This is a genomic window from Marinobacter adhaerens HP15, from assembly GCF_000166295.1.
Lineage (GTDB): Bacteria > Pseudomonadota > Gammaproteobacteria > Pseudomonadales > Oleiphilaceae > Marinobacter > Marinobacter adhaerens.
Genome location: NC_017506.1, coordinates 3,371,756 through 3,487,098 on the forward strand (window position 1 = coordinate 3,371,756; position 115,343 = coordinate 3,487,098).

General features: G+C 58.9%; 106 protein-coding genes (1 of these 106 cut by a window edge). 63 read left to right on the plus strand and 43 right to left on the minus strand.

Annotated features, from left to right (window positions below; translation table 11 throughout):
- From HP15_RS15965 to HP15_RS16020, 12 genes are all read left to right on the plus strand, one after another.
- Positions 1 to 999, plus strand: partial view of a diguanylate cyclase gene (locus HP15_RS15965; protein ID WP_014578426.1) — the 3' portion only. Its footprint begins 615 nt before the window's first position; the window shows 999 of its 1,614 coding nt (coding positions 616–1,614); the start codon falls outside the window, past its left edge; its stop codon occupies positions 997 to 999.
- A 316-nt stretch (positions 1,000 to 1,315) separates the two neighbouring features.
- The gene (aroQ, locus tag HP15_RS15970) at positions 1,316 to 1,756 is read left to right on the plus strand and encodes a type II 3-dehydroquinate dehydratase (protein ID WP_041645657.1); all 441 of its coding nucleotides are present in this window, start codon (positions 1,316 to 1,318) and stop codon (positions 1,754 to 1,756) included.
- Positions 1,757 to 1,783: 27 nt separating this feature from the next.
- Positions 1,784 to 2,251: an acetyl-CoA carboxylase biotin carboxyl carrier protein gene (gene accB, locus HP15_RS15975; RefSeq protein ID WP_008170940.1), complete on the plus strand. Its 468-nt coding sequence runs from the start codon at positions 1,784 to 1,786 to the stop codon at positions 2,249 to 2,251.
- 18 nt (positions 2,252 to 2,269) lie between these two features.
- Positions 2,270 to 3,616: an acetyl-CoA carboxylase biotin carboxylase subunit gene (accC, locus tag HP15_RS15980; protein WP_014578428.1), complete on the plus strand. Its 1,347-nt coding sequence runs from the start codon at positions 2,270 to 2,272 to the stop codon at positions 3,614 to 3,616.
- A 2-nt stretch (positions 3,617 to 3,618) separates the two neighbouring features.
- Positions 3,619 to 4,515 (plus strand): 50S ribosomal protein L11 methyltransferase, encoded by an 897-nt coding sequence (gene prmA, locus HP15_RS15985; protein WP_014578429.1) that lies wholly within the window; start codon positions 3,619 to 3,621, stop codon positions 4,513 to 4,515.
- A gap of 61 nt (positions 4,516 to 4,576) precedes the next feature.
- Positions 4,577 to 5,833, plus strand: a complete 1,257-nt coding sequence (locus HP15_RS15990; protein ID WP_014578430.1) for a DUF3426 domain-containing protein — start codon at positions 4,577 to 4,579, stop codon at positions 5,831 to 5,833.
- 224 nt (positions 5,834 to 6,057) lie between these two features.
- Entirely contained in the window at positions 6,058 to 7,056 is a 999-nt protein-coding gene (gene dusB / locus HP15_RS15995) for a tRNA dihydrouridine synthase DusB (RefSeq protein ID WP_014578431.1), read from the plus strand.
- A complete protein-coding gene (fis, locus tag HP15_RS16000) occupies positions 7,053 to 7,370 on the plus strand; it encodes a DNA-binding transcriptional regulator Fis (RefSeq protein WP_014578432.1) in 318 nt (105 codons plus the stop codon). Before dusB ends, fis begins: the two co-directional genes overlap by 4 nt.
- A gap of 84 nt (positions 7,371 to 7,454) precedes the next feature.
- Complete coding sequence (purH, locus tag HP15_RS16005) at positions 7,455 to 9,035, plus strand: bifunctional phosphoribosylaminoimidazolecarboxamide formyltransferase/IMP cyclohydrolase (RefSeq protein ID WP_014578433.1); 1,581 nt, start codon at positions 7,455 to 7,457, stop codon at positions 9,033 to 9,035.
- 12 nt (positions 9,036 to 9,047) lie between these two features.
- Complete coding sequence (purD, locus tag HP15_RS16010) at positions 9,048 to 10,334, plus strand: phosphoribosylamine--glycine ligase (RefSeq protein ID WP_014578434.1); 1,287 nt, start codon at positions 9,048 to 9,050, stop codon at positions 10,332 to 10,334.
- 115 nt (positions 10,335 to 10,449) lie between these two features.
- Positions 10,450 to 11,388 (plus strand): alpha/beta fold hydrolase, encoded by a 939-nt coding sequence (locus tag HP15_RS16015; protein ID WP_014578435.1) that lies wholly within the window; start codon positions 10,450 to 10,452, stop codon positions 11,386 to 11,388.
- Between the two features lie 108 nt (positions 11,389 to 11,496).
- On the plus strand, positions 11,497 to 13,071 hold the full coding sequence (locus HP15_RS16020; protein WP_014578437.1) for a cation:proton antiporter family protein: 1,575 nt from the start codon (positions 11,497 to 11,499) through the stop codon (positions 13,069 to 13,071).
- Positions 13,072 to 13,096: 25 nt separating this feature from the next.
- Here HP15_RS16020 and senA read toward each other — a convergent pair whose 3' ends face one another.
- The 3 genes from senA to HP15_RS16035 form a co-directional block, all read right to left on the minus strand.
- The gene (gene senA / locus HP15_RS16025; protein WP_169702177.1) at positions 13,097 to 14,464 is read right to left on the minus strand and encodes a selenoneine synthase SenA; all 1,368 of its coding nucleotides are present in this window, start codon (positions 14,462 to 14,464) and stop codon (positions 13,097 to 13,099) included.
- Positions 14,465 to 14,533: 69 nt separating this feature from the next.
- The gene (locus HP15_RS16030; RefSeq protein ID WP_081449876.1) at positions 14,534 to 16,348 is read right to left on the minus strand and encodes an SLC13 family permease; all 1,815 of its coding nucleotides are present in this window, start codon (positions 16,346 to 16,348) and stop codon (positions 14,534 to 14,536) included.
- 163 nt (positions 16,349 to 16,511) lie between these two features.
- On the minus strand, positions 16,512 to 18,104 hold the full coding sequence (locus HP15_RS16035; RefSeq protein WP_014578440.1) for an isocitrate lyase: 1,593 nt from the start codon (positions 18,102 to 18,104) through the stop codon (positions 16,512 to 16,514).
- A gap of 278 nt (positions 18,105 to 18,382) precedes the next feature.
- Here HP15_RS16035 and HP15_RS16040 point away from each other — a divergent pair, with 278 nt between their 5' ends.
- Genes HP15_RS16040 through HP15_RS16050 form a run of 3 tightly spaced genes read left to right on the plus strand, consistent with a single transcriptional unit; the run spans position 18,383 to position 20,626 of the window.
- Positions 18,383 to 19,876: a DUF1538 domain-containing protein gene (locus HP15_RS16040; RefSeq protein ID WP_041645658.1), complete on the plus strand. Its 1,494-nt coding sequence runs from the start codon at positions 18,383 to 18,385 to the stop codon at positions 19,874 to 19,876.
- Positions 19,873 to 20,223 carry a hypothetical protein gene (locus tag HP15_RS16045; protein ID WP_014578443.1) on the plus strand — a complete coding sequence of 117 codons (351 nt, stop codon included), beginning with the start codon at positions 19,873 to 19,875 and terminating at the stop codon, positions 20,221 to 20,223. The genes HP15_RS16040 and HP15_RS16045 overlap by 4 nt, the downstream gene beginning before the upstream one ends.
- A 13-nt stretch (positions 20,224 to 20,236) precedes the next feature.
- The gene (locus tag HP15_RS16050) at positions 20,237 to 20,626 is read left to right on the plus strand and encodes a CBS domain-containing protein (RefSeq protein WP_014578444.1); all 390 of its coding nucleotides are present in this window, start codon (positions 20,237 to 20,239) and stop codon (positions 20,624 to 20,626) included.
- A 7-nt stretch (positions 20,627 to 20,633) separates the two neighbouring features.
- Here HP15_RS16050 and HP15_RS16055 read toward each other — a convergent pair whose 3' ends face one another.
- Together HP15_RS16055 and dauA are read right to left on the minus strand one after the other, a co-directional pair.
- Complete coding sequence (locus HP15_RS16055) at positions 20,634 to 22,580, minus strand: CASTOR/POLLUX-related putative ion channel (protein WP_014578445.1); 1,947 nt, start codon at positions 22,578 to 22,580, stop codon at positions 20,634 to 20,636.
- 71 nt (positions 22,581 to 22,651) lie between these two features.
- Positions 22,652 to 24,403: a C4-dicarboxylic acid transporter DauA gene (gene dauA, locus HP15_RS16060; protein WP_041645661.1), complete on the minus strand. Its 1,752-nt coding sequence runs from the start codon at positions 24,401 to 24,403 to the stop codon at positions 22,652 to 22,654.
- 112 nt (positions 24,404 to 24,515) lie between these two features.
- Between dauA and HP15_RS16065 the strand changes: the two genes are divergently transcribed.
- Together HP15_RS16065 and HP15_RS16070 are read left to right on the plus strand one after the other, a co-directional pair.
- Positions 24,516 to 24,695 (plus strand): hypothetical protein, encoded by a 180-nt coding sequence (locus HP15_RS16065; protein ID WP_008173301.1) that lies wholly within the window; start codon positions 24,516 to 24,518, stop codon positions 24,693 to 24,695.
- A gap of 88 nt (positions 24,696 to 24,783) precedes the next feature.
- The gene (locus tag HP15_RS16070) at positions 24,784 to 25,728 is read left to right on the plus strand and encodes a ChaN family lipoprotein (protein ID WP_041646386.1); all 945 of its coding nucleotides are present in this window, start codon (positions 24,784 to 24,786) and stop codon (positions 25,726 to 25,728) included.
- Between the two features lie 9 nt (positions 25,729 to 25,737).
- On the opposite strand, the gene HP15_RS16075 is transcribed toward HP15_RS16070, so the two are convergent.
- Entirely contained in the window at positions 25,738 to 26,271 is a 534-nt protein-coding gene (locus tag HP15_RS16075) for a macro domain-containing protein (RefSeq protein ID WP_014578448.1), read from the minus strand.
- Between the two features lie 116 nt (positions 26,272 to 26,387).
- On the opposite strand from HP15_RS16075, the gene HP15_RS16080 reads away from it, so the two are divergent.
- Positions 26,388 to 27,098 carry an SIMPL domain-containing protein gene (locus HP15_RS16080; RefSeq protein ID WP_014578449.1) on the plus strand — a complete coding sequence of 237 codons (711 nt, stop codon included), beginning with the start codon at positions 26,388 to 26,390 and terminating at the stop codon, positions 27,096 to 27,098.
- 9 nt (positions 27,099 to 27,107) lie between these two features.
- On the opposite strand, the gene HP15_RS16085 is transcribed toward HP15_RS16080, so the two are convergent.
- Positions 27,108 to 28,175: a beta-N-acetylglucosaminidase domain-containing protein gene (locus HP15_RS16085; protein WP_041645662.1), complete on the minus strand. Its 1,068-nt coding sequence runs from the start codon at positions 28,173 to 28,175 to the stop codon at positions 27,108 to 27,110.
- Between the two features lie 118 nt (positions 28,176 to 28,293).
- On the opposite strand from HP15_RS16085, the gene HP15_RS16090 reads away from it, so the two are divergent.
- From HP15_RS16090 to HP15_RS16115, 6 genes are all read left to right on the plus strand, one after another.
- Positions 28,294 to 28,752, plus strand: coding sequence for a hypothetical protein (locus tag HP15_RS16090; RefSeq protein WP_014578451.1), 459 nt, complete (start codon positions 28,294 to 28,296; stop codon positions 28,750 to 28,752).
- 145 nt (positions 28,753 to 28,897) lie between these two features.
- The gene (locus HP15_RS16095) at positions 28,898 to 29,974 is read left to right on the plus strand and encodes a TRAP transporter substrate-binding protein (RefSeq protein ID WP_014578452.1); all 1,077 of its coding nucleotides are present in this window, start codon (positions 28,898 to 28,900) and stop codon (positions 29,972 to 29,974) included.
- A 102-nt stretch (positions 29,975 to 30,076) separates the two neighbouring features.
- Positions 30,077 to 30,622 (plus strand): TRAP transporter small permease subunit, encoded by a 546-nt coding sequence (locus HP15_RS16100; protein WP_008173316.1) that lies wholly within the window; start codon positions 30,077 to 30,079, stop codon positions 30,620 to 30,622.
- Positions 30,619 to 31,914: a TRAP transporter large permease gene (locus HP15_RS16105; protein WP_014578453.1), complete on the plus strand. Its 1,296-nt coding sequence runs from the start codon at positions 30,619 to 30,621 to the stop codon at positions 31,912 to 31,914. Before HP15_RS16100 ends, HP15_RS16105 begins: the two co-directional genes overlap by 4 nt.
- Positions 31,915 to 32,138: 224 nt before the next feature.
- The gene (locus HP15_RS16110; protein ID WP_014578454.1) at positions 32,139 to 33,452 is read left to right on the plus strand and encodes an SAM-dependent methyltransferase; all 1,314 of its coding nucleotides are present in this window, start codon (positions 32,139 to 32,141) and stop codon (positions 33,450 to 33,452) included.
- Positions 33,452 to 34,576 carry an NAD(P)/FAD-dependent oxidoreductase gene (locus HP15_RS16115; protein ID WP_014578455.1) on the plus strand — a complete coding sequence of 375 codons (1,125 nt, stop codon included), beginning with the start codon at positions 33,452 to 33,454 and terminating at the stop codon, positions 34,574 to 34,576. Before HP15_RS16110 ends, HP15_RS16115 begins: the two co-directional genes overlap by 1 nt.
- A gap of 63 nt (positions 34,577 to 34,639) precedes the next feature.
- Here HP15_RS16115 and HP15_RS16120 read toward each other — a convergent pair whose 3' ends face one another.
- Together HP15_RS16120 and HP15_RS16125 are read right to left on the minus strand one after the other, a co-directional pair.
- Positions 34,640 to 36,364, minus strand: a complete 1,725-nt coding sequence (locus HP15_RS16120) for a choice-of-anchor I family protein (RefSeq protein ID WP_014578456.1) — start codon at positions 36,362 to 36,364, stop codon at positions 34,640 to 34,642.
- Positions 36,365 to 36,521: 157 nt separating this feature from the next.
- Entirely contained in the window at positions 36,522 to 36,995 is a 474-nt protein-coding gene (locus HP15_RS16125) for a Dps family protein (protein WP_014578457.1), read from the minus strand.
- Between the two features lie 229 nt (positions 36,996 to 37,224).
- On the opposite strand from HP15_RS16125, the gene HP15_RS22005 reads away from it, so the two are divergent.
- Positions 37,225 to 37,500, plus strand: a complete 276-nt coding sequence (locus tag HP15_RS22005) for a DUF2061 domain-containing protein (protein WP_197476581.1) — start codon at positions 37,225 to 37,227, stop codon at positions 37,498 to 37,500.
- A gap of 18 nt (positions 37,501 to 37,518) precedes the next feature.
- On the opposite strand, the gene HP15_RS16135 is transcribed toward HP15_RS22005, so the two are convergent.
- The gene (locus tag HP15_RS16135; RefSeq protein ID WP_014578459.1) at positions 37,519 to 38,961 is read right to left on the minus strand and encodes a dihydrolipoyl dehydrogenase; all 1,443 of its coding nucleotides are present in this window, start codon (positions 38,959 to 38,961) and stop codon (positions 37,519 to 37,521) included.
- A 173-nt stretch (positions 38,962 to 39,134) separates the two neighbouring features.
- Between HP15_RS16135 and HP15_RS16140 the strand changes: the two genes are divergently transcribed.
- On the plus strand, positions 39,135 to 39,806 hold the full coding sequence (locus HP15_RS16140; protein ID WP_041645664.1) for a LysE family translocator: 672 nt from the start codon (positions 39,135 to 39,137) through the stop codon (positions 39,804 to 39,806).
- Here the strand turns inward: HP15_RS16140 and HP15_RS16145 are convergent.
- The gene (locus tag HP15_RS16145) at positions 39,751 to 40,803 is read right to left on the minus strand and encodes a 3-deoxy-7-phosphoheptulonate synthase (protein ID WP_014578460.1); all 1,053 of its coding nucleotides are present in this window, start codon (positions 40,801 to 40,803) and stop codon (positions 39,751 to 39,753) included. The genes HP15_RS16140 and HP15_RS16145 overlap by 56 nt on opposite strands.
- A 360-nt stretch (positions 40,804 to 41,163) precedes the next feature.
- On the opposite strand from HP15_RS16145, the gene HP15_RS16150 reads away from it, so the two are divergent.
- The gene (locus HP15_RS16150; protein WP_008173336.1) at positions 41,164 to 41,952 is read left to right on the plus strand and encodes a secretin N-terminal domain-containing protein; all 789 of its coding nucleotides are present in this window, start codon (positions 41,164 to 41,166) and stop codon (positions 41,950 to 41,952) included.
- Between the two features lie 2 nt (positions 41,953 to 41,954).
- On the opposite strand, the gene HP15_RS16155 is transcribed toward HP15_RS16150, so the two are convergent.
- On the minus strand, positions 41,955 to 42,461 hold the full coding sequence (locus HP15_RS16155; protein WP_014578463.1) for a J domain-containing protein: 507 nt from the start codon (positions 42,459 to 42,461) through the stop codon (positions 41,955 to 41,957).
- A 226-nt stretch (positions 42,462 to 42,687) separates the two neighbouring features.
- Here HP15_RS16155 and HP15_RS16160 point away from each other — a divergent pair, with 226 nt between their 5' ends.
- Together HP15_RS16160 and HP15_RS16165 are read left to right on the plus strand one after the other, a co-directional pair.
- Complete coding sequence (locus HP15_RS16160; RefSeq protein ID WP_008173339.1) at positions 42,688 to 43,788, plus strand: efflux RND transporter periplasmic adaptor subunit; 1,101 nt, start codon at positions 42,688 to 42,690, stop codon at positions 43,786 to 43,788.
- Positions 43,788 to 46,877 carry an efflux RND transporter permease subunit gene (locus tag HP15_RS16165; protein ID WP_014578464.1) on the plus strand — a complete coding sequence of 1,030 codons (3,090 nt, stop codon included), beginning with the start codon at positions 43,788 to 43,790 and terminating at the stop codon, positions 46,875 to 46,877. Before HP15_RS16160 ends, HP15_RS16165 begins: the two co-directional genes overlap by 1 nt.
- 64 nt (positions 46,878 to 46,941) lie before the next feature.
- On the opposite strand, the gene HP15_RS16170 is transcribed toward HP15_RS16165, so the two are convergent.
- Together HP15_RS16170 and HP15_RS16175 are read right to left on the minus strand one after the other, a co-directional pair.
- Complete coding sequence (locus tag HP15_RS16170) at positions 46,942 to 47,535, minus strand: AraC family transcriptional regulator (protein ID WP_227497821.1); 594 nt, start codon at positions 47,533 to 47,535, stop codon at positions 46,942 to 46,944.
- A 462-nt stretch (positions 47,536 to 47,997) separates the two neighbouring features.
- The gene (locus tag HP15_RS16175) at positions 47,998 to 49,686 is read right to left on the minus strand and encodes a putative bifunctional diguanylate cyclase/phosphodiesterase (RefSeq protein WP_041645667.1); all 1,689 of its coding nucleotides are present in this window, start codon (positions 49,684 to 49,686) and stop codon (positions 47,998 to 48,000) included.
- A 238-nt stretch (positions 49,687 to 49,924) separates the two neighbouring features.
- Here HP15_RS16175 and HP15_RS16180 point away from each other — a divergent pair, with 238 nt between their 5' ends.
- From HP15_RS16180 to HP15_RS16200, 5 genes are all read left to right on the plus strand, one after another.
- On the plus strand, positions 49,925 to 51,556 hold the full coding sequence (locus tag HP15_RS16180; protein ID WP_014578467.1) for a methyl-accepting chemotaxis protein: 1,632 nt from the start codon (positions 49,925 to 49,927) through the stop codon (positions 51,554 to 51,556).
- A gap of 50 nt (positions 51,557 to 51,606) precedes the next feature.
- Entirely contained in the window at positions 51,607 to 51,921 is a 315-nt protein-coding gene (locus tag HP15_RS16185; RefSeq protein WP_008173344.1) for a DUF3301 domain-containing protein, read from the plus strand.
- Positions 51,922 to 52,052: 131 nt separating this feature from the next.
- Positions 52,053 to 52,979, plus strand: a complete 927-nt coding sequence (locus HP15_RS16190; RefSeq protein WP_008173346.1) for an esterase/lipase family protein — start codon at positions 52,053 to 52,055, stop codon at positions 52,977 to 52,979.
- Between the two features lie 7 nt (positions 52,980 to 52,986).
- Positions 52,987 to 54,090: a lipase secretion chaperone gene (locus HP15_RS16195; RefSeq protein ID WP_041646388.1), complete on the plus strand. Its 1,104-nt coding sequence runs from the start codon at positions 52,987 to 52,989 to the stop codon at positions 54,088 to 54,090.
- A 79-nt stretch (positions 54,091 to 54,169) separates the two neighbouring features.
- A complete protein-coding gene (locus HP15_RS16200; protein WP_041645670.1) occupies positions 54,170 to 55,564 on the plus strand; it encodes a sensor histidine kinase in 1,395 nt (464 codons plus the stop codon).
- Here the strand turns inward: HP15_RS16200 and HP15_RS22010 are convergent.
- Complete coding sequence (locus HP15_RS22010) at positions 55,497 to 56,156, minus strand: response regulator transcription factor (RefSeq protein ID WP_008173353.1); 660 nt, start codon at positions 56,154 to 56,156, stop codon at positions 55,497 to 55,499. The two genes, HP15_RS16200 and HP15_RS22010, sit on opposite strands and share 68 nt — an antisense overlap.
- Positions 56,157 to 56,385: 229 nt before the next feature.
- On the opposite strand from HP15_RS22010, the gene HP15_RS16210 reads away from it, so the two are divergent.
- From HP15_RS16210 to HP15_RS16220, 3 genes are all read left to right on the plus strand, one after another.
- A complete protein-coding gene (locus tag HP15_RS16210; protein ID WP_227499649.1) occupies positions 56,386 to 57,684 on the plus strand; it encodes a substrate-binding domain-containing protein in 1,299 nt (432 codons plus the stop codon).
- A 113-nt stretch (positions 57,685 to 57,797) separates the two neighbouring features.
- Positions 57,798 to 59,093, plus strand: a complete 1,296-nt coding sequence (locus HP15_RS16215) for a pyridoxal phosphate-dependent aminotransferase (RefSeq protein WP_014578472.1) — start codon at positions 57,798 to 57,800, stop codon at positions 59,091 to 59,093.
- A gap of 56 nt (positions 59,094 to 59,149) precedes the next feature.
- A complete protein-coding gene (locus HP15_RS16220; RefSeq protein ID WP_014578473.1) occupies positions 59,150 to 59,974 on the plus strand; it encodes an inositol monophosphatase family protein in 825 nt (274 codons plus the stop codon).
- Between the two features lie 407 nt (positions 59,975 to 60,381).
- Here HP15_RS16220 and slmA read toward each other — a convergent pair whose 3' ends face one another.
- The 9 genes from slmA to HP15_RS16265 form a co-directional block, all read right to left on the minus strand.
- A complete protein-coding gene (gene slmA / locus HP15_RS16225; protein WP_014578474.1) occupies positions 60,382 to 60,969 on the minus strand; it encodes a nucleoid occlusion factor SlmA in 588 nt (195 codons plus the stop codon).
- Between the two features lie 90 nt (positions 60,970 to 61,059).
- Positions 61,060 to 61,869: a thiazole synthase gene (locus HP15_RS16230; RefSeq protein ID WP_014578475.1), complete on the minus strand. Its 810-nt coding sequence runs from the start codon at positions 61,867 to 61,869 to the stop codon at positions 61,060 to 61,062.
- 66 nt (positions 61,870 to 61,935) lie between these two features.
- Positions 61,936 to 62,136 (minus strand): sulfur carrier protein ThiS, encoded by a 201-nt coding sequence (gene thiS, locus HP15_RS16235; protein WP_008173362.1) that lies wholly within the window; start codon positions 62,134 to 62,136, stop codon positions 61,936 to 61,938.
- Positions 62,137 to 62,161: 25 nt separating this feature from the next.
- On the minus strand, positions 62,162 to 62,521 hold the full coding sequence (locus HP15_RS16240; RefSeq protein WP_014578476.1) for a DUF423 domain-containing protein: 360 nt from the start codon (positions 62,519 to 62,521) through the stop codon (positions 62,162 to 62,164).
- A gap of 43 nt (positions 62,522 to 62,564) precedes the next feature.
- Positions 62,565 to 63,365 carry a symmetrical bis(5'-nucleosyl)-tetraphosphatase gene (locus HP15_RS16245; RefSeq protein ID WP_014578477.1) on the minus strand — a complete coding sequence of 267 codons (801 nt, stop codon included), beginning with the start codon at positions 63,363 to 63,365 and terminating at the stop codon, positions 62,565 to 62,567.
- Positions 63,358 to 64,188: a 16S rRNA (adenine(1518)-N(6)/adenine(1519)-N(6))-dimethyltransferase RsmA gene (gene rsmA, locus HP15_RS16250; protein ID WP_008173367.1), complete on the minus strand. Its 831-nt coding sequence runs from the start codon at positions 64,186 to 64,188 to the stop codon at positions 63,358 to 63,360. The genes HP15_RS16245 and rsmA overlap by 8 nt, the downstream gene beginning before the upstream one ends.
- The gene (pdxA, locus tag HP15_RS16255) at positions 64,185 to 65,195 is read right to left on the minus strand and encodes a 4-hydroxythreonine-4-phosphate dehydrogenase PdxA (protein WP_014578478.1); all 1,011 of its coding nucleotides are present in this window, start codon (positions 65,193 to 65,195) and stop codon (positions 64,185 to 64,187) included. Before pdxA ends, rsmA begins: the two co-directional genes overlap by 4 nt.
- Positions 65,195 to 66,535: a peptidylprolyl isomerase gene (locus HP15_RS16260; protein WP_014578479.1), complete on the minus strand. Its 1,341-nt coding sequence runs from the start codon at positions 66,533 to 66,535 to the stop codon at positions 65,195 to 65,197. The genes pdxA and HP15_RS16260 overlap by 1 nt, the downstream gene beginning before the upstream one ends.
- 64 nt (positions 66,536 to 66,599) lie before the next feature.
- Positions 66,600 to 68,921 carry an LPS-assembly protein LptD gene (locus HP15_RS16265; RefSeq protein WP_014578480.1) on the minus strand — a complete coding sequence of 774 codons (2,322 nt, stop codon included), beginning with the start codon at positions 68,919 to 68,921 and terminating at the stop codon, positions 66,600 to 66,602.
- 243 nt (positions 68,922 to 69,164) lie between these two features.
- Here HP15_RS16265 and HP15_RS16270 point away from each other — a divergent pair, with 243 nt between their 5' ends.
- Genes HP15_RS16270 through HP15_RS16280 form a run of 3 tightly spaced genes read left to right on the plus strand, consistent with a single transcriptional unit; the run spans position 69,165 to position 71,666 of the window.
- Positions 69,165 to 70,223 (plus strand): aminoglycoside phosphotransferase family protein, encoded by a 1,059-nt coding sequence (locus HP15_RS16270; protein WP_014578481.1) that lies wholly within the window; start codon positions 69,165 to 69,167, stop codon positions 70,221 to 70,223.
- Entirely contained in the window at positions 70,220 to 70,918 is a 699-nt protein-coding gene (gene murU / locus HP15_RS16275) for an N-acetylmuramate alpha-1-phosphate uridylyltransferase MurU (RefSeq protein ID WP_014578482.1), read from the plus strand. The genes HP15_RS16270 and murU overlap by 4 nt, the downstream gene beginning before the upstream one ends.
- A complete protein-coding gene (locus HP15_RS16280; protein WP_041645672.1) occupies positions 70,905 to 71,666 on the plus strand; it encodes a DnaJ domain-containing protein in 762 nt (253 codons plus the stop codon). Before murU ends, HP15_RS16280 begins: the two co-directional genes overlap by 14 nt.
- On the opposite strand, the gene HP15_RS16285 is transcribed toward HP15_RS16280, so the two are convergent.
- Positions 71,663 to 72,619: a DUF3530 family protein gene (locus HP15_RS16285; RefSeq protein ID WP_014578484.1), complete on the minus strand. Its 957-nt coding sequence runs from the start codon at positions 72,617 to 72,619 to the stop codon at positions 71,663 to 71,665. The two genes, HP15_RS16280 and HP15_RS16285, sit on opposite strands and share 4 nt — an antisense overlap.
- Positions 72,620 to 72,736: 117 nt before the next feature.
- On the opposite strand from HP15_RS16285, the gene rpe reads away from it, so the two are divergent.
- From rpe to trpC, 6 genes are all read left to right on the plus strand, one after another.
- Entirely contained in the window at positions 72,737 to 73,423 is a 687-nt protein-coding gene (rpe, locus tag HP15_RS16290; protein WP_008173385.1) for a ribulose-phosphate 3-epimerase, read from the plus strand.
- Positions 73,420 to 74,109, plus strand: a complete 690-nt coding sequence (locus HP15_RS16295; protein WP_014578485.1) for a phosphoglycolate phosphatase — start codon at positions 73,420 to 73,422, stop codon at positions 74,107 to 74,109. The genes rpe and HP15_RS16295 overlap by 4 nt, the downstream gene beginning before the upstream one ends.
- A gap of 232 nt (positions 74,110 to 74,341) precedes the next feature.
- Positions 74,342 to 75,829: an anthranilate synthase component I gene (gene trpE, locus HP15_RS16300; RefSeq protein ID WP_041646392.1), complete on the plus strand. Its 1,488-nt coding sequence runs from the start codon at positions 74,342 to 74,344 to the stop codon at positions 75,827 to 75,829.
- Between the two features lie 16 nt (positions 75,830 to 75,845).
- A complete protein-coding gene (locus HP15_RS16305; RefSeq protein WP_008173393.1) occupies positions 75,846 to 76,427 on the plus strand; it encodes an aminodeoxychorismate/anthranilate synthase component II in 582 nt (193 codons plus the stop codon).
- Positions 76,428 to 76,438: 11 nt separating this feature from the next.
- Positions 76,439 to 77,467: an anthranilate phosphoribosyltransferase gene (trpD, locus tag HP15_RS16310; RefSeq protein ID WP_014578487.1), complete on the plus strand. Its 1,029-nt coding sequence runs from the start codon at positions 76,439 to 76,441 to the stop codon at positions 77,465 to 77,467.
- A gap of 164 nt (positions 77,468 to 77,631) precedes the next feature.
- Positions 77,632 to 78,453, plus strand: a complete 822-nt coding sequence (gene trpC, locus HP15_RS16315) for an indole-3-glycerol phosphate synthase TrpC (protein WP_014578488.1) — start codon at positions 77,632 to 77,634, stop codon at positions 78,451 to 78,453.
- Between the two features lie 153 nt (positions 78,454 to 78,606).
- Here trpC and HP15_RS16320 read toward each other — a convergent pair whose 3' ends face one another.
- The 4 genes from HP15_RS16320 to HP15_RS16335 form a co-directional block, all read right to left on the minus strand.
- Positions 78,607 to 79,218, minus strand: a complete 612-nt coding sequence (locus HP15_RS16320) for a DUF4202 domain-containing protein (protein ID WP_014578489.1) — start codon at positions 79,216 to 79,218, stop codon at positions 78,607 to 78,609.
- 36 nt (positions 79,219 to 79,254) lie between these two features.
- Positions 79,255 to 79,872 carry a glutathione S-transferase family protein gene (locus tag HP15_RS16325; RefSeq protein ID WP_014578490.1) on the minus strand — a complete coding sequence of 206 codons (618 nt, stop codon included), beginning with the start codon at positions 79,870 to 79,872 and terminating at the stop codon, positions 79,255 to 79,257.
- Between the two features lie 91 nt (positions 79,873 to 79,963).
- On the minus strand, positions 79,964 to 80,698 hold the full coding sequence (locus HP15_RS16330) for an alpha/beta fold hydrolase (protein WP_014578491.1): 735 nt from the start codon (positions 80,696 to 80,698) through the stop codon (positions 79,964 to 79,966).
- A 41-nt stretch (positions 80,699 to 80,739) separates the two neighbouring features.
- On the minus strand, positions 80,740 to 81,840 hold the full coding sequence (locus HP15_RS16335; protein WP_014578492.1) for a M14 family zinc carboxypeptidase: 1,101 nt from the start codon (positions 81,838 to 81,840) through the stop codon (positions 80,740 to 80,742).
- Between the two features lie 299 nt (positions 81,841 to 82,139).
- Between HP15_RS16335 and HP15_RS16340 the strand changes: the two genes are divergently transcribed.
- From HP15_RS16340 to HP15_RS16355, 4 genes are all read left to right on the plus strand, one after another.
- Positions 82,140 to 83,105, plus strand: a complete 966-nt coding sequence (locus HP15_RS16340; RefSeq protein ID WP_008173409.1) for an ABC transporter substrate-binding protein — start codon at positions 82,140 to 82,142, stop codon at positions 83,103 to 83,105.
- A gap of 96 nt (positions 83,106 to 83,201) precedes the next feature.
- A complete protein-coding gene (locus HP15_RS16345; protein ID WP_008173411.1) occupies positions 83,202 to 84,236 on the plus strand; it encodes an ABC transporter permease in 1,035 nt (344 codons plus the stop codon).
- A gap of 11 nt (positions 84,237 to 84,247) precedes the next feature.
- Entirely contained in the window at positions 84,248 to 85,306 is a 1,059-nt protein-coding gene (locus HP15_RS16350; protein WP_014578493.1) for a quaternary amine ABC transporter ATP-binding protein, read from the plus strand.
- An 82-nt stretch (positions 85,307 to 85,388) separates the two neighbouring features.
- Entirely contained in the window at positions 85,389 to 86,231 is an 843-nt protein-coding gene (locus tag HP15_RS16355; RefSeq protein WP_014578494.1) for a substrate-binding periplasmic protein, read from the plus strand.
- On the opposite strand, the gene HP15_RS16360 is transcribed toward HP15_RS16355, so the two are convergent.
- A complete protein-coding gene (locus tag HP15_RS16360; protein WP_227499650.1) occupies positions 86,207 to 87,181 on the minus strand; it encodes an META domain-containing protein in 975 nt (324 codons plus the stop codon). The genes HP15_RS16355 and HP15_RS16360 overlap by 25 nt on opposite strands.
- Before the next feature lie 140 nt (positions 87,182 to 87,321).
- Between HP15_RS16360 and HP15_RS16365 the strand changes: the two genes are divergently transcribed.
- The 6 genes from HP15_RS16365 to modC all read left to right on the plus strand — a co-directional run bounded on the left by HP15_RS16365 (position 87,322) and on the right by modC (position 92,637).
- Entirely contained in the window at positions 87,322 to 88,068 is a 747-nt protein-coding gene (locus HP15_RS16365) for a glutathione S-transferase family protein (protein WP_014578496.1), read from the plus strand.
- A gap of 108 nt (positions 88,069 to 88,176) precedes the next feature.
- Complete coding sequence (locus HP15_RS16370) at positions 88,177 to 89,163, plus strand: sterol desaturase family protein (RefSeq protein WP_014578497.1); 987 nt, start codon at positions 88,177 to 88,179, stop codon at positions 89,161 to 89,163.
- Positions 89,123 to 90,091: an alpha/beta hydrolase gene (locus tag HP15_RS16375; protein ID WP_041645675.1), complete on the plus strand. Its 969-nt coding sequence runs from the start codon at positions 89,123 to 89,125 to the stop codon at positions 90,089 to 90,091. The genes HP15_RS16370 and HP15_RS16375 overlap by 41 nt, the downstream gene beginning before the upstream one ends.
- The gene (gene modA, locus HP15_RS16380) at positions 90,075 to 90,878 is read left to right on the plus strand and encodes a molybdate ABC transporter substrate-binding protein (RefSeq protein ID WP_014578499.1); all 804 of its coding nucleotides are present in this window, start codon (positions 90,075 to 90,077) and stop codon (positions 90,876 to 90,878) included. Before HP15_RS16375 ends, modA begins: the two co-directional genes overlap by 17 nt.
- Complete coding sequence (gene modB, locus HP15_RS16385) at positions 90,878 to 91,558, plus strand: molybdate ABC transporter permease subunit (protein ID WP_008173425.1); 681 nt, start codon at positions 90,878 to 90,880, stop codon at positions 91,556 to 91,558. Before modA ends, modB begins: the two co-directional genes overlap by 1 nt.
- Complete coding sequence (gene modC / locus HP15_RS16390) at positions 91,555 to 92,637, plus strand: molybdenum ABC transporter ATP-binding protein (RefSeq protein ID WP_008173427.1); 1,083 nt, start codon at positions 91,555 to 91,557, stop codon at positions 92,635 to 92,637. Before modB ends, modC begins: the two co-directional genes overlap by 4 nt.
- 82 nt (positions 92,638 to 92,719) lie before the next feature.
- Here the strand turns inward: modC and crp are convergent, their stop codons facing one another.
- On the minus strand, positions 92,720 to 93,361 hold the full coding sequence (gene crp / locus HP15_RS16395) for a cAMP-activated global transcriptional regulator CRP (protein ID WP_007153756.1): 642 nt from the start codon (positions 93,359 to 93,361) through the stop codon (positions 92,720 to 92,722).
- A 265-nt stretch (positions 93,362 to 93,626) separates the two neighbouring features.
- On the opposite strand from crp, the gene HP15_RS16400 reads away from it, so the two are divergent.
- From HP15_RS16400 to HP15_RS16410, 3 genes are all read left to right on the plus strand, one after another.
- A complete protein-coding gene (locus tag HP15_RS16400; RefSeq protein WP_014578500.1) occupies positions 93,627 to 94,049 on the plus strand; it encodes an OsmC family protein in 423 nt (140 codons plus the stop codon).
- Between the two features lie 247 nt (positions 94,050 to 94,296).
- Positions 94,297 to 95,091 (plus strand): adenosylmethionine decarboxylase, encoded by a 795-nt coding sequence (speD, locus tag HP15_RS16405; protein WP_008173437.1) that lies wholly within the window; start codon positions 94,297 to 94,299, stop codon positions 95,089 to 95,091.
- A gap of 135 nt (positions 95,092 to 95,226) precedes the next feature.
- Positions 95,227 to 96,075 (plus strand): pirin family protein, encoded by an 849-nt coding sequence (locus HP15_RS16410; RefSeq protein ID WP_014578501.1) that lies wholly within the window; start codon positions 95,227 to 95,229, stop codon positions 96,073 to 96,075.
- Between the two features lie 5 nt (positions 96,076 to 96,080).
- Here the strand turns inward: HP15_RS16410 and HP15_RS16415 are convergent, their stop codons facing one another.
- Positions 96,081 to 96,947 (minus strand): phosphoribulokinase, encoded by an 867-nt coding sequence (locus HP15_RS16415; protein ID WP_008173441.1) that lies wholly within the window; start codon positions 96,945 to 96,947, stop codon positions 96,081 to 96,083.
- Between the two features lie 18 nt (positions 96,948 to 96,965).
- Positions 96,966 to 100,727, minus strand: a complete 3,762-nt coding sequence (locus HP15_RS16420; RefSeq protein WP_014578502.1) for a DUF1631 family protein — start codon at positions 100,725 to 100,727, stop codon at positions 96,966 to 96,968.
- A 171-nt stretch (positions 100,728 to 100,898) separates the two neighbouring features.
- Between HP15_RS16420 and HP15_RS16425 the strand changes: the two genes are divergently transcribed.
- Positions 100,899 to 101,969 (plus strand): aminopeptidase, encoded by a 1,071-nt coding sequence (locus HP15_RS16425; protein ID WP_014578503.1) that lies wholly within the window; start codon positions 100,899 to 100,901, stop codon positions 101,967 to 101,969.
- Here HP15_RS16425 and argA read toward each other — a convergent pair.
- From argA to coaBC, 7 genes are all read right to left on the minus strand, one after another.
- Positions 101,943 to 103,250, minus strand: a complete 1,308-nt coding sequence (gene argA, locus HP15_RS16430) for an amino-acid N-acetyltransferase (protein WP_014578504.1) — start codon at positions 103,248 to 103,250, stop codon at positions 101,943 to 101,945. The genes HP15_RS16425 and argA overlap by 27 nt on opposite strands.
- 205 nt (positions 103,251 to 103,455) lie before the next feature.
- A complete protein-coding gene (argE, locus tag HP15_RS16435) occupies positions 103,456 to 104,625 on the minus strand; it encodes an acetylornithine deacetylase (protein ID WP_014578505.1) in 1,170 nt (389 codons plus the stop codon).
- A gap of 26 nt (positions 104,626 to 104,651) precedes the next feature.
- Positions 104,652 to 105,902 carry a hypothetical protein gene (locus tag HP15_RS16440; RefSeq protein ID WP_014578506.1) on the minus strand — a complete coding sequence of 417 codons (1,251 nt, stop codon included), beginning with the start codon at positions 105,900 to 105,902 and terminating at the stop codon, positions 104,652 to 104,654.
- Between the two features lie 24 nt (positions 105,903 to 105,926).
- The gene (gene argB / locus HP15_RS16445; RefSeq protein ID WP_008173452.1) at positions 105,927 to 106,823 is read right to left on the minus strand and encodes an acetylglutamate kinase; all 897 of its coding nucleotides are present in this window, start codon (positions 106,821 to 106,823) and stop codon (positions 105,927 to 105,929) included.
- Between the two features lie 57 nt (positions 106,824 to 106,880).
- Positions 106,881 to 109,523, minus strand: a complete 2,643-nt coding sequence (locus HP15_RS23020) for a phosphomannomutase/phosphoglucomutase (protein WP_014578507.1) — start codon at positions 109,521 to 109,523, stop codon at positions 106,881 to 106,883.
- A 95-nt stretch (positions 109,524 to 109,618) separates the two neighbouring features.
- Positions 109,619 to 110,080: a dUTP diphosphatase gene (gene dut / locus HP15_RS16455; protein ID WP_014578508.1), complete on the minus strand. Its 462-nt coding sequence runs from the start codon at positions 110,078 to 110,080 to the stop codon at positions 109,619 to 109,621.
- 41 nt (positions 110,081 to 110,121) lie between these two features.
- Positions 110,122 to 111,321, minus strand: a complete 1,200-nt coding sequence (gene coaBC / locus HP15_RS16460; RefSeq protein WP_014578509.1) for a bifunctional phosphopantothenoylcysteine decarboxylase/phosphopantothenate--cysteine ligase CoaBC — start codon at positions 111,319 to 111,321, stop codon at positions 110,122 to 110,124.
- Between the two features lie 186 nt (positions 111,322 to 111,507).
- Between coaBC and radC the strand changes: the two genes are divergently transcribed.
- From radC to rpmG, 3 genes are all read left to right on the plus strand, one after another.
- Positions 111,508 to 112,182, plus strand: coding sequence for a RadC family protein (gene radC, locus HP15_RS16465; protein ID WP_008173460.1), 675 nt, complete (start codon positions 111,508 to 111,510; stop codon positions 112,180 to 112,182).
- A gap of 228 nt (positions 112,183 to 112,410) precedes the next feature.
- Positions 112,411 to 112,647 carry a 50S ribosomal protein L28 gene (gene rpmB / locus HP15_RS16470; RefSeq protein WP_008173462.1) on the plus strand — a complete coding sequence of 79 codons (237 nt, stop codon included), beginning with the start codon at positions 112,411 to 112,413 and terminating at the stop codon, positions 112,645 to 112,647.
- An 11-nt stretch (positions 112,648 to 112,658) separates the two neighbouring features.
- Positions 112,659 to 112,814: a 50S ribosomal protein L33 gene (gene rpmG, locus HP15_RS16475; protein WP_008173465.1), complete on the plus strand. Its 156-nt coding sequence runs from the start codon at positions 112,659 to 112,661 to the stop codon at positions 112,812 to 112,814.
- A 64-nt stretch (positions 112,815 to 112,878) separates the two neighbouring features.
- Here the strand turns inward: rpmG and HP15_RS16480 are convergent, their stop codons facing one another.
- From HP15_RS16480 to HP15_RS16490, 3 genes are all read right to left on the minus strand, one after another.
- Positions 112,879 to 113,739 (minus strand): endonuclease/exonuclease/phosphatase family protein, encoded by an 861-nt coding sequence (locus HP15_RS16480; RefSeq protein ID WP_014578510.1) that lies wholly within the window; start codon positions 113,737 to 113,739, stop codon positions 112,879 to 112,881.
- 65 nt (positions 113,740 to 113,804) lie between these two features.
- Positions 113,805 to 114,440 (minus strand): thiol:disulfide interchange protein DsbA/DsbL, encoded by a 636-nt coding sequence (locus HP15_RS16485; RefSeq protein ID WP_014578511.1) that lies wholly within the window; start codon positions 114,438 to 114,440, stop codon positions 113,805 to 113,807.
- Between the two features lie 143 nt (positions 114,441 to 114,583).
- A complete protein-coding gene (locus HP15_RS16490) occupies positions 114,584 to 115,192 on the minus strand; it encodes a c-type cytochrome (RefSeq protein WP_014578512.1) in 609 nt (202 codons plus the stop codon).
- Positions 115,193 to 115,343: the final 151 nt, after the last annotated feature.

Genomic DNA, 115,343 nt, shown 5'->3' on the forward strand with positions numbered 1-115,343 from the left:
GACGGGTCTATCGAGACCCGTCTGCAGGCCTCCCGCTGCGGCGGGGAAGAGTTCTTCTACCCTGCTGTCGATCCGGGGCAGCTGATCGAAAAGATCGAGACCTACACCCACGGCAACACCGTGGAGCCCTACAAGGTCCTGGTTCTGGATGATTCCCGGGCCCAGGCAAAATATATGGAAACGGTGTTGAAGAAAGCGGGTATGACCGCCCACATCATCACCGACCCGATGCAGATCATCCACGCCCTGGAGGAGTTCTCGCCGGAGATCATCATCCTGGACATGTATATGCCGGGCTGTACGGGCATGGAAATCGCCCGGGTGATCCGCCAGCAGGACCGTTTTCACAGCGTGCCCATCATTTACCTCTCGGCCGAGGAAGACGTGACGAAACAGCTCCATGCCATGAGCCTGGGCGGCGACGACTTCCTGACCAAACCGATCGACCCGAAACACCTGATTGCCACGATCCACAATCGCGGGCGACGTGCCCGCTCGTTGCTGGCCCTGATGATTCGCGACAGCCTGACGGGCCTGTTCAACCACACCCACACCCTCCACCTGCTGGACCAGGAGATCGTGCGGGCGCGCCAGAAAGAACAGCCGCTATGCTTTGCGATGATCGACATCGACTATTTCAAGAAGGTGAACGACACCTTTGGCCACCCGATCGGCGACCGGGTGCTGCGCAGCCTGTCGATGTTCCTCAAACAACGCCTGCGCAAGACCGACCACATCGGCCGCTACGGTGGTGAGGAATTTGCCATCATCCTGCCCAACACCCGCCCGAGCGATGCCCGGAACGTTCTCAATGAAATCCGGGAGCGGTTCTCCGAGTTGCAGCAACCGGCCGGCGACCGGGAATTCAATGTCACCTTCAGTTGTGGCATCGCAGCCTGGGACGACAACACCTCACAGGCACTGTGCGAGCGGGCCGACCGTGCGCTGTACAGCTCCAAGGAGCTTGGCCGCAACTGCGTAACCCTGGCCGATTCCTGAATCCGGGCCGTGCCGCGGCCCGAATTCCTCCCCCCAGACTTTTCAGACAATTTTCGGTCGGGCATGGCTCAGTCACTGCCCGGCTGCTACCTTTTATGAAACCAACGTCGTATGGAAGTTCGTTCCGCCGTTCACGACAATGATTGTCATCAGCGGAAAGATCCCGTTTCGATTCATTTGCCGTCTTTTTACGACCAATGGACAACAGGAACGATTGTCAAAAAGTGTTGATCTGAACAAAACAAGCACGCACCATTGGGGGAACATGCCGTTAAAATCGGCGATCCTGTAAAAAGACATCAAGGCAGACAGAACCATGTCGACAATTCTCGTGCTCCACGGACCCAACCTCAACATGCTCGGTACCCGCGAGCCGGAGGTCTATGGTTACGAGACACTGGCGGACATCGACGACCGGTTGCGCTCACTGGCGGCAGAGCAGGGGCATCATCTGCTGCACCTGCAATCAAATGCCGAATACGAACTGATTGAGCGGGTTCACGAGGCCCGGGCGGAAGGCGTGGACTTCATCATCATAAACCCCGCCGCCTTCACCCATACCAGCGTTGCCCTGCGCGACGCCATGCTGGCCTCGGGAATTCCATTTATAGAAGTGCATCTTTCGAACGTGCATGCCCGGGAACCGTTCCGGCATCACTCCTATTTCTCGGATATCGCCGAAGGCGTTATCTGTGGGCTGGGTAGCCAGGGGTACGACCTCGCACTCCAGGCAGCCCTGAAACGCATTCACCGATAGACCTGACAAAACGGGACTGGACTGACTATGGATATTCGTAAAATCAAGAAACTGATCGAGCTGCTCGAGGAATCTGACGTCGAGGAGCTGGAGATTCACGAGGCCGACGATTCGGTACGCATCTCCCGCCGGCGTGAACCGGCTGCCGGCACCCAGTACGTGAGCCACTACCCTGCGCCAGCGCCTGCCCAGCAGCCAGCTCCGGCGCCGGCAGCGTCCGCTCCGGCTTCGGAAGAGTCCTCTGCGCCAGCGGCCCCGGCCGGACACAGCGTGAAGTCTCCCATGGTAGGCACTTTCTATCGCTCACCCTCGCCCACCGCCAAGGCGTTTGTGGAAGTTGGCCAGACCGTCAATGTGGGTGATGTCATCTGCATCGTGGAAGCCATGAAGATGATGAACCAGATTGAGGCCGACAAGAGCGGCACCATCCAGGACATCCTGGTCGAGAATGGCCAGCCGGTTGAGTTTGACCAGCCCCTGGTCGTCATTTCCTGAACGCGGTGATAGCTACTCATGGCCATGTTAGAAAAAGTTCTGATCGCAAACCGGGGTGAAATTGCCCTCCGGATTCTGCGCGCCTGCAAGGAGCTGGGCATCAAGACCGTGGCAGTGCATTCCCAGGTCGATCGCGACCTGATGCACGTACGTCTTGCCGACGAGTCTGTCTGTATTGGCCCTAACAGCGCGACCGACAGCTACCTGAACATCCCTACCATCATCAGCGCCGCCGAGGTAACCGATTCCGTGGGTATTCACCCCGGCTACGGCTTCCTTGCCGAGAACGCCGATTTTGCCGAACAGGTGGAAAAGAGCGGATTTCGCTTTATCGGTCCCAAGGCCGAAACCATCCGGCTGATGGGCAACAAGGTGTCCGCCATCAACGCGATGATCAAGGCCGGCGTTCCGACCGTGCCGGGCTCCGATGGCCCGCTGGACGACGATGAGGAGCGGACCCTGAGGATTGCCAAGGAAATCGGCTACCCCGTCATGATCAAGGCGGCTTCCGGCGGCGGCGGCCGCGGGATGCAGGTGGTCCATTCTGAAGCGGCCCTGCTCAAGGGTGTCCAGATCACCCAGAGCGAGGCCAAGAATGCCTTCGGCGACCCGACGGTTTACCTCGAGAAGTTCCTGGAAGCCCCGCGCCACGTGGAAGTGCAGGTACTTGCCGACATGCACGGCAACTGCATTCACCTGGGCGATCGCGACTGCTCCATGCAGCGCCGGAACCAGAAGGTGATAGAGGAAGCACCGGCTCCGAACATCAATCCGGAATCCCGGGAACGCACCCTGAAAGCCTGTACCGATGCCTGTAAGGAAATCGGTTATGTGGGCGCCGGTACGTTCGAGTTCCTGTATCAGGACGGCGAGTTCTATTTCATCGAAATGAACACCCGTGTCCAGGTAGAGCATCCGGTCTCCGAGATGGTCACCGGTGTTGATATCGTCCGCGAACAGCTCCGGATTGCCAGCGGCCTGCCGCTGCAATACACCCAGGACGACATCCGGATTTCCGGCCACGCCATGGAGTGCCGGATCAACGCCGAGGATCCGAAAACCTTTATCCCCAGCCCCGGCAAGGTTAAACACTTCCATGCCCCGGGCGGTAATGGTGTGCGGGTGGATTCTCACCTGTACAGCGGTTACACGGTTCCCCCCTACTACGATTCCCTGGTGGCCAAACTGATCACCTGGGGCGACGACAGGGACATTGCCCGGCGCCGGATGAAGAACGCGCTGGACGAACTGGTGGTCGAGGGCATCAAGACCAATCAACCGCTGCATCGGAAACTGGTACGCGATGGTGGCTTTAAACAGGTAGACTTCACCATCCACTACCTTGAGAAACTGATGCGGGATTAATCATGCCCTGGATACAACTCCAGATCCCGGCTGATCCGGACAACGCGGATCAGCTGGAGGATCTGCTCATGGAGATGGGCTCTGACGCCGTCTCCATGGAAGATGCCGCCGACCAGCCCCTCTATGAGCCGGATCCCGGCACCACACCTTTATGGAGCCAGACAACGGTGACCGGGCTGTTCGATTCCGGCCGGGATATTGAGCAGCTCTGCGCCGATATCCGGGATGCCTGGCACCAGCAAACCCAGCAGGCCCTTCCGGAGATCGACGTCACTCTGGTTGAGGACAAGGATTGGGAACGGGCCTGGATGGACGATTTCCAGCCCCTGAAATTCGGCGAGCGGCTCTGGATCGTCCCGAGCTGGCATGACGCACCTGACCCGGATGCGGCGAATCTGATGCTGGACCCCGGTCTGGCCTTCGGTACCGGCACCCATCCAACGACCGCCCTCTGCCTCGAATGGCTTGATGGCCAGGATCCCCGTGGCAAGCAGGTGATCGATTACGGCTGTGGCTCCGGCATTCTCGGCCTTGCGGCCCTGCTCCTTGGCGCAGACCATGTGATTGGTGTTGATACCGATCCGCAGGCCCTCGAAGCCAGCCGGGAAAACGCCCGCCGCAACGGTGTCGAAGACAGCAAGCTGGACCTGTTCCTGCCAGACAACGAACCCGATACCAAAGCCGACATCATGCTTGCCAACATCCTGGCCCAGCCCCTGATCGGCCTTGCGCCCCACCTTGCATCGCGGACCAGGCCCGGCGGCGATCTGGTGCTGTCCGGCATCCTGTCTAACCAGGCCCGGGAAGTAATGGCCGCCTATGAGCCATGGTTCGTCATGGACGAGCCCGAGCAACGGGAAGAGTGGATACGCCTCACAGGACGGCGCCACGACAGATGACGAAACCGGTCTTAACGACTAAACTCCGAAACTCGTAGCCTAGTCGCTTTCAGGAAGAAGCATGACCCAGAGCAGCCTGCAGACACAGTGCCCCAATTGCCAGACCCGGTTCCGGGTAACCGAAGAACAGCTTGGCATTGCCAAGGGCAAAGTGCGCTGCGGGAACTGCATGAAGGTGTTCAATGCCATTGAGCACCAGGTTATCCCGGGCGGTGGCGAGAAACCACGACCCCCCGCCACCCCGGCACAACCCGCAGGTGCATCATCGCCTGCCGGCTCTACCTCCGGCTCCGGCGTTAGCGAGGAGGATTTTGTCTTCGCCGATAACCCGGAAGAAGATGCGGCGGAAGGGCCTTACGCCGGCACCAAGCTGACCTTCTCCGATGACGAGTTAAGCGATAGTTTCCGCAGCTTTGATGAGCGCGACGAAACAGATTACAAAGACGCTGACACCGACAGCCCCGATGAGCAAGTCGATGAGAGCTGGGCCGAAGCCATTCTTCAGGATGACGAGCCAGCATCCCGAAAACCTTCTGCCCCCCAGCGCCCCGAGCCTGCCCCCGAACCGGAACCTGAAGACACCTCTCCCGAACCGGAGCCGAGGCCAGAGCCTCGCCCTGAGCTGAGCCTCGAGGAAGAACCGGTATTTGAGCAGACCGGAACACCCTCTTCCGCGGCGACCGGGCCGGCCAAAGATTCCGATCCGTTCGATGACTTTGTGGACGAATCCGGTTTCGATTTTGATGAGCCGGAGCGACCGGCCGACGCGTTCCATGCCGACCCGCCCTTCCGGGATCTACGCCGGGAGCCGGTTGCTGTCGATTCCGGTGGAAGTGGCGTCCGCACGATCGTGTGGAGCGTGATTGTACTGGGCCTGATCGGTGTTCTGATCGCCCAGGTAACCTGGTTCCAGTTCGATCGACTGTCGGCCATCCCCGAGCTGCGCCCCTTCTATGAGAAAGGCTGTGAACTGGCCGGCTGCGAACTCAAACCGCTGATCAATGTGGAAGCCATCCAGAGCCGGAAACTGGTGGTGCGGACCGATCCGGATAATCGCTCGCAACTGGTGGTCGATGCCGTGATCATTAACCGGGCCGACTTCGAGCAACCCTTTCCCGCCATTGCCATCACCTTTTCCAACCTGAATGGCGATGTGGTGGCACAGAGTCTGTTCACGCCCGAGGAGTACCTGGCCGGCGAAGGTCGGGAGCTGGACGCCATGCCCACGGATACTCCCGTTCGCATTGCCATCAACATTCGGGATCCGGGCCGTGACGCGGTGAATTACAACATCCTCTTCCGCCCCCACGCACCCTGATGCCGTAAGCAAGTATTCACTCGACAGCCATTCCAGACGGCCATCGTACAGAACAAAAGTCAACCAGAAAGGGCGAAAAATAATCAGTTTTTTCACCGCCCAGCCCCTTCAATCATGGTCCACCCGGCGGTATCATTACCGCCCTTCGGATGCTGGATCGGTTACTTATTGAACAACCGCTCAGCCCGACCTTTGCTTAACCCGCTGTGACACGGACTCAGATCATGCTGCCAACGGCAAAAATCGGGCCGTACACTTTGCCCAACCCCTTGATTGTTGCGCCCATGGCTGGCGTGACAGACCGCCCTTTCCGTCTTTTGTGCCGGAGGTTGGGCGCGGGTCTGGCGGTGTCGGAGATGGTCATAGCGGACAGCAAACTCTGGCATACGCGCAAATCACAGACCCGCCTGAACCATGAAGGCGAGCCTGAGCCCCGCTCGGTGCAGATTGCCGGCGGCGATCCGCAAATGCTGGCCGATGCCGCCCGTCAGAATGCGGAATTCGGCGCCCAGATCATCGACATTAATATGGGCTGCCCGGCCAAGAAGGTCTGTAACAAGGCCGCCGGTTCCGCCCTGATGAAAGATGAAGCCCTGGTTCGCGACATTCTGGAGTCGGTGGTTCAGGCGGTTGATGTCCCAGTCACCCTCAAGATGCGAACCGGATGGGACCGGGACAACCGCAATGCACTGGTTATTGCCCGAATGGCGGAGGATGCCGGCATTCAGGCAGTGGCCATTCACGGTCGGACCCGTGCGGACAAATACGAGGGCAATGCCGAGTACGACACCATCGCCGATGTGAAATCCCGCATCAGCATTCCGGTGTTTGCCAACGGGGATGTTACATCGCCTGAAAAAGCCCGGGACGTCCTTCGCCATACCGGCGCCGACGGCCTGCTGATTGGCCGCGCTGCCCAGGGCAGCCCCTGGATTTTCCGGGAAATCCGGCATTTCCTGGAAACCGGTAGCCACATGGCCGCACCGGAGCTTGATGAGGTCGAGGAAATTCTGACCGAGCATCTCCAGGCGTTGCATGCTTTCTATGGTGAGACCATGGGCGTGCGTATTGCCAGAAAACACGTGGGCTGGTACCTGCAGTCCCACGATCCGGGTAAACAGTTCCGCAAACGCTTCAACGCGATCGACGATGCGCTGGAGCAGAGAGACACGATTCAACGGTATTTTGCAGGCTTACGAAATGGAGAGGTATTCGCAGCATGAGCGCTGAGACTTTGGCAAACGACAACCTGAGCACCCCGGCCAACGATGATATCCATCAGTTGCAGACGGTGAACAACAGCGGCAACACCGTCACCCTGCGCGACAGCGTTGAGGTTGCCCTGAAAAACTACTTCGCCCAACTGGACGGCGCTCCGGTGACCGAGGTCTACCAGCTGGTGCTTTCCGAAGTGGAAGCTCCGTTGCTTGAACAGGTGATGAAATACACCCGCAACAACCAGACCAAGGCCTCCACCATGCTGGGCCTGAACCGCGGGACCCTGCGCAAGAAGCTGAAGCAGTACGGTCTGCTATAATCCAGACACCCTGATTTGAAGAGGGCCTCCCGGACACCATTCGCGAGGCCCTTATTCGTTCATCTCCAGCGAAGAAAGTGACCCATGGCAAACCAGGCTAACACCTCCGTCCGTCGCGCCCTGATCAGCGTGAGTGATAAAACCGGCATCGTCGATTTCGGCCGTGCCCTGACCGAACGCGGCGTCGAGCTGCTCTCCACCGGTGGCACCTACCGTCTCCTGAAAGAAAACAGCATCCCGGTAACCGAAGTCTCCGACTACACCGGCTTTCCCGAGATGATGGATGGCCGGGTAAAAACCCTGCACCCGAAGATCCATGGCGGGATTCTCGGGCGCCGGGGCACTGACGATGCGGTGATGTCCGAGCATGGCATTAGCCCTATCGATATGGTTGTGGTCAATCTCTACCCCTTCGAGGAGACCGTGGCAAAGCCGGACTGTGATCTGGCGACCGCCATCGAGAACATTGATATCGGTGGTCCGACCATGGTTCGCGCTGCTGCCAAGAACCACAACGACGTCGCCATTGTGGTCAACGCCAGTGATTACAGCCGGGTCCTGAAAGAACTGGAGGCCAATGATGGCCAACTGAGCTACAGCACCCGGTTCGATCTGGCCGTAAAAGCGTTTGAGCACACCGCTGGCTACGATGGCGCCATCGCCAACTATCTGGGCGGCCGCACGCCGGATAACGACAACGCTGATTTCCCGCGCACCTTCAACGCCCAGTACGTGAAGGTCCAGGACATGCGTTATGGCGAAAACCCGCATCAGCGCGCCGCATTCTACGCCGAGCGCAACCCCAAGGAAGCCTGCGTGGCCACGGCCAAACAGCTTCAGGGCAAGGAGCTCAGCTACAACAACGTGGCCGATACCGATGCCGCCCTGGAATGCGTGAAGCCTTTCGCGGATCCGGCCTGCGTGATCGTCAAACATGCCAATCCCTGTGGTGTGGCGATCGGCGCCGATATCCGTCAGGCCTACGACCTGGCGTTCGCCACGGACCCCACATCGGCTTTTGGTGGCATCATCGCTTTCAACCGTGAGCTGGATGCGGAAACTGCCAAAGCCATCATTGATCGCCAGTTTGTGGAAGTGATCATCGCGCCTACCGTTGCTCCGGAAGCAGTGGAACTGGTAGCCGCCAAGAAGAACGTGCGTCTGCTTGCGTGCGGCGAGTTTGACGGCGACCGTGCCCGCTCCATGGATTACAAGCGTGTGACCGGTGGTCTGCTCGTTCAGGACCGGGACCTGGGCATGGTGGCCATGGAGGACGTCAAGGTGGTCACCGAGCGCCAGCCCTCCGAGCAGGAACTCAACGACCTGTTGTTTGCCTGGGAAGTGGCCAAATACGTCAAATCCAACGCCATTGTCTACGCCAAGGCGGGCCGCACCATCGGCGTCGGCGCTGGCCAGATGAGCCGTGTTTACAGCGCGAAGATTGCCGGTATCAAGGCCGCCGACGAGGGCCTGGAAGTGAAAGGATCGGTCATGGCGTCCGATGCCTTCTTCCCGTTCCGCGACGGCATTGACGCTGCGGCGGCGGCTGGTATCACCGCTGTCATCCAGCCTGGTGGCTCCATGCGCGATCAGGAAGTGATTGATGCGGCCAACGAACACGGCATCGCGATGGTCTTCACCGGCATGCGCCACTTCCGGCACTGAGGGGTTATCACCATGAATATTCTCGTTATTGGCTCCGGCGGCCGCGAACACGCCCTGGCCTGGAAAGCCGCGCAATCCCCCAAGGCAGACCGTGTTTTTGTGGCGCCTGGCAATGCCGGCACGGCACGGGAAACCGGCCTGGAAAATGTCGACATCGACGTGATGGACCTGGACGGCCTCGCCAACTTCGCCGCCACCAACCACGTTGGGCTTACCATCGTCGGCCCGGAAGCTCCGCTGGTTGCAGGCATAGTCGACAAATTTGAGCAGCGTGGCCTGAGGGTTTTCGGCCCGAGTGCCGGCGCTGCCCAGCTTGAGGGCTCCAAGGCTTTCACCAAGGATTTTCTGGCGCGCCACAAAATCCCGACAGCCGGCTACGGCAACTTCACTGATGTGGACGAAGCCCTGGCCTATGTTCGCCAGCAGGGCGCTCCAATCGTCGTCAAAGCCGATGGCCTGGCTGCCGGCAAAGGCGTGATCGTTGCGATGACCCTGGAAGAAGCCGAAGATGCAATCCGCGACATGCTGGCCGGGAACGCGTTTGGTGATGCCGGCAGCCGTGTCGTCATCGAAGAGTTTCTGGAAGGCGAAGAAGCCAGCTTTATCGTGATGGTGGACGGCGAGAACGTTCTGGCCATGGCCACCTCCCAGGATCACAAACGCGTGGGCGACGGCGACACCGGTCTCAATACCGGTGGCATGGGCGCCTACTCGCCGGCCCCGGTGGTGACCGCAGATGTTCATCAGCGCATCATGGATGAAGTAATCTATCCGACCGTGCGCGGCATGGCGGCCGAGGGCCATCCCTACAAGGGTTTCCTCTACGCCGGCCTGATGATTGACAACAGCGGCACGCCCAAAGTGATCGAGTTCAACTGCCGTTTTGGCGACCCGGAAACGCAACCGATCATGCTGCGGATGAAGTCGGACCTTGTAGAACTCTGCGACGCGGCCATCGACGGCAAGCTCGACCAGTGCGATTCCGAATGGGATGACCGAGCTTCCGTCGGTATCGTGCTGGCTGCCGGTGGTTACCCGGGCAGCTATAACAAGGGCGACGCCATTTCCGGCCTGCCGGACACCGAGACCGAAGGCGAGAAAGTGTTTCACGCCGGCACCCGTCTCAACGGTGACCAGGTGGTTACCAACGGCGGTCGGGTGCTCTGCGCCACGGCGCTTGGCAATACCGTTACCGAAGCCCAGAAACGGGCCTACGAGCTGGCCTCCAGGATCCAGTGGGATGGCGCGTTCTACCGCAAGGACATCGCTTTCCGTGCCATTGCCCGGGAGCAGTCCTGACGCCTGGCCTGAACCAGTCCTCGAAAACGCAGCCCGGTCATTGACCGGGCTTTTTTATGGAGTAATGTAAACGCCTCGCAACGGATGCCGATGAGCCGCCCGACAGGAGCCCCAGATGCAACGCTCTCTATCACTGAACCTTGTTTTCATTCTGACTGCCTCACTGCTTCTGAGCGCCTGCTCACGCCAGGGCATTTACGAGACAGCCATCGGGCTTGAGCGGTCCTCCGCCGGCCTGGAAGCGGATACCGTGATGGTTGATGACCTCGAGATCGCCTATCTGAGAAATCATCAGGCGGTTGATGGCGACACCATCGTGATGATCCATGGCTTCGGGGCCAACAAGGACAACTGGACCCGCCTGGCCGGCCACCTGACCGACGACTTCAACGTCTACGCGATCGATTTGCCGGGGCATGGCGAGAGTAGCAAACCGCTGGACATCGGCTACCGCCTGGAAGACCAGGCCGGCTACGTTGCCCGGATTATGGAGACGCTGTCGGTCGGAAACGCCCACATCATGGGCAACTCCATGGGTGGAGCAATTACCGCTCTGTACGCGGCCAGTTACCCGGAAAGAGTCAAGTCAGCGGTATTGTTCGATCCGGCCGGCATTCTGGAATACGAGAGCGAACTGGTAGATCTGGTGATGGATGGCGACAATCCCCTGATCCCGAAGCAGCCTGGTGATTTTGAACGACTCATGGATTTTGCGCTGGAGAAAAAGCCTTTCGTGCCCTGGCCGATCATGGGTGTGATGGAGGAGCGCGCCATCGCCAACCGGGACGTCAACGAAGTCATTTTTGCAGCCATTCGTGATGCCGGCTTCGAGTCGGGCTTTCGCAATGCCATTACCCGTATCCAGGCCCCGGTTCTGATCATCTGGGGTAAGGAAGACCGGGTGATCAACTACAAGAACGGCGAGGTGTTCGCCGCAGCAATCCCGGATGCCAGGCTGGAACTGATGGAGGGCATCGGCCACGCTCCAATGGTGGAGGCCCCTGAAGAATCCGCAGAGCTGTTCCGGGCGTTCCTCGACCAACGGGTCAGGTGAGCCTCAACCAAGAGATACGGCAGCATTCCACCTTCAGCGACTACAAGGGCACAGCAAAACAGGGTAGCCTAGCAACCATTGTGCTTTCGACGTCTGAACTGATATCCCATGCCTGAAGCGATCTGGATTACCTTTGCCTTCGGCCTTGGCCTGCTGGTCAAGCTCGTTGGCCTCCCCCCTCTTGTTGGCTATCTGGCTGCCGGCTTCGTGCTAAGTGGCATTGCCGAGGCGACCGGCGTCGTGATTGAGGCGACCGACGTTCTCCAGCACATCGCGCACCTTGGCGTACTCCTCCTGCTGTTCACCGTGGGGCTCAAGCTGAAGCTCCGATCCATCGTCAGTCCGGAAGTGATTGGCGGCAGCCTTCTGCACTTTGGCATCACCTGCGCGGTATTTACCCCCGGTGTCTACCTGCTGATGGACCTCGATTGGTCGACCGCGCTGATGCTGGCCATCGCCTTGTCATTCTCGAGCACGGTGCTGGCCGCCAAGGTTCTTGAATCCAAACGGGAACTGCGGGCGTTCCATGGCCGGGTCGCCATCGGCATCCTGATCATGCAGGATCTGATCGCCCTGGTTGTCATGAGCCTGGCCGCTGGTAAAACGCCCTCCGAATGGGCCCTGATTGTATTCGGACTTCCCCTGCTTCGCCCGCTGCTGTTCCGGTTGCTCGATGCCAGCGGCCACGACGAACTGCTGGTGCTCCTGGGACTGCTTCTGGCACTCGTTGTCGGCGGGCTTGGCTTTGAGGCCGTCGGCCTCAGCTCGGAGCTCGGAGCCCTGGTTTTCGGTGCCATGCTGGCCAATCACCCCCGGTCGCAGGAACTCTCCAAGTCGCTCTGGAGCGTCAAGGAAGTGTTCCTGGTGGGTTTCTTCCTACAGATTGGCATTGGCGGTCTGCCCGACGGGGATGCGCTCATTTTCGCAATCATTGCGGGGCTGGTGCTGCCACTGAAAGGCATCCTGTTCTTCTTCCTGCTGCTGGCCTTCCGTTTACGGGCCCGCAGCGGCTTCCTGAGCGCCCTGGCACTGACCAACTACAGCGAATTCGGCCTGATTGTGGCAAGCGTTGCCTTGCCGGAGTGGTTGGTACCTCTGGCAATTTCGGTGTCTCTGTCGTTCCTGGTTTCTGCCCCGATCAACCGGTTTGCGCACGGCCTTTATGAACGTTACTCCCAAGATCTCAGCCGCTTTGAAGGCAGCAAACATCATCCCGATGAACAACCGATTTCCCTCGGGGATACCCGCGTCCTGATCATGGGCATGGGGCGGACAGGGACCGCAGCCTACGACTGGCTCTGCGAGGATCAGCCCAAACTGATGGGGCTGGATTCCGACCCTGCGAAAGCCAGTCAACACCAGAAAGAAGGTCGCAACGTGGTTTTTGCTGATGCCGAGGATGCGTCCTTCTGGAACGGGTTGCACATGCCTGCAGTGCAGTCGGTGATCCTGGCAATGGGTGACATAGAAGGCAAACTGATCGCCGCCCGAATGCTGCGCAAACTGGGTTTCAAGGGTTTTATCGTGGCCCACACCATGTATGAAGATGAGGCGAAACAGATCCGGGAAGCCGGGGCCGATGAAGCCTACCTGACCATGAGTGAAACCGGCGTGGCCCTTGCCAGTCATCTGATCGATAAAAAGCCCGCCAAACCATCCCTGGTTGTCGGCAAATCTGATTAACTGTATCGGCGATTACAGTCGACGTTCAGGGCTTTTCGAGCGCGCAGGTTCGAAAACCAGTGTATACGTCGTTCCGAAGCGGGAGATAGGCCTGCCGATAGGTACCCCGGATAAGGCAGGATGACGTTGCACAACTGCCCCCCTTGGTGACTTTGTGATCACCGAACTGCAGGGTGGACATGAAAGGGTACATATCCACTTTGAAACCGTCGTAGGGCAGGAACTGATCGCCGGTCCACTCCCAGACCGTGCCAGTCATCTGCCGGCAGCCGAACGGACTGTCACCCGCAGGAAAGTCGAACACCGGGTTCTGCGCCATGGCGCGCCCGTTGAGATCCGCCAGCTGTTCGGTCGGCGCCGAGTTGCCCCAGGGAAAACGCCGGAATGGCTCGCCCGGGCGATTGCCCAGAGCCGCCACTTCCCACTCGTATTCCGTTGGCAGCCGACGCCCTGCCCAACGGCACCAGGCCTCCGCCTCCCAGAATGTCACGTGAGTGACCGGTGCATCCGGATTGAGCGACTGCCAGCGATCGAACACCCGCTCCTGCCACTGCTCATCATGCCAGCGCCAGTAAAGCGGGTGACGGGGCGTCCGTAAAAGAGGCTCGTCACTGCCGTGAACCAGGGCAACATCGGTTTCGGTCTGGAGCCATTTCCGCCCGCCAAAAGACCAGAGCTCTGGCCGCCGGTAGCCACCGTCTTCCACAAACTCCATAAATTCCCGGTTGCTGACCAGGCATTTTGAAATTGCGAACGATTCCAGCTTCACGGTAAACCATGGCTTTTCATTGTCGAAGGCAAAATCGTCACTGGCGTACTGCCCGGACTCACCCGGCATCCCGATCAGCCACTCTCCTGCCGGAACATAGGCGTCTCCCTGATGCGAGTCACCTGGCGCCGGTCGGTACAAATCAGTACCCGGCGGAGCCGGGTAGCCAACGGTCTGACGGCACCAGATCATCGATTCGATGTGCATGTTCTGGTGGTAGATTGCGTAGCGGTAGAGGTAACGGGCCTGGTCGGTTAACGGTTGCTTCTCGATCCGCTCGGCCACGCGGTCATAGATGAGATTGAAGTAGTCGAGGGTTTTCTGCCGCCCGGGAAACAACTCCCGGTTCCATCGATCCCGGTGTTCGATGTGGAACGAATCCCACAGGTCGTCCATGGCAGGATCATGGCTCGGTGTGCCATCCAGCAGGTTGAAGACGAAGACTTCGTAAAAGAAGGCCGCATGCCCCATTTCCCAGAGCGGTGGATTGACGCCCGGATGGTAGGGAACGTCCAGCGCGGTCTCGGGAAGAGAACACACGAGAGTCTCGGTTCGCTTCCTTGTCCATTCAAGCTGCTCCAGCAATTCCGACTTTGCCAGATCGATTTGCTCAATCACTGTCATCGTGCCAGTCACCCATCAAAACAGATGAGCAACAGCATAACAGAGAGTACAGAGACCGGTTAAACGGCGTCACGCCCAGACCGCCAGAATGACCGGCACAGCTACCACGGTCACGAGGAGAGACAGCGGCAGCCCCAGCCGCCAGTAGTCCCCAAAGCGATAACCTCCGGGCTCCATAACCAGAGCATTGGATTGATGCCCTACCGGGGTCAGAAAGGCGCAGGAGGCGCCAACCGCCACCGCCATCAACATGGCATCGGCGGCAATGCCAAGCTGCCCGGAAAGACTCAAGGCAATCGGCGCAACCAGGATGGCCGCTGCCGCGTTGTTCACAACGTTCGACAGCAGCATTGTGCCCGTGAGGACAATGGTAACAACCACCCAGGCATCCCCTCCAGAGCCCAGCATCAGCATCCAGGACGCGATCAATTCTGCCCCACCGGTAGTCTCGAGGGCCTGCCCGACAGGAATCATGGCGGCCAGCAGAACGATAACGGGCCAGTCAATCGCCCGGTAGGCTTCCTGGTTGCTGAGAACCTTGCTGAGAACCATGACCACGGCGCAGGCGACCAGCGCGACGGGGGGCGATAACCAGCCAACCACAATCAATGCTATGGCGGCGATAAAAAGGCCGCCAGCCAGAAGGGAGTTGCGCTCCCTGCCAAACCGGAGACCCCGCTCGGCCAGGGGCAGGCAGCCGAGCCCCTGAAGCGTGACACGCAAGGTTTCCTCCTCGCCCTGGACCAGAAGGATGTCGCCAGCCTGAAAACGAATATCACCGAGGCGTCGCTGCAACCGTTGCCCCTGACGCGCAATCGCAACGATGTTGAGACCGTTCTGCTCGCGAAGATTGAGCCTGTTGGCGGTTTTTCCGATCAGCCCCGATTCCGGCGTGATGACCGCTTCGATCAAACGCACGTCGCCTTCGGACAGGGACTTTTCGCCCGGCTTTCCCGATTCTGTTTCGTCCTGATCGGACGCCTCGGAAGAGGCTTCCTCCACACTCGCCAACTCGAGCCCGGTGCTGTCCAGAAAGTCCTGCAAGGCATCGGTATCCGCTTCCACCAGGAGCAGATCGTCGCCGCGCAGGACGGAGAACGTAGAGGGAGCCAGCGACCGCTTGTCATCCCGGATAAGCGCCAGAACCACGACGTCCTTCTCGGCATCCGCGCGCGTCAGAAGCCCATGAAGGGTCGCCCCAATGTGGGAGGAATCCTCCGGCACCCGAAGCTCGGTAACATAGTCGCCCACACTGAACAGCTTGCCACCGTCGTCGGGTTTACCCCGTCGCGGCGTCAGCCGCCACCCGACCAGCGTGATAAAGCAAATGCCTGCCAACGTAATAGCAAGGCCCACCGGTGCGAAGTCAAACATGCCGAAAGAACCAGCTTCCCGATAACTGGCAATGATGATGTTCGGAGGCGTGCCAATCAGTGTCATGGTTCCCCCGAGCAGGGAACCAAATGCCAGGGGCATCAGCAGCAGCGAGGGCGACCGCCCGGCTTCCCTGGACATCCAGACCGCCACCGGCATCAACAATGCGAGTGCACCAACGTTGTTGATAAACCCCGAGCAAAGGGCCACCACTGAAGTCAGCATCAGCACCTGCAGCGTGGGCCGGTGCCCGACCTTTCCAAGCAGCCTGGCCAGGCGGTCAACCACACCGCCGTTGACCAGCCCCTGGCTGATCACCAGAACCGCCGCCACCGTGACAACCGCCGGATGACTAAAGCCGTCGAACAGTTGATCCACAGGCACGATCCCGGCAATCGAGACAGCAAGAAGCGCGATCAGGGCGACCAGATCGAACCGGATTCGGTTCCAGACGAACAGCACCAGGGCGATACCCAGTATCGAAAAAACAATGGCCTGATCCGTGTTCAACACCTTCCCTCCGGTTGGCACCGAGCTTGTTTCTCTTCAGGTTACAGTATCGAACACATCACGAGCGATACACCAAATATCCTCGCCTCAACGAAAAAACCCCGCCGAGGCGGGGTTTTTGTGGCTTCCGGATTACTCCAGAAGAGACAACTGAACTGTTCTATTAACCGAACTGGTTCATGGTGTTGTCTTTACCACCGGCCTTCAGGGCCGCTTCACCAGCGAAGAACTCCTTGTGGTCGTCACCGATGTTGGAACCAGCCATGTCCTGGTGCTTAACGGTAGCGATACCCTGACGGATTTCCTTGCGCTGTACACCAGCCACGTAGGCCAGCATGCCTTCGTCACCGAAGTAACCCTTGGCCAGGTTGTCGGTAGACAGGGCCGCGGTGTGGTAAGTCGGCAGCGTGATCAGGTGGTGGAAGATACCCGCTTCGCGTGAACCGTCACGCTGGAAGTTACGGCACCACTCGTCGGCCAGCTGACCCAGCTCGGTGTTGTCGTACTCTTCGCTCATCAGCTTGGCGCGGTCGTAGGCAGAAACGTCCTTGCCTTCTTCCTTCCATGCGTCGAATACCTGCTGACGGAAGTTCAGAGTCCAGTTGAAGGACGGGCTGTTGTTGTAAACCAGCTTGGCGTCGGGAACCACTTCCTTGATGCGGTTAACCATGGCTGCAATCTGGCCAACGTGCGGCTTCTCGGTTTCGATCCACAGCAGGTCAGCACCGTTCTGCAGGCTGGTGATGCAATCCAGAACCACACGGTCTTCGCCAGTGCCCGGCTTGAACTGGAACAGGCCAGACGCCAGACGCTTCGGACGAACCAGCTGACCGTTCTGCTTGATCACAACGTCGCCGTTGTTGATGTCTTCTGCCTTCTCGATCACTTCACCGTCGATGAAGCTGTTGTACTGGTCGCCCAGATCGCCCGGCTCGTTGGTCACGGCGATTTTCTGAGTCAGGCCAGCGCCCAGGGAGTCAGTACGGGCAACGATAACACCGTCGTCCACACCCAGCTCCAGGAACGCCAGACGAACGGCGTTGATCTTGGACAGGAAGTCGGCGTGGGGAACAGTTACCTTGCCGTCCTGGTGACCACACTGCTTCTCGTCAGATACCTGGTTCTCGATCTGGATGCAGCAGGCACCGGCTTCAATCATCTGCTTGGCCAGCAGGTAAGTCGCTTCGGCGTTACCGAAACCAGCGTCGATGTCAGCGATGATCGGAACAACGTGAGTTTCGTGGTTGTCGATCTGCTTGATCAGCTCTTCAGCCTTGGCGTTGTCGCCGGCATTCTCGGCTTCTTCCAGGGCACGGAACAGGTGGTTCAGTTCCCAGGCATCCGCCTGACGCAGGAAGGTGTAGAGCTCTTCGATCAGGCCAGATACGGCAGTCTTCTCGTGCATGGACTGGTCAGGCAGCGGACCGAACTCGGAACGCAGTGCAGCAACCATCCAGCCGGACAGGTACAGGTAACGACGCTTGGTGGTGCCGAAGTGCTTCTTGATGGACAGCATCTTCTGCTGACCGATGAAGCCGTGCCAGCAGCCCAGGGACTGGGTGTACTGGGAAGTGTCCTTGTCGTAGTTCGCCATGTCTTCGCGCATGATCTTGGCGGTGTACTTGGCGATGTCCAGACCAGTCTTGAACTTGTTCTGGGCGCGCATGCGAGCGGCGTGCTTCGGGTTGATGGCGTTCCAGGTCGGGTGCTGCTTCAACAGGGAAGCGATCTGGTCAACGTCTTGTGCGTAGGGCATGGTCTCAATCCTTTCTACGTTGGTTTTCTAAGTCGATGCGGAGAAGCGTACAGCCACTTCCGAAGCCAACAACCTGCTCACTTTTTGAGCGAAGCGCTGACGTTGATGGTTACTTTAGTGGTTTCAAATTTATAATTGAAATTTATATGATCTATTTTCGGCATTTTCCTGGTGAATGGTAAGAGCCCCTTATTCTTGAGTTGGATCAACATCGGAAAAGTGGCTATTGTTACTGTTACCAGTGAGCAAGCATCACCCGACCCCATCAGGCGCAAACAGTGTTCTACCTGCGAGCTTTCAGCCACTCCCTTGTGCATGCCCTGAAGAACCTGTTTCCTATCATCGCCGTCGTTGTCTTCTTCCAGCTTGTTATTCTCCGGCAAATGCCGGACAACACGTTTGCGATGGCAGCGGGTCTGCTGATCGTGGCTGTCGGCGTTGCCTTGTTCCTCCAGGGCCTTGAGCTGAGCATCTTCCCGGTTGGCAAAAGTCTGTCCAATCAGTTTGCCCGCAGGGGCTCTGTGCCGGTTCTGCTCTCGTTCGGCTTCGCAATGGGCTTTTCTGCGGTGGTGGCAGAGCCGGCACTGATTGCCGTGGCCCAGCAGGCGGAGGAAATCAGCGAGGGCAAGATAAAGGCCCTGACACTCAGGATACTGGTGGCCGTTTCCGTTGGCCTCGTCGTTGCCCTGGGCGTGTTCAGAACCATATTTGGTTACCCGCTGCACTGGTTCATGATCATCGGTTACATCGTGGTGGTGATCATTACCTGGTTCGCGCCACCCGAGATTGTTGGTCTTGCCTACGATTCCGGTGGCGTGACCACCAACATTGTCACCGTTCCCCTGATTGCCGCCCTGGGCATTGGTCTCGCGGCTTCCATTCGGGGTCGAAACCCCCTGTTGGACGGCTTCGGACTGGTTGCCCTCGCGGTGATGGTTCCCATGATTACCGTTCAGCTTTACGGGATTTTCGTCTATTCCGGTGTGACAACCGATCCGACCACGGTGCCAACCCTGGTACACAATGGAACCGCCGATCAGACTCCCGTTCTGCTGACGATGCTGCTCGATCTTGCCGGCATGATCCGGGATGTACTTCCGATCATTATCACCATCCTTTTTTTCCAGTACCTGGTGTTGCGCCGGGGGCTGACCAACCCGCGCAAGATCCTGTTCGGGTTTGCGCTGGTGGTGCTCGGTCTCTATGCCTTCGTGGTCGGTCTGAAACTCGGCCTGTTCCCGATCGGCACCAGTATGGCCCGGCAACTGATGAGCATGGAGGGCTTCGTCTTTGTCTATCTCTTCGCCTTCATGATCGGGTTCGCCACCACCATGGCCGAACCCGCGTTGATCGCAATCGGACACCAGGCGGAACAGGCCGCGGCCGGTACCATAAACGGCAATGCCATCAGGATTATTGTGGCGGTCGGGGTCGCTGTCGGGATCACCCTCGGCGTCCACCGGATCATCAGTGGCGACTCCATTCACCATTACATCATTGGCGGCTATATTCTGGTCATCATCCTGACCGCGCTGGCCCCGAGATACATCATCCCACTGGCGTACGATCTTGGCGGGGTTACCACCTCCGAGGTTACCGTACCTCTGGTAACCGCACTGGGTATTGGTCTGGCCAGCAGCATTGAAGGCCGTAACGTGCTGATCGACGGGTTCGGCCTGATTGCCTTCGCCTCCACCTTTCCGATCGTGACGGTGATGGGCTACGCCATCATTGTTGAAATGCTTGCCAAGCAGAGGAAAACAGACTCATGAAATTTTCGGTTCTGGTAGCAATTGTTCCAGAGGATCAGGAACAGGACTGCGTTAATGCCGCGAGGGACCTTGGCGCCGGTGGTATCACGGTGATTCCCGGCCGCGGCATCAGCAACACCGCGAAAAAAACCTTCTTCGGCCTGACCTACGACGGCAGCCAAAGCGTTCTGCTGATGGTGCTGGAGAAGGGCCTCTCGCTCGATATTCTGAAGGTTATCCAGAAGATACTCATGCCCGACCACAACGATTCCAGAGGACTGGTGTTCACACTTCCCCTGGAACACTTGGGCGGGATCGACATGTCCCAGGTCGCAAAATTCGAACAACATCTGAAAGATTCACTGTAACCGGAGAACAGCCATGAAACTGGTCAAAGATGTGATGGTGCGGGATGTAATGACCATCTCTCCGTTTGCCAGCATCCGTGAGGCGCTGTCACAGATGAAACAGCACTCTGTGAAATCGCTGGTGGTGGAGAAAACGAGCGAGCACGATGCCTGGGGTCTGATCACCTATACCAACGTTTTGAAAACGGTTATTGCCGAAGACGGCGACATCGACCTTCTGAACGTTTACGACGCCTGCGCCAAGCCTGTCATCAGCGTTGGCGAGAATCTGAACGTCCGACACGCTGCCAGCCTGATGAGCAAATACCGGGTAAAGCGCCTTCTGGTGCTGGCCGACAATGATCTCAAAGGCTTTGTGGTCATGGACGACATCATGGCGGCCCTGCTCGACAGCATCGACTGACCGGCATTCAGGTCATGCAAAGCACAACCAACCGGTCACCCGGTTGTAACTCAAGGTAGTCCTTGCGGGGAGGGTTCAGCTGCAGGTGGCGCCCGCTTTCATTGGCACGGTGCCGAAATATCCCGAGTGCCAGTTCACCTTCGGCCGCCACCGTTTTTTCCAGCACCTGAAACGTCGCACTGGCGGGCAAAGGGTAATCCGCCGGATCCCGGAACTGGATCTCGGCACCGCCAACGGTGAACAGTTCATCCAGCACGATGCGAAGCTCGCGCCGCAACGCCACCTGCGCCAGAACGTGACTGAGAATCATGGGGCTGATCATCATCTCGCTCTGATGCCCATCCAGCAGGTGCCGGTTGTCGGGGTCGCTCAACTCCATGATCAGTTGAGGCCTCCGGGCAAAATCGGCCAGGATGTCTTCAAGCTGCAGGTAGCCCACCATCGCGCGGGCATCGGCCTCTTCACCAGAAGCCAGCCGGTCACTGCTCAGCAGGATCACGGTATCGTAGCCTGCCGGCCCTATCCGGCGGAGCTCCCCCTCCACCATGTAGTCCGCCTCGATATGCCGACAGGTCAGGCGGCCCGAATTGTCGACATAGCGTGCAATGGCCTGTTCCCGTTCGGCTTTGGGAACCACGGAGACCAGATCCACCTCAAAATGACGGTGGCCATAGCTGAGGAACTCCGCGATCAGGCTGGGCACGCGTCGGTTCCAGCCTAACACCAGAACCCGATGATTCATCTGGTCCACGGGCCGCTCAACCCGTACCGCCTGCCCTCTAACCAAGCTCGGCAAGGGCGCCTTTTTGGGATTCGGCTCGGTCTCGGAGTAATCCCGGGCCATGATGACCACCCGATCAGCCGATGCAATGGGTGAGTCTGAGGGCGCCAGCAACTGGACGTCCCATCCTGAACTGCCCGGCTTCAGCAGCCCCAGCACGATAACTTCGGGCCGGGCGGCCGCCAGCTCGCCCAGCGTCATGCCAGCCAGCGACTCGCCTCCGCGGATATAGATCTCGTTACCCTCACCGGCTGTCAGCAGCTCGTTGAACACTTCCGACAGGCCGGGATGAAGGATGTTCTGCACCATCAGGCGACTGATGGTGGCATCGCCGGCCACGACCTCCACGGCCCCGGGGTAGGCCCGCTCTATCACCGGGAGTTTGCGGACGTCCTGGATCTCGGCCACCACAAACGGCAACGAGGACTGAAAATGCCTTGCCTGCGCGGCTATGGACAGCAGCGCCTTGACCGTCTCCACATCCGACGTAACCAGGCTGCCAGCTTCGTGGGCGGCACTGGGCACGATAACCGCCGCTGCATCCAGGCAAGCCACTCGGTGCAGGGCATCCGGCTGGATTGCGGATCCCGATCGCAGGATGATCTGGCGGGCCCGGCGCCCGATACCAGGCTCGGTGCGCAACTCATGAACCTGGGCTGCAGACGCCTCTTCAGACAACACCACGAGGTTGAGCTTCTGGGCATCGTGCTTTTCCAGAAAACGGCGCACCCGGCCACTGGAGCCCAACAGCTCGGAGAGCAACGGGAGGGTCTGGCTGGTCCAGCCCAGCACCACCACATGATTCTTAAGCGTAACCGGCGTAAGGCCTCTCTCAAGATCCGCCATTTTAGCGATCAACCACCGTGTCAGGATCGCCACCAGAGTGCCCATGAACACCACATAGCCGCTGATAGTCAGCAGGGTCGAGACAAAGCGCTGCCAGGTGCCAACGTCGTCACCCAGGTAACCTGGATCGGTCAACCGAAGAAACGCCCACCAGATTGCCGAGCCCGGATCTTCGAAGTCGCCGCCCTGGGGAACCACAAGCAGGCCACCGATTAACGAGATCAGGCCAATGAAGACTCCGACCACGAGAAGCTGAAATCCCGCGCCTTTGACGAGCTGGCGTTCCAGTATGAATTTGACTCGGTCGATCAGCCGGAAAGGCAGCATGGCAGTCCTCTTGAAGAGAGTATTTTCGTCGCGTCAGGGTAGACCATCCGGAAACGGATGAAATCACGTTTTTATCCGGAAGCCCGATCAGTTTCAGACGCAGGGCAACTGATCAGACGCAAAGCTTCGTCCAGGGAGGAAGTATAGCGGCTAACGCCAGCTATCGGCGCAACCCCGGCACGAGCGAGGGTGCGCAAAGGCTGAAACTGAAGATCGGCAATCACAATCTGGGTACCGTCCCTTTCACAGGTAGCAATAAGCTTGTTCAGGGCGGACAGCCCGCCGGCATCGAGAATCGTCACGCCGTCCATGTACAGAATGAATCCGCGGGCGTTCCGGGCGAGCACTGCCAGCTCCCCGAAAATCCGGTCCGCGGCGGCAAAAAACAGGGGTCCGTTAATCTTGAACACCTGCCAGCCATCGGGCAGCCGGGATTCTGCAATCCGTTTGCTCTGGGTGATATCTGTAACCCGGGTCATCTGGGCCATTTCCCGCATGAACAGGACCGCCGCCAACAGGACGCCGGTGGTGATGGCAATCACCATGTCGAGCAATACCGTCAGTGAAAAGCAGGTGAGAAAAACCAGGATGTCGCTGCGCGGCGCAGTTTTCAGAAGATGCAGGGACTTGGGGGCCTCACTCATATTCCAGGCCACCATCACCAGCAGGGCGGCCATGGCCGGCATGGGAAGATACGCCAGCAGGCCCGCCAGCGAAACCAGCGCCAGCAGAACGACCAGCGAATGCACCATTGCGGAGACCGGCGACTCGGCGCCGGCCCGGTAGTTGGCCGCCGAGCGGGCGATGGCGGCCGTGGCGGTAATGCCGCCGAAAAACGGCGTGATGATGTTGCCAAGGCCCTGCCCCATGAGCTCGCTGTTGGCGCTGTGGCGTTTGCCAGTCATGCCATCAAGCACCACGGCGCACAGGAGGGACTCGATGGCCCCGAGCATGGCGATGGCAAAGGCTGCAGGCAGCAGATCCCGGACCAGCGACCATGACAGCCCGACGGGCTCGCCCGATGCCCCTGCCTGCTGCCACGGCCAGGCGAATTCCGGCAAGAACGGCGGAATACCCGCTCCCTCGGTGCCGTCCGGCAGGAGATAACTGAACCTTGAACCAATGGTATCGATAGCAGCACCCTGGGCATTCAACCAGAGCGCAAGCAGGCTTCCGATCACCACCGCTGGCAGATGCGGGGGCACCGGGGTTTTCAGGCGTGGCCAGAGCAACATGCAGGCAAGGGTGACACCGGCCACCAGGGCACTCATACCATCAAATTCCGGCAGCGCACCGGCCAGCAGGGCCAGCTTGTCCCAATAATGCTCGGGCATATCGCTAACCTGAAGGCCCAGAAAATCCCGGATCTGCAGGGTGGCAATCACCACGGCGATCCCCCCGGTAAATCCCAGGGTAACCGATTCTGGAATGTACTCGATAAAACGACCCAGTCGCATCAGAGCCATCAGAATCAGCAAAACGCCCGACATCAAGGTGGCCAAAAGCAGACCGCCCAGCCCATAGCTCTGGGCGATAGGGTACAGAATGACAACGAAAGCAGCGGTGGGGCCGGAGATGCTGAACCGGCTGCCACCGGTCAATGCGATCACAAACCCGGCAATAATGGCGGTGTAGAGGCCGTACTGGGGTGCAACACCACTGGCGATCGCCAATGCCATGGCCAGGGGTATGGCAATAATGCCCACCGTCAAACCCGCCATCACATCGCGCAGGAAACGGCGGCCCCGGTAGGGCTCATCAATACACGCTTCCCGGAATGCGTGGGCCATCCGGAGAGAAAAAAGGTGGGCACGATGCGGCATGAGTGACTCGTTAATTGCAACTTTTAACGACTAATTATATGCTCATTGTATCTGCATTCAATGTTAATACGGTTAACATAATCGAAAGCCACCCGAGGTAAAGAAGAACTCAATGGAAAACCGCACTGCCCGCCTGACGCTGCTGATCGATCCCGAGAAAAAGGCCGCCTTTGAAGAACTGTGCAAGCAGGAAGATGTGACGCCATCCCAGAAAGTGCGCCAGTTCATTCGGGAATACGTGGAAGAAAGACTGGGATCGGACTGGCGCGAAGACCGTAAAAAGAAATCCTGACGGGGTTCATTACGTAAGGACTATGATGAAACCTATCGCGCCAATCCTGCTGTTTGCCACTCTGTCTGCTATGAACGGATGCACTGCCATGCCTTCATTGAAAGCCCCCGACACACTGAATTCGGCACCGCGAACCCAGTACGATGCCAAGCTGGTAAACCCGGCAAACAAGACCGCGCTGACTCCGGAAGAACTGGCGCAGCAACTGGCCGACGTCGATGTTGTGGTTGTCGGGGAATACCACGGGCACCATGGCTCACACCTTCTGCAATCCCGGCTTCAGAGCGCCCTGTTTCGGCTGCGGCCGGAGCAGATTCTCAGCATGGAGCAGTTCAATCTGGATCATCAGGACGAGCTGAACCGTTATCTGCGGGGAGAGACGGGCGAAACCGAAATGATCGAAGACGCCGAAGCCTGGGATAATTACCGTGCCTCCTATCGGCCATTGGTGGAATTTGCACGCCGGCACGACCTTCCGGTGATCGCGTCCAATGCGCCGGCCGACGTGGTCCGCTGCGTTGGCCGCAAGGGCCCGGGCTATCTCGACCGTATTTCAGACACCTTGAGACAGAATTTACCCGCCACCCCCTTCATGGACACCTCGGAATACCGGGAAAAGTTCATGGCGGCCATCGGTGCCAGCCACCAGGCAGACGACACCATGAGCGAGCGGATGGACAACACCTACAAGGCCCAGTTGCTCAGGGACAACACCATGGCGACACGTATTCTTCAGGCGCGGACAGAGCACCCGGAGCACCAGGTACTGCACGTGACTGGCACCTTTCACAGTGAAAACGGCCTGGGCACCGTGGCACTTCTGAAACAGCGTGCGCCGGAAATCTCGGTTGCCGTCGTAAGCCCGGTGTTCTGGCCTTCGGAGGTCAACGAAGCGCCCCTGGATAATAATCGCGCCAAGGGTGATTTCATCTACTTTATCCAGCCTCTGCCCGACGAATTCCGGGATGCCCAGCGGGAACGCGAGGCGATGACAGCCCGCTTCCGCCGCTCGACCGACAAAAGCTGTGACTGAAACAGCCGGCTACCGGCCTGACAGGCCCGATTCCAACTCAAGAGCCTGTTCAAACACCTTCCGGTCCTCGTCGCTGAACAGCACAAACCGGACAAGGCGAACAGAGTTGAGCTCCGCCAGCGTGTCAGACACCGCCTTCATGGCCACTGCCGCCGCATCCTGCAGTGGATAGCCGAAAACCCCTGTGGAGATGGCGGGAAAAGCGATGGACCTCAGCTTATGCCGATCTGCCAGCAACAGGGCATTTCTGAAACACTCAGCCAGCAAACGGTCGGATGGCTCGTCGACCCCGTAAACGGGGCCCAGACAATGGATTACGTGCTGGTTTGGCAGCTCGTGAGCCGAGCTTATGACTGCCTGCCCCGGCCTGATCGGCGCCAGAGCCCGGCACTCCTCTGCCAGCCCCGGTCCGGCGGCGCCGTGTATGGCGCCTGCCACGCCACTCCCTGGCAAAAGTTCGGCGTTGGCGGCATTGACGATCACATCCATATCCTGCTGTTCAGCAATGTTTCCTCTGATGCACTCAACTTTCACAACCGTCATGTTTCCTTCCTTTTCGCATGGGGCGTGAAACGCTAATCTTGACCATGACCTCAGGATAGCAGCCAGACACCGGATGCTTTCAGGAACATTCCGGTGACGTAATACAGGGACACCCCATGAAACTTTTTGCCTCAGTGATTCTCGGCGTCAGTGCCATCATTTCTGCCGCCCTGATTGGCAATGGCCTGACCGATCTGCGCACCGGCGACCGCTACGTGACCGTTAAAGGCGTGGCTGAACGAGAAGTGAATGCCGATCTGGCCTTGTGGCCGATCCGCTTTGTCGCCACCGGTGCGTCCCTGAGTGAAGCCCAGGAAAGGGCCAGAAGCAGCCGGGACGCGATCATGGCGTTCCTCAAACTGCAGGCCATTGACCAGAATGCGGTCGAACTCCAGCGCCTGGATGTCACCGATACCCGGGCCAACCCTTACCAGGCCAACAACGGAGAGCAGAAGTTCATCATCAGCCAGACGCTGATGGTACGCAGTACTGACATCGACCGAATCCGGCAGGCAGCCCAGGGTGTCAGTGAACTGGTGGACTCCGGAGTGGTGCTGTCTTCGGACTACGGCCCGTCCGGCCCGACGTACGTGTTTAACGGGCTCAACGACATCAAGCCGGAGATGATTGCCGAGGCCACGGCATCGGCCCGGGAAGCTGCCGACCAGTTCGCCCAGGATGCAAAAGCGGAACTCGGGGGGCTGCGACGCGCCAATCAGGGCGTTTTCCAGATTCTGGCCCGGGATCAGGCGCCGGGCATTATGGAGCAGCAACAACCGGTAAAAACCGTCCGGGTAGTCTCAACCGTCGAATATTACCTTCGCTAGGCCAACCGCCTACTGCGTGGCCACCATCTCATCGGTCACCTGATATTCACCCGCCAGCCAGCGCAGAATCTCGTTGGCTGCAGGGTGGTCAAAGGCATCGTAGGTGTGCTGAAGGCTCTGGCGCTTTTCATCACTGATCCGGCCCAGGCCGGCGTCCTGCAGCACCAGTAAATCCGAATGCAGCTGCGCCGCCAACTCCCTGCCCAGCACCTCGCGGGCGACATGGCGGAATGCCTGGCCGTATTGATAGGAGGGTCCCAGGCGGTAGGACTCCGCCAGCGTGATAGCCGGGATGGCCGTCAGCGTTGGCTGCAGGGCCGGATTGATACCATGGCCGGCAAGGTGCGCCGCGTTGGCCGCCGGTCGCCCGGTGAAGGCTCGCAGGTGCAGATGTTGCGACATCCGGTCGCCGTCGTTGACCGGGTAGTTGTCCCAGAGCACCGGCTTGCGGCCAAGCAGGTCTCCGACACGTTTCAGATGGCCGGGTGACACTTCCCGGGAACACACTTCCTCTCCGGTCCAGAACACGTTCACCGAGTGGTCCAGCTTGCGCCCGAGCGTCTCCAGATAATCCGCCGGACGCTCCCCGAACACGCGGTCGAGAACCGGATCATCGGAATAATAGCTGGGACAGACACTCAGCTGTTTGATTGAAGTACGGTCACGGACCCAGTGCACAATGTCCGTCTGGGTACCGGCAAGGTCCGGAGTGTCTGACCGCATGTCATCGAACAGAATCGCCAGCTCATCTATCCCGATGCGCTCCAGCAGGGCGAGTTTTTCTGCCAGCGCCGCCCTGGCCTCGTCGTCAAACCGGTTGAACACCTCGAACGGACTCAGGCCGACACCAAAACGAACGCCTTCGCTACGGCAAAAGCGCGAGAAATCGGCCAGCTCCGCGGCCATCGCCGGCGGGTGCGGCTGCTGCCACTTCCGACGCAGAAAAACATCCGCCTTGGGGGCATAGAGATAAAATCCGTAACCATGGGGCGCCAGGGTGCGAACCAGTTGCCGCCGCTCCTGCCAGGTCCACATGGGGCCGTAAAATCCTTCAATGATGCCGAGTGTCGTTGCCATGGCCGATTTCCGCTCCGCTGGTTCCCGGGCCCGGTTCAGGTACCCTGTAACCTCCAAGTTTGACTAGACTTACCGGTAAAGCCAACTACAACCGAACTGCCCGACAAGGAGCAACTCAATGGAAATAAAAACGTTCGAGGATCTCATCGAATGGACGAGGCAACTGCACGCGCATCTTGCAAGGTGCCTGAAGGAGTCCGCCAAGCTCAACAACGACGAGCGAGCCAGCGCCCTCCTCGACTACGTTTCCAGCCACGAAACCATTCTCGAGAAAGCCGTACGGGAATTCGAGAAACAGGCTGATCCAAAGGCTCTCAATACCCGCATGTACGACTACCTGAACCACAAACCGATCAGGGCCAGTGCTGACTCCTACACGCACTACGCGTCAATGAGCTTTCAGGATATTGCCAGGGAAATCTTCCAGTTCCACGACCAGGTGATGGATCTCTACGATTCCCTGATTGGCAAGGCAGAGATTCCCGAGGCCAAGGCCTTGCTTGAGGATCTGCTTTCCCTCGAAGAGCACGAGGCCATGCGACTGTCGAGCCAGATCAGCCGCATGGAAGACATCTGATCCGCCGTACGACCAAGGTCGTACACCAAGCGGTTTTTGATTTCGTTTGTTAACGATAATTGCTAACGTGAACTAGCATTGAGAGTGGTTTTCCCCAAAAGGGGAGACGCTCGACCCACAAAAAAGATAAGAGGATAGAAGAGCAATGAAGATCCGTTCTGTTCTTTCCGCGGCTGTGCTGGCTGTGGCAACAACCTTTGCCTCCTCGCAGGCGCTCGCCCAAGACACCTTCACACTCCGCCTTGCAGAAACCTGGGGGCCAAACTTCCCGATTTTCGGTGACACCACCAAGCGCTTTGCCGAAACCGTCGAGAAAATGTCTGACGGACGCCTGAAAGTCCGCATCGATTCCGCCAACAAGCACAAAGCCCCGCTGGGCGTGTTTGATATGGTCAAGGCCGGTCAGTACGACATGGGCCACTCCGCATCCTACTACTGGAAAGGCAAGGTTCCCGAGACCCTGTTCTTCACCAGCATGCCATTCGGCATGATTGCCATGGAACAATACGCCTGGTTCTACCACGGCGGTGGCATGGAGCTGATGCAGGAGGTTTACGAGCCGCACAACATGCTGTCGTTCCCGGGTGGTAACACCGGTGTTCAGATGGGTGGCTGGTTCCGCAAGGAAATCAACTCCATTGACGACCTGAAGGGTCTGAAAATGCGCATCCCCGGCTTCGCCGGTGAAGTGTTCGCAGAAGTTGGCGTTAACCCGACTAACATCGCCCCGGGCGAGCTTTACACTGCCCTGGAACGCAACACCATTGATGCGGTTGAGTGGGTGGGTCCTGCCCTGGACTTGCGTCTCGGCTTCCAGCAGATCGCCGACTACTACTACACCGGCTGGCATGAGCCTGCGACCGAGCTCCAGTTCCTGGTGAACAAGCGGGTTTGGGACAAGCTGCCGGCGGACCTGCAGGAAATCATGCGCGTTGCCATGCGCACTGCTTCCTACGACATGCTGGTTCAATCACAGCACGCTAACGCTGAAGCCTGGGCCAACATCAAGGAAGAGTATCCGAACGTACAGATCAAACAGTTCCCGGATGACGTGTTCGACGCTATGTACGCTGCCAACGAAAAGCTGCTGGATGAAGCCGCCGAAGGTAGTGAAATGGCTGCGAAGATCATCGAATCCCAGCAGAACTACCTTGAGAAGAGCCGCGCCTACACAGACATTTCTGAGCGCGCCTACCTCAACACCATGGCCGAAGTCGAGTAAGATATAGGCTTTAACGGAGCCGGGATCGCTCTCTGAGTGATCCCGGTTTTGTCGTTTATAGCAACGGATAAAAGCGCCAGTCCGTCTGGCGGGGGATCATCAATGCGGTGGATTATCAAACTGGACGACGGGCTTGCCCGGCTGTCCATCTTCTGTGGCTGGGTTGCCTGTGTCGCGATGATACTGATGGCAGCCAACGTCTTTTACGACGTAGTGGCCCGATACGCTTTTAACAACGTTTCAATCGGCATGCAGGAAATGGAGTGGCACCTCTATTCTGTGGTGTTCCTGCTGGGTATTCCCTACGCATTGCGCACGGATGGTCATGTTCGGGTCGACGTTTTCTATACCAAATGGAGCAACAAGGCCAAGGCCTGGGTCAACCTTGTTGGCGCCTTCATTTTCGTCATTCCCTTCGCTTACCTGATCGGCATTTACGGCTACGATTTCGCCCTCGACTCTTACAGCATGGGTGAAGGTAGCGGTGATCCGGGCGGGCTGCCGCACCGCTGGATTATCAAATCCGTTATCCCTGTCAGTGCCGTCTTCATCGGTATTGCCGGCCTCAATATGGCGACTTACGCCGTACGAGTGATGGCGGGGGACAAGGAGTATGAAGGTGAACACAGCGGAGGAGGCCTCGCATGATCGGTATGATTATGTTCGGTGTGGCCCTTGTGATGCTGATGCTGGGCTTCCCGGTTGCATTCACCTTCGGTGGCGTTGCGCTGTTTTTCGGAATTTTCGCCGAGGGCATGGATCTCTTTGCCTTCATGCCCTATCGCATCATGAGCGTGATGCAGAACACCGTTCTGATGGCAGTACCGCTGTTTATCTTCATGGGCGTGGTGCTCCAACGCACCAGGCTTGCGGAACAACTGCTCACCTCCATGGGCCGTCTGTTCGGTGGCCTGCCCGGTGGCCTGGCTATCTCGACGATTCTGGTCGGTGCACTGCTGGCCGCCTCTACCGGTGTTGTAGGCGCCAGCGTGGTTGCCATGGGTCTGATCTCGCTGCCGGTCATGCTGGCGCATAAATACGACAAGAGACTGGCCACCGGTACCATCTGTGCGTCCGGCACCCTCGGTCAGATCGTGCCGCCATCCATCATCCTTATTATTCTGGGCGATGTCCTTGGCCTTCCGGTTGGGGATCTGTTCAAGGCCGCGGTCTGGCCCGGTGTTGTGTTGGTGGGGCTCTACATCATCTACATCCTGGTGCTGACCAGACTGAAACCTGAAACCGCGCCGGCCATGCCGGATGAGCCAGGCGTTTCCCGTAAAAAGGAAGTTTTCAATGCGCTGTTGGCGATCATCCCGCCGCTGGCACTGATTGTGGTGGTTCTGGGCTCGATCTTCACCGGCATTGCCACGCCAACCGAGTCATCCGCTCTGGGCGGCGTTGGCGCTGTGGTTCTGGCCATCATCTACCGCCAGTTTTCCTTCAAGATGGTATGGGATGCATCCAAGGATACGGTCAAGGTGACCGCCATGGTCTTCGCGATCCTGATCGGTGCAACAGCCTTCTCCATGGTGTTCAGCTACACCGGCGGCGACTATCTGCTGGAAGAGTGGCTGCTCCAGCTGCCCGGCGAGAAGTGGGGCTTCATCATTCTGGCCATGGTGGTCATTCTGGTACTGGGTTTCTTCATCGACTTCGTTGAAATCTCTTTCATCATCGTGCCGATCCTTGCCCCGGTGGCGGAAGCTATGGGCATCAACATGCTCTGGTTCGCCATCCTGATCGCCATGAACCTGCAAACGAGCTTCCTTACGCCACCGTTCGGGTTCTCGTTGTTCTACCTCAAAGGCGTCGCACCGCCGGGAGTGCGAACGACCGATATTTATAAAGGCGTACTGCCCTTCATCCTGATACAGATGTTCGTGCTGGCGCTGATTGTGATTTTCCCTGAATGGTTTGGTATGAGCTCCTCATACTGACCCGAATAATGCCGGGCCCCTGGGCCCGGCATTTTTTTATCCGCCTGTTTTCGCTCTTCGCTATCCTTCCAATAGTTTTCCTCTATTTTCAGCCAACCTGACAAAATCTCACTGTTTTCTATACTGAACGGACAACCGGCGATTCTCAGACTGGTATTCGGGAACCCTGGCGCGCGCATCGACAAAAACATTGATGTTGAGGTTATCAAGGGAGAGCGGAGTCCATGAACCAGAGCACTGCCCAGAAAACCCGTGACAACGGGCAAGAATCCAAAAGCCATGTTCTGACCCTGCCACTGGAAAATACCCACGTGGACCGGTCACCGCACACTTACGAGCGCTGGCTGATCGCGAAGCTCATGCGGATGGCGGGATCACCGCCGCTGCGCTTCCGGCTCTGGAACGGCGATGTGATCGAACCGGAGGGCCAACACGCGCAGTTCACCCTGCATCTGACCGACCCCAAAGCCCTGTATGCGCTGGTAACCAATCCCAACCTGGCGTTCGGAGACCTCTACAGCGCCGGTCGCCTGGAGGTGGAGGGCGACCTGCCGGACCTGATGGAAACCCTTTACCGGTCCGTTCACCAGGCGCGTCAGAAATGGCCGAAATGGCTGGAGGCCCTGTGGCGCAACCACAACCCCCGATCCACCGGCATCCCGGAAGCCAAGGAAAACATCCACCATCACTATGATCTGGGCAACGAGTTCTATCAGCTCTGGCTGGACAGCGCCGAAATGCAGTACACCTGCGCCTACTACGAGACGCCGGATCTGAGCCTTGAACAGGCCCAGCTAGCCAAACTCGAGCACGTTTGCCGCAAACTCCGGCTAAAGCCGGGCATGACGGTGGTCGAGGCCGGCTGCGGCTGGGGTGGCCTGGCCCGCTACATGGCCCGCAATTACGGCGTGAAGGTCCATTCCTACAACATCTCCAGGGAACAACTCGCATTTGCCCGAGAAGAAGCTCGCAAGCAGGAACTCGATCATCTGGTGGAGTATATCGAGGACGATTACCGGAACATCAGCGGGCAATACGACGCCTTCGTATCCATCGGCATGCTCGAACATGTGGGCAAGGAGAATTACGAGGCCCTGTCCGAGTTGATCAAACGCAGCCTCAAGCCTGACGGCATTGCCCTGCTGCATAGCATTGGCCGCAACCGCCCGATGTTGATGAACGCATGGATCGAGAAACGCATCTTCCCGGGTGCCTATCCGCCGAGCATCGGCGAATTCATGCAAATCTGTGAGCACGGCGATTTTTCAGTCCTGGACGTCGAGAACCTGCGCCTGCATTACGCCCAGACCCTGAGTCACTGGATGGAGCGCTTCAACCAGAACGAGGACAAGGTCACTGCCATGTACGACGGCCACTTCACCCGGGCCTGGCGCATGTATCTGGCCGGTTCCATCGCCGCCTTCCGGGCAGGTTCTCTGCAGCTGTTCCAGGTGGTCTTCAGCCATGGCGACAATAACCAACTTCCCCGGAACAGAAGGGATCTTTACGACTTTCCTGCGGCAGCCGAGGAGGCCTGATGGACTACTACGACCTGATCATCGTTGGGGCCGGCCCTGCCGGATCCACCCTGGCCAGCGCCCTCGAAAACAGCGGCAAAAAAGTGCTGATCATTGATAAACAGAACTTCCCCAGGGACAAAACCTGCGCAGGCTGGGTTACGCCTGCCGTGATGGAGACCCTGAACATTGACCCGGAGGAATACTCCCGCGGACGAACCCTGCAACCCATCCGGCGGTTTCGCATCGGGATGATGGGCCAGCCGGCCGTGGAGAACGATCACGGCGACGTAGTCAGCTATGGTATTCGCCGGTGTGAATTTGACGACTACCTGCTCAGCCGCGTCAACGCTCCGAAACAGCTGGCCACGCCGGTCAAATCCATCGTTCGTAAAGACGGCAACTGGGTCGTCAATGACACCTGGGAAGCGCCTCTTATTGTCGGTGCCGGCGGTCACTTCTGCCCGGTTGCGCGATTGTTGGGGGATGGCCCCGGTGGCCATGAAACCGTTGTGGCGGCCAAAGAGGTTGAATTTGAAATGACACCGGACCAGGCTTCAGCCTGCCTGGCCCGGGGCGATACGCCCGAACTCTGGTTCTGTCGGGACCTGAAGGGCTATGCCTGGGTGTTCCGTAAGGGCAATTTCCTGAATATTGGCCTGGGCCGGGAAGACAACCACAAGCTGACAGGGCATCTGGAAGCGTTTGTTGAGGAAATGAAATCCACCGGCCGGATTCCACAAGACCTGCCCGGACGTTTCAAGGGCCACGCCTATCTGCTCTACGCCCATGCCGACAGACCCCTGGTGGACGACGGTGTGATGCTGATTGGCGACGCCGCTGGCCTCGCCTACACCCAGAGTGGCGAGGGTATCCGGCCGGCGATCGAATCCGCCCTTCTGGCAGCCGATGTGATCGGCGAGGCCACCGACTACTCAGCCTCCTCCCTGCAGATTTACGGTGATGCCATTGCCGAACGCTTCGGCACTCGCGCCTCCGAGCCAGACCAGGGCTGGCAGGTTCCTGACTGGGTCAAGATGCCTCTGGCCAGCAGCCTGATGCGCTCCCACTGGTTTACCCGCAAGGTGGTTACAGAGAAGTGGTTCCTGCACCAGGAGGTGCCACCGTTGAAAGTTGCTGTCTGAGGCGAAAAGCAAAACCCGGGAGCACCTATCATGATGCTTCCGGGTTTCTTTCAGGGTCAGAACTCAGTTTGCAGTCAGTTCAATCACGTCGATGCTGTACAGCGTCGTGGTGCCGCTCACTTCGTTGCCAACCGCCAGCATTGGCTTACCGCTGGGGCTGTCATCCGCAGAAATGAACGCCAGGCCTTCCGGTCCAAGATCACCGGCCATACCCGCCTCCAGATCCGCCTGGGACACCGAAAAATCTCGATTATTCAGATATTGGACAAACTCCGGATTCTGGGGATTAGTAACGTTGTAGACCATGATGCCGCCAACTCGCTCCAATCCAATAAACGCGAAAGTCTGGCCATTGATTATGCCTACGGCCACCGCCTCCGGCTCAGGGCCCTTGTCGTCCGATCGATTGTCGAAGGAATTTTCGTCATTGTTGCCGTTGAAGTTGTCGGGGATCAGGCTAGCGGTGACTCGTTCGAATTCGCTGCCGCTGTCGAAAACACGCTGGCCGTCAGCGCTCCAGATACTGAATGAGCGTGCCCCATAGCTGTACAGGGTGTCGTATTCGCAGCTGTTTTCCACGTAGAACTTGACGTCGTCCACGTCCACATTGGTGTCACCGTTCAGGTCGCCGAGTTCAGCGGGCAGCTGTGATGGGTCGCAGCCGTTGCTGATGCCCATGGTGGAGGTGGTGTTGAGACGACCCAGGTTTTCGTCTTCCAACAGATTGGTTATGGCCGCCAGCTCACCGGCTGGGTTCAAGGTCAGGTCGCCCATGCGGAATTCTTCGGTCCAGCCATCGTAATCCCGCGAATCGCCCTCGTTGGCGGTGATGTAGTAGGTTTTACCGTTGTAGCCGTAGCTTGCGATGGCGTCGGGCATGTACATGCCTTTCACTGGCCAGTTGCGAATGTTGATACCGCTGTCACGGTTGCTGGCGTCCAGTTCGTTGCCGATGATGCCGTGGTCCTTGAAGCCAAGCGGCACGATGGCCGTGATTTCACCGGCAGCGATGTCCAGTTCGGCCACGGCGTTATTTTCCTGCAGGGCTACCCAGGCTTTGGTGTTGTCGATGGATACGGCTATGTATTCCGGCTCCATGTCCTGAGCCAGTGTGGCGCCTGGGCCGAAGACCCGCAGGCCCGCGGTTACCAGGTCCGCCTGGTCAGCATTGAAACCGGTGAAATCGGCGGTGGTCACGGTGGCAGACGCTACGCCGTTGGACAGATCAATAATGCTGACTGAGCCTTCAGGATCTACGCTATAGTCGTCACTCGGCTCGCCTTCGTTGGCAACCAGCACTTTCATGCCATCCCGCGTGAAGGTCACCATGTCGGGCAGCGCGCCAACCACAACTTCACCAACTTTGTTGAGGTCCGTGCTGTTGTAGAACACAACCTTGCCATTTGCCTGCTTGTTCTCGGCCTCAATGGCTACGGCGACAAGATCACCATAAACCGCGACGCTATTTGCAGCAGCACCCTCAGCTGTGGCGTCAATCGTGCTCAGTTTCACAGGCATCGCTGGATCATTGATGTCGAGCACATCGATCGTACTGGCGAGGGCATTCACTACGAATAGTCGCTGATTCGAGGGGTCGTGGGCGACAATCTCGGCAGCACTCTCGTCAAAAACCTCTCCTTCCGCCTGATAGGAGCCCACCACATTCAGCTCAATGAGCGTCTGACTGGTGCCAGGTGCACCGTCTGTGCCGTCGTCGCCGTCACAGCCGGCAAGGCCGAGAACTGTTGCCAGTATGGCGGTACCAAGGAGGGATTTACGCAGTTCCATATTCGCCTCGTCTTTTAAAGTGTGTTGGTTCACGACACACGTTATTGAGGCAAGGTGACATAACTGCGTCAGACAGAAGACAATCTGATGACAAACGCATTGCAGCGACAAAAAAATGGCGACCCCGCAGGGTCGCCATTCATTCAGCGCACTCGGCTCAGTGACCGAGGTAGCTGCGATACATCCACACCGTCTTCTCTTGCTGGGAGATATAGTCGCTCATCAGGGCAACGGTACCCTCGTCGTCCGCTTCACCGGCCAGACTGAGCAGTGTCCGCTGTTTGCCGATCAGCTTGGCAAAACTTTCAACGATGTTGTCCATCGCTTCCTTGCCGTCGGAAACATCTTTTCGCTCAGGCACTTCCGAACGCTCTATGTAGGTACTGTAGGCATGGGCCGGACGATGGCCGAGCGTGAGAACCCGCTCTGCGATCTCGTCGATCTTGAGTAGCAGATCGTCGTAGAGCTCCTCGAACTTTACATGCAGCTCAAAGAAGTTGTCGCCTTTGATGTTCCAGTGGTAGCCGCGAACATTCATATAAAAGATCTGATAGTTGGACAGCAGATCATTCAGGGAATCAGCAAGCTTTGCCGTTTTCTCGGTATCAAGACCAATGAAATTCTTACCCATAACGCTTCTCCTTCGCGGTTATATAACAGGTTTATATATGAATATACGCCTGATCGGCGGTCGTCAGGAAGTTTAGTTTGCTAATCTCGATGATAGGAGCGATGCATGACCCTATAGAAGAAGAAATTAAGATAGCTCTAACCTATCAATCATCTCAATACATTTCATTTAACAATCATTCTCACCCGGCGTCTAATGATCACATTAAAGAACGACACCGGAGACAATCATGAGCGCGTTAAAACTATTCGTACACAACCATGGCACGAATGGCGACCAGTCGCTGATAAAGACGGTAACGTTCGCCCTCACCCATTTTACCGTCGCTTTTACCGTAGCTTACCTGCTCACTGGTGACCTGCTCATCGGAAGCCTCATAGCCATGGTGGAACCGGCAATCAACACGGTTGCCTATTTCTTCCACGAAAAGATCTGGGCGCGGCGCCAGCGAAATACAAGGGTCCCAGAGGGAACGCTGAGCAAGGCGAGGCCTCATATCTGTTGATTCCTGCTAAGGGCCGACTCAGACACCCGGCCCGCAATCGGTGCAACCCTCCTCTGGCGCCGGTCCGATGCTGAGGTTGCGGTTCAGGTCCTTGAGCGCGGTCCTCAGGCCTTCTTCGATAACCGGATGATAAAACGGCATTTCCAGCATCTCGGTGACGGTCAGCCTTCGCTGGGCAGACCATGCGAGCAGGTGGGCAATATGCTCCGCGGCCGGGCCAAACATCTCTGCGCCCATGAACAGGCCGCTTCCATGTTCTCCATAAAGTCTGAGTAGGCCGCGGTTCTTGCCGATAACCCGACTGCGACCCTGATCCTCGAAGGACACCTCTCCAACGGCGAAACAGCCGCGGCAGCGCTCATCAACCTGGTGAATCGTCAGCCCCACCGTCGCAATCTGCGGATCGGTGAAGACCACGGCCAACGGCGTGCGGCGAAGCCCGGTTCGCACATCCGGGTATGACCCAGCGTTGTCGCCCGCGATCCGGCCCTCGTCGGCTGCCTCATGCAACAGCGGCAGACTGTTATTGGCATCGCCTGCGATAAATATGTGGCTCTGGCCACAGCGCAGGGTATGGGGATCAAACAGGGGCGTTCCCTTTTTATCCAGCTCAATACCGGCGTTCTGGATATCCAGCCCGTCGACGTTGGGACGACGCCCGGTAGCCGCCAGCAGGTAATCGAAGGTTTCCGTCTTTGCACCTGCGTTGCCATTCTCAAAGGTAATGGCAACGCCGTCTTCAACACGTTCAACCTTCTTTACATCCGAATCCGGATCCAGAGGAAATTCTTCGTTAAACGTTTTCAGCGCGTAATTCCGGATGGTTTCATCCTGGATAGGACCAACCGAACCGCCAACCCCGAACATACGGACACGCACGCCCAGCCTGCTCAGGGCCTGGCCCAACTCCAGACCAATCACCCCCGGGCCAAAGACTGCCACCGAATCGGGAAGATCCTGCCATTCGAAGATATCGTCGTTTACAACCAGCCGATCCTTGGCATCTTTCAGAAACCCGGGAACATTGGGTCGGGAGCCTGTGGCGATGATGATACGCCCCGCCTCAACCTCGGCATTGCCGTCGACGACCAGACGATTCGGGCTGGCAAACCGGGCGTGGCCTTCAATGCGGTGCGCATCCGGAAACTTCTCGACCGAATCAATCACCGAAGCAACAAAGCGGTCCCGTTCGCTTCGCACCCTTTCCATCACCCGCTTTCCGTCGATCCTGATATCCCCGGCAGACACGCCGAAAAGCTCACCAAGCTGCATCTGATAAGCGTTGTCGGCGGCCGCGATCAACAACTTGCTCGGCATACACCCGACTCTGGCGCAGGTGGTTCCATAATGGCCGCCTTCGATCAGCACAACCTTGGCGGTTACTTTGCGCACGCGCTGGTAAGCAACCATACCGGCGGTTCCAGCTCCGATAATGGCAACGTCTACGGTTCGCTTTTCCATACAAGGGTCTCCTGACAGGCATTCCCGGAATCGGGAACAGGGAAGATTGGGACGGCAGTGCCCCCAGTATAGAAGCCGTGACAAGTTTCACCCACACGATGAAAAACGCACCGATTCCGCCTATGCTGTCAGACTTTTCAGGCAACGGACGTCTCAACGGAGGAATTGGGAAGATGCAGAGTTACTGGCCGGAATTTCTGACGGTAGCCTTTGTCCACCTGCTGGCCGTGGCCAGTCCCGGGCCGGACTTTGCCGTGATGCTCAGACAGGCTCTGTGCCAGACCCGGCGAAACGCGCTGCTAAGCGCCATTGGTATCGGCGGGGGCATTCTGGTGCATGTCTGTTATTCCCTACTTGGCATTGGCCTGCTGATCCAGCAATCGATCATGCTCTTCAATGTTCTCAAGGTGCTGGGGGCACTTTACCTTGCCTGGATTGCTGTCCAGTGCCTGCGGGCAAGGGCCAACGGCATTCATGTGGAACAGGATCCGACGGGTGGACAGTCCGGTATTGCAGCCCTGCGATTGGGCTTTCTGACCAACGCGTTGAACCCCAAGGCAACGCTGTTCTTTGTGTCCCTTTTCTCTGTTGTGATCAGCCCAGGCACACCCATTGTGCTCCAGGCCGGCTATGGCATTTACATGGCCCTGGCCACGGCACTCTGGTTCGCCATGGTTGCCATTTTCTTTACCCTGCCCCGCGTCCGCCGCGGGTTTAACCGGTTCGGGCACTGGCTCGACCGGCTGATGGGCGGCGTTCTCCTGTTGCTGGCCGGACAGCTACTGCTGTCTACAGTGAGCGGATCAGAGCCTCCGTCTGCGCCCATCCAAGACACGGATCGGTGATCGAACAGCCGTAGCGCAGATCTTCGCCGTCGTCCTGACGCCCCGGCTCCAGGAAGCTTTCCAGCATCAGACCCCGGATATGGTGGTTACCGGCGCGGCGCTGCGCCATCACGTCCTGGGCAATATCCAGCTGTCGTTCTGACTGCTTGCAGGCGTTGTCGTGACTGCAGTCCACCATGACGGCTGTGGACAATCCCGCCTCTGCCAGGGCGCCCACGGCCTGCTCAATGCTGGCCGCATCGTAATTGGTGATACCGCGGCCACCGCGCAACACCAGATGGGTGTCGGGGTTGCCCCGGGTGGTAATCATCACCGGCGCGCCTGTTGCCGAAACCCCAAGATGATGATGGGGATGGGACGCCGACTTCATGGCATTGGTAGCGACAGCGATACCACCATCGGTGCCATTCTTGAAGCCGGTCGGCATGGGTAGCCCACTGACTATCTCCCGATGCACCTGCGACTCGGTAGTTCGGGCACCAATAGCCGTCCAGCTCACCAGATCCCCAAGGTAATCCATGGCGAACGGGCTCAGGGCTTCGGTGGCCAGTGGCAGCCCCATGGCAGCCAGATTCAGGAGCAGGCGGCGGGAGCGACGCAGCCCCTCATGCAGATCGCCTGCACCCGTGCGCTCGGGGTCGTACAACAGCCCTTTCCAACCCACCGTGGTCCGAGGCTTTTCCAGGTAGGCCCTCATAACGATAAGGAAGCGATCACTGACTTCATCCGCCAGGGCTTTCAGCTTTTCCCCGTATTCGAGTGCGGCCACCTCATCGTGGATGGAGCAGGGCCCCATGACGATCAGCGTTCTCGTGTCGCTGCCCTGCAGAATCCGCCGGATTGCCTGCCGGTGTTCATCGACCTGCCGGACAATGTCGTCGCTGGCCGGCATCTGAAGTTTGAGCTCCGCCGGCGTTGGCAGAACCACTTCTTCCCGGTGGGTGGCCGGTGATCCGACTACCTGGTGTGTCAGTTCAGTGTTCAAGGACATATTCATGTCAGTGCTTCCGTTTCCCTGCGTCAGAATCAAAAAAGCCCCGGCTGGTGGGCTACCAGTCGGGGCTTTTCGAGTCCGGTGGCAGCCTGGGTTTTCTGCCGGGCTGCCTTCCTCGTTATTCGTTCGATGAAGATCCTATGGGCGGCCCCGGCTCTGGCTAAAATAAAAGCCATAACCAAACCACCAGAAAAACACAGCAGCGACTGCAGCCGCCGGCTTGGCGCCGAAAGCTTGCAAAACATTCAATTGACAGGTCGCGTGTGTCGTCTTCATGCTTTTCAATATATACCCACGGTTTTCACCTTGGCAACCCGCATGCCGGAGTTTTTTCACCACCGACATCAGGGTTGGGAGCAATCAATGGTCTATTTTGTCCGACGATATCCTCTGCAGCTGGCCCTGGCGTTCTTGCTCGGGCTGATCTCCAGCCAGGTTCTGGCCCAGGCCGAGTCCCGCACCTACCAGCTCAACAACAGGCCGGGCGACGATGTGGCGGTGCAGATCCGCGAGCTCTATCAGGGCTCGCCGGTAACCGTGACTGCAAGGGGGCAACAACTGGTGGTGCGCGGCGAACCGCCCTTGCTGGAGGAAATCGGACGGCTTGTCGAAACGCTGGATGTAGCGCCAGTCCAGGTTCGGATCACCGTTCGCTCCAGAACCGACAGCGGCGGCAAGCGCTCAGGTGCAGGCATCTCCGCGTCCAACGGTCAGGCAGGAATATCCGCAGAGCGTCGCGTTACCAGTACCGGCAGCGCTCAGGAACGATCAGTGATCATGCAGGATGGCCAGTCGGCGCACATCACCTCGGGCCAGGTCCGGACAATCCCCGTCGCTGTTCGTGGTGGCCGAAATCCTGCTGCCTTTCTACAGCAGGTCGAAACGCGCAGTGGCTTTCTGGTCAGCCCCCAGGTTATTTCTGATCAGGCGGTCGAACTGAGCATTGTTTCCTTCGAGGAAGAGCCGGCAAACCTGAACGGCTACGAAACGGAGGCGGTGGTCACCATCCGGCGTGTGGAGCCGGGACAGTGGGTAACATTGGGAAGCACCGCAACCCGATCAACCCAGGAGCGCAGTGGCATTACCTATCAGGTGAACAGCAGTCGGTCCGAGAACCGGAGTTTTGAAGTGCGGGTCGACGTTCTGCCCTGATATCAGGCGTGGCGCTTGCCCAGCAGGACCTGCTTGGCTTCGTTCAGCTTGGCCGCCAGGTAGTCGTTCCCGCCGCGATCCGGGTGCAGTTTCTGCATGAGCCGGCGGTGGGCCATCACGATGTCCTCCTCGGCACAACCGGCTTTCACGCCGAGGATATCGCAGGCTTCGCGCTCTGACATCTGGCCGACCAGATCAGCGCCCGGACCAACGTGATCGTTCCCCTGCGCATGCCCGTCTTCCCGCTGTTTCGACCCCATGAACCGGTTGATTTCAGGGGCAAACTTCAACAAGGCGGGGAGTTTGCGCAACAGCGGAATAACGGCCGCCACCGCCGCTGTCAGCACATGGATCCGGCCCGTTAGCACCATAAACACCAGCAGTGCGCCGCCCACGACCAGGATAACTTTCCAGGTGGCCGCCTTCTTCTTTTCGGCGGACAACGCACCCCATTGTTTCAGAATCACAAACACGGCGGCTGCCAACGCGATTCCCAGAATCCACTGCATTGTTGATCCTCACCCTGAATACCGTCGTAATTCTGTCACTGTCGCCTGTTACATTACCAGTGCCCTGCGCGGAAAAGCTCCCGCCAAGAAAACGACCATGATATCTGTCAAATCTGACCAACCCGAAGTCTAGATAGAAATACTTACAACCCGGTGACATTAGCGACCCTGTTTTGTAGGATGCTATGCTTCCCAAAATCTGACACAGATCCTCAGGACCCGAATCATGCGCACTGCTTCCCGCTTTCTGATCGTCATTATATTTCTCGGCGTAGTGCTCGGAGGCATCTTCGGCTACAAATTCTACCAGTTTGGCCAGATGCAAGAGCAGATGTCCCAGCCCCAACCGCCGGCGCAGATTTCCGCCGTTGAGGCTCAGAACGAAGCCTGGACACCCGCCATAAAGGCCGTGGGCAGTGTTGAAGCCATTAACGGCATCCGGGTGGCCAATGAGGTACCCGGTGTGATTGAGGCCATCAATTTCGAATCCGGCGACGTGGTCAAACAGGGCGATGTATTGATCCGCATCGACGCCGCCATTGATGAGGCTGCCCTTCGCACTCGCCGTGCCGAGGCGCAACTGGCCGAGCAGGAATTCAAACGGGTATCCGACCTGTTACCCAAGCGCGCAGTGTCGCAGTCCCAATACGATGAAGCCAAGGCCAATTTCGACGCCGCCCGTGCGCGGGTCAATGAAGCCGAGGCCCAGTTGAGCAAGAAAATCATCCGCGCGCCCTTCGATGGCACGCTCGGCATCCGGATGGTCGACCAGGGCGAATACATTGCCACCGGCACCCCAATTGTCGAGATCAACATGCTGGATCCGATTTATGTCGACTATACCCTCTCCGAGAAAAACCTGCCGAACGTAGCAACAGGCTACCCGGTGGTCGCCACCGTCGCAGCTGTTCCGGAGCAGGATTTCGAGGGTTCCGTCAGCGCAATCAACACCTCGGTTAACCCGGAGACCCGGACTGTCCGAGTCCGCGCCACGCTGTCTAACCCGGACAACCTCCTGCGCCCGGGCATGTTTGCCACCGTGTTGACGCAGCAACCGGAAGACAACGAGGTAGTCACGGTGCCGCGCACCGCCATCTCCTACAACACTTACGGCGACTTTGTGTTTGTCGTTGAAGAGAATGACGACGGGAATCTGGTGGTTAATCGTCGCACGGTAACCACCGGCGAAACCCGCAACACCCGCGTAGCCGTTCTGTCCGGGCTGGAAGCCGGTGAAACCGTTGTAGAGAAGGGGTTGCTGCGCCTGCGCGCAGGTCAGAAAGTTGCCATTCAGGACGAAGAGCAGAAGCAGGGGGCGTCTGAGTAATGCGCTTCACCGACATTTTTATCCACCGTCCCGTGCTGGCGACGGTGGTCAGCCTGCTGATACTGCTCCTGGGCGCCCGCGCGGCCATGGAAATGGAAATTCGGCAGTACCCTGAGCTTGAAAGCACCACGGTGACCGTGACAACGGCCTACCCCGGTGCCAGCTCCGACCTGATCAAAGGCTTCATTACCACGCCGCTGCAGCAGGCCATTGCCGAGGCGAGTGGCATTGACTATCTCACATCCACAAGCTCGCAGGGCACTTCCACCATTGAAGCCAAAATGGTGCTGAACTATGACGCCAACGCAGCCCTTGCTGAAATCCAGGCGAAGGTGGCGAGCCAGCGCAACGTGCTGCCGGCGGAGGCCCAGGACCCGGTCATCACCTCCACCACCGGTGACTCAACCGCCCTGATGTATATCGCCTTCTACAGTAACGAGCTGGCGGTGCCCGAGATCACCGACTACCTGACCCGCGTTGTCCAGCCCCGACTGCAGGCGCTTTCCGGTGTCGGCAAGGCCGAACTGCTGGGACGTAAATTTGCCCTTCGGGTTTGGCTGGATCCGGAGCGCCTGGCGGCCGTCGACATGACACCGCAGGAGGTAGTCGCAAAGCTCCGCGCCAACAACTATCAGGCTGCCGTAGGTAACACCAAGGGCACCTACACCGAAATCAGCATGACCAGCGACACCGACGTCGCTGATCCGGATGCGTTCCGCAACCTGGTCGTCAAACAGTCCGAAGGCACCCAGATCCGACTGCAGGACATCGCCCGAGTCGAACTGGGCTCGGAGACCTACGATCAACTGGCTCTTTACAAGGGACAGCCTGCCACTTACGTGGCGATTGAACTGGCCCCCGGAGCCAACCCGCTGACCGTCGCCGGCCTGGTGAAGGGCGAGCTGCCGGACATCGAAAGCCAACTACCTTCGGGCCTGGATGTTCGCCTGGCTTACGACGCCTCAGACTTTATCGAAGATTCCATCAACGAGGTTATCCAGACACTGCTGGAAGCCATGATCATCGTTCTGGTGGTGGTGTTCCTCTGCCTCGGCTCGGTTCGGGCTTCGATTGTTCCGTCGGTTGCGGTGCCGCTGTCACTGATTGGCGGCGCCTTCATCATGTTGATGTTCGGTTTCTCGCTGAACCTGCTTACCCTGCTGTCGATGGTTCTCGCCATCGGTCTCGTTGTGGATGACGCCATTATCATGGTAGAGAACGTTCACCGGCACATTGAGCAGGGAGAATCCCGTTTTGACGCCGCAATCAATGGTGCGCGGGAAATGGCGGTTCCCATCATTGCCATGACCACCACCCTGGTGGCGGTGTACGCCCCGATCGGCTTCATGGGCGGGCTTGTTGGCTCCCTGTTTACGGAGTTCGCCTTCACGCTGGCCGGTACCGTGGTTATTTCCGGCATTGTTGCCCTGACGCTTTCTCCGATGCTGTCGGGCAAGGTTCTCAAACCCCACGGCAACCCGGGTAAATTCGAAAACCTGGTAGAGAAAACGTTCAACGGCCTCGCCGCCACCTACAAGTCGGCCCTGAGCTCACTGATGCAAACCAAGTCGGTCGTGGTTTTCTTCGCCGTCGTGGTGCTGGGCTCAATCTATTTCATGGTCTCCATGAGCCAGAACGAGCTGGCTCCCACCGAGGACCAGGGCATTCTGTTCTATCAGGGCCTTGGCCCACAGACGTCGACACTGGATTACCTGCTGGAGCACGGCGATGAAATCCAGGAGCGTATGTCGACGGTTCCGGGCTACAACGAAGACTTCATGATCATCGGGATCACCGGCCCAAATGCCGTATTCGGTGGTTTCAAGATGGCGCCCTGGAGCGAGCGGGAAATCAGCCAGTTTGAGGCCCAGCCCAAACTTGATGCCGAGCTCAAAAACGTCACCGGGCTGCAAACCGCAGTCTTCCCGCGCCCCTCACTGCCGGGCTCCGGCGGCGGTTTGCCGTTCCAGTTCGTAATCACCACCGGCAACAACTATGAACAGCTCGACCAGGTGGCTGACGAACTGCTCGGCAAAGCCATGGGCAGCGGTAACTTCATGTTCCTGCAGAAGTCCATCAACTTTGATCGTCCGATCACGCGTATCAACGTTGATCGGGACCGGGTGGCGGACCTGGGTCTGTCCATGCAGGACGTCGGCCAGAGCCTGTCGAGCATGCTCGGAGGCGGCTACATCAACCGGTTCAGCATGGAGGGCCGTTCCTACCAGGTCATTCCGCAGGTAGATCAGCAGTTCCGGCTGGACGCCCAGGCACTCAATGAGTACTACATTCGGGCAGACAACGGCGAACTGGTGCCGCTGGGCAGCGTCGTCAGCTTCACCCAGGACGTTGAGCCGTCCAACCGGACCCAGTTCAACCAGCAGAACTCGCTGACCCTTCAGGGTGTGGTTATGCCCGGGGTAGCCGCCGGTACTGCCATGGACTTCATGGAGCAGACCGCCGCCGAAGTGTTCCCGCAGGGTTACACCTACGACTACACCGGCCAGACACGACAGTTGGCCACCCAGGGCAGCGCATTGATGGTGACCTTCTTCCTGTCGCTGCTGGTCATCTACCTGGTTCTGGCAGCCCAGTTCGAAAGCTGGCGGGACCCGTTCATCATCCTGGTTTCGGTGCCCATGTCGGTAGCCGGGGCAATGGCGTTCATCGTGCTCGGGTTTGCCACCATGAACATCTATACCCAGGTGGGTCTGATCACGCTGATCGGGGTGGTGTCCAAGAACGGTATCCTGATTGTCGAGTTCGCCAACCAGTTGCAGAAGGAGCGTGGGCTTAACAAAGTGGATGCGGTCATCGAGGCTGCCGCCATTCGTCTGCGGCCAATCATCATGACATCACTGGCGCTGATCTTTGCCATGGTGCCTCTGCTGATTGCCATCGGCCCGGGTGCAGAGAGCCGCTTTGCCATCGGCCTGACCATCAGCGCAGGTCTTGGTATCGGCACCCTGTTCACTATCTTTGTCTTACCGGCGTTCTATATCCTGTTGGGCCGTGATCATCACGGCTCAGCCTCCGAGGAATACGGTAACGGCTCCGGACCTGAGGAAAAGTCAGCTCCGGCCCACTGATAGGAAGCAAGGTATCAGGCCCGGCCACGGCAACGTGCGCCGGGCCTTTTTTTGCGTGAGACAATCACGTCTCTACAAGTTCCTCCGCGGACGCAACGCTGCGTCGCAGCAGGTTACGGCGCCATTGGACGGTTTCGCTGGGCAGCTCCCCAAAATGCTCACGGTACATGGCGGCAAATCGGCCAAGGTGGGAAAACCCCTCATCCGCGGCGTACCAGGAGATGTGTGGCACCTCACACTGACAGTCAACCAACCGCTCCCGAACCCGGGTCAAACGAGCCCTCTGATAGAACCGATAAGGCGTAATACCCGTTTCCCGCTTCATCAGGTAGTAGAGATTCCGCTCGCTGACCCCGGCGTAACTTGCCAGTTCCTTGAGGTCGAACTCCCAGGCAGGATCCTGCATGATTTTTTCGACCACTCGCTGCAAACGGCGGTCAAGGTTGCGTTCCGAACACACAGCTGCCTTCCGGGGTGTCCAGGGCGTCGCCAACGTATCGAAAAAGCGGTTCGTCAACTGCCTGGCCTGTTCATCTCCCCGAACAAATGGCAAACGTTCCAGGTAACAGTCAATTATTGCTTCAAGAACGGTAAGACATTGATCAGATGATTGCGCGATCCAGTCACCCAGAGCACCAACATCTGGCCTCAGGATCATAACCTTTGTTCCAGGTGCCAGACGAAGTTCGAACCTGTCTTGTGGAACAAGTACAAGCAGTCGGTCCAGAGGCCGCCAGAGGCCTCCCCGAATGGCGATTTCCGGCACCCCTTCCCGGGGTAACAACAGGACAGATTCGGTTGAACGAAAACCCGACACGTCTATCCCTTTGCTGGCTTTGAGCGAAATAACCCGACCGCGCGCACTATCAAGAGCAGAGAGAGAACCAATACTGCCGCCGCCCGAATGCGGGCGGCATTTTATATCGTCGCAGCCAGACAGCACGCGGAGAGCGGTGATCCACTCCTCAAATGAGGCGTTATTCAGCCTCAAATACGCGTCCAGATCCGGTTTTGGAGATGTCTTTCTCATTTGAGCCCTGAAACAAAATATTGGGCTACTTCTATAGGAGGCAACACTTTCCCACTAGCCATATCTTGCAAAACCCTGTGAATTTTAGGGTTATTTGCTCTTCTCTTGACTGTGGTCAATCAGATTGGCGCTCCATACTCTCCAGGGAGCCGGCCGCGCCATCAAATATCCCTGTCCTCTCTGGCATTTCAATTCTCTCAGTTTTGCGTGCTGCTCGGCGTTCTCGATTCCCTCAGCAACCACCTCCAGTTCAAGGGCATCGGCAATTGCCAAAATCGCGGAGACGATGCGTGAATCTCGCGATTCCCCACCCAATCTTTGAGTAAACTGACGATCAATTTTCAGCACCTGAACTGGCAACGTGTGAAGGTAGGCAAGCGAAGAGTATCCTGTGCCAAAATCATCAATTGCGACGACAACCCCCTGCTCACAGAATTCCGCCAGTCTGTCGAGACATTGACGTGAAAGATTCATCAAATGGGTTTCGGTAATCTCGATTTCAGGGCGCCACCCCACTGCTCGAATTCTCTCGAACAGTGGGTTCAAGAGGGCTTCAAGACGGGAATCCGTGATCTGCCGGGCCGAAATATTGAGAGCAAGCCGCAGACCACGGAGAAATGAGGCGGGGAATTCGGAGAGATCCGACTCAATGCAACGGACCAAATGCTCTGTGAGCTCGTGGATATGGCCTCGTTGTTCGGCGATCGGCACAAAATCAGCGGGTGACACGGCACCGAATTCGGGGTGGGTCCAGCGTAGAAGTGCCTCCAGCCCGGCCATCTTGCCGGTATCGAGGTGGTACTGTGGCTGGTAAACAACCGTGAACTCCTCCGGTGCCGTTTTCAGTGAAACAATTAACGCCTCGGATAGCAGCTCGGCCTGCCGACCCTGTTCGGTGTCGATCGCATCGTAAATCCGGAAACAGGCCCGCCCCGCAAGCTTTGCTGCGTACATGGCCCGATCCGCGTTCTGCAGAAGCTCGGATGCCTGACTGCCATGGTCCGGATAGACGGCGGCGCCAACAGATGACGACAAAAAATACTCGCGATGATCGACAATCACTGGCGCCCTGAAGCTCTGAACCATCCGCTGACACACGCTCTCAAGGTCATCATCATTCCGCAGCTCGATAATAGCGGCGAATTCGTCACCCGACAGGCGGGCCACGACATCCCCGCGGCGCAGCACACTCTGGATACATAGAGCTGCCTGCTGCAAAACCCGGTCACCACAATCATGTCCATGCAAATCGTTTACGGACTTGAAGAAATCCAGGTCGATATAGAGCACCGCAAACGCCTGACCGTCCTTTACCCTCTGTGAGACACGCGCCTTGAGGAACTCCTGAAACAGCGCGCGATTGGGCAGCTCGGTCAACGGGTCGTAATAGGCCAGCGAGGCGAGGCGCTCATCGTCAGCCGTCATATCACCGACATCCATGAAAACGCCGGCGTAAAACCGATGGTTTTCATGCTCAACCGGATAGATCATCAACCACTGTGGATAGGTCTCGCCGTTCTTGCGCCGATTCCAGACCAGTCCCTCCCAGCGCCCCTTATGACCAATGGCCCTCCACATGGATTGATAGAACTCGCGGGAGTGAAATCCCGAGCTGAGCACAGAAGGGGGTTGGCCAAGCACCTCGTCCGACCGGTAGCCGGTGACTGAACGGAATTTCTCGTTCACGTAAAGAATCCTTGGCTCCCTGGTTGCCAGCATGATGGCTTTTGGGTGGTTGTCGACGAGAGCCCTGAAATCTTGTTGTTGTAATGCCTGCATGCACTGCTCACTCCTTTTTAGCAGCCCCTGAATCATGTCCGATCAGTTCCACCCACCAGCATAAGCAGTATCTGTCGCCAACCTAGCCACATATTGCAAAAGACGAGAAACCACCAGGGGAAACAGCAAATAGATGAACATATTTTCATTTATTGCAATAACCGGATATTCAGGACAAAAGAACGGGTTGATAGTAGGCCAACAACGAGAAAAACACTGACCCGTGCAAGGAAACGCCATGCGAGTCAACGAACCGGTCACTCAGAAAGAACAGGTTTACCCGGACCACTACCACCTGATCACCACCACCGACCTTCGCGGCAAGATCACCGCCGCAAACGAAGAGTTTGCCGAAGTCGCTGGCTATACAATTGACGAACTGGTCGGCCAGCCCCACAACCTGATACGGCATCCGGACATGCCGCCGGGGGCATTCGAAAATCTCTGGCAAACCATTAAATCCGGCGAATCCTGGCGGGGTATGGTGAAGAACCGCTGCAAGAACGGCGATCATTACTGGGTGGACGCTTTTGTTACGCCAATTCGCAAAGACGGCGAGATTGTTGAGTTCCAGTCTGTTCGCACACGCCCCCGACCAGATCAGGTTGCCCGGGCGGAGAAACTTTATTCGGCCTGGAAACAAGGCAAAGTCCCCCGCAGATACCTTGCAGTCAGTCCGCCCCTGGCATTGAAACTGGGCTGCCTGTATGGACTGCTGGCGGTTGCCCTGCTCTGGTTCGGACTTTCAGAGCTCGCCCTGTCCCATCTAGTGACATTGCAAGGGCTGCTGCTGGCAGTATTCGCGGTACTGGTCTGGCTTACCCTTCCTGTGATGCGCAGCGCCAGATCGGCTTGTACCGAGACCCACCCGGCCATGCCCTGGATCTATACCGGACGCAGGGATGAAGGTGCCTGGATCGAATTTGATCGCCAGAAACGGGATGCCGTTCTTCGGGCCGTTTCCGCCCGCATGCACGCCAATGTGGGCAAGCTCCACGGCCGGAAACAGCGGACCGTCGAGTGGGTCGCCAACTCTGTAGCCAGCATCCGCAGCCAGCAGGGCGATATCCAGGACATAACCCGTGCTTTTGAGGAGCTGGCGGAAAGCGTGCGGCGGGTCAGCGAACTGACCGCACGGACCCACGACGCAACGGACGACGCGCGCCAGTCAGCCAACCAGTGTCGCGGACAGATGACATCCATGAATCAGTCGCTGTCCGAGCTCGGCGGCCAGCTTTCTGTGGCCAATGACCGCATGCAGGCGCTGTCCGAAAAAAGCGATGCCATTGGCATGGTTCTGGATGTGATCTCCGACATCGCCGAGCAGACCAATCTGCTGGCTCTCAATGCCGCCATCGAAGCGGCGCGAGCCGGCGAATCAGGTCGCGGCTTCGCCGTGGTTGCCGATGAGGTTCGGGGACTGGCCCAGCGAACTCACGAATCCACCCGCAAGATCGATGAGATGATTGCTGCCCTGCAAAGCGAAACCCGTGAGGTGGTCGAGGTGATCAACAACGGCACCCACTGCTGTCAGCAAACGGCAGGCATCGCCAATGAGGCCAGCGAGACGCTGGAAGCGACCCTCAGAGATGTGGATCTCATTACGTCCTGCACCCATGAGGTAGCCGGCGCTACCGAACAACAGGCGGCCTTGAGCGTTCAGGTGGAACGTCAGGCAGCACGACTCCTGGAACTCGGTAACCGCTCCGTCGAGAGCAGCGAAAACGCCCGGGAAGAGTCGGAACACCTCGGCAATAACGTGGATCAGGCCCAGTTGCTGACCAGCCATTTCCTGCAGATGCTGTGTGACCGACTGTTGCCGGCGTCGGAATCCGGTAAGCGTCAGCGATTCCCCGAGCCGACGCAATAGGGTAGGCTGGCGATCATCCCTCTGAGCAACCGTGGAAGATCGCTGAGACCGTGACTCTTGGAACCCTGTTCTGGCTATTCGTGGCCGGATTCGCTGTCTGGTACTGGTGGCGCGCCAAAGCCATCAAGGATTTCGTGCTCCAGGCAGCGCGTCGCTATTGCAAAAGCATGGACGTGATGCTGCTGGATGATGCGGTATTCCTCCGTGGCCTATGGTTCAAACGCGACGATCAGGGGCGGATCCGAGTCTGGCGCCGCTTCCTGTTCGATTTCACATCCACCGGTGAGGAGCGCTACACCGGCCGTATCATCATGCTGGGCCAGCGCATCCAGCATATGGAGCTGGAACCCCACCGGTTTTCCTGAATACGCAGCCTTCCTGTCCTCACCCATTTTGGGGCGATTCCTGATCGCTCCTGACATACCAATAATCGACAACGCATCGACGACCGTCGGCTGCCTGATGCAGCCGTCAACAAAAACAACAGGAGTCACACATGCGTATTCGATTTACCACAGCAGTTGTGCTGGGGCTGGCCTTGCTGTCCGCCTCATTTTCAAGCCACGCCGGCTACACCCAGACCCGCCACCCGATTGTCCTGGTTCACGGCGTCACCGGGTTCAACACCATCGGCGGCCTGGTGAACTACTTCCATACCATTCCCTGGAATCTTGAGCGCAGTGGCGCACAGGTCTATTCCGCCAGCGTGTCCTTCGTCAACAGCAGTGAGCAGCGGGGCCAGCAACTGGCGAACTACGTCAACAGCCTCGGCCATTCCAAAGTCAACCTGATGGCCCACAGCCAGGGCGCGCCTACCTCCCGGGTGACGGCAGCCCTGATTCCTCACCGTATTGCCTCAATCACCTCCATCGACGGCGTTAACAAGGGCTCCAAAGTGGCCGATGTGGTCCGGGGAATCCTTCCGCCGGGTAGCTATGTCGAAGGCGGCGCCAACGCCATCGCCAACGCCCTGGGCGATCTGATCAATGCCTTGTCCGGAGCAGACAACCCTCAGAACGGGCTGGCGGCGCTGGAGACCCTCACCACACCTGGCACAACCAGCCTGAACGATGCCCTTGGCTGGAAAGGCGTGAACCGGAATAGCTGCGCCGGAACCAGCGAGGATGTCTGGATAGACGGCAATCGCATCAAGTTCTTTTCCTGGACCGGCCGGGGCGTGTGGACCAATGCGTTCGACATTACCGACCCGTTCCTGGGTATCACTTCACTGGCCTTTGGCAGCGAGCCCAACGACGGGCTGGTAGGCGTCTGCTCAACCATGATGGGCCGGGTGATCGGCACCCACTACGACATGAACCACGTGGACGCCATAAACCACCTTCTCGGAGCCCGTTCTCTGTGGACCAACCCTGTCACCCTTTACCGCACCCAGGCCAACCGGCTTAAAAACCGCGGTCTGTGAGGTGACCATGAAGCGGACATCCATCGAAGCGCGTCGGTGGCTGTTCCCGGGTGCACTGGCGGCCGTCCTGGTCGCCGGTGCTCTCTGGTATGGCCTTGCCGGAACAGCCCAGACAAACGCCGAAATTTCGGCTTCAATGCCACCATCATCCGCGGCCCCGGCGAAGTCGCCAACGCCAGCATCCGAGCACAGCGCCAAAGCGGTCCCGGAAGAGCCTTCTTCTGGACAGGAGCAATCCCGAACTCCTGATTCCCTCGGGCCGACCCCGTTTGCGGCGTCGCTATCAGGGACACAAATTGACGGCGCCCTGACAGCCGATGACAACGGCGAGCTGGTTATCAATCTCCGGGTGCGTGACTTTTTCGATTACTTCCTCAGCACGGTCGGCGAGGTGACTCCGGAAACAGCCATTCAACAGATCGAAACCATGGCCAGGAACCACTTGCCTGAACCCGCTTCCACCCAGGCGCTGGCGCTCCTCGATGAGTATCTCGCCTATAAACAGGCGTCACTGCAAGTCCTGCAAACCCGACTCGACCCAGCCCGAACAGAGGATCCGGGCTATCAGCTGACGGCGCTGGGCGATGCCCTGGCACAGCTGAAAGAACTGCGCGCCAGCACCTTCAGCCCTGATGCCCACCGGGCTTTCTTCGGGCTTGAGGAGGCTTACAGCGAATACACACTGGCGACACTGGCCATTCAGCAGCGCACAGACCTGAGCGAACAGGGCAAACAGGCACTCGTACAGTGGCACCGCAATCAGTTGCCCGAGGAATTGAGGACAACCGAAAAACACCTTCACGCGAGCAGCCGACAACAACAGGCCCGGACAGCAGCCATTGAATCTGCCTCGTCTCCGGAAGCCGCCGGCAGGCAACTGGAAGAGCTTGGCGTGGGTCCGGACGGTGTCGAGAGCGTCGTAAAGTATCTCAAGCAGCGTAAGCGCTTCGACCAGCGCTTCGATGCGTTCCGGGACGCGATGGAACGGGAGGAATCCTCGGGTCTGACCGAGGCCGACATCCAGGAACAGCAGGAAGCTCTGCTGGAACAGCATTTCCCGGATGAGCAGGACAGAACCTGGGCACGGCTGAAGATGCTCGGTAACGGCTGACCGGAATGTGCTCGGGTTCGCGAAGCCAGTCGGCCGGGGCGGATACAATCCAGAAACCTGCCCGACACTGGAAACGGCCATGACAACCGAGCAGATCAGACAACAACAGGCCGCCGGATTTCGGAACCTGCGCTTTGCGCCCGATCTGGAGGAGGCTTACCGGCGAACCCGGTCCGGACTGATCCGACAGCGAGCCCGGCCCGTTTCAGTGGCCGGCCTGTTCCTTTTTTTGATCTACGCGGTTATGGATGCACTGACCCTGCCGCCAGAACTGGCTCAGGTCACGGTCTCCATCCGGCTCGCCGTCACCTGCCCGGTGATTGCATCAGTTGTCTGGCTCGCCTACCGCGCGTCTCCCTCGGACAGGCTCTTCGAGCGCATCTATACCCTGGCCTACCTCGTAGGTGGCCTGAGCGTGGTCGCAATCATTGCCGCCGCGCGACAGGTTGCCTTTCCGCTGCCCTACGAGGGCATGATCCTGATGCTCATGTTCGGATACTTTGCCATGGGGCTGCCGTTCTTCAGCGCGTCCATGGTCTCGCTTGTTCTGATCGTCGGCTACCTTCTGACCGAACTCTGGAGCGGTATGTCCGGCTCCGACATAGCGACCAACCTGTTTTTCCTGACCACGGCCAACCTTATCGGCATGGTTGGCGCGTGGACCAGTGAATACCGCCACCGAGCGCACTTTCTGGACCGCAAGCTGCTGGATCACATGCATCAGGCGGCCCGCGACGAGAGCCGGCGAAAAACGGAACTGATCACCGCAGCCAGCCACGACCTGCGCCAGCCTCTGAACGTGATCGACATAACGCTGGAAAGCCTGTCGCCAAGCAAAGACGGCCCCGCAGCGCACCCGGCCACCCAACAGTTGAGGGACATGATTCGTCATCTCCGGCGCCTGCTGGGCACCGTATTCGACAGCGCACGGCTCAACGAGGGCATGGTGCAAGCCGTTGTCCGACCAACCACACTGGCACCGGTATTCCGGGATCTCAACGATTTGCTGGCGGACTCGCTTGGCAATAACAAGATAGAGGTTCGGATTGACCACCCGGGTAGTGATCTTCAGGTTATGGCGGATCCATCACTGTTGTCGCGGATCCTCCAGAACCTAATATTCAATGCGGTGCAACACAGCAGCGGCACGGCCGTTACCCTGTCAGCAAAAGCCATGGGCTCACATGTGTTGCTGGAGGTCGCGGATGACGGCATCGGCCTGCCACCCGGGCTGGTGGATAACCTGTTCTCACCCTACGTGAGGGGCGCAGGCCCCAGTGAGTATCCGGGGCTGGGACTTGGCCTGACCATTGTTCAGGAATTTGTTGCGCTGATGCGGGGAGAGTGCGGCGCCGAGTCGAGGTCTGGCGGGGGGTCTGTGTTCTGGGTCCGGCTTCCCGCGGCCGTCACAACCACCCACGAGCCCGCGCCAGATTCACGCATTCTGTCCGATTGTGAACACCAAGCTGGGTAAAAATCGCCTTGAGATGGGTTTTCACCGTGTGCTCCGTCAAATTCAGGCTCTGGCAAATCCGTTTATTGGGAAAGCCCTGGGCCAACAACAGGAGCACGTCCATTTGCCTCGGGGTCAACGACAGCCCCGGTGCCACAGGATCGTTACCGCCAGGGAAATACCTCTCACCGCGGCTTACAGAGCGGACCATGCTCACCAGCGCCGACCGCCCGGCAGATTTCGCCAGAAAGCCACTGGCACCGGCTGCCTGCGCAGCTCTTACCGTAGCTTCGTCTTCACTGCTGGAAATGATCACCACCGGAGGTGGCTCCCTGTGGCTTGCCAGCCTGGGTAACAACGCCAACCCTGTTTCGCCCTGCAAAGCGATATCGAGCAGGATCAGCTGAAAATCGTCCTGACGGACCAACAAATCCGAGGCGCCCTCAACGGTGCTGGCGATCACAACGGATTCGGCCAAGCCTTCCTGACGGATCAGGCCCGCCAACCCCTGGGAAAAAAGGGCATGGTCATCAACCAGCAACACCTTCTTCATGGGAACTGGTCGTGCGCCCGCAGCAGGGGCCTGCCCGGCTTTCGATGTTATGGCATCCATGGATGTGCCTCTGCCCGCTGTGTTTATTTTTGTTACGGCGGATGCGTCACTATAGGCCAGCCGAACGCTGCGCTCCGCGCACTGCTTAACATTTTTTTACAGGGACCTGCGGCCTTGTGTCCCAATGTCTAGGCAATGAAACACAAATGTCATATTTCTGAAGCATCCTTCCAGCTTCTCAACCAACTGTCTGGTAAGGGTTTTTCGAAAGATGCCGCGATTCACACGGATGACTGCAACACTCCCGGGACTGCTACTGCCCGCTCTTATGGCCTTTCAGGCCCAGGCCTATGACCTGGAAATTCACGGTTCCAATACCGTCGGCGCTACCCTGGCGCCAATGCTGGTTACCGGCTATCTGGAAGAGCATGGCGGCGGACAGGTTGCAGCCAGGGGTACCGGCGTGGAAAACGAAAAGATCCTGCGAGCGCCTGTGAACAATCGGGCGGCCGAGGTGCTGGTTGCAGCGCACGGATCAAGCACCGGCTTCAAGGCGATGGCCGCAGGCAAGGCCGACATCTGGGCCTCTTCCCGCCCGGTAAAACCGCAGGAAGCAGAGCAATTTCGCGCCCGGGCGGATCTCACTGCGCCCGAGAGCGAGCACGTTATTGCCATTGATGGCCTGGCCATTCTGGTACACCCGTCCAACCCCGTAAGCAAAATGAGCATCGAAACCCTGGGCCGCGTATTCTCCGGGCAGATCCGGAACTGGTCCGAGCTGGGCGGCCCGGACCGCCCGATTCATCTCTACGCCCGGGATGACCGTTCCGGAACCTGGGACACCTTCAAATCCCTGGTTCTTGGAAAACAGTTCGAACTGGATAGCAACGCCAGGCGCTACGAATCCAACGACCAGCTGTCGGATGACGTAAGCAGGGATCCTTCGGGTATTGGTTTCTCCGGCCTCGCCTCAGTGCGTAAGAGCAAACTCCTGGCGATCTCGGAAGGCAATGCCCCGGCGCTTCACCCCAACCAGCTCACCGTTGCCAGCGAGGATTATCCGCTATCACGACGCCTGTTCATGTACACGCCCGGGAGTGACGTCCCGCCACTTTCCGCAGGTCTGATTGGCTTTGCCCTCGGCCAGCAAGGCCAGGCACTGGTTGCCGAGTCCGGATTCATCTCCCAGAATCCCATCGCGGTCAAGCCGGAATTCGACGAATCGACGCCCGAGAGTTTTCGCCGCCTGACCAGCAACTACCATCGCCTGACGGTCAATTTCCGTTTCTCCGAAGGCCGGACCAAGCTCGACAACAAGGCCCGCCGCGACCTGCAGCGAGTTCAGCAGTATCTGAACCAGAACGGCCGGTCCGCTGACGACCTGTTACTCATCGGATTCGCCGACACCCAGAGCCATGAATTACGTGCCCAGATGATTTCCGAGCTCCGGGCCCTGTCGGTCCGCAAGGCCCTGCAGGAAGTGAACGTGCCGGATGTTGCCTACACGGGTTATGGCCAGTACATGCCGGTGGGCGGCAGCGGCAGCCCGCGCAATGGTCGGGTGGAAGTCTGGATCAAATCCCGCTAGCCGAGACCAAAGTCTGAGGAAAAACTGCGGCAATCACCTATCCGCCACGACATCACAGATATGTTGGGGTTTCCTATACTGACGGGGTCATTTCCAACCAACAGACAGGGACAATGGACATCCAAAACGACCACCGTTACGCGATCAACCTGAACGTCCGGGGTATTCAGCCCTCGGCCACCCTTCGAATCAATGAGCTGAGCAATCACCTCAAATCCGAGGGCAAGGACATTATCAAACTCGGGCTGGGGCAGTCCCCCTTCCCGGTTCCTGATCGCGTGGTGGAGGCGCTCAAGGAGCACGCCCACGAAAAGGACTATTTGCCGGTAAAAGGGCTCAAGGGCTTACGCGAGGCAATCGCCGGCTACATTCGCCGGAGTGAGCGCATGCACTGCACCTGGGAAGACGTGCTGATTGGCCCGGGCTCCAAGGAACTGCTGTTCATGCTGCAGCTGGCCTACTATGGTGATCTGCTGATCCCGCGTCCGAGCTGGGTTTCCTATGCCCCGCAAGCCCGGATCATCGGCCGCTCGGTTCACTGGTTGCCGACCCATGCCGAGAACAACTGGCAGCTTACCGCCGAAGAGCTGGATATCATCTGTCGGGATGATCCCTCGCGGCCCCGGATTTTGATCCTGAACTACCCGTCCAACCCCACCGGCTGCACCTACACCGACGACCAGCTACTGGCCATTGCCAATGTGGCCCGAAAATACCGGCTGATCCTGCTCTCCGATGAGATCTACGGTGAGGTGCATTTCGAGGGCAGGCACAAATCCATTGCCCGGTATTACCCGGAAGGCACCATCATCAGTACCGGCCTTAGTAAATGGGCAGGTGCCGGCGGCTGGCGCCTTGGTACATTCATTTTCCCCCGGGAACTGAGGCCGCTGCAGGACGCCATGGCCATCATCGCCAGTGAAACCTACACAGCGACGAGCGCACCGATCCAGCACGCGGCCATTGCAGCGTTCAATGGCGGTGACGACATCGACGAATACCTCAAACAGTCCCGTCGGGTGCTGAAGGTTGTTGGCGAGTACATGCACCGTCGACTGAGCGACATGGGCGCGGTAGTCCAGAAACCGGAAGGCGCGTTCTACCTGTTCCCGGACTTCTCCGGCTTCCGCGAACAACTGGCCAGTAAAGACATCAAGACCAGCCAGGCCTTCTGCCAGGCCCTGCTGGAAAACACTGGCGTTGCCATCCTGCCGGCCAGCGATTTTGGCTTCGTGCCGGATCATCTGGCGGCGCGCCTGGCCTTCGTCGACTTCGACGGCGCCGAATCGTTAGAGCTCGCCGGCGGCGACTATGCCGAACAGGAATTGGGCGACGACTTCGTGAAACAGGCTTGCCCGCGGCTGGTCACCGCCATGGACAAGATGGAGCAGTGGCTGAACAGCCTCTGATCCCGCCGTGTTAGACTGGCGCCCTCATTCTCTAACGGGATATCAACGGGGGCGCCATGTCTGATTCAGTTTCTCTGCTCGAGATTACCGACTTTGCCGAAAACCTGGCCCGCGAGGCGGGCGAACTGATTCGCCGCGAGCGGGACAGCAACGCCCTGCGCACCGATTACAAGCATCAAACCGAGCTGGTAACCCACGCCGACGTGATGGCGGACGAATTCATCACAGGCGCCATCCGAAAACGCTTCCCCGGCCACCGGATTCTCTCGGAAGAGACCATGCCCGACCTTAGCCAGGCCGAGGAGCTGGATACACCCCTCTGGATCGTCGACCCCATCGATGGCACCGTGAACTATGCCTATGGCCATCCCCAGGTAGCCGTCTCCATCGCCTATGCCGAAAAAGGTCGGGTTCAGGCCGGTGTGGTGCATGCGCCCTTCCCCGGCGAAACCTTCCGGGCGACCCGCTCAGAAGGCGCCACCCTGAACAACCATCCGATCCGCCACAGCGGCGCCACCGTGCCCCGTGATGCCCTGTTTGCAACCGGCTTCCCCTACACCAAAGACGCCCTGGAACCACTGGTCAAACGCCTGGATGCGATGATTCACCAATGCCGCGACCTGCGCCGCATCGGTTCCGCGGCACTGGATATCTGCTGGGTGGCCTGTGGCCGATTAGATATCTACTATGAAAACGTCAGCCCATGGGACTTCGCCGCCGCCCGCCTGATCGCCCTGGAAGCAGGCGCCACCGCTGGCCATTTCAGTGAAGTGCCCGACGGCTATCCTGCCGACCTCTGGGGCCGCGACATCCTGATTTCGGCGCCGGCTCTCTGGGAGCCTGTTCGGTCTATCCTGCGGTCGGCCTCGGGGTATGACTGATTAGACCTGTGCTCGCCGGTAGATTTTTGGCCGTAGCCTTCCAGCTTTGGGGCTGGCACGGAATGGGAACCTTCTTCCCGGAACCGCTACGAGCACATCCATGTGCGCTTGGCGCCGGCCATCCTTGGCCGTCGACATTCCGGGAAGAAGGTTCCCATCCCCTGCCGGCATTGCAGTGAGATATCGCAGAAATTTGGAAGAAAGATCGGATAGGGGGTAATCGAAAGATATATCTCTAGAGCTGGAGAGTCGCTGTTGGGTGGGGCTTTTACGGAATGTCGGCGGCCATGGATGGCCGACGCCAAGCGCACATGGATGTGCTCGTAGCGGTTCCGTAAAAGCCCCACCCAACGGCGCCAGACTCCCAAGCCTTCAGGCTACAGAATTTAAAGCAGCCGACTCCAGACTCAACCCCAAACACCCTCGGCAACCAACCCCCAACTCTCGTCGAAGTCAGTAGAAGGCAACCGCGAGAACGACGAACGGATAAACCGCTGAATCCGGCCCTCAACAAACACCAGGACAAAGTCCGCGCCGCGAGCAGACGTCGTCCGGGGCCGCAGACCCTGGCGGATTTCGCCTTCTTTGAGGGTTTGCCGTACCTGGGTTTCCAGGCGCTCGAAGAACTGGGAGGCACGCTTGCGCAGGGTGTCGTTCTCGCCCATCAGGGCATCGCCGGTCAGCACACAGCACAGGCCAGGGTTGCGCTCAGCGAACACCAGCACCAAATGCACCAGCTGTTGAAGGCGAATCCGCACGTCCTCCTGCTCCTGCAGGATCACCTGGCAGCGAGAGAACACGGCCTCTTCAGCAAACTCTATAAGCGCCTCGAACATTTTCCGCTTGCTGGGAAAATGCCGATACAAAGCGGCCTCGGTAACGCCCACGGATTTGGCGAGACCGGCGGTGGTGATACGGGCGCCCGGATCGGTCTCCAGGAGTTCCACAAGAGCATGGAGAATCGCCTCGCGGCGACTGGGTTTCTGGTCAGTCATGGCAGGACAGCAGCGCTCTGATTTATCGTTGTCGGGGCCGGTCGTTCAGCGCCGGCCCTCGGTTATCGTTAGTCAGGATTGTGCCCGAGATCAGAAGAAGGTGCCATCAATGGGCGAGGATGCGCTGGCATAGAGCTTCTTGGGCATCCGGCCCGCCAGATAGGCTTCACGACCAGACTCAATGGCCAGGCGCATGGCGTTGGCCATTCGGATCGGGTCTTTGGCCTGGGCAATGGCGGTATTCATCAGTACGCCGTCGCAGCCCAGCTCCATGGCGATGGTGGCATCCGACGCGGTGCCAACACCGGCATCCACGAGCACCGGAACATTCGCATTCTCTACGATCAGACGGATGTTATACCGGTTCTGGATACCCAGGCCGGAACCGATCGGGGCACCAAGGGGCATGATGGCCACACAGCCCATCTCTTCCAGACGCTTGGCCAGCAGCGGGTCGTCCGAGCAGTAGACCATGACCTTGAAGCCGTCCTTGATGAGCTCTTCGGCGGCAACCAGGGTCTCAGTCATGTTCGGGTAAAGGGTTTTCTCCTCGCCAAGGACTTCCAGCTTCACCAGGTCGTGGCCATCCAGAAGCTCGCGGGCCAGCTTGCAGGTGCGGACCGCGTCTTTCGCGGTATAGCAGCCCGCCGTGTTGGGCAAAATGGTATAGCTGCTTGGGGAAATCACATCCAGCAAATTCGGCTCATCCGGGTTCTGGCCGAGGTTCGTGCGGCGCACCGCAACGGTAACAATCTCGGCACCGCTGGATTCGATAGCATGGCCGGTTTCCATCATGTCACGATATTTGCCGGTCCCGACGAGCAAACGGGACTGGTAGACCCGCCCGGCAATTTCGAGCGGTTTGTCTTCTGGAAGCTGGAGTTCGGATGTCTCTGTCATAGTGTTCCTGAATCGTTTGTTACGGGAGGATGGGAACCGCCGTCATGGGTGGGCTGGGCAGACTGTTCAGCCGCCGCCAATGGCGTGAACGACTTCTACACGGTCGCCATCGCTCAGAGTAAATTCCGGGTGCCGGCTTCGTGGCACTATGTCCTCGTTAACCTCAACCGCAAGCCGCTTGCCGGCCAGCGCCATCTTTTCAATCAGCGTGGCAATGGTGGCGCCACTCGGCAGCTCCATTTGATCGCCATTTACCTGAACCTGCATCGTGACTCTTGAACCTCTGTATTCTTCACTTGTTCCGGCGGAGACCGGAGGTTATTAACAGCGCCCAGCCCACCATGAAACACAACCCACCAAGGGGCGTGATCGGACCGATCCAGCGGATGTCTGTCAGCACCAGAAGGTAAAGACTGCCACTGAATAACAGAATGCCGGCCAGAAAAAACCCGGCCGACCAGGCCAGAAGCTTTCTGGACAGGCCCTGTGCAGCCAGCAATGCCAGCAGAACCAGCGCAATGGAATGATACATTTGATATGTGACGGCGGTCTCGAAAACTTCAAGGCCCCGCTCACTGACCAGATTGCGTAGCCCGTGTGCACCGAAAGCGCCGGCCATCACTGCCACCAGGGCCAGAAAAGCACCCGCCACCAGCGGTAACCGAAGAATGCCGCTTCTGGCCGGTTGTACGGATTCAGCAGTCACAGTGGATCTTTTCTCCCGAATCCAGGTTCATCATGGTCAGTGCGCCACCCCAGACACACCCGGTGTCCAGGCCGACAAAACGGTCACTGCCGGTTTTTCCTTCCAGGGCTGCCCAGTGGCCAAACACCACCCGTACATCGTCATTGCGGGGAAAATGAAACCACGGCTGGTAACCTTCCGGCGCGCTGTCGACGCTTTCCTTGGCCGCCAGTTCCAGAGAGCCATCCTCGGCAATAAAGCGCATGCGGGTGAAATAGTTGGTAATGACCCGCCAGCGGTCCATTCCCTGCAGGGACTCGTCCCAGCGCTCGGGCTGATTGCCGTACATATGGGTAAAGTATTCCTCGGCGGTTTCGCCCCGGATCACGGCTTCAACTTCCCTGGCACACTCCATTGCCTGGCTGACCGTCCAGATATGGGGCAAACCGGCGTGGGTCATCACCAGATTCCGGGCCGGGTCGTGAACACAGAGATTCTGCTGCCGGAGCCAGTTAACCAGCCGCTCGTGATCCGGAGCGTCAAGGATATCGGACAGGGTGTCTTTGCGACGCGTCTGATGACCGCCCAGGGACACCGCCAGCAGATGCAGGTCGTGATTGCCAAGCACGACGACCGCCGAATCCCCGAGGCTCTCGATATATCTCAGGGTTTCCAGCGAAGACGGGCCGCGGTTGATCAGATCGCCGGCCACCCACAGACGGTCACGGGAGGGAGAGAAATCCACTTTCTCCAGGACATCCCTGAGACGCTCGTAACAGCCCTGAATATCGCCGATCGCGTAGTCAGTCATCACTTACCTCGTTTGCCGGATTGGCTGCACCCTTCTCGGTAAAAAGCAGGTCGGCAATCGCCACGAAATCGGCCAGCGCGAGGTTCTCCGGTCGCAGACCGTCATTGATGCCAAGGCTCCGGAGCTGTTCGGCCGACACCATGCCGCCCAGTGCCTTGCGGAGAGTTTTCCGCCGGGCGTTAAAGGCTGTGCGGACCACAGCCTGGAGTGTCGTCAAATCCTTCGCCGGGTGTGGCAGGGTCTTGTGAGGCACCAATCGGACAATCGCCGAATCCACCTTGGGCGCCGGTCGGAAAGCGCCGGGCCCCACTTCAAACAGCGGCTGAACCCGGCAGAAATACTGGGTCATGATGCCTAGACGCCCGTAATTGTTGTCACCCGGCACCGCTGCCATTCGCTGAACCACCTCTTTCTGCAGCATGAAGTGCATATCCTGCACAACACCGGCCTGGGACAGCAGGTGGAAAATCAGCGGTGTGGAAATGTTGTACGGCAAATTACCGATGATCCGCAGGGGGCGATCCACCATGAGCTGGCTGAAATCAAACTTGAGTGCGTCCGCCTCGTGAATCCGGAATTCGGGATAGTTGAAGAACTTGGTGCGCAGCACGGGAATCAGATCCCGATCCAGTTCTACCACCTGGAGCTTCGGGTTCACCGCCAGTATTTCCTCGGTCAGTGCGCCCAGGCCAGGGCCAATTTCCACGATGGCGTCATCGGGTTTCGGGTTAATGGCGCGGATGATCTGCTCTATGACCCCCGGATCATGGAGGAAATTCTGGCCAAACCGTTTTCTGGCCTGGTGGCCGGCTTTGTTGCTCACGAACGGGTCTCTTCAATTGCAGATTTTCGACAACGAGCCATTTGCTCGCCTACCTTCAGGGCCGTATGCAGACTGCCGGCATCGGCTCGACCGGTTCCCGCCAGATCCAGGGCCGTGCCATGATCCACGGACGTGCGCACAATCGGCAACCCCAGGGTAATGTTCACCGCGCGCCCAAAGCCCTGAAACTTCAGCACCGGCAGCCCCTGATCATGATACATGGCCAGAACCGCATCGGCCTGGTCGAGCCAGTGCGGAGTAAACAGGGTATCCGCAGGTAAAGGTCCGGTCAGAGAAATGCCTTCGGCACGCAGAGCCTCCAGGGTTGGCTCGATGGTGTCGATTTCCTCCCGACCAAGGTGACCACCTTCGCCGGCATGAGGATTCAGGCCGGCCACCAGTATCCTGGGCCGGGCAACACCGAAGAACTTTTTTAGATCAGCATCGAGAATTCGCGTTACCTGAGTCAGGCGCTCCGGGGTAATGGCGGCGGATACGTCCTTGAGCGGTAAGTGGGTGGTAACAAGCGCAACCCGCAACTCTTCGGTCGCCAGCATCATGACCACACGATCCACACCGCAGAGCTCCTGCAGGAACTCGGTATGGCCGCTGAACGCGATGCCGGCATCGTTGATAACGCCCTTATGGACAGGCGCCGTCACCATGCCGTCAAAATCGCCGCTGAGGCAGCCGTTCGCGGCGACTTCCAGCGTTCTGAGCACATAAGCACCGCTGCCGGTATCCAGTGTGCCCGGTTCATGATTGGCACAACCGTCCACATGCAGAACCGACAGCAGGCCTGCCTCCATTTCCGGCGACTCTCCGGGCTGCCAGGCACGCAGTTCAACCGCCAGGTTCATTTGCTTCGCCCGGGCCTCCAGCAATGGCCGGCTGGCAACCACCACCACACCTGCGCTCCGGGCTTCAAGAGCCAGTTGCAGGCACAACTCCGGACCAATGCCGGCAGGTTCGCCGGCCGTCAGTGCCAGCACCACGGGATTACTCATCAGGAGACTGGCTCTTCTTCGGCCGGTTCGTCCTTGGCGTACTCGCCCTTGAACTCGACAAAGGCCTCATCGCGGATCTCCTGAAGCCAGTTCTGAAGTTCGGTCTCAAACTTGCGGCGATAGATCGCCTGGCGGGCCTCGGCGTCGCGCACATCACCGCTGATGTCTTTCTGGCGGCGCTCCTGAACCTGCAGAATGTGCCAGCCAAACTGGGAACGGAACGGCCCGCGCAACTCGCCAATATCAGCATCGAGCATGGCCTGCTCAAACGCCGGCACCATCTGGCCCGGGCTTACCCAGCCCAGATTACCGCCATCGGAGCCAGACACCGGATCATCGGAGTACTCTCTGGCCAGCGCACTGAAGCTGGCTCCATTCTGAAGCTGCTGGTACAGATCCCGGATCACGGTTTCAGCCTGGCTGTCCGTCGTAGCTTCGGAAGGCCGAACCAGAATGTGACGGACACGGTGCTGCTGGATCATCTGCTGCTGCTCGCCGCCTCGCTTGTCCATCACCATTACCAGGTGGAAGCCACTGTTGTTTTCCAGGACGTCTGAGGGCTCACCCACCGGCAGCTCCGGCACGACCGGAGCAACCAGAGACGGCAGCTGACCCTCGGCACGCCAGCCCATATCGCCACCTTCCAGGGCATTACTGGCATCAGACTCGGCAACAGCCACTTCGCGGAAATCACGGCCATTGGCGATCTCACTGCGCAGCCGCTCGGCTTTCTCCCTGGCGGCATCCACCTCCGCCTCATCAGAGGGGTCGTCTACGCTCACAAAGATGTACGCCAGCCGGTACTGAGCGTTATTCCCTCCACGGGCCTCCAGACTTTCCAGATAGTTTTCAACTTCCCGATCGGTCACCCGGACCCGGTTGCCGACCTGGCGCTGCTGAACCCGGCTGGTCAGCATTTCCTTGCGGATCTGTTCGCGGGCCTGGTTGTAAGTCACGCCTTCGGCTTCGAGCTGGTTTTCAAACTGCGGCAGGCTCATGCCATTGCGTTCGGCAATGTTGGCCATGGTTTCGTTCAACTCGTTATCGCTGATGCGCATACCGGCCCGATCTGCCATCTGCATCTGGATCGATTCGGTGATCAGCTGGTCAAGCACACGCTCTTCGAGGACCTGCCTTGGCGGCAGCGCCGTGCCCTGTGCACCAAGGCGACTGGTGATGGTGTTGATTCGGGCCTCCAACTCGGTCTGAAGGATGACATCCTCATCGACGATGGCCACTACCTGGTCCAGCAACTTACGCTCGGCCTGAACAGACAACGGGGCCAGGACGGCTAGAAGAACCAGTAACGCTTGTACACCATGGCGAAGGGTCGCCTTCATAATCACCTCTACAAATAGAATTTGAGCTTTTCTGGCGTTTTGGGGGCCTTAGTCCGGGATCCAGTCAGGGAGTTCCAAAACGACGACGCTCCCTTTCATCAAAACCATAAATGGCCTCGGAAATACTCGATGAGGCACCATCGCTGCCGCCCAGGCCCTTTAGCTGGATCTGGAACAGTATGCGGCTATCGAGCTCCCGGTCATCAGTCAGATAGTTCTGGTGAACCACCTGAACACTCCAGCAGCAGTTATTGTATTCCAGCCCGGCCAGGGATCCGACGGTTCGATCAAGGTCGGAGTCGTAGACCCAGCGGCCGATCAGACTAACACGGTCCGAGACCGGGAAAACCGCCGCGATATCCGACTGTTCCAGTTCGCCCCGGCTGTAAGTGTGCCCCACACTGGCCAGGTACCGGTAGTCAGTAGAGTGAAAGGTTAACTGGCTGCGGCCTTCCTCGGTATCCCCGGTATCAGGATCCCACAATCCGGAGGAGCGGATTTCCAGGGTATCGAGTGGGTTCAGCACGACTTCGCCCGCCAGCGGTGAACGGCTCCGGGTACCGGCACCCTCGCCGAACAACGTCACTTCGCGATCCTCGAAATACTGTACCTGTCCAATACTGAATCGGGCACGCTCCGCACCGGTGAGGAGGTCATTGAAACGGCTGGTCAGGGCAACGGTCAACTGGTTGGCATCGCCTACCCGGTCACCGCCGGTGAACCGGTCCGGTCGAAACAGCTGTTCAAAACGGAAGGTCTGGAGGTCGGTGTCAAAATCCGGGATGTCGTTCTGATCCGGATCGGCATCGGCCCAGGCGTAATAGAGCCGGGGCTCCAGAGTCTGGTTGTAGGGCACATCAAACAGGCGGCTCTGTCGGTCGAAATACAACCCGTTATCCCACTCGACAACCGGCACGGTGCGATCGAAACTGCCATCCCCCAGCACGTAGTCGTCCAGGTTGTAGCGGGTGTAATCCACGCTTACCGACGGCCGACTGAACCCCCACAACGCCCGCATGGGCAACGCCAGTTCCGGCCGCGCCCGGAAACGCTGCCCGTTGGCCCGATCCAGACCGGTCAGTGCTTCGTTGTCCCGGTAAAACACCGTGTACTGGCTTTCCAGGTTCGCCTCCACGATCCCTGCGCCGGTCTGGCCTGCGTAGATCACTTCCGGCAACTGGGCATAGGGCTTGTCCACATCGGCAATGCGATCACTGATGGTCTGGTAATCGTTGAGGTAGGCATCGAAATACTGCTTGTCGCTTCGGTAGGTAACCCCGCCCTTTCTTTGCAAGTGAGTGGCCTGGTTAATCTCCAGGCTGCGGTTCAGATCACTGAGATAGTCCTCATCGCTCACCACAGAAAAATCTCCGTAGCCCCGCCAGCCACGGCCAAAGGCAGCCCGGGTTGTGGCATCCAGGGCCCAGCGCTCACCGGATTCACCGGGGTTTTCCTCCTGAAACGCCGAATCGTTGCCGATGTACCCGAGCTGCAGAGTAGTTTCCCCGAGAGAGCTGAGATACCGGCCCTCGACTTCGTTGAACAGGCCCCGGCCATGAATGTACTGGGGCGTCAGCGTCGCGTCGTAATGGGGTGCCAGATTGAAGTAGTAGGGCACGGCAAGAAAGCCACCGCTGCCGGCACTGGAAGAGCCGAACTGCGGGTAAAGGAAACCGGACTTGCGGCGGTCATCAATAGGAAAGCTTGCCCACGGCCAATAGAACACCGGCACATCCAGGACTTCCAATCGAACGTGTTTGGCGGTACCGAATCCTTGCGCCCGATCCAGCCTGATATCCGAGGCAACGATGGCCCAGTCATTCTGGCTGGGGCCACAGGTGGTCAGCAAACCATCTGCAATGACGACCTGTTCCTCGCTGATGCGCGACAGGCTGCCTGCACGACCGCGCATTTCCGGACCATGCAGCAGGAATGTCGCAGTGTTGATGTCCAGGCGTCCGCTATCGACGTCGTAGTTCGCGTTCTCACCGGTGAGAAGGAAACCCTCGCCGCGACTGACCAGCGGCCCCTGCACCGATACTGCACCCTCCTGCTGGCTGTAGCGGGCCTCTGAACCGGTTACCTGAAAGCCGCCCTGGCGAATGCGGACATCACCCTCAAGAAACAGTGTCCGGTCTATCTCATAGCGGGCGTTCAAGCCGCTGGCTTCCAGCGGTTGCTCGGAATCGCTGCCAACGGCAAACGCATTGCCAACACCATTGGCGCGACCGGAAGGCAGATACCCCCCTTCGCAGAAAAGGGGCAACGAGGCCCGGGCCTCGGCTGGCAACTCTGCTCTGGGCCGCCAATCTATTTCCGCCGCAGACGGCGGTGTCTGGGCTTGCCCATCCGTAACGCCCAACCCAAAAACCGCGGCCAGCAACACACGGCCATACCGGCTCTGCCACCGGGTTTCCGGCGATTGCAGTGGGCGTTCGGGACATGGCACGGTGGCTGGATCCTGTTCCGGGTGAATTGGAGGACGGGCAATAATAAACGCCGCCTAGTTTACACGTGCCCTGAAGGGTTGTTAACGGAAACTCCGCTGCAAAACCGATTTACCCTCTTTATACTCGTCTGCTAACTTTCGCTGTCAGCGACAACTTTTTTCAGGATCGCAACCCGAACTATGGATACCCGCCTGCAGTTGCTGACCAACTGGGTCAGACAATTTCCCGGCTTCGAACAGTGCGAAGCCGAACCGGTTTCCGGCGATGCCAGTTTTCGCCGTTATTTCCGGGTCTGGCAGCACGCAAATCCGACGACCGCTCCCGGGGACGGTGCACCGTTTATCGTGATGGATGCGCCCCCGGAACATGAGGACTGCGAGCCCTTCGTGGCCATCGCCCGGCACTGGCACCGCCAAGGTATTGCGGTGCCGGACATTGTGCAGGCTGATCTGAAGCAGGGCTTCCTGCTACTGGAGGATTTTGGCGACCAGCTGATGCTTGGCCGACTGAACACCGAGTCCGCAGACCAGCTCTACAGGAACGCCCTGCAAGAGCTGACCCTGATCGCGAGCCAGACCTCCCCCAGTGATTACCCGCTACCGCCTTACGATGCCACCCTGCTTGAGCGGGAAATGGCGCTGTTCCCGGACTGGCTTCTGGAGAGGCATCTGGGCATGAACCTGGAAAACAGCGAGCGGGCCCTGCTGGACACGACCTGTTCCATGCTGCGGGAAAGCGCCCTGGCGCAACCGGAAGTGACGGTCCATCGGGACTACCATTCCCGAAACCTGCTGGTTCGCCAAGACCAACCTCGCCCGGGTGTCATCGATTTCCAGGACGCGGTTACCGGGCCGGTCACTTACGATGTGGTCTCGCTGCTGAAAGACTGCTACATCCAATGGCCAGAGAAGCGCATCTGCGAATGGCTGGAAGACTACCGCCAGAGCAGCCTCGAGGCTGGCCTGCACCGTGCGGACCCGGAGACCTTCCGCCAGTGGTTTGAACTGATGGGCATGCAGCGGCACCTCAAAGCTGCCGGCATTTTTGCCCGGCTATCGATCCGCGATGGCAAGCACGGCTATCTCAAGGACATTCCCCGAACCGTTCAGTACCTGATCGTCGCCAGCGGTCGACAGCCAGCCCTGCGACACTTCCACGAATGGCTGAGCGATACGGTTATGCCCCGGATCGAGACGAGCATCGGCCCGGCCCCGGGTCAGGAGCACTTGCCCCAGTGAAGGCCATGATTCTCGCAGCCGGCAAAGGTGAACGCATGCGGCCACTGACGCTGGCCACACCAAAGCCCCTGTTAAGGGCCGCTGGCAAGCCTCTGATCACCTATCATCTGGAGCACCTGCGGCGGGCGGGAATCCGTGAGGTGGTGATCAATCATGCCTGGCTGGGCGACCAGATTGAGGAAACCCTGGGAAACGGCGAAGGGTTCGGGCTATCCATTCAATATTCCCGGGAAGGCGAGCCGCTGGAAACCGCCGGTGGCATCGTGCGCGCTCTGCCTCTGCTTGCCGGTGACAAATCTGACTGGTTTCTGGCGATCAACGGCGATATCTGGAGCGATTTCGACCTTTCTGGACTGACACCGCCGCCTGACGCAGACGCCCTGCTGGTGGTCACCAGCAATCCGCCACACCATCCCGAAGGTGACTTTCACCTCACTGACCAGGGAGTACTCCATAGTGATGGCCCGGACAAGCTGACCTTCACCGGCATTAGCCTGTTACACCGGCGCCTGTTCGAGGGGCTGAGCGATCAGGCGGGGAAACTGGGGCCGGTGCTTCGCGATGCCATGAGCAGAGGCCGGGTAAAGGGTCTTTTCCATCCCGGACAGTGGGTGGACGTCGGCACCCCGGAACGCCTGCAGGCGCTCGACCGGCAACTGGGCTCCAAGGAACCTGAAAGTCATGGCAGGCGATAACAGACAACCGGCACTGCCGCCCAGAATGGAAGCCGAATTTTCCAGCTTGATGCGGGAACTCTCGGCCTGTGGTCACCAGGCCCCCGCTCTGATTGAGCGCGCCCGCCTTCCCCGCTGGTGCCGACATTCCCTGTTTTTCTTCCTCGGCTATATCGCCAAGGCAGACGGACGCGTCACCGAAGCCGACATCGGTTATGCCGAGTCGCTGATCAAGGCCATGAGGCTGTCCAGACGCCAGCGCAGGCGAGCCATTGGCTGGTTCCAGCAGGGCAAGTCGGCCGGGCAGCTGCCGTTCATCCGCGGGCTGGCCATGCGACTTTCCCGCCGTCTCTGGCCCGCTCCCGCGTTGAAAACCGCCATCTGTCTCTGCCACGCCACCCAGCTTAACGGCCGCCCCGGCAAACCCAGACGTTATCGCTGCGAGGACGCCATTGACCAGATTGGTCTGCCGGTAAGCATCAGCGAGGATATTTTCGACAGTTATGCCAGCAAGGTCTGGACCCGGCACAGCGAGAACCTTTCCAGACCCACCAGCTATCAGCAGGCCTGTGAACTTCTAGGCGTTACCCGCCGGGATTCCCTGGAAGTGATCAAACGGGCCTACCGCAAGAAGATATCCGAGTGCCACCCGGACAAGCTTGCCCAACAGCAGGTCAGTGACCGCGACCGAAGCCTGGCCAAGGAACGCCTGCTCCACTACCAACAGGCCTGGGAACTGATAAAGCGCCACAACACGCTCCGTCCCTAACGCTCGCGGGATTCCAGCCAGGCGGCAACACGACTGGCCACCCCATCGCCCAGAGTCTCAGGCGCAGGGCTGATCCAGGCAATCGGTTGTCGCTCAAAGCCGCTCATTCCGGCGCGCCGCAACTGCATGCCAATACTCCAGCCCGATTGATCATCAGCCGTCCCTTGTGGATACAGCTCCAACAAATCAGTGCCGAGCGACTCCAGACGGTCCGGCAGACCTGACCGGTCAACGGGATAAAACTGTGGCACCACCCAGATCAGGGCAGAGGCATCGGCGCCATCCAGTACCCGGTTGGTCACATGGATACTGGCTCGCCCGACACCAAGAACTGCCGGAGCTTCATAGCCCCGCTCAACCAGCAGGGCCAGCCCTGCCTGCAGCATCTGGTTGATGCGGCTTCTGTAGCGCGCCTCTAGATCATCGGCGCTCTCGGATGAGGCCATGACATCGATCATGACTGAATCTGATGCCCCCTCCTCGCCCGCGCCTGCTTCAGCCGCCGGCGGCTCCATCACGGGGCGCATCAGGAACTCACTCAGAACCGGAGAGGGCGACTCCAGACCAAGCGTCAGCACGGCCCAGCCCCGGGAAGCCAGCCCCGCTGCCAGTGAGCCGGTTACCCCGGAAGCGGCAGTTTCACCTTCGTCCGACAGAACCAGCACCGCACCGCGAGCCGGCAACCTGGCTTCCGGGTAGAACAGGCCCAGCGCCCTATCACCCTCCTCAAGCTCCAGCCATACCGCTGATTCGGGAAAACGCTGGATCAGGGAGCGTTCGCCGGTGCCTGTCCAGATCAGGGCCCGACTCGCAGACTCTGACGCCTCGACGCCTTCGGCCTCACCGGCCGTCCCGCTCTCCTCCTGCCCGAGGGTGATGGACGGTGCGACACACATCAGCGCCAGGATAAAAAGCCAGAACACGCCGGGCCGGTAAATCTCGAATCTCTGCACAGATACTGATCCTTTGACTGCGAAAAAACGCCACTGAGCTGTTAGACTAGCAGCCATCCTGAACGTGCGGCAGGGACCGCTGACCAAGCCATTATCCATTGTTGTGAGAGAGCCGTCATGAACCCTTACCTGATTGCCCCATCCATCCTGTCCGCCGATTTTGCCCGTCTTGGCGAGGAAGTCGATAACGTGCTGGCCGCCGGCGCCGACGTGGTGCACTTCGATGTGATGGACAATCACTACGTACCCAACCTCACCATTGGCCCCATGGTCTGCGAGGCGCTGCGCAAGCACGGCGTGACCGCCCCCATCGATGTGCACCTGATGGTGTCGCCGGTGGACGACCTCATCCGTATGTTTATCGACGCCGGGGCCAGTTACATTACCTTCCACCCGGAAGCGACCAACCACATTGATCGCTCACTGCAGCTGATCCGCGACGGTGGCTGCCAGGCGGGCCTGGTGTTCAACCCGGCCACGCCGCTGCATTACATGGATCATGTGATGGACAAACTGGACATGGTGCTGATGATGTCGGTAAACCCCGGCTTCGGTGGCCAGAAGTTCATTCCCGGCACGCTCGACAAACTCCGGGAGGCCCGCAAGCGCATCGATGCCAGTAACTACAATATCCGCCTGGAAATCGACGGTGGCGTGAAGACCGAGAACATCCGGGAAATCGCCGAGGCCGGTGCCGACACCTTCGTGGCGGGATCTGCCATCTTTAACACCGACGACTATAAGACCACCATTGATGCCATGCGCGAAGAACTGGAGCAGGCCCGCAGGGTGATCAGCCAATGAGCCTGGCAGGGCTGTTCAATCCACGCTGGCCGGGGGTTGCCCTGTTTGATCTCGACGGCACCCTGGTGGACAGTGCACCGGATCTGGCGGCCGCCGTGGACCAGATGCTGGCGCATCTTGGGCGCTCACCGGCAGGCATTGACCGGGTACGGAACTGGGTAGGCAATGGCGCCAGCGTTCTGGTGCGCCGGGCCCTGGCCGGCCAGGTGGACTGGGAACCGGCGCGACCAAAAGACGAGGCCCTGTTCAAGGATGCCCTGGCGATTTTCTATCACGCCTACGGCACGCTCAACGGACAGCATTCGGTAGTCTACGCCGGCGTCGAGGCCTGTCTCACGCACCTGAAGAACCAGGGCTGCCGGCTGGGCATCGTCACCAACAAGCCGGAACAGTTTGTGGCACCGCTGCTTGAGCAAATGGGACTGGATCACTGGTTCGACCTGACCGTGGGTGGTGACACCCTGCCGGTCAAGAAACCGGACCCCGCTCCCCTGCTTCATGCCATGGAAACCCTGGGGGGCACCCGCGGAACCACAGTCATGGTAGGCGACTCCGCAGCGGATATTAACGCGGCGCTGGCCGCGGGCATTCCCTGTGTGGCGGTGCGGTACGGGTATAACTACGGGCCTGCGGTGGATACTCTGGGCGCCGACGCGGTTGTTGATTCGCTGGCCGAGCTTTTGTAATCTCACAAGGAACTTACATTGAGCACTTCTTTACGGGAGATTCCTGCCGTGCAGGGACTGAATCTGACTGCAGCGCGAGGCATCCTGACAACCCGCGCAACACGATGGTGGCGATGGCGCACCGGCTGAGCAAGCCCGGAGGCTGACTGGCGTCTGCTGGTCGAGCCCGCAGCACCTGATGGAAGCACAGGCTTTCATCCACAATGCAGATCAGATTTCAGGAAACCGTACCATGACACCCGAGCAATTCATCGAGCTCGCCGACGCCGGCTTTAACCGCATCCCTGTGTATCGTGAGGTACTGGCCGACCTCGACACGCCCCTGAGCACCTACCTCAAACTCGCCAGCGGACCCTATTCCTACCTGTTCGAATCCGTTCAGGGCGGAGAGAAATGGGGCCGGTATTCGATCATCGGCCTGCCCAGTCACGAAGTACTGAAGGTCTTCGACCACCGGGTGGAGATCAGCCGCGGCGGCGAGGTTGTTGAAACCGAGGAAGTGGACGATCCGCTCGCCTTTGTCGAGGCCTACCAGAAGCGCTTCCATGCACCGGATCTGGATGAGCTGCCCCGCTTTAATGGCGGCCTGGTGGGCTACTTCGGCTACGACACCGTGCGCTACATCGAAAAACGGCTGCGCAAGAGCTGTCCGCCGGACAAAATCGGCACGCCGGACATCCTGCTGATGGTGTCCAACGAGATCGTGGTATTCGACAACCTGCGGGGCAAGCTGCATCTGATTGTCCATGCCGATCCGGCCATTGAGGGCGCCTTCGAAACGGCACAGAACCGCATTGATGAGCTGGAGAACCATCTGCACCGGCAGACCGCTGACGCGCCCCGCACCCCAGAACACCTGCGCGGAAAAGCCGTGGACGAGAGCGACTTCATTTCCGGGTTTACCCAGGACAAATTCGAAGCCGCGGTAGACAAGATCAAGGGCTACGTGCTCGACGGCGATGTCATGCAGACAGTGATATCACAGCGCATGTCGATTCCCTTCGAGGCACCGCCGCTGAACCTGTATCGCTCGCTTCGAGTGCTGAATCCTTCCCCCTACATGTATTTCCTGGATCTGGGTGATTTCCACATCGTCGGCTCCTCCCCAGAAATCCTGGCCCGGGTGGAAGACGAGGAAGTGACGGTTCGGCCGATCGCCGGCACCCGCAAGCGCGGCGCCACCGATGCCGAGGACAAGGCGCTGGAAGCAGAGCTGCTGGCTGATCCGAAAGAAATTGCCGAGCATCTGATGCTGATCGACCTGGGCCGTAACGATGCCGGCCGGGTGTCGGAAACCGGCACGGTCCGGCTGACCGACAAGATGATCGTGGAGCGCTACTCCCACGTGATGCATATCGTCTCCAACGTCACCGGCCGGCTGAAAGACAACACCAGCTGCCTGGACGTGCTGCGCGCCACCCTGCCTGCTGGCACCCTCAGCGGTGCGCCCAAGATCCGGGCCATGGAGATTATCGACGAACTGGAGCCGGTTAAGCGTGGGGTCTACGGCGGCGCCGTGGGCTATCTGTCGTTCAACGGCAACATGGATACCGCCATTGCCATCCGCACCGCGGTGATCAAGGACAACACCTTGCATATCCAGGCCGGCGCCGGCGTGGTGGCCGATTCGGTGCCCCGCCTCGAGTGGAAGGAAACCATGAACAAGGGCCGCGCCATTTTCCGGGCGGTGGCCATGACCTACAACGATTTCGACCACTGAGGCGGAGGAACAGATTATGTTGCTGATGATCGATAACTACGATTCCTTCACCTACAACGTGGTGCAGTATCTGGCCGAACTGGGTGCCGACGTGCAGGTGCACCGCAACGATGAAATTACCATCGAACAGATTGAAGCCCTGAACCCGGAGCGGCTGGTGATTTCCCCCGGCCCCTGCACCCCGAACGAGGCTGGCATCTCCATGGCGGCCATCCGGCATTTCGCCGGCAAGGTTCCGATCCTGGGCATTTGCCTGGGTCACCAGGCCATCGGCCAGGTCTACGGCGGCGACGTCATCCGCGCCGGCCGGGTCATGCATGGCAAGGTGTCTCCGGTATTCCACAAGGACACTGGCGTGTTCCGGGGCCTGAGCAACCCGCTGCAGGCGACCCGCTACCACAGCCTGGTGATCGACAAGGCCACCCTGCCCGACTGCCTGGAAGTGACCGCCTGGACCCGCAACGACGACGGTTCCATCGAGGAAATCATGGGGGTTCGCCACAAGACCCTGCCCATCGAAGGCGTGCAGTTCCATCCGGAGTCTATTATGACGGAACAGGGCCACGAGCTGCTGCGCAACTTTCTGAGAACACAATAAGAGGCCGACACATGGACATGAAAGAAGCTCTCAACCGCATTGCCTCCAACCTGGACCTGTCCCGGGAGGAAATGAAGGACGTGATGCGTATCGTCATGAACGGCGAGGCCACAGACGCCCAGATTGGCGCGTTTCTCATGGGGTTGCGCCTCAAGAGCGAAACCATCGATGAAATCACCGGCGCCACCGAGGTTATGCGTGAGCTGGCCACGAAGGTTTCGGTCAAGGCCGAACCTCTGGTGGACATCGTCGGCACTGGCGGCGATGGCGCCAACCTGTTCAACGTGTCTTCCGCCGCCTCCTTCGTGGTGGCAGCAGCCGGCGGCTTTGTGGCCAAGCACGGCAACCGGGCAGTTTCCTCAAAGAGCGGCAGTGCCGACCTGTTGGAAAAGCTGGGCATCAATCTGAGCATGAAACCGGAAGAGGTGGCCCGCTGCGTCGAGGAAATTGGTGTCGGCTTCATGTTCGCTCCGGCCCACCACGGTGCCATGAAACATGCCATCGGCCCCCGCAAGGAGCTGGGCTGCCGGACCATTTTCAACATCCTGGGCCCGATGACCAACCCGGCGGGCGTTAAACGCCAATTGGTGGGCGTGTTCAACCGGGAGCTGTGCCGCCCGATGACGGAGGTGCTGCATCGCCTTGGGGCCGAGCACATCATGGTCGTTTGCTCCAAAGACGGCCTGGATGAGATCAGTCTGGCAAGCGCCACCCACGTGGCGGAACTGAAAGACGGCAAGGTCACCGAATACGACATCACCCCGGAGGATCTCGGGATCAAGAGCCAGGCTCTGGTGGGCCTGACCGTGGACACCGCCGACGATTCCTTAAAGCTGATCAAGGCAGCCTTCGGTCGTGGCCACGATGAAATGGCCGAGAAAGCCCGGGACCTGATTGCCCTCAATGCCGGCGCAGCGATCTATGTCGCTGGTTTGGCCAAGACGCCGAAAGAAGGTGTGGATATGGCCCTCGACGCCATGGGCTCTGGCCTCGCTGCCGGCAAGATGTCGGAGCTGGCTGATTTTTCCCAGTGCTTTTGATCCCGGCCTGCTGATTTTGCAGCCGGACGAGCCGGAGGGGAGGGAGCTTCCAAAACACGCCCGTGAATACGTCCATGTAGGGCTTGGCTGCAGCCATCCGTGGCTGCAGACAGTTTTGGAAGCTCCCTCTCCTCCGGCTCTCGCTAACTTTTTACGAGCCTGATATGACTGACAGACATCTGGATAAAACACCGACGATCCTTCGGAGAATTGTTGATCGTAAGTGGGAAGAAATTGACGAGCGCAAGCGCCAAGTCTCGATTGCAGATCTGAAGGCCAAAGCTCGTGATCAACCGGCAGCCCGAGGTTTTGCTAATGCTCTGCGCAGCCGAATTGAACAGCAGACTCCCGCTGTTATCGCAGAAATCAAAAAAGCCTCACCAAGCAAGGGCATTCTGCGGGATCCGTTCGAACCAGCGGTCATTGCCGAGAGCTACGAGAAAGGCGGCGCCGCTTGTCTTTCGGTACTGACCGACCGCGACTTCTTCCAGGGCGACGAGGACTATCTGGTCGCCGCCCGCAATGCCTGCAGTCTGCCCGTGATCCGCAAGGACTTCATGGTCGCGCCCTATCAGGTCTACGAGAGCCGGGCCATTGGCGCCGACTGCATCCTTCTGATCGCCGCCTGCCTGACCAAAGACCAGATGCAAGAGCTGGAAGGTATTGCCCATGAAATCGGTCTGGATGTGTTGGTCGAAGTGCACGATGGTGAGGAACTGGATGATGCGTTGACGCTGACGACGCCTCTGGTCGGCATCAACAACCGGAACCTGCATACCTTCGATGTTTCGCTGGACACCACGTTTGATCTGCATGAACGCATCTCACAGGACAGGCTGACGATTACCGAGAGCGGCATCATGACCCGCAGCGACGTAGAAGCGATGACTGCTCGCGGGATTTACGGTTTCCTTGTGGGGGAATCGTTTATGCGGGCGGAAGAGCCTGGTCAGAAACTTCAAGAACTGTTCTTTCCAAAAGGCTAACTCACAAGTTTAAACAGTTCGGCGGGTACGACCTGCCAAAATCGTGCGGAGCCATGGATGGCGGAGCCGAGCGTACAGGGAGGTATTCACAGCGTATTTTGGCAGGTCGTACCCGCTGGACTGTGCACAAAAGTTCGCAACAGGCATTTGATGCTAGGCGTCGGCCAAAGCCTCCTGCAAAAGTTCCAGAAGGTGCGCCGGCATCCCCTCTGCCAGCTTGAGTGCCGCCTCGTGCCCACGGGGCGACATCTTGCCCCAGGTCCGGCGCACTATGCGCAGCCATTTATCCCGGTCGTACTCGGCTTTCTCTTCATAGAAATCCGCAAAGTACTTCTCCAGGAAGACCATGCAGGCCACGTCCTCCAGCAGTTGAGTGTCGGCATCCTGCCTCAGTTCCCGCTTGGTCAGGATGGTCTCCACCCGCTCGCACTCCTCCTTCGGGTAGCCACAATCCGCCATGATTTCCCCAGCACGCTGGCCATGCATACGGCCACAGGCCTGGCGCCACTGGTAATAGGCTTTACGACCTTCCGGATAGTCCTTCCGCGGCATGGTCCAACGCTCGATGTGCTGGGCGCGGCAGGCGATCTGCATGCGTTCGGAAGGATCGGATTCAAGCTCGAACAGCCAGCGGGTCATGTGCAGGCTGTAGGCGTATTCCTTCGGGAGGCGTTCGTTGTCGAAAGACTCCTGATTGGGATCGGCCTTATTGGCTGCGTCAATAGACGCCAGCGCGCACTGGAGTCTTGAATCCGTTGTGGTCATTAAGATCTCTCTTCTGGTTTCTGACTGGCCTGTGGCTCAGACCTGGGCAGAGGGTCGTTCCTTGATGCGGTCGTACCAGGCCTGCAGATTGGCCTGCTCAGGTTTGATCCGGATGCCCACCACCCGCGCGAATGCCACTGTTGTGAAGGCGTTGATATCGGCGGCCGTAAAGCGGTCGCAGCAGATGTATTCCTTGCCTTCGAGCTGCTTGTCGAGGAAGTGCATGAACTTCTCAACGCTCTTGCCGCATTCCTCACCCCACTCCTTGATCGGGTTCATCCGGTCCTTGAAGTAGCCGGTGGTGTGTTGGAAACACATGCCAGTGGGCATGAAGAAGAACAGCTCGATCCACCGGAGCCACTGCTCAAGCTGGGCTTTTTCAAGCGGGGTGTCGCCCATCAGGGTTGGCGTGTCCGGGTAGCTCTCTTCGAAATAGCGGCAGATTGCCATGGTCTCGGCAATACAGGTGCCGTCATCCAGTTCCATCACAGGCACTTTCTTCATCGGATTTCGGGCCACAAATTCAGGTGTCAGGTTTTCACCCTTCTGCAGGTCAATCTCGATGAATTCGGCCTTTTCCAACAGGCCTTTCTCGGCCATGAACATGCGCACGCGGCGGGGGTTGGGGGCGGTTTTGGTTTCGAAGATTTTCATTTTTATCGGCTCCGTTCCTGATCAATGGCGGCTTTGACGGTTCAAAACGAGAAGACTGACCGGAAAGAAGAGTTGCGTCAAGCAACCGGCGTTACCGGGGCAGCCAGTTGCGGATCTGCTGGATAATCCACTCCGGGTCGTCCAGTGGAAGGTCATGGCCAGCATCCGGGTGCAGTTTCATGGTCCATTGCCAGCGTTCCTCCAGCGTGGAACTGCAGCGCCAGTGAACGATGCGATCGCCGCGGCTGGCGAGAATCAGGGCATCTGGCACAGGACGCTTTTCACCGGGTTTGTAGCGGGCGGCAGCCGCCAACTGGTTGATCGCATTGCGGGTACTGACGGGGCGTTGTCGTTGTATGCTGTACCACTGTTTTGCCAGTGACAGAGGCACCTCACGGTTAGACGTGAGCCGGAGAATATCCCGCTCACGGTCAAACAACTCCTGACGGGCCAGCAGCCGCAGAATTCGCGGCCAGACCCCAGGCCGCATGCGTTGCCAGGGCGGGCTGAAGCCGGAACTGGTATTGATCAGGACCAGGTTCTGGATCTGACCATCCGCAGCCTGCTGGGCCCAGTCCAGGGCCACCATACCGCCCATGGAAAGTGCCAGGATGCTGAAAGGACCGGGGATATGGCTGACGTGCCTGGAGACGGCTTCCCGAATCGCCGCTACCGTTGCCGGACTGTCTTCTCGATAACGCACGCCCGTCCCGGGCAGGTCGACCAGATGGAACTGGTGCTCGGGAAATGCCTCCCCAAGGCGAGCCGGGAAGCTGCCCCAGTGGGCGTGCTCCCGAGTCAGACCCCGCAACAGAATCCAGTGCATACGATAGTTCCGATTGATGGATGCCAGGGCCGGCTGGATCGCTAGAGAGTATCGCGATACCAGTGCATGATCGCGGCTTCTTTCAGCATGGACTCCTCATCCCGAGCCGGCAACCAGTTTTCGTGGCTGGCGGCGGCGTTAATCAGGAAGTCCATCCAGGTCAGGTGACTGCGCAGGACCCGCTTGTGCCGGTGCGGAACCAGGGGATTGAAAAAGCCGTCGAGTCTCAGCAACTGACGGGGCCGCTTGCGAATCCAGCGCCAGGAGCCCATTTCCAGGGTCAGGGGTAGGAAAACACCGGCATTTTCGCGATTGACCTGTTTGTAGAAGTAATCCCACAAGTCGCCATGGGTGAGATAGTGGCGGGACTGGGGCTCGAAGCGGTAGTCGTGATTTGGGTATGACTGCTCCCAGATAAGCTTCAGCGCCATAATCGATGCGACTCGACGCATGGGTCGACGCCGGTAGGCGTAGGGAAACCAGATCTGGTCCTGCATCCCGAATCCGGAATGGCAGTCCAGTGCCACACTGAACGGCCGCCCCGGCAGCAGCTGTTTTATGACCGCCTCAAGAGCCAGGTTTTCGGGCTCCATGCCCTGTTCAGGGTCGCCGGTGTACCACGGCAATCGGGGTGAAATTCTCTGGCCGCCGAGCAGGAATGCGCTACGTTCCTGGGCCTGGATCGGCGCATTGCGCATCAGGTCCACGCCGTTGGGATTACTGCGCTGATTCAGGTACATACCGCCCGGGTTAAGGATTGGCAAAAGGGTAATTCGAACCTTCTGCAACAACCCCAGCAAATGTTCGTCCCAGGTCACTCTGGCGAGTAGCGACTTCAGCCAGGCCATCACTACCTGGCTTCCAATGCGTTCAAGCCCGTGCACGCCGCCAACAAGCAATACCGCTGGCACATCGGGCCGGGAAGAGCCGATATCGACACGGTAGATGGGCAAGGAGAGGTCCTTGAGGGCGACCCGCTCCACCACTTCGGTTGTGATGAAATCCGGCGCTTCCGCCAGGATGCGCTCCAGGCCAACGAGCTCCGGCAGGAAGGTTCTCAGCAACCTTCGCTGACGCCCATCCCGGGAGGCCTGCTCGTGGCTGATTGATGTGTGAGGTGTCAGGTCGCGCAGCTCTGTCATGCTGTTCTCCGGGTTCAGGTACCCGGAGTGTATCCATCGATTACTACACCTTCTTGACAGTTCTCCCGGGGCATAATGTGTCTCTTTTAAAGACGCATTTGGAATACGCCCTTGTAACTGAGCTGAGGTTCGTTATCCTTACAGTTAAGTATTAACCGAGACCTCCTGATTTGTTCGACCTTAACAGCGACCATGAAAGAGCTGTTTTCCCGATCCTTATGGATCGCGGTCCCCTCGTATCGGCACTAACACCGACAACACCCTCCAAAAATCACAAACCCTGAAAAGGAGAAGTGACTATGCGAAAGCTTAAGTCTGCTGCACTGCTTTGCGCGCTATCCGTACCCGTCGCGGCCCAGGCCAATTGCGGCGAGGTATCCATTACCGAAATGAACTGGGCGTCCAACACGGTCGTCACCAACGTGGCCACCTTCATCATGGAGCAGGGTTACGGCTGCGACGTCACCATCGTTCCTTCCGATACCGTTCCGGCGGTAACCTCCGTTGCCGAAAACGGTGAGCCTGACATCGTCACCGAGCTGTGGCTGAACTCCGCGGGCGAGGCCTACCTGCGCCTGGAAGAACAGGGCAAAGTGGAGCGCCTTGGCAAGGTTCTGGATCCGGGCGGTGTTGAAGGCTGGTGGATTCCCACCTACCTCGCGGAAGAGCATCCGGAGCTGAAGACCATCGAGGGCATCATGGCCAATCCTGAGCTCGTTGGCGGCACCTTCAACAACTGCCCGGACGGCTGGGGCTGCCGAGTTGTGAGTGACAACCTGGTTCGTGCCCTGGATCTGGAAGAGTCCGGCATTGACGTATTCAACCATGGTTCCGGTGAGACCCTGGCGTCCTCCATGGCGTCCGCTGTCCAGAACAAAGAGCCCTGGTTCGGCTACTACTGGGGTCCGACCGTCCCGCTCGGCAAGTACGACATGACCCGGGTTGATCTCGGCGACATCAAGCCGGACGTGCACCAGAAAAACCAGACGCCGGATGTCGACAATCCGGGCGTATCCGACTTCCCGGCGGCAACGGTTCTGACCTCGATCACTACCAGCTTCAAAGAGCGCGAGCCGGAAGTGGCCGAGATGCTCAGCAAGCTGACGTTCAAGACCGAGACCATGAGCAGCATCCTGGCCTGGATGGACTCCAACAATGCCTCGGGCGAAGAAGCTGCGGTTTACTACCTCAGCAACAACAGCGACGAGTGGTCAACCTGGCTGAACGACTCCGCGCGTGAGCGTCTGGCCAACGTTCTTAACTGATTGACCTGCCCCTCCCGGGGCATCCTTCGGGATGCCCCGGGTCGTTTCCCGAAAACCGTTCTGATTCCAGACGTGCGCAGGAGAGACTGACCGCCCATGGCAACCTACGATTCCCTTTTTTCATCGCTCGGCCTTGAGCAATGGTGCTCGGAAGGCAAAAGCAGCGGCCCCATGTCGATGGCCGACCTGCTGAATAAAACCAAGGGAGAGAGCGCCGAACCGGCCTCTATATGGGAACTCCCGTTTCCGTCCATGGACGCCCTGAACGAATCCTGCTCCGCCTTCCCCCAGTCCCGGGAACTTACCAAGGGCCTGGAACAGGGATTTCTGGCAATAAAGGACAGCCTGAGTCTGGTTCTCGATCCATTAACCCAGCCTCTTAGCTGGTTCCTGGATGGAGCACTTTACGCCATGCTGAACACGCCCTGGTGGATCGTGATTCCACTGTTACTGGCGGTTGTTTACGTGGTCACCAAATCCTGGAAACTGATGCTCTTTGTAGGCGGCAGTATCGTGCTACTGGCCTTCATCGACCATTACGATTACGCCATGCAAACACTGGCGATCATTTTTGTATGTGCCTTCCTCTGTGTCTTGCTGGGGGTACCCATAGGCATCGCCATGGCACGCAGCAATTCTCTGCAACGGATGATCATACCGGTGCTGGACATGCTGCAGACGCTGCCACCTTTTGTGTATCTGATCCCGCTTATCTTCCTGTTCAGTGTTACCGAATCAAAGCTGTACGGCATCGCCATCATCCTCTACGCGATTGTTCCTGTGATCCGGCTGACGAACCTGGGCATCCGGCTGGTAGACAAGGACGTGATTGAGGCCGCAGACGCCTTTGGCATGACGCCCCGACAGAAACTCTACAAGGTGCAGATCCCGTTGGCGCTGCCCAACATCATGGCAGGGGTTAACCAGACCATCATGATGAGTCTTGCCATGGTTGTTATCGCATCCCTGGTTTCCGCGCCCGGGCTTGGCGTTCTGGTCCTGCGGGGCATCCGTAATCTGGAACTGGGTGTTGGCCTGGTATCCGGCCTTGGCATCGTGATCCTGGCGGTTATTCTCGACCGGGTAACCAAGGCGTCCCTGGCACGAATTAACGTCTCCCAGAAGCAGTGAGGAAAGCCCCCATGGCAAAAGACATCAAGATTTCGATCCGGAACCTTTACAAGATCTTCGGCCCGACCCCGGATGTTGCCCTGGAGTATGTTCGCAAGGGCATGGGCAAAGCCGATCTGCTGGAGCAGCAGCGACACGTCCTCGGTCTGCGTGATATCAACGTGGACATCCACGATGGCGAGATCACGGTCATCATGGGCCTTTCCGGCTCCGGAAAGTCCACACTCATCCGGCACCTGAACCGACTGATCGACCCCACGGCCGGCGAAATCCGTGTCGATGGCGAAGACATCATGAGCTACAGCGAAGAGCAGCTGCGAAAGCTTCGCCGCGAGCGGATGTCGATGGTGTTCCAGAAGTTTGCCCTGCTGCCCCACAAAACCGTGCTCGAGAACGCCGGCATGGCCAAGGACATTCGCGGCTATACGACATCGGACTTTGAGGCCGACGCCCGAAAATGGCTCGCGCGGGTTGGTCTGGAGGGTAACGAATACCAGTATCCACACCAGCTGTCCGGTGGCATGCAGCAGCGGGTGGGCATCGCCCGAGCCCTGGTGTCCGACGCCCCGATCATGTTGATGGACGAAGCTTTCTCGGCACTGGATCCGCTGATTCGGTCCGATATGCAGGACCTGTTGCTGGAGCTCCAGGAAGAACTGCAGAAAACCATCGTGTTCATCACCCATGATCTTGATGAGGCCCTGAAACTGGCCGACCACCTGGTCATCCTGAAAGATGGCGAAGTAGTGCAGCAGGGAGATCCCCAGGAAATCCTGCTCAATCCCGGCGATCCCTACATCGTCGACTTCATCAGCGATATCAATCGGGCACGGGTGCTGAGGGTACGATCGGTCATGAGCCCCCCTGATGACGGTGAGGCCACGTTCGCCGGTGACATCTCGGAAAAGGACAACCTTGAAACGGTACTGCTGAAATCCGACGGGGATATGTCTCTGAATTTCCGGGTAGTCCGGGACGATCAGCACGTGGGCACACTGCACATGAAAGACCTCGCCCGGGCGCTGGTGCCGACCGCCGCCTCGGCTGACAGGAACAAAACCGCAGCCTAGGGGCTTTTAGCCATTACAAAACCGCGACCAGGGTCTATGCTTCAGGGAGAGCCGACGTCATCGGCATCCCGGTTTTATCACCATGGCAAAAACCCTGGTTCTTTCCATCGCGCTCTTTCTTGCCGCCTGCTCGCAGCCAGAAGACCCGCCACCGCTGGTTCCTGAAACAGCGGCAAAGGCAACGAAGACCGCTCCCGCTGCGCCGGCTCCCACAGAGCCGCGCCATAGCGTCGTCATTGCCGCTGATCCCTGGTGTCCTCACAATTGTGAAGCCGGCTCCGAGCACGAAGGCTATATGATAGATATTGCCAGGGAGGCGTTCGGACTCGCCGGTATCGATGTCGAGTACGTGAACATGAGCTGGGCACGGGCCCTGCAACAGGCCCGGGACGGGTATATTGATGCGGTTGTAGGAGCCCTTCCGGGGGATGCGCCGGACTTCGTGTTTCCGGACGCCGCTACTGGTTACTCGACGATCGCGCTCTACACGCACCCTGACAACAACTGGCAGTACGCTGGCATCGACTCACTCAGCCAATCCAAGCTGCTGGCGATCAACGGCTACGCTTACTCACCGGAACTGGACAGCTATATCGAGAAGTACCAGGACGATCCGGAGCGGGTCTGGGTGCTGTCCGGGCCGGCACCACTGAGCCGGGCAATCGAACTCCTGCACCAGCAGCGCTCTGACGTATTCCCGGAAGACCGCTATGTGATGCAGTGGCAACTGGAGCAGGAGAACAACACGGAAAGCCTGCGAATGGCCGCGGTGATCCACGAGTCGCCGATCTACGTTGCATTTTCACCGGTCGGCCGTGATTCCGCCCAGCTCGCAGCGCTCATGTCAGAGGGAGCGAGAGCCCTGCAAAGCAGTGGGCGGGTGGAAGAGATCCTGACGCGCTATGGACTGTCGTGGTCAGACTGAAACGCCCGGATCGACTCACCGCCCGGTGTCGACAACAGCAGTTGGCCCTGCTGCCCGATCCGCACTGAACTCACCTGGTCCAGCAGGTTCAGAAACCGCTCTTCCTGATTCATCAGCGCGGGCGCACAGGCCATCCGTGTTGATACCAGTGGACCTATAGCCATGCCCTCACCCCTGAGTTCATAGGTGCCAGTGTATCGGTTGCAAGACGCCCTGCCCGCGATCCGATTGCCCTCAAGAAACTCGATCGTGATCCGGGACCGATCGATGATGCCTGCGCCCGCAAGATCCTCAACAACCCAGATTGCGCCCCGTAACAGACGCTGGCGATCACCACCACATCCCCTGAACTCATCATCACCGACCTGCAGGCGCACCTGCGCGGGATATTGAGCCCCGGACATGCTGTCGTCACAGAGCTGACGGGCGACTGTCAGGGTAATGGGGAGATCTGCCAGCGTCGCGACAAATGTCCGCCCATGCCGGTTGGCTGTTTTGACTTCAACCGGTACCCGACGGGTTCCCTGTTCCTCGAAAGGCCGTGTTATCAAGAGCTCACCGCCCTCAAGCGTCGCGTGCCAGAAAGGCTCATTCCCCCGCGCCTCAAACGGCATTTCCAGATCGCCAGGCTGCAAACACTCCGGATAGGTTTGCCCCTTCACTGTCAGGGTCGCTTTTTCACCCTTGCTCCAGAACCGCGTCTGGTCGTCGCCGGGGGCTACGTACAATGCGCCCGAGGCACTTACCTCCGGCTTGAGCAGAATACGTCGATCCAGATAGTCGATGCTGATCAGATCGCTGTCGTCTGTGCCGGAGACGGCAATATCGAGTTGCCCGCAAGCATAGCTCGCGGAAACCGGCTGACTGGTTTTGGATAGAAAGGAGCAGGCGGAGATGGCAAGGCTCGCCGCAGTGACGACGGACAACATCAAAACTCGTCGTGAGTGCATGGTCAGTTCCCTTGTTTGAGCGTCTTTTCGGCCTACAGTTTAGAACCCAACGACCGATGAGGCCACCATGGGCATCTGATGGGACTTCTTATACCGCTCCACCGGCAGTATGCTAGAACGCTGAACCAAGGAGACACCCCATGGCACTGAAACTTTACCAATTTGCCATTTCCCACTACTGCGAAAAAATACGCTGGGCCCTGGACTACAAGGGGCTCAACTACGAAACGGTGAACCTGCTGCCGGGACAACATGTGAAAACCATCCGGAAACTGACGGGTGAAGCCTCCTCTGTGCCGGTGCTGGACCATGACGGCCACGTGGTTCAGGGCTCAGCCGCCATTCTGGATTACCTGGACCAGACGTTTCCCGAGCACCCGCTGACACCGGCAGACCCGGACGTTCGTGAGCAGGCGCTGGCCTGGGAACGCCGGCTTGACGAGGAAGCGGGGCCGGCTATCCGCTGCTATTCCTACCACCACTTCCTGCAGCGCCCCAAAATTGTGGTACCCATGCTGGCCGCGGGAACGCCTTTCTATAACCGGATACTGCTCAGCCTTGCTTTCAGCCGGGTTGATGAAGTCATGCGTCAGTGGATGAAGATCAACGAAAAAACCTCTGAAAAGTCCCGCCAGGTAATGGAAGAGTTGCTCACCGAGCTGGCTGCCATCTACACCGAAAGGCCTTTCCTGGCCGGCGACCAGTTTTCGCGCGCAGACCTCACCGCAGCCGCCCTGTTTGCACCCATGTTCCAGCCCGCACAGTATCCGGTGCCATGGCCGAAAACTGCGCGAATTCCCAAAGACATCAAACATTGGCTGGACCAGTGGCAGCCACAGATCCGGGCTCTGGAAAAAGTGTACGAAGACAACCGTCGACCAGGCTGAGTACCGGATTGTCGGAATCCGTTAGCCAATCTGGCGTGAACCGACATTCCGGTTTCCGGGTTACGTGCCAGAATAAACGGACTTGATGAGGAAACCGGCAGAAACCCGATGGCTTTGACCGACATGATACTGGCCGTACTGGAAGACAGCGGCCTGCTTTCTCTCTGGGCGATGGCTGCGCCTTGGCTGGCGCTGGATGAACGCCAACTGATCTTTGTGATTGCAACACCGGTTTTTGTGGGCGTTACCCTGTGGGAATACCTGAAGATTCGCCACGATCCGCAGCTGATGGATACCCGTGAGGCGGTCAGAAACTTTGCCCTAGGCGCCGGCTATCAGGTGACCGAACTGCTCTTCGCCGGCCTCATTGCCTTCCCTGTCTATGCCCTGTGCTACCACTACCGGCTGTTTGATCTGGAATTGAACGGATTCACCGTGCTGCTGGCTTTTCTGGGCGTGGACTTCTGTTTCTACTGGATGCACAGGGCCAGTCACAGGGTGCGCTGGTTCTGGGCGGCCCATGTGGTTCACCATTCCTCCGAGCGGATGAACTTCTCCACTGCCATGCGCCAGAATGCCACCAACATTTTCAACGGCATGTGGGTGTTCTACCTGCCCCTGGCGCTGCTGGGACTCAATCCTGTCTGGATCGGCGTAGCCTATGCCCTGTCGCTCGTCTACCAGTTCTTTATTCACACCACACTGGTCGGGAAGCTGCCCGGCTGGGTCGAACTGGTGTTCAACACGCCCAGCCATCACCGCGTCCATCATGGCCGAAATCCCGGCTACATCGACCGTAATTACGGCGGCACGCTGATAGTGTGGGATCGCCTGTTCGGCACGTTTGTCGATGAAAATGCCCAGGATCCGCCCGAATACGGCATCACCCGGCCTGTTCGCTCCAATAACCTGATTGTGCTCTGGACCCACGAATACGTGGACCTGTTCCGCGACATGGCACAGCCCGGCGGATTATTGTCTCGCCTTACCCATCTATGGAAACCGCCGGAGTGGCAACGCCCGGCTGCGGAGAAAAACAACAAGGAACCGGGTCGTGACAACGAACGAACACCCTCTGACGCTGAGCAGTGGTGATGACCACAGCATAGCCGGAACAGTCTTTACCCCGACGGCTCCCACCGGCCTTCTGATCATCAGCCACGGCATGGCCGAGCATGGCGACCGTTACCAGTCTCTCGCTCGCTGGCTCTGCGAACGCGGCATGGCCGTTATCACCTTTCACCACCGGGGCCATGGCCCGAATTCAGGAGTCGAGAACCTGGGGCACTATGCGGACCAGAACGGCTGGGCCAGCGTGTTGGCCGACCTGCACCAGGTGGTCCAACACGCCCGTTCACAGTTTCCCGGGCTGCCGGTCAACCTGCTGGGCCACAGCATGGGCTCGTTCATTGCCCAGGGTTACGCCCAGAGGTACGGTGATTCCCTGGATACCCTGATCCTGAGCGCCACCAACCGGATTGATCGGGGCCAGCTATTGGCATCCCGGGCCCTGATCGGCCTGATCCGACTGCTCCAGGGCAAGCGGCACCGCAGCCCGTTGATTACCCGCATGACCTTTGAGCAGTTCAATCGCCGGTTCCGCCCCAACCGGACCCATGCCGATTGGCTCAGCCGCGATCCGCACCAGGTTGACGCCTACGTTGCCGATCCGCTTTGCGGGTTTCAATGCTCAACCGGGCTCTGGCTGGATTTTATCGGCGGCATGCTGGCCATCAAGCCGCCGACCTGGCGAAAAGACCTGCCTGTGCACCTGTTCTCTGGAACGGCGGACGCGGTTGGTGAAATGGGCCGCGGCGTGCGCCAGCACTTTCAGGCCATTCGAGAGGCGGGTGTTGGCCATGTGACCCTGAGGTTGTTTGAGGGCGGGCGCCATGAGATGCTCAACGAAACCAACCGGGACGAGGTGTGGCAATACTTGCATTCCCTGTGCCTGCATAGGGACAATGCGTCTGCCCAATCAACCGCCGAACAGAAAGCCCTGCTCCATGCCAGAGCCCCATGAGCGCCGCACCAGAATCTGCCACCCAATAACCCGGGCTTTCGCCTGCCTGTGCGTGTTGTTCAGTTTTGCTTCCGGAGCCATCGCCGGCGAAGTCAGTATTGGTGTGGCCGCAAACTTCACCGATACCACCCAGGAACTGACCAGGCACTTTGAAGCGGAAACCGGTCACCGGGTGTCCGCCAGCTTTGGCTCTACCGGCAAACTTTACGCCCAGATCAGGAACGGCGCGCCCTTCGACGTATTCATGGCGGCCGACGTGCTCAGGCCAGAGCTAATCGAAGAGGCGCAGGTCGGGGTCAACGGAACCCGCTTTACCTATGCCCGGGGCAAGCTGGTGCTCTGGAGCCCGGCTCCCGATGCGTTTGAGGATGCCCCGCGCTATCTGGAGCAGCAACCCTTCGCCAGGCTGGCCATCGCCAACCCGAAAACCGCACCCTATGGCCTGGCTGCCCAGCAGGTTCTTGAGCACATCGGCCAATGGCAAACGTTGCAACCGAAACTGGTCCGCGGTGATTCCATAGCCCAGACGTTCCAGTTTGTTGTCAGTCGCAATGCCCAGGCCGGTTTCGTGGCCGCTTCCCAGGTGAAAGTCTGGGACGAGGATGCCGGCACCCTATGGCAGGTGCCTCAGGCCTATTACCAGCCCATCGACCAGCAGGCCATCCTGCTGAACCGGGGCGCCAGCAATGAAGCAGCCCGCGCCTGGATGGATTTCCTGAAATCCGATACAGCCATCGGCATCATCCGGAGCTATGGTTACGACGAAGGACATGACGCGATCAACTGATGTTTGAAACCTACTGGGATCCAGTCTGGCTGACTCTGAAACTGGCCACGACAACCACTCTGCTGCTGTTGCTGATAGGCACGCCCATCGCCTGGTGGCTCGCCAGAACCCGGCACTGGCTGCGCCAACCGGTAGCGGCCGTGGTCGCGCTGCCTCTGGTTTTGCCGCCCACGGTCCTTGGCTTTTACCTGCTGCTGGTGATGGGGCCAGAAGGCTGGGTTGGCCAGGTCACCCAGTCGCTCGGCATCGGGCTGTTGCCGTTTACCTTCGAGGGTCTGGTGGTGGCTTCCGTGATCTATTCCCTGCCGTTTACGGTGCAACCGCTGCAGAATGCCTTCGAGTCGGTTGGCGACCGTTTCCTCGAGGTCGCTGCCACGCTCCGCGCCGCGCCCTGGGATCGCTTCCTGTTTGTTGCCGTGCCCCTTGCCCGCAACGGTTTCCTCACTGCCGCCGTACTGACCTTCGCCCATACCATTGGCGAGTTCGGCGTGATTCTGATGATCGGGGGTAACATTCCCGGGGAAACCAAAGTTCTCTCCGTTGCTATCTATGACCACGTGGAATCCCTCGAATACACCGAGGCACACTGGCTTTCTGCCGGCATGGTGGTGTTCTCCTTCGTGGTTCTGGTCACCCTCTACGCTCTCAACGGTAAGGCCCGGTCGGGAGCACTGAGATGAGCGAAAAGAAAAGCATCTCTGCCCGCTTCCGTTGCGCGTTTCCCGGGTTTGGTCTGGACGTTGACCTGACCCTGCCCGGCACAGGCATCACCGCCCTGTTCGGGCATTCCGGCTGCGGCAAGACCACTGTTTTGCGCTGTATGGCGGGCCTGCACCGCGCAGAGGGAGCCATGACCGTTCTCGACGAACACTGGCAAAGCGCTGATACTTTCCTGCCGGTTCATAAACGTCCCCTCGCCTATGTATTCCAGGAAACCCACCTGTTTCCCCATCTGACCGTGCGCAAGAATCTTGAATTCGGATACCGGCGCATTCCGGCCACGGACCGGCAGATCGGGTTTGACGAGGCAGTGAACTGGCTGGGACTCGGCGGCCACCTGGACCGTATGCCCGCAGGCCTGTCCGGGGGCGAGCGCCAGCGGGTAGCGATAGCCCGCGCGCTGCTGACCAGTCCCCGGCTGTTACTTATGGACGAACCGATGTCGGCCCTGGACAAAGCCAGCAAACACGACATCCTGCCCTATCTGGAGCGTCTTAGGGACGCCCTGGCCATCCCGATCGTATATGTCTCCCACTCTACCGCAGAGGTGGCCCGGCTCGCCGACCATCTGGTGGTCATGGAGGACGGCAAGGTGTTAGCCAGCGGGCCGACCCGGGAGACACTTGCACGCATGGACAACCCGTTCCGTCTCGAGGACGACGCGGGCGTGCTTGTGGAGGGGACAATAAGAGAACTGGATCAGCGCTGGCACCTGGCGCGCTTTGAGTTCGACGGTGGCTCCCTGTGGCTGCGCCGGGACAACGGCATGAAAATCGGGGATCGGGTCCGGATCCAGTTGCTGTCCCGGGACATCAGCCTGGCTCTGGAAGAGAACCCTGACCAGAGCATCCAGAACCTGGTTCCGGCAACCATTGACCGGATTGAGCCGGACGTTACCCCCGGCGTCAGTATCGTCCGCCTGCTCGCCGGACCCACACCGGTCATGTCCCGACTGACCACCCGGGCTGTTGACCAGCTGGCCCTGGAACCCGGCCGGCAGGTGTGGATGCAGATCAAGTCAGTGGCCCTGGCCGACTGACACCGGCGCCCCTGCCCCAACCAGAAAGGCCGCTGATATCAGCGGCCTTTCTGGTTACATCGATGCTCTGCTGTCCGGAGACTCAGCGGGTGCCGTACACCACCATCGTTTTGCCCTTGACCCGAACCAGGCCCTGATCTTCCAGGGTCTTCAGAACCCGTCCAACCATCTCCCGGGAACAACCCACGATACGGCCGATTTCCTGGCGGGTAATCTTGATCTGCATGCCGTCCGGGTGAGTCATGGCATCCGGCTCCTTGCAGAGATCCAGCAGGGTGCGGGCGACCCGGCCGGTCACATCCAGGAACGCGAGATCACCCACCTTGCGCGTGGTCTGGCGGAGGCGGGAAGCCATCTGCTCGCCAATGAAATACAGAACCCTGGGATCCTGCTGGGCAATCTCACGGAATTTGGTGTAGCTGATCTCCGCCACTTCGCACTCGGTCTTGGCCTTTACCCAGGCGCTGCGGGAATCCATGTTGTCGAACAGCCCCATTTCACCGAAAAAGTCACCGGCGTTCAGGTAGGCCATGATCATCTCGCGACCATCGTCGTCTTCAATGATAACCGTCACCGAGCCTTTGACGATGTAGAACAGGGAATCGCTCTTGTCCCCGGCATAGATAATCGTGCTCTTGGCTGGGTAACGGCGGCGATGGCACTGCGAAAGGAAATAGTCGAGATGCTTGGTTTTCTGCTCAACCGGCTTGACGATAGTGGCCATAATGCGAGTCGTGCCTCCTCAGATACTGGCGGGTCCCAATGTTTGTTATGCACCCGGCTTTCCTTGCGGGTTCGTTCTTTTTTACTGCAAAACTCCGCAACTTATAACAAGAAGGTCTGTTGCGGGCAACCGGAAAGAGTATACAACATGTATCCGAGATCGGCCTGCCTGGCGAAGCCGGTTGTGCTAGCATCCGGCCACAGGTCATCTTTATCGGGGCCAACACACCAGTTGGTCCCGCGTCATCACAACGGAGAGTCGTCCCATGAAAGCAACCGTAGACTGGACCGGCAACGCCAGTTTCAAAGCCACCAGCGGCAGTGGCCACAGCGTGCAGCTTGATGGCCCGCCAGACCACGGCGGTGAGAACCTGGGCCCGCGCCCCATGGAAATGCTGCTGATGGGGCTCGGAGGCTGTTCGGCGTTCGACGTCATGAGCATCCTGAAGAAAAGCCGCCAGGACGTGACCGCTTGCCACGCCGAGCTCGAAGCAGAGCGGGCCGACGCGGTTCCGGCGGTGTTTACACGCATTCACCTGCACTTCGTGGTAACCGGAAACAGCCTGAAAGACAATCTGGTCAAGCGGGCCGTGAGCCTGTCGGCAGAAAAGTACTGCTCCGCATCTATCATGCTTGAGAAGGCCGGCGTCGAGATCAGTCACAGCTACGAGGTTCACCAGGCGTCATAACCCGTGTGAGAAATCTCGCCAGGGCCGCTCATGGACCGATTCCCCGGGCCGGATGCAGGGGAAATCACGAATGCTAAAATGTCATTGCGAATACTATTCAACGTCACTTGCGGTGTGCATAATACGCACCCTCTCCGCCGGTCTGCGCAAAAGGTGAACAACCCGGTCAGTAGTCGGTGGCGGCCTCGGCAGAGCTCAGCAATGCAGCTCTGCAGTCATTCATCTCCACGATCCGGAGGGGCTGAGCATGGAATCAAAACTCCAGCTGCATGGTTTCAACAACCTGACCAAATCCCTGAGCTTTAACATCTACGACATCTGTTATGCGCAGACCGAAGAACAACGCAAGGCCTATATCGACTACATCGACGAGATGTACAACGCCGAGCGCCTGACCCAGATTCTGACCGACGTCGTCAAGATTATCGGCGCTAACGTTCTTAACATCGCGCGTCAGGACTACGAGCCCCATGGCGCATCTGTCACCATGCTGATCGCCGAGCACGAGCTCACCAATGGCGAAGAGCCCGACAACGAAGAGTCTCCCGGACCGCTGCCGGATACCATCGTGGCTCACCTGGACAAGAGTCACGTCACGGTGCACACCTACCCGGAAAGCCATCCCCACGATGGCGTGAGCACCTTCCGGGCTGACATCGACGTATCCACCTGTGGCCTGATCTCACCGCTGAAAGTGCTGAACTACCTGATCCACAGCTTTGATTCTGATGTCGTTACCGTGGACTACCGGGTTCGCGGCTTTACCCGTGATGTGGACGGCACCAAGCACTACATTGATCACGACATCAATTCGATCCAGAACTACCTGACTGAAGATACCCAGAACGCGTATCAGATGATCGATGTGAACGTGTACCAGGAGAACCTGTTCCACACCAAGATGATGCTGAAGAACTTCAACCTCGATAACTATGTGTTCGGGGTGAACGCCGGTGATCTTGATCCCGCCGAAGCGCAGTCTATCGAGGACCGTCTGCGTCGGGAAATGCTGGAAATCTTCTATTCCCGCAACGTCGAATGATCGCCTCCTGTGGCGCCCCGCCCGGGGCGTCACGGGTCCTTCAGTTTTTTTGATGTCACCCCCCAGATTTCTGCGTTTTATTCTCTCCTCCCATCCCGTTTAAATAGAGCCAAGAGCTAACGAGAGGAGGACAACATGACCCTGCGCTCCCTGAAACAGATCATACCCGCCCTGGAAACGTCCGACGGCGCCGGCGTGCGCATCAAGCGTTCCATTGGGCAGCAACAGAACATTCGCCTTGACCCGTTCCTGATGCTGGACGAGTTTGGTTCCGCCGAGGCCGCCGACTATATCGCAGGCTTCCCCTCGCACCCCCATCGGGGGTTCGAAACCGTGACCTATATGATCGAGGGGCACATGCTGCATGAAGATCATCTCGGAAACCGGGGCGACCTGCGCAACGGCGGTGTGCAATGGATGACCGCCGGTCGCGGCATCATCCATTCGGAGATGCCCCAGCAGGAAGAAGGCGTGATGCGCGGTTTTCAGCTCTGGCTGAACCTGCCAGCGGCGGAAAAAATGACGAAGGCCGGCTACCGGGACATCCAGCCGGAAGAGATTCCGGAGCTTGCCTTCGACGGTGGCAAGCTGAAGCTCATTGCCGGCACATTACAGATTGATGGCCAGGCCCATGCAGGGGCGATGCCCGATCGCACCACCCAGCCGATCTACGCTGATATTCACCTGGCATTCGATGGGAGTCTGAGACTGCCCCTTCCGGAAGGCCACAACGCCATGCTCTATCTTTACGAGGGTAGCGCGAGCCTGGGGGAAAGCTCGCTGCAGCGAAGCGCCGCTAACGTTCTTTCCGACGACGGCGACCAGATCGAACTCCATGCGGGGAAAGCCGGAGCGCGACTGCTGCTGATTGCCGGCAAACCGATTGGCGAGCCGGTGGTCCAGTACGGTCCTTTTGTGATGAATACCCGCGAGGAGATCGAGCAGACGCTCCGGGATTACCGGGATGGACGCCTGACGGCCTGAAGGCCTCAGGCAAATGGCTTTCTTGCCATCAGCCGCTGCACCATCGGCCTGACAATCAGGTCCATGGCCAGCGGCATTTTTGTGCCCGGAACCACCAGGGTGTCGTGTCGCGACAGGCTGCTGCCTGCAATCACCTGCAGCAGATACGGGAAGTCCACCTCTGACTGGTCCCGGAACCGGATCACCAGCATGCTTTCGTCCTCAGTGGGGACTTCCCGGACGACAAAGGGGTTGGAAGTATCGACCAGGGGAATGCGCTGGAAATTGATGTGGGTGTGGGAGAACTGGGGCACGATGTCGTGCACGTAGTCATCCATGCGGTTGATGATGGTTTCCACCACCGCCTCCTGGCTGTAGCCCCGCTTGTGCGTGTCCCGGTGGATCTTCTGGATCCATTCAAGATTCACAATCGGAACCACACCGATCAGCAGGTCGACATACTGGGCAATATTGCAGGTTTCGCTGACCACACCCCCATGAAGCCCCTCGTAAAACAGCAGATCGGTATCGGCGGGCAAAGGCCCCCAGGGCGTGAAGGTGCCGGGCTTGTGCCCGGCTTCAACCAGCCTGCGATCCTCATCGTGAACGTATTGACGATACCGACCGTTGCCGGTGTGGCCGTAGTCGTAGAACAGTGCTTCCAACTTGTCGATGTGATTGGCGGCCAGCGCAAAGTGGTTGCGCTCACCGAACTGGCCCTTGGCCGCAAGCCGGGCCATCTGTTCACGGTTGTAGCGATGGAAACTGTCACCGCTGACCATTGCGGCGTTCAGCCCCTCACTGGCAAACATCCGGCTGAAAATCTGGCCGGTGGTCGTGGTGCCCGCTCCGGACGAACCGGTAACCGCGATGATGGGATGACGTTTTGACATAGAGGCAGGTTGCCGGAATCAGGTTAGGCTGTCGAGCAGACGGGGTTTTTCAACCACGAAGCCCTGAGCGTAGTCCACACCCAGCTGTCGGAGCATGTCCAGAACGTCCCGGGATTCAACCTGGGAGGCAATCACTTCCCGGTTCATGTAGTGGGCCATATCCACCATTGAGCGCACCATTGCCCGGTCAGTCTCGCTGGTCGACAGCTGGCCGGTAAAGGCGCTGTCGATCTTGATCAGGTCTACCGGTAACGAACGCATGAACTCGAACGAACTGGGGCCACTGCCAAAGTTGCCGAGACAGAACCGGCAGCCAAGTTCTTTCATCTCAATGATGAAGTCTGCCACTGACTGGACGTCGTTGATCGCCGAGGCCTCGGTAATCTCGAACCACAGCCGCTCGATAGGCGCATCTTTTTCACTCAGCTTTTCGTAGATGAACTCCAGCAGCGACTGGTCGTTCATGGAATAGCCGGACAGGTTGATGCAGACGCCGCCGAAATGCCTCGGGTCCGGCGCCTGCTCCCTGAGCCAGTCCAACATGTGACCAACAACCCAGCGATCCACGGCCTGCATTCGGTCATAACGCTCGGCCATGCGCACGAAGTCCCGACCGGTAATGAGGTTGCCTTCGTCATCGTACATGCTGATCAGCACCTCATACTGCGCGGCCATGGAGGACTTGGCATGCAGAGGGATGATCTTCTGGCAACGCAGCAGCATGCGCTCCTCGTTCAGGTCGCTGAGGCTGGCGACCTTGGCGGCAATCTGCTCCTGACGGGCCTGATCATCGGCGTCCAGGGCATACTCCGAAACCTTGCCGTGGCCCTGCTGGCGGGACGCGGCAAGCGCCTGCTCCGACGCCCGTAACCAGCGTTCAGCACTGACCAGGGCCGGCAACGTGGGGACCACACCGGCGCTGGCAGAGAGCCGGTAGTCGCGACCACCAAAACTGAACTCGGCGGCCTCCACTGCCCGGATGAGATCTCTTGCTGCTTCGCTGGCACTCTCGGACGGCACCAGCATGGCAAACTCATTGCCCGCAAGTCTGGCCACGGGCATACCGTCACCGACGTGGCTGCGCAGGATATCGGCAACCCGTTTCAGGGTCTCATCACCGGCCTGGTAGCCGGCGGTGTCGTTCAGCAGGCGGAACCTGCGGAGATCCAGGCGCACCAGGGAGCGCTCGTCCTCCCGACGGGCCAACTGCTGATCGAGCATGCGTTCGAATTCGCGACGCCCGAGAAGGCCGGTCAATTCATCATGGGTGGAGGCCCAGGACAACTGGTCATAGACCTTGCGGACCATGCGATCGATACTCTCGTCCACCAGCGGCCGCTCATACTGGCTATCGGGCACGATGATGCCTTTTCGCATCTGCCGGGCCAGGGCCTCCAGCTCCAATTCCACCACTCGCATGCCCTGGTGATTCACAAAGACAAAGCGGCTGAAACCGCGGGCCACCCAGACCAGACGAATGTACTGGGGTTCGTCCGGTTTTTCCTGGTCGCGAAGCCAGTCGCCGGTTCTCAATTTCTGCGCCCGGTTTATCCAGCGCTGAAGACTTCGTTGCTCCCGGTCGGACAGTTTTCTGGCATCCGGTTGCTCCGGCTTTGCCACTGGCACTTCAACCAGTTCAGGGCTTTTTTGCGGACTGCGAACCAGGAACTGCTTGAGCTCGTCCCGGATTTGCGAAGAAGGCATGTGGTTGCTGGAAATAGAGGCAAGACCATCCTGGATTACCCGCAGCAGCTCGGGCAGATTAATCGAGCTGTTCGGATCATCAGCGAAGGATAGGAGCGAATCGATAACGGCCAGGTAATCATGCCACAGCTGGCTGTCAGGCCCCTGCCGGATCCAGGTCAGCGAAAGCAGATCCCGCCAGCCACCATCCAACAGGCTGATTACCGCCTTTGGTACCTTGCGCCCACCCAGTTTGTTGTCCAGCACATCGGCCACAGCCTTTTTTGACTCGGCTACCTTCTGGGCCCCCTCTGCGGCCGCTGTCACTCGCTCGACATTCCGGCGATAGACAAGATTCTGGCGATCAATCAGGGTGTCCAGTTCCTGGACCGTTTGCTCGAATACCCCGGTGTCCTGCTCGAAGTCCGTTGTAATGCGCTCTACCAGCTCATCCACGCGACGCTGAACCACCGGATTGATGCGCCCGCCCTTTACCCCTAGCTGGGCCAGACGGTTCATCACCCCGCGTACCGGGCTATCCTGATCGTCAAAGAACGCAGGGTCCCTCATGACAACTTTGAGAACGGGCACTTCCAGCTGCCGCATGCGCTGCTGGGCATACTCGCTGAGCTTCGGGCTTTCCACCACCGATTTGAAAAACCGGTCGACCACATCGACCGTTTCCTGCTGTTCTTCATCCAGCCGGTTATCACCGCTTGCCTTTACTTTCTCTACCACCCGCTCCTTCAGGGGAGCCAGCTCCTCGCCAGTATCCACGGGCTGAGATTGCAGCTGCTGGAGTTCTCGCTGGAATTCTCCGGACGACAAAGGCCTGGCGTTGGGCTGGAACGGCAAAGGCTCCGGATCGCCCCGGGCCACACGGCTCGCGCTCAGGGTATTCAGCAGGTTACGCACCGTGGCGAACGCAGTCTGGGCCGCCTGGGCATAACCCCGAAACTCGCCCCCCAGCATGCCAGCTCTGCGACGAGACTGGGGCTGTCCGGCGTCTTCGGCACCCGCCTTCGGCTTTGACTCTGCAGCAGCACTCTCCGCGGCAACCGGCTCGGGCTCCGCGGGCTGTTGTTGAGTCTCCGGCTTTGCCCCGGCCTGCTCGCTCAGATACTTGCTGAGATCCAGGTCCGGCAGAACACCGTGACGAATCAGAATATCGTTGAGTTCTTTGTACAGAGGTCCCAGCTGCTGCAACACGGTCTGCTCAAAGACCCGCAGACAGACTTTCTCCACCTCCCGGGTCGCCTTGAGCTGGCTGAGGCCATTATGGAAGGCTTCGCAGACCAGGGAGGGCCCGAGGGGATTGTGGTGTCCCGTGGCGTTCGCGATGCCAAGTTTGTCCAGGCGAAGCTTGAGCTGCAGCAGATCGCCCCGATACTGGGTATCCGCCTTGGTTACCATCACCCGGATCGTCAACCAGTCCTCGAATTCGCCCTTGTCGACCACGGACAGCTCGGACCCCGGAAACCCCTTGGGGGCGGGCTTCAGTGGTGATTCCAGGCTGCGAGCCATCTGATGCCAGATGACCCGTTGCCGGGCCTGAATCTGGCCCGAAGCATCCATGTATTCATTGGCCTGCTGATCATTTACGGCTCTCTGGGCCGCCAGTTTGAGACCCTCCACCATTTGCACGAAACAGGCGTCCATCAACGGCTCGATAAACTGGGTCACCGCCTTGGCGGACTGGTGCAGGACAAACTGTACGCGATCACTGGGTGCGCGGAGCGAGGAGCGATCCTGACTTCGGGAGCCCCCGCATTGCTGCAGCATGGCATCCACGGCTACCGGGTTGGGCCTGCTGAAATTGACCCCCATGGCGCCATCGATGCGACGGACAATACTGACATGAAGCTCGTGGCGGCGCGCGCCATCCAGCCCCCGAAAACGTATCACCAGTTCTGGGGGTATGCCGGAAGCAAACGCCCGATCCAGCTTCTTCGAGGTTTCACCCGAATAGCGGACGAACAGACCCTCCGCACAGAAATCGGCGATCTGACACGGCCAGGCTTCACCGGTTCCCAGATCAATCTGGGCGGCAAGCTTGATTGGTTGGCGGGGGCTGCTACGACGTTCTCTCGGATCCATGAACTACCTGATATCTCGCAAAGCCGGAACGATCACCGAACACAGCGCCCGGTACCGGCTCACGTCCCTGAAACGATGGCGGATGCCACCGGCTGCTACTATAGAGACCATGATTGTACTATAGCGGCCTGGCCCCCACAGGCAAACCAATCCACTATAACATCCTGACCCATGAAACAGCTTAGTCAGATCTATCTACTTTTGCTACTGGTAACAATGCTTAACGGCTGTTCGACCATTGGCTACTATTCGCAGGCTGTCAGTGGCCATCTCTCCCTGATGATGTCGGCGGAACCGGTCGACGACATTCTCTCCGACACCTCAACGCCGGTGGACCTGCGGGGCAAACTCACGGTAGCGCAACAGGCCCGGGAATTCGCCGGTCAACGACTGGCCCTGCCGGTGGGAGAAGCCTTCAGCGACTACGTGGATCTCGACAGACCCTGGGTAGTGGTGAACCTGGTGGCTGTGCCGGAGTTCTCCCTGGAACCGCACCGCTGGTGCTATCCGGTGCTCGGCTGTCAGGCCTACCGGGGATACTACAGCCTGGCGGATGCGCGTGCCGAGGAGTCGCAGTTTCGCAACAAGGGCTTCGACACGTTTATTGGCGGCGTGACGGCCTATTCCACCCTCGGCTGGTTCGATGATCCCCTGCACACCGGCTTTACCCGACTGGCGGAGGATCGCATGGTCGCCCTGATGTTCCATGAGCTGGCACACCGGGTGGTCTACATCGCCGATGACACGGCATTTAACGAAAGCTTTGCCACCGCGGTGGAGCTGGAAGGGCTCAGGCTCTGGCTATCGGACCAGGGCAAACCCGGCCAGTTCGAGGAGGCACTGGACCGCCTGGCTCGCCGAAACCAGACGCTCTCCCTGGTCGAAGACTTCAGTGCCCGGCTGGACGTTCTTTATGCTCAGCAGGACGTCTTGCAAGACCAGCAACTGCGGAATCGCAAGGCGGCCATTTACCAAGAGCTGGCTCTTGCCTATCAGGAACTTTCCGCAGAGTGGTCCGAACCCGGCCCGTTCGGACCGGTACCAGTCAGCCTGAACAATGCCAACCTGGCGCTGTTTCGTCAGTACAACCAGCACGTACCGGCGTTCCGTCAGATGCTTCGGAATGCAGGCTACGACTTTGCGGACTTTTACAAGGCCGTCGAGACGCTGTCAGAGCAACCGGAACCCCAGAGGACTGAACATCTGGCCGCCCTGTCAGAGCGGTTTGAAGAACACCTTTGAGTTCCGCTGGGTGTTATAGGCAGCCAGCTTCGGCCCGGGCAGGGCCTGCACTGTCGAAGGCTGGAAGCCCCGCTCCCGGAACCAGTGCTCCGTCTGGGTGGTGAGCACGAACAGCTTCTGGATACCCTGCCCCCTGGCCAGCTTCTCCACCATTGCCAGAATCTCATCACCCCGTCCGGCCCGGCGATAGGTCGGGTCTACCGCGAAGCAGGACAACTCGCCGGCGCCTTCTTCAGGGTAGCTGTACAGAGCGGCACAGCCCACGATAGTGCCGTCGCGCTCCGCCACAACAAAGCGGTCAATCTCGGTTTCCAGCATCTCCCGGGAGCGGCGAACCAGAATGCCCTGCTCCTCCAGCGGCTGGATCAGCTCCAGAATCCCGCCGATGTCCTCGACCCGGGCCTGGCGGAACTGCTCGTAGTGATCACCACTGACCAACGTGCCGGCGCCATCCCGCGTGAAGAGCTCCTTCAGCAGGGCGCCGTCATCCACATAGCTGATGATGTGGGCGCGACGTACGCCCTTCACACAGGCATCACAGGCAGCTCGCAGCAAGTCGGCATCGTGACCGGTCACCGCACCGGCCGCCAGACGCTCGGACGCCTGGCGCGCCGACAGCTCCCGGATCAAAGTACCGTCCTCTTCCTGTAACCCGGGATCATCAATAAACACCATCAGCTTCTCGGCCTGCAGTGCCGCTGCCACCTGGCTGCCAACATCCTCGTAGGAGAGGTTGAAGGCATCCCCGGTGGGCGAATAGCCCATGGGCGGCAACAGGACAATGTGACCAAGCTCCAGCAGTTTCTCGATCCCGGCCACATCCACCCGGCGCACCTTGCCGGTATGGCCAAAATCAATACCGTCGAGCACACCCACGGGCTTGGCAGCCACATAATTGCCGCCACTCACCCGGATACGGGCATTGTGCATCGGCGAATTGACCAACCCCATGGACAGGTGGCTTTCCAGGTAGGCTCTCAGGCCACCGACAGCCTCCATCACCATACTGAGGTGCTCTTGCGGCGTAATCCGCAGACCTTTTGAAAACGACGATTCGATTCCTGCGGCATCCAGCCGCGTCTGGATTTGCGGGCGGGCACCAAAGGCAACGACCAGCCGCACACCAAGGCTGCTCAGCAGCGCGATGTCATGGATGATGTTGATGAAATTCCCGTGTTCAATCGCATCCCCCGGAATGGTCAATACCACCGTCCGCCCGCGATGGGCGTTGATGTAAGGGGATGAATGGCGGAATCCATGCAGCCAGTCGTTTGATTTCAAACCTTTCTCCTGGTCTCTCGTTATCTTCTAAAGGCAGGTACTTTATCTTGAGGAGTTTGCCGAGTCCTGTCGAGGAGGGTGTGCCAAAACACGCCCGTAAATACGTCCCTGTAGGGCTCGGTCGCGCCATCCCTGGCGCTCCACGGTTTTGGCACACCCTCCCCGCCAGGACTCTCCGCAGGCGTCGGAAGTGCCTGCGCCACACTCAGAGACAGAACTGTCGGATCAGCCCTCGCAGTACTTTAACGGTTGGATCAATCTGGGACAGCTCTATAAATTCATCGGGCTGGTGCGCCTGATCGATGGATCCGGGACCCATAACAAGAGTCTCCAGGCCAAGCTTCTGGAGCCAGGGCGCTTCCGTGGCGAAAGCAACCGCGTGGGCGGTATGGCCCGTCAGTTTCTCACAGGCTTTGACCAGAGCGGCATCGGCCGGAGTTTCGAACGGTGGCACGCCGTCAAAGAGCGGCTCGAATTCCAGGGACAGTTCCCGGCGGTCCGCGATCGGCTGAACCTTGCTCAGGATGGCCTGGCGCAGGGTTTCCATGTTCATGCCCGGCAACGGGCGCAGATCAAAGTGCAGCTCGCACTGGGCACAGATACGGTTTGGATTGTCACCACCGTGGATGCAGCCAAGGTTCAGGGTTGGAAACTGTACCTCGAAGTTCGGGTTCCGGTACTTTTCCTGCCAGCCTGACCGGAGTGCCAGCAACTCGGTAAGCGCTTCGTGCATTCCTTCCATGGCGTTGCGGCCGAGGGCAGGGTTGGAGGAATGACCTGACTGGCCCTCGAATTTCAGGCGCTCCATCATGATGCCCTTGTGCATGCGCACCGGTTTCAGGCTGGTCGGCTCGCCGATGACCGCGTAGCGGGCCTTGGGCTTGCCAGCTTCTGCCAGGGCCCGGGCGCCATCCATGGAGCTCTCTTCGTCGGCGGTGGCCAGTATGATCAGGGGCTGTTTGAGATCTTCGTCCACAAAGGCCCTGGCTGCTTCAATGGCCAGCGGGAAAAAGCCTTTCATGTCGCAGGTACCCAGCCCGTACCAGCGATTGTCCCGCTCGGTCAGGGTAAAGGGGTCGCTCTGCCAGCGTTTGTCATCAAAGGGCACCGTATCGGTATGGCCGGACAACACAAGACCGCCCGGGCCGCTGCCAAGGGTTCCGATCAGGTTGAATTTTCCGGGCATGCCTGGCACTTCCAGGATTTCCACGGAAAACCCGAGGGCTTCGAGCCATTCTGCCAGGGTTCGCACCACGGGCTCGTTACTATGATCCCATTTTGCCGACGCGCTGCTGATTGAGGGCAGAGATATCAGGCGGGCAAGCATGTCACGAATGCCCGGCACCACTGCGGATTTGCTATCGGACTGCGACATAGTTTCCTCTCAGATTCCCATTGGAATCATTGTGCACGGCCACGCCGCCAGACTTCAAAGTTGGTAATCGCCCGGATCAACATCGGGTAGGCGACTTCACCGCCAGCGATAACCCGGGCCACTTCCAGCTCGCGTTCGCTGACGCTCACCAGACGCCCTTCCACCACGTTCTCGTTGGAAAGCGTTACCCGGACCTGCCGATCAACCCATTGTTCGGCGGTTTCAAGACTCGCCGGATACCAGGTTTCGGTCTCAGGATCCTCCCGTGGCACCACCGGCTCGACGGCCACCTCTGGTGTTTCCTGAACAACCGGCTCAGCCTCGGCCAGATAGACGTCCGGCACGCCTGCACCGTTGTAACGAACTGGCCAGCTCATGCCCGCACCCTCGTTTTCAGCCGTTCTTACAGGCACCCCGAGCAGAGGCTGGGCCGGCTGCACATCTACCGTGAGCTCACCGCCCTCCAGCAGCCACTGCCGGTACAACGCTTTCAGCTGGTCACTGGCGGCCAGGCCCCGGGCTTCAAGCCCGGCAGACAGCGCCTGCACTGCGCGCCCGGCCCATTCTCCGGTTTCGATACCGGCTTCGCGGGCGCAATAGGCGGCGATGCGACGCATCAGGCCACCATCACGCAAGGTCAGCGTCATCGGCTCGGCGCCACCGGAAACGGTCAGCTCGGCATCCTGGATTCGGATTCGAGCATCACGCCAATCCAGCTCCAGACTGCCAGTGCTGACGGTATTCAACTCAGCATGGAGATTGCCCGGAGTCTGTCGCACGAAGCCATCCCCGGCGAGTGCTGTGATGCCCATGCGGATCAGGTCACCGCTACCCAGCTGTTGGCGCGGATCTGGCGCGCAGGAAAGCGCAAACAAGGCCGGATCGCCCTCGCTGTTGGCGCCTTCTGCGGTGACCCAGTTACGAAGCATGGTCGGGTCGAGGGTCAGGCCAAGGCCGTCGAGTCGCAAGGTCCATTGTTCCGGCATGCCAGCCGGGTCGAACAGAACAGAGAGCAAGCTGACGGGGGAGCCGGTATCAAGCTCCACCCTCGCCATGTCCAGAGGCTGGGTGAGCTCGAAATCCTGCCAGCTGGCGTCGTTGAGAACCAACCGGCCCTCGACGCCGGAACTGATGCTGCCCCTGTGCAGAACACCGTGGGGCTCCAGCGCCTGTCTCACCTCGGCCATGCGCTGATCCGCCAGCCACCAGACCCCCGCCTTGAATGCGGCAAAGCCGACCAGAACCAGTATTACCAGCGTCGCAAGCAGGCGCTTCATCCGGAGACTCCTTGTCGGGTGCCGTCAGTTACGGGAAATCAGGGTGCCGACACCCTCATCAGTGAAGATCTCCAACAGACACGCATGAGCGACCCTGCCGTCGATAATATGGGACGTGCGCACGCCGTTTTCGACGGCACTCAGTGCACAACGGATCTTGGGGAGCATGCCACCATGAATGGTGCCGTCCTCGATGAGATCATTGACCTGCTTGGCCGTGAGCCCGGTAAGCACCTTGTCTTCCTTGCTCTTGAGGCCGGAGACGTTGGTCAGCAGCATCAGCTTCTCGGCCTTCATGGCCTCGGCCACCTTACCCGCCACCAGATCCGCATTGATGTTGTAGGAGGCGCCATCCGGTCCCACGCCAATCGGTGCAATTACGGGAATCAGGTTGCTGCGGGTAAGCATCTCAATCACATCCACGTTGACACTGGCGACCTCGCCCACATGGCCGATGTCGATAATCTCCGGGCGTTCCAGTTCGGGAGAGCGGTCGACCACCTCCAGCTTGCGGGCTCGTATCAGATTGGCGTCTTTGCCGGTGAGCCCCACCGCCATGCCGCCGTGAGAGTTGATCAGGGAGACAATTTCCTTGTTCACCTGGCCACCAAGCACCATCTCCACCACGTCCATGGTTTCGGAATCGGTTACCCGCATGCCGTTGACAAATCGGGACTGGATGTTCAAACGCTCCAGCAGCTCGCCGATCTGCGGGCCACCGCCATGGACAACGATCGGGTTGATGCCTACAAGTTTCATCAGCACCACATCGCGGGCAAAACTGCTCTTCAGGTCTTCGTTTTCCATGGCGTTACCGCCGTACTTGATGACCACGGTCTTGCCGGTAAATCTCTGAATATAAGGCAGGCCCCGGCTAAGTACCGAAGCCACCTGCATTGCTGTTTCACGATCCAGCGCCATGTTTTTGCCTTGTTGATCCTGTATTGAAACTTGCCTGTGAAACTCGGTGACTGCGAATCAGAAATCCGCCACCAGATCCGGCGCTGCCTTCTGCAGCTGGTCACGGAACACAGACTTGATACGCTCCAGTGCCTCGTCGGTCTCCGCTTCAAAGCGTAAGACCAGCACTGGTGTGGTGTTTGATGCCCGGCACAGCCCCCAGCCGTCGGCGTAGTCCACCCGGATGCCGTCGATGGTGCTGATATTGCCGTCACCGAAATCCCCGGACTCGCCGAGGCGTTTGATAATGTCGAACTTGGAACTTTCAGTCACTTGGACATTCAGCTCTGGCGTACTGATGTCATCCGGGAAATCCTCGAAAACTTCATCGCTGTGACGATCCTCAATGCCCAGAATTTCCAGCAGGCGGGCCGCAGAATACAGACCGTCATCAAACCCGTACCAGCGCTCGCCAAAGAAAATATGACCACTCATTTCCCCGGCCAGCAAGGCGCCAGTCTCTTTCATTTTTGCCTTCATCAGGGAATGACCGGTTTTCCACATGATCGGTCGGCCCCCGGCTTCTGAAATCACCCCGGCCAGCCTGCGGCTGCACTTCACATCGTAAAGGACATCGGCCCCCGGATTCCGTGAAACCACATCCCGGGCAAACAGCATCATCAGCCGGTCCGGCCAGATAATCTTGCCGGAATTGGTTACTACACCGAGACGGTCACCATCGCCGTCGAAGGCCAAACCGATGTCGGCCCCTTCCGATTCAACCCGGGCAATCAGATCCGCCAGATTCGCCGGCTTACCTGGGTCGGGATGGTGATTCGGGAAGTCACCGTCCACCTCGCAGTAGAGCGGAATGACTTCGCAACCCAGCTCTTCGATCAGCATGGGTGCCAGCTCACCGGCAATGCCATTGCCGGCGTCGACGACCACCTTGAGCGGTGCCGCTACCGCAATATCGCCAACAATCCGGTCCAGGTAAGCACGGCGCACATCCTCGGTGCTCTGGCTGCCCCGACCGCTGGCAAAATCTCCGGTCTGGATGCGCTGATACAGTTTCTGGATGGCCTCACCTGAAAGGGTTTCGCCACCCAACATGATTTTCAGGCCGTTATAGTTGGCCGGGTTGTGACTGCCGGTCACCATAACGCCAGAGCCAGTCTGGAGTTCGTGGGTGGCAAAATAGAGGACCGGTGTGGGCACGGCCCCCACGTGAATCACGTTGCACCCGGCTGCCATGACACCGCGTGCCAGGGCATCTGCCAGATCCGGGCTGGAATGGCGGCCGTCATAACCAATGCAAAGGCTGTCGACACCGCGCTCCCGGGCCTCCGAACCGATGGCCCGACCGATGACTTCAACGCCCTCAGCGGTCAGGGTTTCGCCGACAATACCCCGAATGTCATAGGCCCGGAAAATATCCTGGGGAAGCTCCACCTGAGGCAGGGTCACCTCTTCCACGTCCGGAGTGTCGCCGGAACCAAAGACGGTATCATCGCCGCTGCCGAAGCCCAGAACGTCCTCATCGCCATCAAGCATGTCGATATCGGGCATGTCCTTGTCCTGGAACAAAGGCTCATCGCCGCCCTTGGCGGCACCACCGCCAGCCTTTCCGGAACCGGCGGGCCTGGGTTTGGCGGTTTCTCCAGCCTTGGCGACCCGTTTATCAACCACCTGGGACAAACGGTAGAGCACCTCACCGGTTGAGGCCACCATGTCCCAACGGAAGGTCGGCAGCTTTACCCGCTCTCCGCCGAACACCTTGTGCGCCCACTGGATCAGGGCCGTCACATCCTGACGTAAGCCCTTCTGGGCCCCGCCCAACAGTACCCAGACGATGATGGCAGCGATCAACGCGGGCACGCCGACCAGAAGCGCGATCATTACCGTATCAACCGGCGCTGCGGACGATTTTGCAGGGGTATAGGCTACGGTCCAGTCCGGATTGGAAAGCCGGCGGGATTCCGCGTTTCCGGAGCCGCTGCCGTTACTGACCACGGTGCGGGGTGAACCGGACACGGTCTGCACCAGCGCGAGCTGACCACCGAGGCTGGAGTTGACCACTTGCAGCAACGGCTGGATCTGGCCGGAGTCGAAGATAATCAGCAGGCTGCCGATGACCGCATTGCTGGTCGGATTGCGAACCGGGGTTGCCATCTGGACAAACCACCGGTTATCCCGTGGAAACGCGTCGGGAAACAGTCGCTGGCCGGTTTCAGCGCGCCGGGCCAGCTCAAGCCCGGAGAAGCCTAGCAGGCCCTCACTGCTGGAGGTGCGTGGAATGTCACGGTAGGGAAACAGATGAACCGCCTCGATGCCGGGCAGTGAATCCGCCAGCTGCACCTCGGTCGTCGGAATCTCGTTCCGGCTGTTCAGCGCCTGAACGACATGGGGCTGGGTAGCCAGACCATTGACGCTTTTCTGGACCTGGTCAAAATACTGGTTCAGTCGAAGGGCGGCGGCATCCGCTTCCAGAACTTTCAATGACTCGAAGCGTTCCTTTGCCGACGGCTGAACCACCAGAAAATGAAGCAAGGCAACGGCAATCACCCCCGCAAGGACCACGACCAGCGACTGGTTCACCGCCACGGAATTGAGTCTCTTCAGTTTGGGTCCCGAAGAACTGGTTTTTTCCTTCTTCACCGCCTTCTTCGCCGGCTTTTCATCAACGGACGCGTCGGCATCTTTCTTTTTACCCAGCTTCATAGTCCATCCTGCAGTTGTAATTTTATCGTCCTGGACAAGCAGTTATCCGCAAAGTATAGACGCCGGCACAATGTTCTGCGTGGCCGGCTTCCCGGTCACCTTGTGCCGGTGGAGCCAAAGCCGCCGTCACCGCGGGCGCTGGCGTCGAATTCCGAAACCACCTCAAAATCAGCTTGCACAACGGGTACCAGCACCAACTGTGCCAGACGCTCCCCCACATCCACGGTAAAGCTGGTGCGCCCCCGGTTCCAGCAGGACACCATTAACTCGCCCTGGTAATCCGAATCAATCAAGCCCACCAGGTTGCCAAGCACAATACCGTGCTTGTGGCCGAGCCCGCTTCGGGGCAGGATCATGGCCGCCAGCGATGGATCGGCAATGTGGATCGACAACCCTGTCCTGATCAGTTGGGTATCGCCCGGCTCGAGGGTCAGCGGCTCGTCCAGACAGGCCCGAAGATCAAGGCCTGCGGAGCCTTCGGTGGCATACTCGGGAAAGGGAATCTGGCTGCCAATGCGATCATCCAGAATACGTACCTGAAGATTTTTCCTGCTCATGAGGGGTCCTGTCGATTGTAGTGCAGGTGCGCTTCGCTGAGTCAGCGGGCGGCCTGACCAAGATGTTCACCTATCATCGCCACAAGCTGTCGGGCAATGTTCGTTTTGCTGTCGGGACCGATCGACGTCTGGCCACCCGGCCAGAATACGGTCACCGCATTGTTGTCGCTGTTAAAGCCCAGCCCGGGCGCAGACACATCGTTGGCCACGATCATGTTCAGTTTCTTGCGTTGCATTTTGTCGGTGGCGTAGCTCGCCACATCGGTGGTTTCGGCCGCGAAACCTACGCTAAAAGGCGCATCGTCGCGGCCGGCTATGGTAGCCAGGGTGTCGGGATTGCGCACCAGCGAGAGCGCCATGGCGTCACTGGACTTCTTGATCTTGTCTCCGGCACAGGTTTCCGGACGGTAATCGGCGACCGCAGCTGTCGCAATAAACAGGTCACAGCCCTCATCCACTGCGCTTGAGGCTTCCTGCAACATGTCCTCGGCCGTTAACACCGGACGAACCTCGACACCGATAGGCGCAGAAAGTGCTACTGGACCACTGACCAGAATCACCCGGGCACCTGCCTTCTGCGCCTCGCTGGCCAGGGCATAACCCATTTTCCCGGAGCTGTGATTGCTTATATAGCGCACCGGGTCGATAGGCTCTCGGGTCGGGCCTGCAGTAATCACGACCGTCTTGCCAGCGAGCACGCCTGTGCGACCGTGATCGACAAGCGCAACAATGTCCTCCGGCTCCAACATTCTCCCTGGCCCGGTATCACCACAGGCCTGCGCTCCCTGAGCCGGCCCCCATAATTCGATCTGGGGATCCTCTTCAAGCAGCCGGATATTTCTCTGGGTACGGCCATTGCTCCACATTGCCTGATTCATCGCAGGCACCACGGCAATGGGCGCCTCGGTTGCACAACAAACGGTGGTTAACAGATCGTCGGCCATCCCCTGGGCAAGGCGGGCGATAAAATCGGCCGACGCCGGCGCAACGACCAACTGATCAGCCCACTTGGCCAGTTCAATATGCCCCATACCAGCTTCCGCCTCAGGGTCCAGCAAGGACGTCCTCACGGGCTCGCCACTGAGGGCCTGAAAGGTCAGTGGTGCCACGAACGCTTCCGCCCCGCGGGTCATAACAACCCTCACCTCATGGCCCGCTTTCTTTAACTGGCGAACCAGCTCGGCACTTTTATAGGCAGCGATACCACCGGTTACTCCCAGGAGGATTCGTCTGGCGGCCATAGGGGCTCCGTTTCCGCATAAAATGAAAGGCTTATAAGATAGCATGCTCAGGCCGCAGCGACAGCCCGCCAGACCCGGCATACGTTTACCGATTGTTAGTTTTTAAAGTAACCTTTGTAACCCTGAGATGCCCGTCGCGGTGCAGGAAGCACCAGGGCAGGAGACAACCAATGCAAGGAAGCCACGATGTCAGACCCCGCCTGGCCCACGGACGAACGTCCACGGGAACGCCTGCTCGCCCACGGACCGCAAACCCTCTCCGACGCCGAACTGCTCGCCCTGTTTTTACGCACCGGCACCACCGGCATGCCGGTCATGGCATTGGCTCGCCACCTGATTGAGGAGTTTTCCGGGCTTCGGGGGTTGCTGACGGCTTCCCGTCGCCAGTTCTGCGATGTCAAAGGTCTGGGAACCGCCAAATACGCCCAGGTTCAGGCGGCCATGGAAATGGCGCGCCGGGTCATGGATGAACCATTGCGCCAGGGTGATCCCCTGCGCTCTCCCGAAGATACCCGCCGCTTTCTTACCAGTCGGCTCGGCACCTACCCGCACGAGGTTTTCGCAGGCCTGTTTCTGGACAATCGCCATCGCGTCATCCAATACCGTGAGTTGTTCCGGGGCACCATCGATGGCGCGGCCGTCTATCCGCGGGAAGTGGTGCGACAGGCTCTGGAGGATAATGCAGCTGCGGTGATTTTCGCTCACAACCACCCCTCCGGCGTCGCCGAACCGAGCCAGGCCGACATTTCCCTGACCCGCCGCTTGAAAGAGGCCCTCGGACTGGTGGATATCAGGGTTCTTGACCATATGGTTGTTGGCCATGGTGAGGTAGTATCTCTTGCTGAACGGGGTCTGCTGTAAAGCCCGATGGTTAACCGTGCACGTCAATGCCGGAAAACTGGCCAAATTCCCAACAATTTTTTGCGTTGGGGGGTGAGTTCTGGTATAAAAGCGTCCCTTTCTGGCGGCGTCTGGCGAGCAGCGTTCAGTTTAGAGGCGCGAATGGGGGCGTAATAGCTCCTTAGCAACCAGAGACGCATTAAAAACGAATTCGTATTATTGAGACCATTGCTCAGGTCGGAGGCAAGTATGTCCAGAGTTTGTCAGGTTACCGGTAAGCGTCCGGTATCCGGTAACAACGTTTCCCACGCGATGAACCACACTCGTCGTCGTTTTCTGCCGAATCTGCAGAACCATCGTTTCTGGGTTGAGTCCGAGAAGCGTTTCGTAAAGCTGCGCGTATCCACCAAGGGCATGCGCATCATCGACAAAAAAGGCATTGACGCTGTGCTGGCCGATCTTCGTGCCCGCGGCGAGAAATTTTAAGGAGCCGCATCATGCGCGAGAAAATCAAGCTGGTTTCATCAGCAGGTACTGGTCACTTCTACACGACCAAGAAGAACAAGCGTAACACTCCGGAAAAAATCGAGATCAAAAAGTACGATCCGGTTGTCCGCAAGCACGTTGCGTACAAGGAAGCCAAGATCAAGTAATTCCTGATCCGGCATCCAAAAAAGCCCGGCCAATGCGCCGGGCTTTTTTTTGACTTGATGCTATTCAGAACTTCTCCAGGTAGCCCTCCGGCAACGCCACATCCATGGCGATGGGCAGGTGATCCGACATCGGATAACTCACCACCTCGGACCGGCGGATCTCGAGTGAAGGACTTACCAGGATATGATCCAAAGCTTTCTCCGGCCGCCAGCTGGGGAAGCTATGGGCGGTATCCGGTAGCGGTACCAGATCGGTTTCCCTGAGGGGCGTCTGAGTCAGTAGCTGTTCGGCATGGGCGTTCATATCTCCCATCAGAACCACATGCCGGTAGTCGGCAATCAGCTCCCGGATGTAACCCAGCTGGCGTTGCTGAGCCGTCTTGCTGAGGGAAAGGTGCATCAGCACCAGCACCAGTGGATCATGCTCGGTTCCGTATCGGGCGATGATGGCGCCCCGGCCCGGAATCAGGCCCGGCAACTTGTGTTCGGTAACGTCCAGGGGACGGTACCGGCTCAGCAGGCCATTGCTGTGCTGGGCGATCTGACCGAGATTCCGGTTCAATTGCTGGTACCAGTAGGGAATGCCGGCCGCTTCGGCCAGATATTGCACCTGATTGATATAGCCGCTGCGCAGACTGCCCCCATCGCACTCCTGCAAAGCCACCACGTCGTACCCGCGCAGCAGGGAGGCAATCCGATCCAGATTTTCGATACGGTTACGGTGAGGCAGTATGTGCTGCCAGCTTCGTGTGAGGTAATGACGGTAGGACGAGGTGTTGATTCCCACCTGAATATTGAAGGTGAGCAGGCGAATATGTCGTTGCGGCTCGAACTCGGGCACATGCTCGGTCCCGGAGCAGGCACCCCTTGGCCCGCCGACCGGCTTCAGGATGCCATTCAACTGTTTTCGGATATGCTTGTACATAATGGGCGGTCTCGACCCGGCCGGCGGCTTGTCTTACTCGGCTCTTGCGTCCCTGGCCGGGCTCCTTACTCCACGTCGCCCCGCTCTTTGGCAACCAGGTAGTCCACCACGTCAAGAACGGCCTCATGACTGCCGGCCATAGATGCACTAACGGTGTACTTGCCATTAACCAGCATAGTCGGAGTTCCGGTAATCCGCGCACCGCGGATTTTCGACTGGGCTTTTTGCATGCGGGCGTTCACACCAAAGCTTTTATAGGTGCTCACAAACTCATCCGGATCAACCCCATACTCCGCGACGAAATCCGCAAGGGCTTCCGGTGTATTCAACGGACGACGCTCGCCGGCAAGCGCATCAAACAGGGCATCGTGCACCTTGTCCAGCTCCCCCATCGCTTCAAGCGCATAGAAGGCGTAAGCATGGGGTTCCCAGTTTCTCCCCAGGGCAGCGGGAATCTTCACGTAATTGACGTAGTCAGGCGCGTTGGCCGCCCATTCTTCAACCAGAGGCTTGAACCGGTAGCAGTGGGGGCAGCCATACCAGAAGACTTCCGCTACCTCGACTCCGGAATCGCTGTCGGTACGTACCGGGTTGTCCAACCGGTTGTAATGAACCCCTTCTTTCCACTCTGCGGCGTTGGCCAGGCCGGTGACAGACAGCGCCAAAAGAAGCAGGAAGGCCGTTCTGAAGGATCGAAACATGAAAAATCTCCGGTTATCTCTATGTCGTTTTGGGAGGATTATGACCCAGCGTACCCGAAAAGTTCCACCGGTCGGCAGTTACAGAAACGAAAGGCAACAAAAAACCCCGCACAGGGCGGGGTTTTCAACAGAATCCGGCAGCTTCAGTTCAGGCCGGAAATGTAGCTGGAGACCGCTTCGATTTCGGCATCCGTCAGCTTGGCAGCCACGTCCATCATGATCGCAGCATTGGAGCCATTATTACGATCACCATCGCGATAGGCTTTCAATTGCTTGATCAGGTACTCTGCGTTCTGACCGCCCAAGGCCGGATAGCCTGCCGGTGCATTACCGTTACCCTGCGGGTTGTGGCAGCCGGCACAGGCCGGAACGCCAGTTGCCATGTTGCCCCCACGGTACAATGCCGAACCCTGATCAACCAGATCGGGATCTGCCTGACTGACAACCATTTCCTGAGAATCAAAGTAGGCTGCAAGATCCTGCAGATCCTGATCCGACATGTTGTCCAGAATGCCAGTCATCTCCGGAATGTTTCTTTCTTTGCTTTTGATCGCCACCAACTGGCGATACAGGTACTTCTCACCAAGGCCAGACAACTTCGGGTATACGCCCATCACCGGCTTGGCACCGCCTTGACCGTGACAACCAGCACATACCGCTGCGTTCTGTTCGCCTGCTTGAGGATCTCCCGCCCCGTGCGCCATCGCTGTGAGGCCAACACCGAGAACTACTCCTGCGATCAGTTTTTTCATGCTCGCTCCGCTTCTCTCATCTTTTAAGGGTATTCTTCGCTACGCAGCCGGCAGGCACTGACCAGTCAGGCTCAAAACCGGGGCTGACAGCGGTCGCGCACAGCGCGCCGCCCGGAATTGGTGTAGCATTATACATTAATCCCTGATAACT

Coding starts and splice junctions, on each gene's coding strand:
- aroQ (WP_041645657.1), top strand. CDS start 1,316: ATGTCGACAATTCTCGTGCTCCACGGACCCAACCTCAACATGCTCGGT.
- accB (WP_008170940.1), top strand. CDS start 1,784: ATGGATATTCGTAAAATCAAGAAACTGATCGAGCTGCTCGAGGAATCT.
- accC (WP_014578428.1), top strand. CDS start 2,270: ATGGCCATGTTAGAAAAAGTTCTGATCGCAAACCGGGGTGAAATTGCC.
- prmA (WP_014578429.1), top strand. CDS start 3,619: ATGCCCTGGATACAACTCCAGATCCCGGCTGATCCGGACAACGCGGAT.
- HP15_RS15990 (WP_014578430.1), top strand. CDS start 4,577: ATGACCCAGAGCAGCCTGCAGACACAGTGCCCCAATTGCCAGACCCGG.
- dusB (WP_014578431.1), top strand. CDS start 6,058: ATGCTGCCAACGGCAAAAATCGGGCCGTACACTTTGCCCAACCCCTTG.
- fis (WP_014578432.1), top strand. CDS start 7,053: ATGAGCGCTGAGACTTTGGCAAACGACAACCTGAGCACCCCGGCCAAC.
- purH (WP_014578433.1), top strand. CDS start 7,455: ATGGCAAACCAGGCTAACACCTCCGTCCGTCGCGCCCTGATCAGCGTG.
- purD (WP_014578434.1), top strand. CDS start 9,048: ATGAATATTCTCGTTATTGGCTCCGGCGGCCGCGAACACGCCCTGGCC.
- HP15_RS16015 (WP_014578435.1), top strand. CDS start 10,450: ATGCAACGCTCTCTATCACTGAACCTTGTTTTCATTCTGACTGCCTCA.
- HP15_RS16020 (WP_014578437.1), top strand. CDS start 11,497: ATGCCTGAAGCGATCTGGATTACCTTTGCCTTCGGCCTTGGCCTGCTG.
- senA (WP_169702177.1), bottom strand. CDS start 14,464: ATGACAGTGATTGAGCAAATCGATCTGGCAAAGTCGGAATTGCTGGAG.
- HP15_RS16035 (WP_014578440.1), bottom strand. CDS start 18,104: ATGCCCTACGCACAAGACGTTGACCAGATCGCTTCCCTGTTGAAGCAG.
- HP15_RS16045 (WP_014578443.1), top strand. CDS start 19,873: ATGAAATTTTCGGTTCTGGTAGCAATTGTTCCAGAGGATCAGGAACAG.
- HP15_RS16050 (WP_014578444.1), top strand. CDS start 20,237: ATGAAACTGGTCAAAGATGTGATGGTGCGGGATGTAATGACCATCTCT.
- HP15_RS16055 (WP_014578445.1), bottom strand. CDS start 22,580: ATGCTGCCTTTCCGGCTGATCGACCGAGTCAAATTCATACTGGAACGC.
- dauA (WP_041645661.1), bottom strand. CDS start 24,403: ATGCCGCATCGTGCCCACCTTTTTTCTCTCCGGATGGCCCACGCATTC.
- HP15_RS16065 (WP_008173301.1), top strand. CDS start 24,516: ATGGAAAACCGCACTGCCCGCCTGACGCTGCTGATCGATCCCGAGAAA.
- HP15_RS16070 (WP_041646386.1), top strand. CDS start 24,784: ATGCCTTCATTGAAAGCCCCCGACACACTGAATTCGGCACCGCGAACC.
- HP15_RS16075 (WP_014578448.1), bottom strand. CDS start 26,271: ATGACGGTTGTGAAAGTTGAGTGCATCAGAGGAAACATTGCTGAACAG.
- HP15_RS16080 (WP_014578449.1), top strand. CDS start 26,388: ATGAAACTTTTTGCCTCAGTGATTCTCGGCGTCAGTGCCATCATTTCT.
- HP15_RS16085 (WP_041645662.1), bottom strand. CDS start 28,175: ATGGCAACGACACTCGGCATCATTGAAGGATTTTACGGCCCCATGTGG.
- HP15_RS16090 (WP_014578451.1), top strand. CDS start 28,294: ATGGAAATAAAAACGTTCGAGGATCTCATCGAATGGACGAGGCAACTG.
- HP15_RS16095 (WP_014578452.1), top strand. CDS start 28,898: ATGAAGATCCGTTCTGTTCTTTCCGCGGCTGTGCTGGCTGTGGCAACA.
- HP15_RS16100 (WP_008173316.1), top strand. CDS start 30,077: ATGCGGTGGATTATCAAACTGGACGACGGGCTTGCCCGGCTGTCCATC.
- HP15_RS16105 (WP_014578453.1), top strand. CDS start 30,619: ATGATCGGTATGATTATGTTCGGTGTGGCCCTTGTGATGCTGATGCTG.
- HP15_RS16110 (WP_014578454.1), top strand. CDS start 32,139: ATGAACCAGAGCACTGCCCAGAAAACCCGTGACAACGGGCAAGAATCC.
- HP15_RS16115 (WP_014578455.1), top strand. CDS start 33,452: ATGGACTACTACGACCTGATCATCGTTGGGGCCGGCCCTGCCGGATCC.
- HP15_RS16120 (WP_014578456.1), bottom strand. CDS start 36,364: ATGGAACTGCGTAAATCCCTCCTTGGTACCGCCATACTGGCAACAGTT.
- HP15_RS16125 (WP_014578457.1), bottom strand. CDS start 36,995: ATGGGTAAGAATTTCATTGGTCTTGATACCGAGAAAACGGCAAAGCTT.
- HP15_RS22005 (WP_197476581.1), top strand. CDS start 37,225: ATGAGCGCGTTAAAACTATTCGTACACAACCATGGCACGAATGGCGAC.
- HP15_RS16135 (WP_014578459.1), bottom strand. CDS start 38,961: ATGGAAAAGCGAACCGTAGACGTTGCCATTATCGGAGCTGGAACCGCC.
- HP15_RS16140 (WP_041645664.1), top strand. CDS start 39,135: ATGCAGAGTTACTGGCCGGAATTTCTGACGGTAGCCTTTGTCCACCTG.
- HP15_RS16145 (WP_014578460.1), bottom strand. CDS start 40,803: ATGAATATGTCCTTGAACACTGAACTGACACACCAGGTAGTCGGATCA.
- HP15_RS16150 (WP_008173336.1), top strand. CDS start 41,164: ATGGTCTATTTTGTCCGACGATATCCTCTGCAGCTGGCCCTGGCGTTC.
- HP15_RS16155 (WP_014578463.1), bottom strand. CDS start 42,461: ATGCAGTGGATTCTGGGAATCGCGTTGGCAGCCGCCGTGTTTGTGATT.
- HP15_RS16160 (WP_008173339.1), top strand. CDS start 42,688: ATGCGCACTGCTTCCCGCTTTCTGATCGTCATTATATTTCTCGGCGTA.
- HP15_RS16165 (WP_014578464.1), top strand. CDS start 43,788: ATGCGCTTCACCGACATTTTTATCCACCGTCCCGTGCTGGCGACGGTG.
- HP15_RS16170 (WP_227497821.1), bottom strand. CDS start 47,535: ATGATCCTGAGGCCAGATGTTGGTGCTCTGGGTGACTGGATCGCGCAA.
- HP15_RS16175 (WP_041645667.1), bottom strand. CDS start 49,686: ATGCAGGCATTACAACAACAAGATTTCAGGGCTCTCGTCGACAACCAC.
- HP15_RS16180 (WP_014578467.1), top strand. CDS start 49,925: ATGCGAGTCAACGAACCGGTCACTCAGAAAGAACAGGTTTACCCGGAC.
- HP15_RS16190 (WP_008173346.1), top strand. CDS start 52,053: ATGCGTATTCGATTTACCACAGCAGTTGTGCTGGGGCTGGCCTTGCTG.
- HP15_RS16195 (WP_041646388.1), top strand. CDS start 52,987: ATGAAGCGGACATCCATCGAAGCGCGTCGGTGGCTGTTCCCGGGTGCA.
- HP15_RS16200 (WP_041645670.1), top strand. CDS start 54,170: ATGACAACCGAGCAGATCAGACAACAACAGGCCGCCGGATTTCGGAAC.
- HP15_RS22010 (WP_008173353.1), bottom strand. CDS start 56,156: ATGGATGCCATAACATCGAAAGCCGGGCAGGCCCCTGCTGCGGGCGCA.
- HP15_RS16210 (WP_227499649.1), top strand. CDS start 56,386: ATGACTGCAACACTCCCGGGACTGCTACTGCCCGCTCTTATGGCCTTT.
- HP15_RS16215 (WP_014578472.1), top strand. CDS start 57,798: ATGGACATCCAAAACGACCACCGTTACGCGATCAACCTGAACGTCCGG.
- HP15_RS16220 (WP_014578473.1), top strand. CDS start 59,150: ATGTCTGATTCAGTTTCTCTGCTCGAGATTACCGACTTTGCCGAAAAC.
- slmA (WP_014578474.1), bottom strand. CDS start 60,969: ATGACTGACCAGAAACCCAGTCGCCGCGAGGCGATTCTCCATGCTCTT.
- HP15_RS16230 (WP_014578475.1), bottom strand. CDS start 61,869: ATGACAGAGACATCCGAACTCCAGCTTCCAGAAGACAAACCGCTCGAA.
- thiS (WP_008173362.1), bottom strand. CDS start 62,136: ATGCAGGTTCAGGTAAATGGCGATCAAATGGAGCTGCCGAGTGGCGCC.
- HP15_RS16245 (WP_014578477.1), bottom strand. CDS start 63,365: ATGACTGACTACGCGATCGGCGATATTCAGGGCTGTTACGAGCGTCTC.
- pdxA (WP_014578478.1), bottom strand. CDS start 65,195: ATGAGTAATCCCGTGGTGCTGGCACTGACGGCCGGCGAACCTGCCGGC.
- HP15_RS16260 (WP_014578479.1), bottom strand. CDS start 66,535: ATGAAGGCGACCCTTCGCCATGGTGTACAAGCGTTACTGGTTCTTCTA.
- HP15_RS16270 (WP_014578481.1), top strand. CDS start 69,165: ATGGATACCCGCCTGCAGTTGCTGACCAACTGGGTCAGACAATTTCCC.
- HP15_RS16280 (WP_041645672.1), top strand. CDS start 70,905: ATGGCAGGCGATAACAGACAACCGGCACTGCCGCCCAGAATGGAAGCC.
- rpe (WP_008173385.1), top strand. CDS start 72,737: ATGAACCCTTACCTGATTGCCCCATCCATCCTGTCCGCCGATTTTGCC.
- HP15_RS16295 (WP_014578485.1), top strand. CDS start 73,420: ATGAGCCTGGCAGGGCTGTTCAATCCACGCTGGCCGGGGGTTGCCCTG.
- trpE (WP_041646392.1), top strand. CDS start 74,342: ATGACACCCGAGCAATTCATCGAGCTCGCCGACGCCGGCTTTAACCGC.
- HP15_RS16305 (WP_008173393.1), top strand. CDS start 75,846: ATGTTGCTGATGATCGATAACTACGATTCCTTCACCTACAACGTGGTG.
- trpD (WP_014578487.1), top strand. CDS start 76,439: ATGGACATGAAAGAAGCTCTCAACCGCATTGCCTCCAACCTGGACCTG.
- trpC (WP_014578488.1), top strand. CDS start 77,632: ATGACTGACAGACATCTGGATAAAACACCGACGATCCTTCGGAGAATT.
- HP15_RS16320 (WP_014578489.1), bottom strand. CDS start 79,218: ATGACCACAACGGATTCAAGACTCCAGTGCGCGCTGGCGTCTATTGAC.
- HP15_RS16325 (WP_014578490.1), bottom strand. CDS start 79,872: ATGAAAATCTTCGAAACCAAAACCGCCCCCAACCCCCGCCGCGTGCGC.
- HP15_RS16330 (WP_014578491.1), bottom strand. CDS start 80,698: ATGCACTGGATTCTGTTGCGGGGTCTGACTCGGGAGCACGCCCACTGG.
- HP15_RS16335 (WP_014578492.1), bottom strand. CDS start 81,840: ATGACAGAGCTGCGCGACCTGACACCTCACACATCAATCAGCCACGAG.
- HP15_RS16340 (WP_008173409.1), top strand. CDS start 82,140: ATGCGAAAGCTTAAGTCTGCTGCACTGCTTTGCGCGCTATCCGTACCC.
- HP15_RS16345 (WP_008173411.1), top strand. CDS start 83,202: ATGGCAACCTACGATTCCCTTTTTTCATCGCTCGGCCTTGAGCAATGG.
- HP15_RS16350 (WP_014578493.1), top strand. CDS start 84,248: ATGGCAAAAGACATCAAGATTTCGATCCGGAACCTTTACAAGATCTTC.
- HP15_RS16355 (WP_014578494.1), top strand. CDS start 85,389: ATGGCAAAAACCCTGGTTCTTTCCATCGCGCTCTTTCTTGCCGCCTGC.
- HP15_RS16360 (WP_227499650.1), bottom strand. CDS start 87,181: ATGCACTCACGACGAGTTTTGATGTTGTCCGTCGTCACTGCGGCGAGC.
- HP15_RS16365 (WP_014578496.1), top strand. CDS start 87,322: ATGGCACTGAAACTTTACCAATTTGCCATTTCCCACTACTGCGAAAAA.
- HP15_RS16370 (WP_014578497.1), top strand. CDS start 88,177: ATGGCTTTGACCGACATGATACTGGCCGTACTGGAAGACAGCGGCCTG.
- modA (WP_014578499.1), top strand. CDS start 90,075: ATGCCAGAGCCCCATGAGCGCCGCACCAGAATCTGCCACCCAATAACC.
- modB (WP_008173425.1), top strand. CDS start 90,878: ATGTTTGAAACCTACTGGGATCCAGTCTGGCTGACTCTGAAACTGGCC.
- modC (WP_008173427.1), top strand. CDS start 91,555: ATGAGCGAAAAGAAAAGCATCTCTGCCCGCTTCCGTTGCGCGTTTCCC.
- crp (WP_007153756.1), bottom strand. CDS start 93,361: ATGGCCACTATCGTCAAGCCGGTTGAGCAGAAAACCAAGCATCTCGAC.
- HP15_RS16400 (WP_014578500.1), top strand. CDS start 93,627: ATGAAAGCAACCGTAGACTGGACCGGCAACGCCAGTTTCAAAGCCACC.
- speD (WP_008173437.1), top strand. CDS start 94,297: ATGGAATCAAAACTCCAGCTGCATGGTTTCAACAACCTGACCAAATCC.
- HP15_RS16410 (WP_014578501.1), top strand. CDS start 95,227: ATGACCCTGCGCTCCCTGAAACAGATCATACCCGCCCTGGAAACGTCC.
- HP15_RS16415 (WP_008173441.1), bottom strand. CDS start 96,947: ATGTCAAAACGTCATCCCATCATCGCGGTTACCGGTTCGTCCGGAGCG.
- HP15_RS16420 (WP_014578502.1), bottom strand. CDS start 100,727: ATGGATCCGAGAGAACGTCGTAGCAGCCCCCGCCAACCAATCAAGCTT.
- HP15_RS16425 (WP_014578503.1), top strand. CDS start 100,899: ATGAAACAGCTTAGTCAGATCTATCTACTTTTGCTACTGGTAACAATG.
- argE (WP_014578505.1), bottom strand. CDS start 104,625: ATGTCGCAGTCCGATAGCAAATCCGCAGTGGTGCCGGGCATTCGTGAC.
- HP15_RS16440 (WP_014578506.1), bottom strand. CDS start 105,902: ATGAAGCGCCTGCTTGCGACGCTGGTAATACTGGTTCTGGTCGGCTTT.
- argB (WP_008173452.1), bottom strand. CDS start 106,823: ATGGCGCTGGATCGTGAAACAGCAATGCAGGTGGCTTCGGTACTTAGC.
- HP15_RS23020 (WP_014578507.1), bottom strand. CDS start 109,523: ATGAAGCTGGGTAAAAAGAAAGATGCCGACGCGTCCGTTGATGAAAAG.
- dut (WP_014578508.1), bottom strand. CDS start 110,080: ATGAGCAGGAAAAATCTTCAGGTACGTATTCTGGATGATCGCATTGGC.
- coaBC (WP_014578509.1), bottom strand. CDS start 111,321: ATGGCCGCCAGACGAATCCTCCTGGGAGTAACCGGTGGTATCGCTGCC.
- radC (WP_008173460.1), top strand. CDS start 111,508: ATGTCAGACCCCGCCTGGCCCACGGACGAACGTCCACGGGAACGCCTG.
- rpmB (WP_008173462.1), top strand. CDS start 112,411: ATGTCCAGAGTTTGTCAGGTTACCGGTAAGCGTCCGGTATCCGGTAAC.
- rpmG (WP_008173465.1), top strand. CDS start 112,659: ATGCGCGAGAAAATCAAGCTGGTTTCATCAGCAGGTACTGGTCACTTC.
- HP15_RS16480 (WP_014578510.1), bottom strand. CDS start 113,739: ATGTACAAGCATATCCGAAAACAGTTGAATGGCATCCTGAAGCCGGTC.
- HP15_RS16485 (WP_014578511.1), bottom strand. CDS start 114,440: ATGTTTCGATCCTTCAGAACGGCCTTCCTGCTTCTTTTGGCGCTGTCT.
- HP15_RS16490 (WP_014578512.1), bottom strand. CDS start 115,192: ATGAAAAAACTGATCGCAGGAGTAGTTCTCGGTGTTGGCCTCACAGCG.